Raw genomic sequence first — 96,721 nt, forward strand, 5'->3', positions numbered from 1 at the left:
AGGAAAAGAACGTCAGCTTCCTGCCCAAGCCGCTCGACATCAAGACCCTGGCCGAAAGGGTCAAGGAACAGCTGGCGGCGTAGCCGGCTTTTCCGGGCGTTTGCGGTCCGACGGAACCGCGCTGCGTTCCGGCGCTTCGCAGACGCTCTTGCCGCGCACGCGGATGGTCTGGGTCTCGCCCTGGTAGGTGATTTTCAGCTTGCCCTTGACGATATAGGCGCCCCAGTTGTCGGCGCCGCTGGCCTGTTCGATGACGACATCCTGGGCCACGGTCAGGCCGGTCGTCTTGTCCTCGAAAGTCGCGGTCGAATGCTCTTCACCGCGATTGCCGCCTGAGGCGCGCAGGCTGAACACCTGACCATCGACCTTGATATAGGCGCGGCCGCCGGCGTCTTCGAAGACAGCCTGCGACGGATCGTCGGCGGGCTCGCGCGCCAGCCAGGTGTAGCAATCGCCTTCATGGCCTTCGCCGGCGCCCAGTTCCTCGACGGTGAACGACGCCGCGGATGCCGTCACGGGCAGAAGCAGCAGGGCTGCGGTTGTCATCATGATAAGTCTGGGCATGGTCTTCTCCTCTCGAATACGCGTCATTCCGCTGCGGTCGCCGGGCAGGCATATTCGCCCAGGACCTGGATCGTCTGAGTCTGGCCGCCGTAGGTCACCTTCATCCCGCCCTTGAGATCGCGGATTTCAAGGCCTTCGTCATTGACGTCATGTCGGCTTGTCTTGAGATTGGCGGCGACCCGGACCGTCGGAGCCGGATTTGCCCCATCTCCCCTTAGGGTGACGCTCTCGTAAATATATTGGCCGACCGGGCGAAGAGGGTAGACCTCGCCGTCCACCTTGACATAGGCGCGTTCCCCGTCGCTTTCCAACACGGTAGGCCTGATGCCATTCCGGAGTTTGGCGGAACTGCGCCACAGTACGACATAGCAGTCCGCGGTGATTCCGTCGCCGGGTGACAGATCGTCTACGGTAAAGGTCGTTGCAGCGCTGGCGGCAAAAGCCGTTGCAGCCGCAGCCAGTATTGCAATAGCTACCTTCATAATGTCCCCCTGATCGTTGGCATAGTTAATCATGACTTGGCCGTTTCGTAAATCGGGTGCAGGATTCGGTTATGACAACAGCCGACCACATCATCGCGAAACTGGATCTGAAGCCCCATCCGGAAGGTGGTCATTACCGCGAGACCTTCCGCGATCCACGCCGTATCAACGGGCGCAGTGCTTCGACGGCGATCTACTATCTGCTGAAGGCGGATGAGGTGTCGCACTGGCACCGCATCGATGCGGTTGAGGTCTGGCACTGGTACGGCGGAGCACCGCTGCGGCTGGCGATCCATGATCGAGGCGCGACGGTTCTGCATCTGCTGGGGCCGGAAACGCCTCAGGTGGTGGTGCCGTCCGGCGCGTGGCAGGGGGCGGAATCGGCCGGAGACTGGACCCTATGCGGCTGCACGGTGGCGCCGGGCTTCATGTTCGAAGGCTTCGAAATGGCGCCGAAGGGCTGGTCGCCTTAAACTTCAGGTGCGGCAATCCGCTCCAACCGATCGATCAGCCTCTGCCGTTCCGCTGTATACCCTTTGTAATCCAGCTGTTCCGGCGTCAAAGCCTGCAACTGGTCGATCAAGGCCCGTGCCAATTGCGGCCCTTCCAGATGCGATTCCATCGCCTCCATCGGATCGATCATGATGCGGATCGTAAACAGGATGTCACCCGACCGCGGCAGCTTGCGCAAGGTCTGACGCTCCAGCCGGAAAAATACCCGATCGGCAATATCGCCGTCACCGAACCGTTTGACCTGATTGCCGGGCTCCGGGTGGTACAGCACATCATCGCCGTAAAGCGACCAGTTCCACCGCACCACCGGCATCTGCAGGTTATCGAACATCCGGTTGATCAGGTCGTTGTTGCGCGAACCCTCACCGAAGCCCGGCACGGGACCATGAACCTGATGCATCGGCTTGCCGAACTTGTCGCGCAGCCGCCACGACGACGGAAAGCAAAGACACCCCGCCACCAACCGCCATCCGGTTTCACCCTTGCGCATGATCACCAGATCATCCTGCACCAGCTGTGACGCGGTCAACAACGGCGGCACGAAGTCATCCAGCCGCACCCGCCGGAAAGCCTGCGGCAATGCCACCGCATTCCCGTCCAGCCGGTACTGGTCCGGATAGCGCTCCAGCAGATGTGGGATCAGCAGCTCCAGTATCTCGGCCTGGACGTCTTCGGTGCCGGGCTCGACGGCCAACACCTCCTCCGGATGCCGCCCCAGCACACGGTCCTTTTCATCGAGATGATCGCGCAGGTGATGGTCGACATCGATCCAGTCGGTCGGATCGAGCGGCTTCAAACCGATGGTAAACAGCTTCGACGAGCCGTCATAGGGCGTGTGCAGCGACCGCAGGGACAAGATTCAGCAGCCCATATAGCCTTTGACGGCAACGGACTGCCGCCTGCCGTCGACGATGACCCGCAAACGGCCGTCAACCGCCCAGAGTTCCATCCCCAGTTCCCGTCCGATGGTCAGGTCCGGTTCGATACGCACACGGCCATCCGGACTTTCGTAAATACCCTTGCCGTCGTGGCTGGATATCGTCTCGACGACATCACCATCGATCTTCATGATGCCCTTGGTGCCGTCGTTGACGAATACGAAGGCGGTGGCTTGGCGTGGATTCTCATGAAAATCGTCGGGAAGCGTGAGTTGATAGCCGCAACCATCGATGCTGCGCGACATGGCGTCATCGATGGGAAAGGTTTCAACGGTGGCCGCCTGGGCGACTGCGGGCAGAAGATACGCCAAGACCGCTGCGACGATAAACCTGCGTTGCATCCCATCCTCCTGAGTCATCGCATCCTGTTTGCCACAGCGCCAACAGGCTGACAATCGGACATAAAAAATCCGGTCCAGGCAAGCCCGAACCGGATTTCATAAACTCTGCCGAGTTTCGGCAGCGGCGCCTCGCCGCCTTACTTCTTGAGGAAGCCGCCGAACTTGTTGTTGAAGCGCGACACGCGGCCACCACGGTCCAGCAGGGTGCCCGTACCGCCGGTCCAGGCCGGATGGGTACGCGGGTCGATGTCGAGGTTCAGCACGGCTTCAGCCTTGCCGTAGGTCGAGCGGGTCCGATAGGTGGAACCGTCGGTCATGGTGACCGTGATCCAGTGATAATCGGGGTGGCCTTCTTTTTTCATCGTCGTGTTCCTTCACGTCCAGCCAGCATAAGCGCGGACGCCGAATAATTGAATGGTCGCGCGACATACATGATGACGCGTTGCGGTGCAAGCCATAACTCGCTAAACCCGGCCAATGGCTGACTCCTCCCCTCAAGTCGAAAACACCGACCGTCCCGGCGCCGGCGCCGAACTGATCGGCGACATGCGCGCCACGGCGGCCCGCCGGGCCAAGACCCGTGACCTGCGGCCGCTGATGCGGCTGGGGCCCTATCTGTGGCGTCAACGCGTCAACGGCGCCTTCATGCTGCTGTTTCTGGCCCTTTCCTCGGCCACCCTGCCGGTCATGACCTTTGTGGCGCGCCAGTTGATCGACCAGGGCTTCGGCTCGGGCAAGGTCGACGAGCTGAACAAATGGTTCGTTGTCCTGGCCGTCGTCGCCCTGGTCATGGCCTTTGCCACGGCTATGCGTTATTTCTTCATCACCCGCATGGGCGAACGCATCGTCGCCGACCTGCGCGAGGACGTCTTTGGGCATATTCTCAAGCTTGATCCCGGCTTCTTCCTGAAGATGCGCACCGGCGAAGTGATTTCGCGCCTCACCGCTGACATCCAGATCATCGAAACCCTGGTGGCAGCCTCGATCTCGATTGCCCTGCGCAACCTGCTCAGCTTCGTCATCGGCCTGGTGCTGATGATGGTGGTGTCACCGAAGCTGACCCTGATGGTAATGGGACTGTTCCCGTTCATCCTGGTGCCGCTGATTACCTTCGGCCGCCAGGTCGGTAAGGTGACGCGCGAAACCCAGGACATGTTCGCCCGCGCCATCGGCTTTGCCGGCGAATCGCTGGACGCGCTCGAAACCGTCCAGGCCTTTGTTCGCGAACGCTTCACCCAGGGCCGCTTCAATGACAGCGTCGAAGCCGCCTATACCAAATCCGTCTCCCGCATTGTGACCCGTGCCACCATGACCGCCATGGTGATTTCCCTGGTCTTTGGCGGTACGGCGGTAGTGCTGTGGCTGGGGGCGCAGGACGTGCTGCACGGCAAGATGTCGAACGGCACCCTGATTCAGTTCGTCATGCTGGCCATTTTCACCGCCGGCTCGGTCGCCAACCTCAACGAAACCTGGGGCGATGTCCAAAAAGCCGCCGGCGCCATGACGCGCATCGACGAACTGCTGCGCTCCGAACCCAACATTCAGCCGCCGAAGGACGCCGTCACCCTGCCGGAACCGCGCGGCGAGATCCTGTTCGACAGCGTCGATTTCGCCTATCCGTCTCGCCCCGACGCCAAGGTGCTGGACGGCTTCAGCCTGCATATCAAACCCGGCGAGACCGTCGCCCTGGTCGGGCCGTCGGGCGCCGGCAAGTCGACCGTCTTCAAGCTGCTGCTGCGCTATTACGGGTTCGAGACCGGCACCATCGCCCTGGACGGCGTCGATATCCGCCGCGCCGACCCCAAGGCGGTCCGCGAACGCATGGCATTGGTCGCCCAGGATACGGCACTGTTCTCGGGCTCGCCGGCCGACAATATCCGTTTCGGCCGCGAAGGCGCGACCGACGACGACATCCGCGCCGCCGCCGCCAAGGCCCAGGCACAGGGCTTTATCGAAGCCCTGCCGGAAGGTTTCGACCATCCCCTGGGTGAACGCGCCCGGTCGCTGTCGGGCGGCCAGAAACAACGCCTGAGCATCGCTCGTGCCCTGGTCCGCGACGCTCCGGTGCTGCTGCTGGACGAAGCCACCTCGGCGCTCGACGCGGAAAACGAACGCCTGGTCCAGGCGGCGCTGAATGAAGCCATGGCCGAACGCACCACCCTGGTCATCGCCCACCGCCTGGCCACGGTTTTGAAAGCCGACCGCATCGTGGTCATGGAGCACGGCCGGGTGGTCGACAGCGGCACCCACGAGGAACTGGTGGCGCGCGACGGCCTCTACGCTCGACTGGCGGCCTTGCAATTCGGAGGATAGGAGACAGGCGCCGATGATCGACGGTCCGGACTTTACTTCAGCGGTTCGCGCCATTGTGGCGGATGATCGCGACAGCCTGGTTCGCCTGGTTGATGGTGGGCCTCACCTGGTGCGGACCGCCTCTGTGGCCGGCGCCGAGCGCGAGTCGGCCGATATCTGGTTCTTCGCGGAGATTGCCCATTATCTGTATGCCGGCGACACCTTGCTGCACATGGCGGCGGCCGGGTTTCGCCGGCGCATGGCCGAGGACCTGCTGAGCCGCGGCGCCGATGTGACCGCGCGGAACCGCCGTGGCGCTCAGCCGCTGCACTATGCCGCCGATACCAACCGCGTCCTGCCCGGCGCCCAGGCCGAGGTCATCTCCATTCTTTTGAAAGCGGGCGCCGACCCGAATGCACTGGATAAGTCCGGCGTATCCCCCCTGCACCGCGCCGTCCGGACGAGGGGTTCCGCTGCCGTGGCTACATTGCTGGCCGGCGGCGCTGACCCGTGCCTGAAAAACGGCAGCGGTTCGACACCCCTGCACCTGGCACAACATACCACCGGCCGGGGCGGCAGCGGCACGCCAGAAGCCAAGGCTGAACAGGCGGAAATCCTGCGCCTGCTGATGGCGGCGGGAGCAGATTGACCTACAGGTGAACCAGGCTTAGTCTCCTCCCATGAGCGAGAGCGGCGATATCATCATTCCCCTGGCCTATCGCAACAAGCTGGCGCCCGCCATCGTGGTTGTGTGCGGCGCGCTTTCCCTTGCCGCCTTGATCGCCCAGACCGTGCTGCGCTTTCAAATTGGATTTGATGACGAAGGGGATACGCTTCAGGCGGCTCTGCTCGGGCTTCAGATTCTGCTGTCTCCCGCCTGGCTGTTTCTCATTTGGGACAACTGGCAGGTCCTTCGTAACAGGCCGGCGCTTTGGCTGGACAAGGACCATCTGGTTCTTTGCATGTCCAGAAAGCGCCGTATTCCTCTCGCCCAGATCACAAAGGTCGAATTCGACCGCTTCGCCAGGGACCATGACCCGGCGTCGGTGACCGTACATCTGCGCGAAGGTAAGCCCGTAACCCTGTGGCTTCACACAATGCGCCTGGTACCCGGCTTCGCGGATACCCTTCGCAACGTTACGGCGAAACCGGCCTAGCCCGCGAACAATTCTGTCGGCAGACCAGTATGGCCGCGCAGGCTGGCCTTCGGGATTTCGAACAGCGTACCCGCCTGCGGATCGTCGGCATCGACCGGCGGCTGGGCGGCGGTGGTGACAAACATCCGGTCCAGGTTCGGACCCGCGAACGTCATGCTGGTCGACTGTTTCGCCGGCACCTTGATCTCGAAATCGATCGTTCCGTCGGTCTTGAACCGGGTCACCCGGCCGCCGTTGTAATGCGACACCCAGATGCCGTCCTGGGCGTCGACCGTGACGCCATCCGGCAATCCGACACCTTTCGGGAAGGTATAGAAGACCCGCTTGTTCGACAGCGATCCGTCGGCCGCCACGTCGAAGGCATAGACGATGCCTTCCGAGGTTTCGTTGTGATACATGCGCGTGCCGTCGCGGTTGAACCCCGGGCCGTTGGTGCACAGATAGGGGCTGTCGACCTTGTGCACGCTGAGGTCGGCATCGATGCGGTACAGCGCTGCCGTCTTTTGATTGAACGGCATGTGCATGGTGCCGGTCCATATCCGGCCGTGCGGATCGACCTTGGCGTCGTTGAGCCGGTTGTCTTTGTTTTCCGGCTCGATTTCGAACAGCGGCGTCAGGCTGAACGGTTCCAGGGTCAGGGTATGGACGGTGCGCAGGATGGCGACCAGGAAGCCGCCGGACTTACGCAACACCACCCAGTCGATGAGGTCCGGCATATCCCAGTGCTTCAGCGCGCCGTCACCTAGGCCGTAGGCATGCAGCTTCTTGCCGCGGATATCGACCCAGTAGAGGGTGTTGTCGCGCTCGGACCACAGCGGGCCTTCGCCCAGGATCGAGCCCGGCGGGCTGATGGCCGTGGGCGTTTCCCCGGCCGCGGCCAGAGAGGGGAGGGTGGCCAGGGCCAGGCCTGAGGCGAGCGCGGTGCGGCGGCTGATTATGCCAGTCATTTGGTGGTATCTCCTCAACATCTTTTTTGCCAAGGAGGCACGCAAAACAGCGCCCGTGTCAAGCACGGCGTTCATCTTACAAATGTCTGATTTGTAAGATGAATTACTTGGCCAGCTTCAGCTTCTCGACCAACTGCGGATACAGATCCATATTCGAGCACACCAGTTCACCGGTAACCAGCGGCGAGGCCTCGCTGTCGATCGAGCTGAACTTGCCGCCGGCCTCGCTGACCATCAGCAGGCCCGCCGCCATGTCCCACGGCTTGATGCCGCGTTCCCAGAAGCCGTCGAACTGACCGGCCGCCACATAGCACAGGTCCAGCGAGCAGGCGCCGTTGCGGCGGATGCCGACCGTGCGCTGCATGATCTGGTGCAAATCCTTCAAAGCCTGGGCATGGCCCGGCTTGCCGATGAACGGCACGCCGGTGCCGATCAAGGACTCGTCCAGGTTCTTGCGGCCCGACACGCGCAGGCGACGGTCGTTATGATAGGCGCCCTTGCCCTTTTCGGCCCAGTACAAATCGTTGGTCACCGGGTTGAAGGTCACGCCGGCGACGATCTCGCCATCGCGCTCCAGCGCCACGGTGCAGGCGAAGTGCGGAATCCCGTGCATGAAGTTGGTGGTGCCGTCGATGGGATCGACGATCCAGCGGTGGGTTTTGTCGGTGCCGATGGTCTCACCGGTCTCTTCGCCCAGGAAGCCGTAGCCCGGACGCACCCGGGTCAGTTCCTCCAGCAAAGCAGCCTCGACGCGCTTGTCGGCAGCCGTGACGAAATCGCCCGGGCCCTTCTTGGAGACCTGGAGCTCGGTCACCTCGCCGAAATCGCGGGCGACGCCCTTGCAGCCCTTGCGGACGGCGCTGACCATGACCTGGATGAGAGAAGATTGCAGTACCGTGACCATGGTTGACCTTACGAAGTGAGATTTACAATGTGGGTGAACGGTTACGCCGCTCAGTCGTTCTTGATATTGCTTTTCGTCTTCGGAGCGCCGTCTTTGGCGGCACTGCTGCTGTCGTGGGCGGCTGTGCCGTTGATGGTCAGCGTGCCCCCGCTGCGCTTGGCGTTGGGGTTGTCGTTCTCGACGCTGGTGTCGGACACCATGGTGGCCGTGGTTGACGAAGTCGCCGCCTGGCCCTGAACCGTCAGGGAGACGCCGGTTTGTACCGTTGTCTTGGGCTTGTCACCCGCCATGGCCAGTTGTCCGCCAATGCCGAGAACCAGAACGCCGCACGCCAGAAGTACTTTCTTCATCGTCCGCTCCTTCGAAAGGAAGCCGGACTTCCGGCTTCGAAACGCCGTTCTCTTAACACAGGCGTTCCGGTGCCGGAATACAGTTGCCGTAACTGTGATCTTAGTCGGCGCGCTTCATATATTCGCCGCTCTCGGTCGAGACGACGATACGTTCGCCCGTGCCCATGAAGGGCGGGATCATGATGCGCATGCCGTTCGACGCGATGGCCGGCTTGTAGGACGACGACGCGGTCTGGCCCTTGACGGTGGGCTCGGTCTCGACGACTTCCAGCACGACTGTATCGGGCAGGCTCATGCCGATGGCCTTTTCGTCGTGGAATTCGATGACCACGATCATGCCGTCGTGCAGGTAGCGGACCTGATCTTCACCGACCCAGTCCTTGGACAGCGAAATCTGTTCGTAGTTGGCCTGATCCATGAACACCAGCATGTCGCCATCTTCGTACAGGTACGAGTGGTCGCGCTGTTCCAGCACCGCGCGCTCGACCGTGTCGTCCGAGCGGAAACGCTCGTTCAGCTTGGTGCCGGTCACCAGGTTCTTCATCTCGACCTGAGCGAATGCGCCGCCCTTGCCGGGCTTCACGTGCTCGGTCTTGACCACGGTCCACAGACCGTTCTGGTATTCCAGGATCATGCCCGGCTTGATGGTGTTGGCGTTGATTTTCATGGATTTGACTTGTCAAAGAATGCGTAAGTTGCGGCGGGTACTAACCTTTTGACCACGGAAAGGCAAGGCGCTTTGACGCGAGGGCGGTATCGGCCTAGGGTAGGGTAAATTGGAGGAACCGGAATGGATCGCAAAGCCGTCGTCGTGACCGCACTGTTTTTGGCGGTGGTCGCCTGCTCGCCCAAGCCGGCATCTCAGGTTGAAAGCGCGTCTGTCTCGGCCGTTGCCGGCGACCGGGTTGACTGCACCGCCCCGGCCGGACCGGCCACGACGGCGGATGAACTGAAGGCGAAGTACGGCAAGAACCTGGTCTTCGGCGATGTCGGCGGGCCGGAAGGGACGCAACTGATGGGCGCCATCCTCTATCCCGACGATCCCAAGCGACGCATCGACATCGTCTGGTGGGATGAAGCCAAGACCGTCGTCTCGACCGTGCGGGCGCGCGGCGAGGACAGCCGCATCACCGGCCCGCTGGGCATTCGCATCGGCACGCCCCTGACCGAGGTCGAAGCCGCCAATGGCAAACCCTTCCTGATCTCCGGCTTCGGCTGGGACTATGGTGGCTATGGCGACTTCACCGGCGGCAAGCTGAGCCGCGAGGCCGCGGGCTGTCATATCTCGCTGCGCTTCGACAACATCAGCGGCAACGGCGCAGTCGCCGACGGCATCATGGGCGAGGTCCAGGTCACGTCCGACGATGCGCGGGTCAAGGCCTATGCGCCGGTGGTGACGGAAATTTCGGTCGGCTGGCCTCTGCCGCAGGGCGTGAAGCCGGCGGCGCAGTAGGGGCAATGAGATGAAAGCAACCGAGTTTTGTTATTGGCTTCAAGGAATGTTCGAGCTGTCAAAACCATCAGAATTGAATGCTGAACAAACCGAACTCATCCGACAACATTTGGCGATGGTCTTCGTTCACGATATCGATCCGAGTTACCCGAAAGAGCAGCAAGGTACTCTCGACGCTATTCACCGGTACAACAGAGACAATCCTGATCAAAAGATCCGTTGTTGATACTTTCGATTATACCTGAACGAGTTCTTCCAGCAGCGCCTTCACGCCCGCAGCCGGCCCTTCGGGATGGTTCCACACGGCGCCCGAGACAGCGATAAAGTCCGCGCCGGCTTCGGCCACCTCACGCGCATTCGCCGCGGTGATACCGCCGATAGCGACGCACGGCGTCTCCATGCTTTCCTGCCAGATCGACAGCGTCTCCAGCTCGGCCATGTGCTCGACCGTCTTGGTTTGCGTCGGATAGAAGGCGCCGAACGCGACATAGTCAGCCCCGGCCTCGGCCGCATCCATGGCCAGGTGGCGCGAATTGTGACAGGTGACCCCGATCATCGCCTTGGCCCCCAGGATGCGGCGGGCCTCCTTGTAGGCCATGTCCGACTGGCCGACATGGACCCCGTCCAGCCCCAGTTCCTTCGCCAGGTCGACATGGTCGTTCATGAGCACGGCGACGCCGTGGGCGTGGGCGATCGGCGTCAGCACCCGCGTCACTGCGCGGATATGATCGAGCGGCACGTCCTTGAGCCGTATCTGCAAGGCGGCGATGTCGCCGGCCGACAGGGCGGCGTCCAGCGTGCGGCCAAAAGCCTCGGCATCATCGATGCGGGGCGGGGTGATGAGGTAGAGACGGCATTCCATGGCGGGGGTTTGCCTCAAACCCGGCGCCTTATCAAGAATTTAGCGCACAACTGCCTGTTCCGCGTCAGGCCCGTATGTTCGAGGGCGTATCCTGTCCGTCATCCAAAGGGCGATCACGCTGTGTGAGCCCCCGAATCAAGTCCTTTATGGAGGTATGATATGAACACGATGAAACTGGCGGCCGGTGCGGCTGCGGTAATGATGCTGACCGTGCCGGCCTTGGCCTCGGCTCAGGAAAGCTATGATGGCTATTGCTACGCCAAGAACAACAAGAATACCGGCACCGCCATCGGCGCCGTCGCCGGCGCTGTGGCCGGCAGCCAGGTATCGAAGAACGAACGCGGCCTGGGCGCCATTATCGGCGCTGTGGCCGGTGGCGCTCTGGGCCGCAAGATCGCCAGCGACAGCACCAAGTGCTTGAACGGCGAGTACTATTCCTATCAGAGCGGCTATTACGATCCGCTGAGCGCGCCGGAAGGCTATGACGTCGTCTATTACAAGAGCCGGCCCAAGACCAGCGCTTACAATGTCGTCTATTACGACACCAATCGCCGTACGACGCCGGGCTATGCCTATAACAACGGCAATGGCAACGGCTACAATAACAACAACACCGGCTACAACAACACATCCTACAACACCGGCACGGCCGGCTGGCGCGACGATAAGGGCGTGTGGCGGACTGGCCGCCCGGTCGCCCTGGGCTGGAAGGACTCCAGCGGTCGCTGGCATGAAGGCCAGGTCCAGACCTATGGCTACCGCGACTCGAACGGCAACTGGCGCGAAGAGGCCGCGCCCAGCTATGGCTATAACTACAACGGCAGCGGAAACTAAACCTTCCTCTGCTGCGTCCCAAAAAAAGGCCTCCCGGTTCACGCCGGGAGGCCTTTTTCTGTGCGAATGACTTGCAATTGAATCAATGCCGTGTTATTTGAGACGCATTCGCATTGTCATCTGCCTGGGTTCATTACGTGTACGTCTGTAACTGCAACGGTATCCGCGAGCGCGACGTCAGCGCCGCCATCGCGTCCGGCGCTTGCACGCCCAAGCAGGTTTTCGACCACGCCGGCTGCCGCGCCCAGTGCGCCCGTTGTGTCTGCGAAATGCGCGAAATGATTGACGACGCCCAGGTTTCGCTCAGCATGGCCGCGGAATAATTCGCATTCTCGCCCTGCTAGTCAATCGCATTATCATTCGCACTAAGTTTTTGGATTGATTGATAAAAATCGCTTCACACGGTAAGGCGAGGGAGCTATGTTGCGCTGCATCTGAATCACGATGGAGACGCGCCATGAAAGGCCAGCCCGAAATTATCAAGCTGCTCAATAAGGTGCTGACCAATGAGCTGACCGCGATCAACCAGTACTTCCTGCACGCGCGGATCATTGAGAACTGGGGCCTCTATCACCTGGGCCGGATCGTCTACAAGGAATCGATCGAGGAGATGAAGCACGCCGACCTGCTGATCAAGCGGGTGCTGTTCCTCGACGGCCTGCCGAATCTCCAGGACCTGCATAAGCTGAAAATCGGTGAGACCATCACCGAATGTCTGGAGGCCGACCTGAGCGTCGAGGTTCGTGGTCATGGCGTTCTGGTCGATGGCGTGAAATATTGCGAAGAGCACCGCGACTACGTCACCCGCGAATTGCTCAAGCGAATCCTGGAAGATACCGAGCACCACATCGATTTCCTGGAAACCCAGCTCAACCTCATCAAGATGATGGGCGAGCCGAACTATATCCAGAGCGGCATGAAGGAAATCGAAGGCGAGTGAAATGATTCAGGCCGGTCTGCAAAGGGCCGTTTTCTGCGCTTCCGGTGCTCACGTACTTGAGTACGCTCCGCTCCGGTTCTCGAAACCAGCCCTTTTCGACTCGGCCTGAATCATTTCAAAGCGACTCGCTGGGAAGAGGATAATCCGCTTTGACCTTTTCGAGCGAAGCACCTAGTTTGTTTCGCAACGGAAAAACCAAACGGATGACCCTGTTGGCTGGTGTCGATCGCAGACGGATGATGAACGCCGGGCTTGGCCTGGGCTGCGCCGTGATGCTCGGCGGTCTGCCGGGCTGCGGCCGCAAGGATCCCGAGTCCGAAATCATCCCCGACGGTACCGAGGGCGAGGAGGTCATCGACCCCAAGCTGGCGCGGCAGGAAGGGACGATCGAATGGGCGGTCGTCGGCAGTTGGCGCAGCACCACGGACAAGGCCCGCGACAAGTTCCGTCATCCGATCGCCCTGCTGAACTTTTTCGAGGTCCGCCCCAAACATACCGTCGTCGATATGTGGCCGGGCTTCGGTTACATGAGCGAAATTCTGGCGCCCTATCTGACGCATGGCAAGGGGCGCTATGTCGCCGCCCTGTTTGAAAAAGCCAAGGCCGACCAGGCCCAGGGGGCTTTGAACGAAAAATACCGCGAGCGTTTCTCCAGCAACAAGAAACTGTATGGCGCAGTCGATTTCACCGAGTTCGGCCCGGACAGCGGGGCCTTGGTGCCGGCGGGAACGGCGGACTGTGTCCTGATGCTTCTGGTGATCCAGGACTGGATGATCCGCGGATCGGTGGAGAAGGCCTTCGAGGATGCCTTTGCCGCGCTGAAGCCTGGCGGCATACTGGGGGTCGAGCAGCATCGCGCCGATATCGGCGCCGCCCAGGAGCCGGCCGGGGCCCAGGGCTATGTCCAGGAGCCGTTCGTGCGCCAGTTGGCGGCGGAAGCCGGGTTCCAGTTCGTCAAGGCCAGCGAGATCAACGCCAATCCGAAGGATGACAAAGATCATCCTTTCGGGGTATGGACATTGCCACCGTATCGTCAGACCGCGGAACGCGGCCAGCCGCCCAACCCCGAGTTCGACGGCGCCTTGTATGAGTCCATAGGGGAGAGCGACCGCATGACCTTGAAATTCAGGAAGCCGCAATGAGCCGTATTGCTGCCCTGTCTGCCAATGCGCCTTTGATGTCGGTGCCGGAATCGCGTGCGCCGGAAGGTGGTTCGGGTGAATGGTACCGTGGCGCCGGCGGTTTGCGGCTGCGGCTGGGTTTTTGGGAGCCCAAGCGTCCGGCGCGCGGCACGGTGTTCGTTTCGCCGGGCCGGTCCGAGCCGATCGAGAAATATTATGAGATTATCCGCGACCTGCTGGCGCGGGATATGTGCGTTGTGGCGCATGACTGGCGCGGGCAGGGGCTGTCGGCGCGTTTGCTGCCCGACCGGCTGAAGTGCCATGCCCGGGCGGCCGATGAGTTCATGGACGATTTCCAGCGGCTGTTGGATGCGTTTGAAGACCGGGCGCCCAAGCCGTGGCTGATGCTGGGCCATTCGATGGGCGCGGCTTTGAACCTGATGACCCTGATCAAGGGCGAACCGCGCATTTCGGGGGCGTTTTTCACCAATCCAATGCTGCGGATGAAGACCGGCAAGCACTCGCTGTGGTCGGTGAATTTCCAGACCAACTGGCAGGTCAATCACGGCCGCGGCACGGACTATGTGCCGGAAATTTTCGACGATCCGTTCGAACATACCTTCGACAACGATGCTTTGACGCATGACCGGACGCGATATGAGACCTGGCGCGAGCAGTTGTTCGCCTGTCCGCACCTGGCGGTCGGTTCGCCCACCTGGGGCTGGCTGTCGTTCGCCCTGAAGGTCGGGGAGACCCTGCTGAGAGATAAGGGCAAGGTGGCCAAGAAGGTCAAGACGCCGATTACCCTGCTGTGCTCGGGCGACGATCACCTGATCAATAAGCAGCCCTCGAAGCAGTTCGCCAAGAAGCTGGGCAAGGCCAACTATATCGAGATTGCCGGCGCCGAACATGAGTTGCTGATCGAGTCCGACGACTATCGCGCTGAGGCGATACGTCACCTGGATGAGTTGCTGGACTTCGTGGCCCCGCGCGGCGTTGCGGGTGAGGTTCGCCGCGAGATGCCGGCCCTGGCTGAGGATGAGTTGCCGGAGGATGTGGCGCTGTCGGGTGACGACGGGCTGCCCGAAGACGTCGGCGGTGCCTCGGAAGAGGACCAGAAAAGCGCGTAAACTTATGGGGCGTGGGGCCTGCGGCCCCACATCTTTCTTCCCTTCAATAAAAAAGCCCGTCCCTTGGGACTGGGCTTTTTTATTGAAAAGAATAAGTCGAGGGGTCGCGGCCCCCTCGACCCCATAACTTTACGTGTTTGCGGCCCCCTTCAGGTGCTCCAGCGCCGCTTCGACCAGCTCACGCGAACACCCGGCAATCACCTGACCCGCCGTATCCGGTACAGGCTCCCCGCGCCAATCGGTGACCACGCCGCCGGCGTTTTCGATAACGGGGATGATGGCTTCGATATCCCAGGGCTTCAGCCCGGTTTCCAGGGCGATGTCCATGGTTCCCAGGGCGACCATGGCGAAGGCATAGGCGTCGCAGCCATAGCGCGCCAGCTTCACGGCCTTCAACAGGCTCCCATAGGCCTCGCCCTCGATGCCGGGGAACAGATTCGGATCGGTCGTGCCGATCACGGCGTCATGCAGGCCGGCACAACCACGCACCTTCAACGGCGTGTCGCCGCGCGGCGTGATCAGGCGCGACCCCAGGGGCGAACCTAAGAAAACTTCCTGCAGATAGGGTTGCGCAATGACGCCCAATACCGGTCGGCCGCGATGGCGCAGGCCGATCAGGGTCGTCCACAAGGGCAATCCGGAAATAAAGGCGCGCGTTCCGTCGACCGGATCCAGCACCCATACGAACTCGGCGTCGGTGTTTTCCTCGCCATATTCCTCGCCGATGATGCCATGGTCGGGGAAATGACGGTTGATCAGGGCGCGAATGGCGCGCTCAGCCCCCTTGTCGGCCTCGGTGACGGGGTCGAAACGGGACAGGTGAGCCAGCTTGTTGTCGGTGTCGAGGCCGGTGCGGAACAGCGGCAGGGCGGCGGCACCGGCAGCGGCGGCGAGTTCGAGCGCGAAGGCTTCGAGACGGGCAAAATCGGGTGTGTCGGACATGTGGACCCGCTTACTGTGGTTCAGCGGGCGGGTCCAGTCACGAACACGAGGATTTTGCAAACGGCGGTTTAGGCCGCTTGTTCGCTCTCACCGTTGAGCGACTTCGCCAGGTCCAGCAGACGGCGGCGCGGACGCTCCGACAGGCGATAATAGGCCTGGATCAGGTCCAGGGTTTCCTTGCGCGAGAACACTTCGATGCCCTCGTTGTTGACCGCGGCGACTTCGGTCTTCTCGTCGCTCAGGCCATCGTAGAAATAGTTGATCGGGGTTTCCAGCGCCTTGGCCAGTTGGAAGAGACGGGCGGCCGAAATCCGGTTGGCGCCGCATTCATATTTCTGGATCTGCTGGAAACGGATGCCGACGGCCAGAGCCAGTTGCTGTTGGGTCAGCCCCAGCAGACGGCGACGACGACGCAGACGCTTGCCGAGGTGTAAATCGATATCGGTGGCCATGTGTAAGAACCCCTGAACTTGTTCGTGTTGCACGCGTCCCAAAGTGGAACGGCTCGCGTAACAGGGTTCAAACCTCGTGCCACGGGAAAGTCGGGTGGAAATGCCACCTGGAACGGGAGTCATCCGCGCTTTTTGGCTTCTTCGCGCAGCAATCTGACCCAAAGCCGTCCCGTGGTGCGCGAAATCTCCGCCTCCAGCCGGAGGTCCGCCGGCCCCGGCATGTGCCCAAAGGCCTCTTCCTGGCAAATCTCGGCCAGCTTTTCGTCGCTCAACAGGCGATCGGTCCGGCTGTGCAAGGTCAGGGCCTTGACCAACCCCGCCCCCAGGCTGGCGGCGGCGGCCACGGCGCAACTGACCGCGGGCATCCACCCCAATCCGCCCCAGACCACACCGGCAGCGAGCGCCGCGCCTGCCGCTACAACAGCGCCGCTCAACCAGCGCAGACGCCGGTTAATGTGCGGCACACTCATCGTGCCGCCGATGCCGGCCCGCCGGCGGTGAACCAAGGCCTGATCCAAGGCTTCCAGGCCGCGCGACTGATGCACCATGGCCATGGCCCGCATATGCAGGACGGTACAGGCGCGGTTGCCGCGCAGCAGCCCGTACAGGGCGAAGATCAGGCGGACATTCCCCTCGGTCTTCTCCGTCAGTTCGATTTCGGCCGCATCCTCGCGCAGATGGCCGACGGCATGGAACAGGGCCTGGATCAGTTCGATCAGCTTCTCCTGACGTTGTTCCGTTGCCATCCGCGTCTCCAGGCTTGCCTTCTCGATGTCCGTGGCCAGGTCCTTGAGCGCCAGACTGCGGACATGTCGGTTCAGGCGGTCGATCACCTCTCCGCCGCCCAGGACAACCAGCGGCGCGACCGCAGCCAGTGCCGGCAGGGCGGCAAGGGCGCAGGCCGCGGCGGCAAGGGCGCCCGTCACGGCCAGAAGGATCGCCCGGTTCTGATCCTCGGCGTCGCGGCGGTAAAGCGTCCGGGCTGTCTCCGCTAACCGTTCGTCGAACTCCGTCACCCAGGCCGCCTGCCGCCGCCGCACCTGGCGGTCGGGCACATCCAGGTCGCCCAGAGGCACGGGCTGATCAAAGGCCTGCGCGTAGGCCTCGATCGCCAGTCCCACCGTGGAGGCCGCCGGCTGGCCGTCGCTGCGCCGGATCGCGTCGAAGAGGGCGATCGCCGCGGTATCTCCGGCCGTGGCCGACAGGTTCAGCGGCTGCAACCTGGCCATGGCCTCTGAATCCGCCAGGAAAGCGGCCAGGGAGTCGGCGGTTTGGTTGGGCGGATGAAGGGGTTTTACGCCCGCTGCCTTGTCCTTGAGATGGCGGTTTCGGAACCATTCCAGAAAGGCCGGCCCGCCGCCGTTATGATTTTGATAGAAAAGAGTTTGCGTCCTCAGACTGCGACTCATTCGTGCTCCTGCCGATGAGACACCTCTGTCCCGGCAGGCGGCCCGAAGGCGCATGCGCTCCCAGGCCGCCCGCAAGGCAGCCATGTCATGAGCCTCATGCCAAAAAGTGGAGGCCACTTTTTGGATAAACATGAGGCGTCAACCTCAGTGCTAAAATCGGAAGGGAGCTGTCTTCGCCAAAAGGTCGCTTCGATCCGTTGGGGCCTCGTTACCCCTGAAAACGCCGCGGCACCTCGCGCGTTTGGCGCAACTTTATCAGATGCTAGGTGACAGTTTTGTGATGGTTAACGGAAGTTGTCGCATAATCTGTCACAATGGCGGATATTGTTGACGGACGTTGTAAAATCAACACCTTTGAGACGCAGCCTTGTCCAATACATTGTTGTGTGGTAGTATGAACTTGTCATTCGGCGGAAAAATATCCGCAACACTTCACGTTCTGCAAAAACACTTTGCAGATGGGGTGGGATGTGTTATCCCAGACTCCGCCAAAAGGTCGCTTCCGCAAGGATTGCGAACAGAGAAAAGCCTCCGGAAATCTCCGGAGGCTTTTCTTATGGCGGTCAGACGATCTGCTGGCCGTATTGCCGCAGCAGATACGACGGCGTGCAACTCCAGGCATGGCAGAAGCTGTTGACGTGGAAGTCGTTGTACGGCGCGATGCGCGGATTATCCGGCGAATAGGCTTCCCAGAAGGTATCCGCCCCGGCCTTCAGCATGCCGCCCCAATAGGCGCGCATCATCGCCACGGCCTCGGCGTCGCAGCCGGCCAGGAACAGCGCCTCGACGACATAGTGGTTGAGATAGGGCGTCCGCGGCCGAATGGTGTCCGCACCCTTCAAAGCTGCGCGCAACGCCTTGGTCTGCAAGCTCTTGCCACCGACACCGGCGATCGTCATCCATGCCTGCGAGGCCAGCGACACCTGACGGTTGGGGCCGCTGACGAAGACCCCGGCCTTGCGGTCGTAGAACTTCGCCAGGGTCGCTTTTTCCATGGCCGCGATGCGCGCGCCATAGGCGGCCACCTCGGCCGTCAGGCCCAAGGCCCGGGCCAGTTCCACCACGCGCTTGAGACCATAGATATAGATGGCCTGCATGGCTGCAGCGCGGTCGAGCGTGTCGTGCCAGTCGATGAAAACCCAGACCTTTTCCGGGATGACGAAGACATCGTCCTTGACCAGGCCGTACAGGATCTCCAGCTGGCGCAGCGCCGTCGGCCACAGATCGCCGCCGGTCGCCACATCGCCGGTCGCCTTGACATAATCAGCCAACGTCACAGCAAAAAAGACGGCGTAGTCATAGGGGAAGTCGCCCGCGCGGGCCGGTTTCGGCAATTCATAGACATCGCCCGGCAACAGGCCGTCTTCGCGCGGAAAGGCCGCCAGCAGGTAGAGACAGCGTTTGACCAGGTCGTCATTGCGATAGCTGACATAGCTGGTCAGGGCCTGCAGACGCAGGTCGCCGGTCCATAACCTCTGGTCGCGGCGCGGGCCGTCCTCGAACACGGTCTGCATGCAGTCGCGCAAGGTGGCGGCGGCAACCACGTCCATCTGCTTCAGGTCGTCGGGCATGCCGGCCGGCAAGGACGGCAACTCACCTGTCGCCGAGGTCACGGCATGGGCTTTCACGTTTTTGAACGTCACCCCGAAGCTGGACGAGGTATCGATGATCTCAACCTTGACGAAACGGAAGGCGTAGCGGCGTGGCAACCGCACCGGCTGCGGCAGGTAGTCGATGGTGACGATCTCTTCCGGCAGCCACGATTGCGATAGCCAGCCGGTATAGGGATGGAAGGGCTCGGCGACGTCGCTGATCAACTCGCCGAAGACGAAACGCATACGCGCCGGCGCATCGACATTGGGCCCGACCCCGATCAGGTCGAACGACAGGAATCCGGTGCGGTGCCCGCCAAAATCGATGATCAGCGAGTCGCCTTTCTTCAGCACCCGGCTTTCCAGGTCAGCCACCGTGCCGGCGGCCTCGATCTGCCAATACAAAGGATGGCCGGCGTCGGCCACCGGCGTGATCAGGCCTTTCGGCGCCTGGACAGTCTCGGTCAGGGACGGTTTGGAGGCCGCCGCCTTGGCCAGGAAATTCGCCGACCTGTCCTGCGCCTGCACCTGAGGCGCCAACCCCGCTCCAAACAGGGCCAGCACGCTGCCGGTTGCCCGCAGCATATTCCGCCGATTCATCTGTCTCTCCCGCTGTGCCGGTTTGGTATTATTAATTTCATATGTTGGAATAAAATTGTAATATATGGATTGTTTTTCGTCAAGCGAGCACGAAAAAGCCCACGGAGATGTCTCTCCGTGGGCCTTTCCAAAAAATGGCGGAAATGATTAAGCTTCTGCGCCGAACGCCGACTGCAGACGCTGGAACTGGCTGATCACCGGGTTGACCGTGACCTCTTCGGCTTCGGCATCGACGAACATGCGCTTGTCCATGTGCGAGATCCGGTCGTACAGCCGGTTGGAACGGTCCAGCAGATGCAGCAGGCCCGACGGCAGCACCTGCGGCGCAGCAAAGGCCTCGGCGGCCAACGGCGCGATGCGGTACTTGTCGTCGCAGGCATCCGACGGATCCATGTCGCCTTCGCGCACGGCGCGCTGGACCAGCAGCCACGACGCGATCTGCATCAGGCGGGTGGTGAGACGCATGCTTTCGCCGGCATAGACCAGGGCATCTTCACGCGACAGCAGGCGGGAGTCGCGGCGGCCGTCGCCGTCGAGATAGGCGGCGGTTTCCTCGACCAGAGCCATGCCCTCCTTGAAAGTACGATCGAACAGATCGGAGGAGGCGAAGTCCCGCACGACGTGCAGGCGCAGGTTCAGGGTCGGAGCGGTGCTTTCGGACATCTACAAGCCTTGTGCTAACTTTTTTGGGCCTGTTGCGACACGTGTCATTCCAGACCTTCGGCGGGACGACCTGCAACGCCTGTGCCATTGCAGTGGTACCCTTCAGGGTTATTAAACGTTAACTACCCTTAAAAGAGAATAAAGCCGAAGCCTCCGATAACCGGTTTTTTTTGCTGTCGAGCGCGTCGCGCACCCGTTTGATCTCGCCTTCAAGCGTTACGATGCGGCTGGCCAGGTCCTCGACGCTGTACGGCGTCAGATCCTCATGCACCAAACCCTGCAAGGCGGAAGCCCCACCCTGGGCCGGCCGCAGCGATAGCGGCAGATCATCGTCAATCATCGCAAAACCTCCCGGCCATATCTCTGGACAAGGCGCCGTTTCCGGCTGATGCTTAAAGAGAGATGAAACGCCTCTTGGGCGAAGACATCAAGAAAAAAGAATCACTTATGGATCACTTCATGAGAGTCATTTCCGTGCGCGGGGACGGCGCCAACCCGTCCGATCTGTATGTCGATGAGGCGCCGCGCCCCGAAACGGGCGCCGGATCTGTCCTGATACGGATCAGTCATGCCGGCGTGAACCGGCCCGACATCCTGCAAAGGCGGGGTCTGTACCCGCCGCCGCCGGGCGCGGCCCCCGGCCTGGGCCTGGAGGTATCCGGTTGGATCGAGGCGATCCATCCTGCCGTGCCGTACGCAGATGATGTTGCCTGGCGTGTCGGTGATCCGGTCTGCGCCTTGGTCAATGGTGGCGGTTACGCCGAATATGTAGCGGTTGATCTGCGCCATCTGCTGCCCATCCCGGCTGGCTGGTCGATGGCGCAGGCCGCCTCCCTGCCGGAAGCCGCGCTCACCGTCTATGCCAACCTGATCGAACATGGCGGACTGCAGCCGGGCGAAACCGTCCTGGTCCATGGCGGCAATTCCGGCATCGGCGCCATGACCATCCAACTGGGCAAGGCCTGGGGCGCCAAGGTTATCGCTACGGCGCGCGGCGCCGACAAATGCGAATTTGCCAGGTCCCTGGGCGCCGACCTCGTCATCGACACGACTGTTGACGAAGATTTCGTCACCGCCGTCAAGGGGGCAGGGGGCGCGGACGTGGTCCTGGACATAGTCGCCGGCGACTATGTCGCCAAAAACCTGCTGTGCCTGAACCACAAAGGCCGCATGGTACAGGTCGGTACCGGCCGTTCGCCGGTGGTTGAGCTCGACCTGCGCCGGGTGATGCAGAAACAGGCGGTCATCACCGGCTCGATGCTGCGTCCGCGCTCGGCCGACGAAAAGGCTCGACTGACCACGAAGGTGCACGAAAAGCTGTGGCCGCTGGTCGAGTCCGGCGCCATCAAACCCGTCCTGGCGCAAACCTTCGCCTTCGCAGACGCAGCCAGTGCCCATGCCTGGATGGACGAAAGCCACTGCGGCAAGGTGGTTCTACAAATTTGAACGAAGTTCATTTTATATTGAACATTGTTCAAATTGATGCTATAGCCGCTTCGACATCATGCGAAGGGGCTTTCACATGTCGTATCGTCATCGTTTTGCGCTGTTCACCGCCGTTACCTTCCTGGGCTCGGTCGCGGCTGGTTACGCCCTGGCGACGCACCCGTTTTCGCCCAGCCGTGACGCCGTGGCCTATGCCGTCGACCAGGGCTGCCTGACCTGGCTGCGCGAAGGCGGCCGGATCGGCGACCACGTCCGGCGCAACGCGAAAGCGGTCAAACGCAATGGCCGGCCGGCGCAGAAGATCGTCGGCCAGGGCCAGGTTACGGTCGAGGAGAACGATCGCGGCGGCTGCTATGTCCGTGCGGCCCGCGGCAAGGGGGCCGACCTGCGCGACCAGGTGCTGAACAGCCTGGCCGAGGCCGGACTGAAGGCGGAGCCGTTCGCTGACTACGAACCCGTCGTGCACCGCCGCAACTGGTCGTTCGTCCAGGAAACCTACTGTTTCCGCATGAACGACCAAGTCTTCAACCTGCTGGTTTCCAGTTCGGCGACGGGCGACTATGTCCCGCTGCAGGTGACGATGCACAAAGATAATGACGGCGCGGCGGCGAAGCTGGGCCTGTGCCAAAAGGCGTAGGGTGGCGGCATAACGATATCTCTTCCCTTCGCCGAAAAATCGCACTATACCAACGCTCAACACCCTCACGCCCGGCTGCAAAAGCCGGGCGTAGCTATTTCTGGACCGCCAAAAGAAGGATAAAACCATGGCCGAGATCCTGATGCCCAAGGCGACCGCCGTATGGCTGGTCGACAACACCTCGCTTTCCTTCGCGCAGATCGCCGATTTCTGCGGCCTGCACCCGCTGGAAGTGAAGGGCATTGCCGACGGCGAAGTGGCGCGCGACATCCGCGGCGCCGACCCGATCGCCAACGGCCAGTTGACCCGCGAAGAACTGGACCGCGCCGAGGCCAAGGACACCTACCGCATGAAGGCCCAGGTGTCGCGTCACGCCGAACTGCTGAAGCCGGCCAAGAAGGCGCCGCGCTACACGCCCGTGTCGCGCCGTCAGGACCGTCCGGACGCCATCCTGTGGTTCGTCAAGCATCACCCGGAAGTCACCGACGCCCAGATCTCCAAGCTGCTGGGCACCACCAAGTCGACCATCGAGCAGGTCCGTTCGCGCGGTCACTGGAACAGTGTCAACATCAAGCCGGTCGATCCGGTGACCCTGGGCCTGGTGTCGCAGATCGAGCTGGACGCCATGGTCAAGAAGGCCGCGGAAGTGAAGCGCAAGCAGGCCGAGAAGCTGGGCATACCGCTGGACGACCCGAGCCTGAAGCCGGCACAGACCGTCCAGCCGGCCTTCGAGGAAGAAGAAGAGTCGCCCTACGCCCGCAAGGTGGAACTGTCGGTCGAGGACGTCTTCGGTGCCGGTGGCGGCAAGCGTTCCGAGCCGGAAGAAGACGAAGACTACTGATCCGGTTCTCGAACCATAAAGAAAGCCCGCCGGACGCACCGGCGGGCTTTTTGAGTTCAGGGGGAAGGAAACCGACTACGCTGACGCCTACGCTTTAATATCGAGGACCCGGCCCATCATGTCGTCGGCGGCGCGGACGACATTGATGCTGGCCTGGAAGGCATTGCGTGAATCGATCTGCTCGACCAGGTCACTGAGGATATCGTTGCCGCGCGAGGCATTGTTGACCATATTGGTCGAAGCCCGGTCGAAACGGGCGGACGCGGCACTGACACCGGAAATAGACGTGGCAAGCAGGGACATGGTACGCGATCCGTCCTGGGGTACTTACAGGACAGATTACGCGCAAAGCCTTAAGGCCGGCTCGACGGAAAGGGTTAACGCCTCATATTCTGATACCTCCCCATTTCATGGGGAGGGGGACCGCACGAACGCGCCCCGCCGAAGGCGCAGCGCGTGAGATGTGGTGGTGGGGCGACTTTCTTTCGGAAGCGCCGTAGCGGCTACTCCGACAGCAAGTCGCCCCACCACCATTTCGCTACACTTCGCGTTGCTTCGTTACGCTCATGGTCCCCCTCCCCAAGCAAGCTCGGGGAGGTATCACTAAGTCATAAACCCCAGATTCGACGTCGCGAAGTTCCCGATCCGCGGTAGGATCACCGGCAGCTCCGAATCCGACACCCCGAACCACCGCGCCATGGTCGCGCCCATCTGATCGACCGAGGTCGAGGGCAGCAGACGGCCCTGACCGACCTGGTCGTCGGTATCGACCGAGATATGCGGCGCCGTGCCGTAGAACTGACCGCCGCGCACGCCACCGCCTACGATCAGATGGTGCGAGCCCCAGCCGTGGTCGGAACCATTGCCGTTCGACGACAGCGTCCGGCCGAAGTCCGACGCCGTGAACAACGTCACCTTGTCCGCCACCCCCAGCTCCACGGTCGCCGCATAAAACGCGCTGACCGCTTCGTTGATCGCCGACATCAGGCCCGGATGGTTCTCCATCAGGCCGTCATGATTGTCGAACCCGCCCATCGAAACGAAGAACACCTGGCGCTTCGAGCCCAACGAATTCCGCGCCCCGATCAGCTTGGCGACGATACGCAACTGGTTGGCCAACCCGTTTGGCCGGCCGTCTGTATCGAACGAGGTCGTCAGGTTGACCGGCGCCAACGCCGTATTGACGATCTCTTCCATCTGCATCGACCGCGCCGTGACGCGGGCGAATTCGTTCTCCAGCACATGACTGCTGGACCGGGTGATCAGGTCCTTCAGGGTCGCCGACACCTGGCCGGACCCGAAGGCCCAACCCTTGGCGGCCCAGATCGGGATCGCGCCGTCGGGGCTGATCTGGTACTGCAACGCGTTCTGGCCGGACACGAACACCGCATTGCCGGCGGCGGAGATACAGGTCAGCAGGCTGTTGCCATTGGACGACAGCGCCAGGTCGCCGATACGGCCGCCCCAGCCACGCGTCGCGCCTTCCGAACCCAGGGCTTGCCACACCGACTGCTGGTCGTTATGCGAGAACAGCTTGGGCGGCAGCGGCACGCCGGCCGCCTGGTACTGCGCCTTGGTCGTCGGCACCACCAACGGCCCGACATTGAGCTGGACGGCGGCCTTGCCGGCATGAAACAGCGACGCCACCCCGGTCAGGTTCGGGTTCAAAGCGAACTGCAGGTCGTCGGTCAGGGTCTGGGCCACCACCGGCGTCAGCGCCGTCGGTGTCAGTTCAGCATGGCCATAGGCGATATTGCCGCGCAACCGGCCCGGATTGCCGCCGCGCAGCTCGGCATATTTGTCGTAATTGGGCAGGTCATAGGGCACGACCGTATTGGCATAGTCGTTGCCGCCGTAGAGGAAGACGCAGACGATCGCCTTATAGTCAGTGGCGTCGAAGGCGGCAGCTTCGCCGGCGGCGGCCAGGTTCAGCGCCATGGGGGCTGCGGCACCCATGGCCGACAAAGCCATGGTCCGTTTCAGGAAGGCGCGGCGGTTCAGGTCCGGAATGTTGTTCTTGTACATGCGACGCCTACTTCTGAACGATATATTCGGGACAGGCCATGACCATCAGCAAGGCGCCGTGGATGCGGTCCATCTTCTGGGCGTCGGTCGACGCGGCGGTAACCGGATTGGCGTCCAGCGCCGTCTGCATCAAGGTGATGGTTGCGGCGGAGATCTGGTTGGCGGTGAAACGCAGGTTCAGCCAGTCCAGCAGCCCCTTGGAGTCGGTCACCAGGGTCAGGACATTGCTATAGCTGGGCTTGACGTCGTTGTAGCCGGAGTTGATCGACCAGGCCAGGAAGTTGATATAGCCGGCCGTCGAGGTTTCGTTGTGGATCTGGAACTCCGGCGCCACATCGCCATCGACGGCGAACTGCGTCTGAGGTGGCACATAACCCGGCCGGAAGAAGTTGAACACCGACGGCGAGCGCAGCGGGCTCTGGCCCAGGCCGGTGTCGGCGTTGGACGTGTCGTAGATCTCCCACTTGCCGGTCGTCGAAGCGATATTGAAGGTCCGCGCCCACTGGGTCCAACGCACGATCGGTTCGCGCAGCTTGCCGGCGCGCGGCGAGGTCGGCAGGGTGCGGGCTTCGGTATCGGTCAGGATGGCCTTCCACACGGCTTTCAGATCGCCGCGGACGCCGGCGCCGTTGTTGTTGAACACCGTGGCGACGCGCTGGATATAGGCCGGCGTCGGGTTGGAGGTGACCAGGCGCTGGATCATCTGTCTGGCAAAGAACGGTCCGACATTGGGATGGTTGAACAGCGTGTCCAGCGCGGTTTTCAGCGCCGTCGCGCCGGGCGTACCGGCCGGGATGGTCGTCCCCAGGAAGGTCACGGCCAGGTCGGAGTGCTTGGAGGCATCCAGCGCCATGCGGTCGCGGGTGAATTCCGTCGTCGGAATGGGGTAGGGCAGGAAGGCCGTATTCTGCCAGGTGACGCGGCTGTAGTTCCAGTCATAGCCGGTGAACACCCGCGCCAGGTTGGTGATATCCGACTGGACATAGGTTTCGATCGGCTGGCCCGAACCGTTGACCTTCACCGTGCCGTCGAGATTGAGCTCATACAGGCCGATGGTGAACAGCTGCATGATTTCGCGGGCATAGTTTTCGTCGGGCACGCGGCCGGTCGCCGGGTCTTCCTTCTGGTTGCCCTTGGTGTTGAGGAAGAAACCCATGGACGGGTTCAGCGTCACTTCCTCGATCAGGGTGCGGAAATTGCCGAACACATTGGCCGTCAGCATGTCCCAGTAGCCGGCGATGACATAGGGCGGCCAGAAGCCGTCGATGGGCGACAGCGAGGTGACCAGCATTTCCGACAACGCCAAGGCCAGCCGCTTACGGACCTGGTCGTTGCCGGTCATCATCATCCGCCAGGCCATCCAGTCGCCCATGATCGGATTGAAGTAGTTGCCGTCGGACTTGGGCGTGCCGTGACCCTGGCCGTCCAGCCACGCCGTACCGGTCTGGCTGGCGGTGACGGCGAATTGCGTGTCGAGCCAGCCGGCATAGGTCTGCTGGCGCACGGCGGTGATGTCATCGGAGGTCAGCGAGAACTGGGCCTGCAACAGGAAGCGCGCGGCTTCGGTCTCGGTATAGTTCAACGCCGGTGGCGGCGGTGGTGGCGGCGGAGATGATCCTCCACCGCCTCCGCCCCCGCCTCCCCCGCACGCGGCGAGGGGCAGCGCGAACGCACTGACCACCCCGAGAACCGCGGCAGAAGGGAGGCTATCGGATTGAGCTTTTGACTGGGGCTCCGGACGCACCTCGTCCATGGAACCGGTTACCTCTTCCCGCATACGCCAACACCCCTGAATTCTTATTTTGGTTTAAAGTAACACAGAAAGGTCAGAAGGGAAGGGGGCGTGTGAAAATTGGTATCTGAGCGGAAATCTGTTGGTTATGAAGCGGTTAGGTCGACCGCAGATGACGGGTGTCATCTCTTACCCCCTCTCCCCGCCTGCGGGGAAGAGGACGAGAGCGGAACGAAGTGAACGCGATCGGGTGAGGGGCGACTTTCTTTCGGATGCGCCGTCGACAAGCCGTCGAGCATGACCTCACTTCCTTGCTCCTCCCCGCTTGTCGGGGTGAGCGCCAGCCGAGATATATCTCGGCCAGCGAAGGACCGCCCGAAGCTGTAGCGCAGCGAAGGCGAAGGGGGGGGGGGGCAGCTTTCTTTCCAAAGTGCCTTAAAAAAAAAGAGGAATATAAGTAACTTATACTCCCCCGTTATACGGGGGAGGTGGCTGCAAGCGACAGCGCGCAGTCGGAGGGGGGATTTCTTGGCGCCCGGACGTACAGGATGGGGTTATCGGTGGGGGATTGGGCCCGCAGCTATGGCCCGATGGACTGGTAGACGCTATGACACAACACATGACCCAGCAAACCCTGCAACAGTTACGGTCCGGAGCCCTTACCGGCGCCACCCGCCTGAAACTGTGCGAAGACCTCACCGTCTTTCCGAAAGAAATCTACGACCTGGCCAACACGCTGGAGATCCTGGACCTGAGCGGCAACGCCCTGACGTCCCTGCCGCACGACCTATCGCGCCTGCACCGGCTTCGCGTTCTGTTCGGCTCCGGCAACAGCTTCACAGCCCTTCCCGAAACCCTCGGCACCCTGCCCAACCTTGAAATGATCGGCTTCCGCGCCTCAAACCTGACCGAAGTCCCCGCCGCAGCCCTGCCGGCGAAACTCCGCTGCCTGATCCTGACCGACAACCACCTGACGTCCATCCCGGACCGGATCAGCGCCTGCGACCGCCTGCAAAAGCTGATGCTGACCGGTAACCGCCTGACCACCCTGCCGCAAACCCTGACGCAATGCCGCCGGCTCGAACTGCTGCGCATCGCCGCCAACCAATTCACCACACTGCCAACACACCTGCTCGACCTTCCGCGCCTGTCCTGGCTGGCCTGCGCCGGCAACCCGTTCACCGCAGCCGCCGAGGCCAACGCCCTGTCCCAGCCCCGGACGATTGACTGGACCGAACTGGAGCTGGGCGCGCGCCTGGGCGAAGGCGCCTCGGGTGTCATCCACCGCGCGAACCACAACGGCACCGACGTGGCGGTCAAGCTGTTCAAAAACGCGATAACCAGCGACGGCCGGCCGGCCAGCGAAATGGCCGCTGGCCTGGCGGCGGGAGACCATCCTAACCTCGTCTCGCTGCACGGCCGCCTGACCGGCCATCCCGAAGGTCGCGACGGCACGATCATGCCGTTGCTGGCCCCGCGGTTCAGGCCCCTGGCCGCCCCGCCCAGCTTCGACACCTGCACCCGCGACGTCTACGCCGCGGACGCCGTACTCGATGCCGCCTCTGTCATGACGATCGCCCTGACCGTGGCGCAGGCCTCAGCGCACCTGCACGCTCGCGGCATCCTGAACGGCGACCTGTATGCCCACAACATCCTCTTCGATGGCCGCGAGGTCTGGCTGAGCGACCTGGGCGCCGCCTCGCTCTACGAAGCCGGCGACACGCCCTACGCTCGGTCGCTGCAAAGCCTGGACGTCCGCGCCTTCGGCTGCCTGCTGGAAGAACTTGCGGCCGTCTGCGTCGGCGACTTGCCGCGCGCCTTCCACGACCTGACGGACGCCTGCCTGAGCGACGACAGCCGCGCCCGGCCCCCGTTCAGCGATGCCGTTAGCCGCCTTGTTTGAGACCGCAGTTTTGCAGCAATCGCCTTTTGCGATTGATCGTCCTTTTCCATTTAGCGCCAGTATGTGGAAATGGTGCAATTGGTAAGGCGTCACAGAAATGCCCCCCGGTCATCTATTTTGAGTTGAATCGCGGACAGATACTATATGTATATTCTGGCGAGTCGCGCGCGCGGCCGTCGGTCGGCCGTCACCTCCAGGTCACTTCCTCTCCGACAATGCAAACGTCTGCACTCCGTACGAAGATGCGAGCTGACATCGGCCGCGTGAGATGTGTCTCGGCGGGGCCCAAAAGGGGGATGATGATGGCGGGACAGCCAGAAATTCGGCGCTTGAAAATTGAACGGTTTCGCGGCCTCCAGTCGCTCGACTGGCGTCCGTCATCAGGCGTCAACCTGATCGTCGGCGGCGGCGACACCGGCAAGTCGACCGTTCTTGAGGCCATCGCACTCCTCTTCAGCCCCGTTGGTAATGTTGGCGTCCAGGAGACAGACTATTTCGATCGGGAGACCGATGCGGAGTTTATGATTGAGGCGACGATCCGTGCGCCAGCAGACATGGAGTTGGAAGCCAAGGCCACGCAGGCGTTGTTGCCTTGGGAGTGGAAGGACGCCTCGGCAACAATGCCAGAGGTCGATCTCACCGGAGGCGCGGCACCGGTCAGCGCGCTGGAGACCGTGTATGTTGTCCGCGCGCGCGGCACGGAGGGCATCGAGGTTATCTGGGAGATCGTCCAGCCCGATCGCAGCGTTGCCTCCTTTCCGCCCGGCCTGCGCCGCCTGTTCGGGATCGTGCGGCTCTCCGGTGATGATCGCAATGATCGCGACCTGCGCCTGGTCCACGGATCGGCGCTCGATCGCCTGGTGTCGAAACCGAACTTCAAGGCACAGGTCAGCCAGCAGATCGCGCAGTTCGACCTAGCCCTTGATGTGGAACAGACAGACGCGCTCAAGCGGCTCGCCGATGATCTGGAAAAGCGGGGGCTGCCGCGCGGCGATCGCCTTGGCTTGACCTCCGGTCAGGGCATCTCGATCGGCTCACTGATTGGCCTGATGGCGCAAAAGAACGGGACGTCGCTCCCCTTGGCGAGTTGGGGCGCTGGTACGCGCCGGATGGCTTCGCTGGCCGTCGCCTCCCAAATGGACGCGAAGTTCCGCATCACTCTCATTGATGAAATTGAGCGGGGCCTGGAACCGTACAGACTCCGGGACCTGGCGGACGACCTTCTCAGCGAGGAAGGACAGGCCTTCATCACTACGCACAGCTCCGTCGCCCTCAATGCGTTCGCCTCGGCTTCGCTTCACTACATGGACACGAAGAGCACGCTTGCGCAATTGGAGCGGGCGAAGGTTCAGAACCATCAGGCTGCTCATCCCGAGACGTTCCTCGCCCGGGTCGCCATCATCGGCGAAGGCGACACCGAGGTCGGCTTCCTGACAGTTCTGCTGGAAAAGGCGCTTAGCAAATCGCCACGCAAGCTCGGCTTTCATCTGTCAAGCGGCGGCGGCGACGATAAGATGCTGCCTCTCCTTCAGGCCATTTCCGCGACTGGGCTGGTGTGCGCGGCGCTTTGCGACAATGACGACAAATCCCCGGGGCTTTGGGCGGCCGTGAAGGTGCTCATGAAGGATACGCTTCTGCAATGGGAGAACGGATGTATTGAAGAGAACGTCATTGCCCATGTCCCTGACGCCGATCTCTGGGACCTTCTGGCTGATCCGGATGGCGCAACGGGAGACCGCGCCCGGACAATTGCGGACCGCCTAGGCGTTGTATCGAAAGACAGGGCAGACATCGAAGCCGCCTGCGCCGCCAAAGGGACCACCCTACGCGCCGTTATCCTGGCGGCTGCGACTGGCAAAAAGGACAGTGCGCCCGACGAAGCAGCTAAGAAGGCTTGGGCCAAACACCCGCAGAAATGGTTCAAATCGGTGGATGGCGGCGCGGAACTGGCTAACAAGCTCTTTACGATGAACCTCTGGCCGAACATTGAATCGACGATGTTGCCATTCTTCAATGCTCTGAGACACCTCGCCGGCGATCTGCCGTTGAAGCCGGGGGATATATCGTGACGGTGATCGCGTCCGATGTGAAGGTCGCGGCCGCGCTCCGGTCTAGCGAACCGCTCGTCGTGATTGAGGCGCCCGCGGGCTGCGGGAAAACACACCAGGCGGCTGACTACTGCCGAGATGTCGCGCCACAACTTGGCAATCGGCGCGTGTTGGTTCTCACACATACCCACGCCGCGCGCAGCGAGATCGCAAGCCGTACGGCCTCGCAGGGAGGGCGGGTCGAGATCCGAACAATCCATAGCTTCATTACTGAGGTCGCCACAGGCTATCACCTGGCTCTGGACCTGCCCGCGGACGTGGCGGAGTGGGCGCGGAGCAATCCCGGCGGCTTCGACGAGGTTGCCAGACGCACGCGTCGCCTGCTTGAGCAGTCACCGAAAATCGCCAAGGCTTTGGCTCTCCGCTATGCGGTCATCGTGTGCGACGAACATCAGGACACTAGCGAGGATCAGAACGCTATCATCTTTTGTCTGCATGCGCAGGGTTCGGTGTTGCGCATCTTCGGCGATCCCATGCAGATCATCTTCGCGGACGGTCCGGACAAAACCGATCCCCAGATTCAAAAGATCGTGGATCGCTGGACGAAACTGCGAGGTCAAGGCCGGGCCGAAGGTCTGGATCATCCGCACCGGTGGAAGAAGGGCTCTCCCGCTCTTGGGGCTTGGATATTGAAGGCGCGCGCCGCTCTGGCAAATGGCTCGTTGGTCGACCTGCCTTCTCCCCTCCCGGCCGGGCTCACCGTGTTATTTGCCGAGAACACCTCAAACGTGCCTCAAAAAATGCTGGCGATGTCACTCGCGGACCGGAAGCCGGTTGGCAAAAGGATGACAGTAGACGGCGGCTGCCTCGTCCTTGGCGTGGGCAAGCAGAACGTTCGCAACATTAGCGCTTTCTGGGGCCATCAACACCCGATCTGGGAGGGACACACTCGTGATGCCCTTGAGGAACTGGTTCGGAGTCTGAAAGCCGCTGGCGGAAGTCCCACAAAGGTGGGCGCAGCATTCCTTGCCTTCGTCTACGCCACGACAAAGGGGTTTACTGCGTCATCGCACGGGGACGCCTACGCCAAGGAACTGGTGGATGGTTGCACGAAGGCGCGTAAGGGGAAGCCGGCGGAGATCCAGATGCTCGCCAAGATCATCATGGCTCAACCCGACCACAAAGGGGTAAGCGCATGCCTTCTGGCGCTGAAGACGCTCATGCAGGCAGAGCATGTGGCAGTGCCTGACGCGAAGATCTTGCTTGTTCGGGAGTTCAACGAGGCGATGCGCCTGTGCGCCAGCGATGATATCGATCGCAGCTTCACGGTGATCTCCCAAAGCCGCACGCATGGCTCTCACCGTCCGCCTGATCGCAGCATCAGCACAGTGCACAAAGCAAAGGGTCTCGAGTGCAAGAACGTGATGGTGATGCTTTGCGATAAAGCGTCGTTCGCCAACACCGCTTATAAGCGCCGCCTCCTGTATGTCGCACTCAGCCGCCCCATTGAGACGTTGACGTTGGTGCTCTGCCGTAAGAATCCGACGCCCCTGCTTACCGGCCCGGGCAGCATCCCGCCTTAGCAGTCGTTATGACGACGCCTTCGGGCGATGGCATTGAACGTAGGAAAGGTTAGCAAGGATGCGCAAGCCCCGGTTTCGCAGCGACAAGTTCTCAAAATTCATGGCGAGCGATACGGGCGCGCAAGCACGCTACGCGCAGCGCCTCAAACATCGTGTCAGCATACCGATTGACGAGATCGAGCCGCAGTCAAAGAAGATGCGGCCAGCAGACTGTGACCGGTTTCAGAACGCGGTCGCCGAGCATCTCACCATGATGAAGCGCGGGACCTTCAAAGGCGATATCGCACTGAAGCTAGATCTGGGAACGACCAGCCCAAACGCCCCGCAAGCGCACACGATCGCGAAGAACTTCTTGGACTTGCTTGGCAAACGTCGGCCCGGCGTGAAGTGGCCCAAGCGTAGCCTCCTGTACGATGACGATAGCCAGATACAGGCGCTCTCGGTGTCCTGTCGGCACGGCGAAGACCGGCCGAGGATTTGTGTCGAAGCCAGACCGCTTTCGTCCATGCTGGATGACCTTGAGCTAGGTGCGGAAGCTGTTCATCATGAGGAGCGGGATGACCCAGGCGCGTACTACACCAAAGAGCGGGATGACGAATGGATCGAGACCTTCGCCGACATTATTCGCGATGAGGCACGCAACCGACGCGAGCTTGGCGATGAGATGTATGAGGCGTACTTCAAGATGACGCGATGGAGCGCCCAGCAGGCGGTGTTGGGCCGTAGTGGTGTCGACATCCCAGTGTTGAATTGGCTCTACGAACGCCCCAAGGCGATACCTACCGGTCTCAACAGTGAGATGTGGGCCGACCTGCTATTGAAATCGAAACGCCGGCTTCATGTCGGCGACCTACCGATCTCGGAAGGCGGTTCCGCAGCGTTCAAGGCGGGCGTCGCCGCAGAGATCGCAAGATTCAAACAGGATTGGGACTGGGTTCTCAATCCGCTCGTCATTGCCGTCGCCCTCGAAGTTGTGGTGCGGCCCAATCCAAATACGCCCGTTGGCGTCCTGCATGATCTCGACAACATCGTTAGGGACTATCTGTTACCCGGCATCGTCCCGGCCTTCGGTACCGTGACCGACCATCGTTGGACAATCGATTTCGAAGAACTGAACCGGCGTGATCCTGAAATGGCGGCGAGATGGGGGCCGAATCCCACGCCTCCTCGCGGCACAAAATCCGGCGTCACGCGGTATGAGGCTTGGCGGCTCCCTCCGGTCCCCGGCAAAGCGGGATTCGTGAGCGTCGCTCTCGTCGCTGACATGGACGTCCAGGGCGACACGATGCAGCGATTGGACGAGCGTATTAAGAGGTGGGCGATAGAACGAGCGCGAAAGGAAGAGGATCGGCGGCGCTTTCGGTAGCTGGCCTGATTTGTTGGGCTGGCGAGCGTGAATTGCCTGAACTTATATCATTTCTACAATATTCGATTTCGGCGCCTGATAACTCTCAGAAACAAATCAGGCCACAATCGGGGCGGCGTCAACTCCACCCCGACGCACGACTCATTACGGTGACAGCTTAGGGAATGCCGATTTCCGCTTGGGTCAACTCCGGCCTCGCGTTGCATTTCTGTTCCAAAATCACGCACAAAAAAGGGCCGCCGAAGCGACCCTTTTCCTGAAGCCTGGCCCACACCTTAACTCCGCAAGGTCGCCCCGGCCTTCTGCGCCGCTGCGATAACCTTCTGCGACAGGGCGTCGATTTCCGGCTCGGTCAGAGTCTTGTCGGTCGGGGTCAGCACCACCTCGACGGCCAGCGACTTGTGACCATCGGGCACGCCCTGGCCGGTATAGACGTCGAACACCCGGGCATCGCCGATCAGCGCCTTGTCGGCGCCCTTGATGGCGCGGACCAGGTCGCCGGCGGCGGCCGTATCGGCCACCAGGAAGGCGAAGTCCCGTGTCAGCGGCATCAGCGACGACAGCGTCAAGGCGCCGCGCGACTTGCCCGACTTGGCCTTGCCGACCGGCAGGTTGTCCACCCGCACCTCGAACCCGACATAGGCCCCAACATTGGTCACGTCCAGGTCCATGGCCTTCAGCACCGCCGGATGCAGTTCGCCGAACTCGGCAATCACCTGCTTGGGCCCCAGTTGCAGCCGCGCCGAACGGCCCGGATGCCAATGGGCGGCATTGCTCCCCTGGACCAGCGACAGCGACGCCACCGGCACCCCCACCGTCTCCAGCAGCGACAGCAGATCACCCTTCAGAGCGAACAGATTGTCCTCACGCGCATTGGTCCAGTGCCGCGCCTTGTCCGGCGCGCGCAGGGCGGCGATGACCGGCTTCTGGTCGCCGGGCTCCAGGCCGAAATAGATCGGCCCGATCTCGAACAGCTGCACGCCGTACTGGCCGCGCGCGGCATTGCGGCCGGCCGCTTCCAGCAGGTTCGGCAATACCGCCGGACGCATGCAGTTCAGCTCCGAAGCGATCGGATTGGCCAGCACCAGCGCATCGGCGCCACCGCCGAACAGACCGGCCCAGTCCTGGCGCATGAACGACCAGGTGACGGCTTCGCTGTACCCCAAAGCCGCCAGAGCGCGGCGGGCGGCGCGGGCCTTGGCCTGCTGCGCCGTCAACACCCCGCCCGGACGGGGCGTCACGGCCGGCAGCGGCGTCGCCGGCAGCTTATCGAAGCCGTAGATACGGGCGATTTCCTCGACCAGGTCGGCCTTGCCATCCACATCGCGGCGCCACGACGGCACCGACACCGTGCCATTGGCGGCCACGCCGAAGCCCAGGGCTTCCAGAATACGCGTGATCTCGTCCGGCGCGGCATCCAGGCCGGTCAGCTTCTTCACATAGGCCGGATCGAAAGCCACGTCCGGACGGCGCGCCGGCGCTTCACCGGCGACCACGACCTCGGACGGCTCGCCGCCGCACAGGTCCAGGATCAATTTCGTGGCCAGCTCCAGCCCCGGCACGGCCGATTCCGGATCGACCCCACGCGCGAACCGGTACTGCGCATCCGAGAACAGGCTCAGGGTCCGGCCGGTCTGCGCCGTGCGGATCGGATCGAACCAGGCGCTTTCGACGAAGACGTCGGTGGTAGCCTCATCGACCTTGGTCGACTCGCCGCCCATGACCCCGCCCAGGCCGATGACGCCCGACGAATCCATGATGGCGCACATCTCGCCGTTCAGCGGATAGGTCTTGCCGTCCAGCGCTTCCAGTTGCTCGCCGTCCGGCGACAACCCGGCGACAATCACCGACCCGCTCAGCTTGCTCAGGTCATAGACGTGCAGCGGCCGCGCGCGGTCGAACGACAGATAGTTGGTGATGTCGACCAGCGCCGAGATCGGCTTCAACCCGATCGACTTCAGCTTGGCCTGCAGCCACTCGGGCGACGGACCGTTTTTCACGCCGCGGATCACCCGGCCGGAAAACACCTGACAGGCATCACCGTCAACCTTGATCGAAACCGGGCACGCGAAGGCGCCGGCGACCGGAACGATCGCCGCGTCCTTGAACACGCCCAGACCGGTCGCGGCCAGGTCGCGGGCGATGCCGTGCACCCCCAGCCAGTCGGGACGGTTCGGCGTCACTTCGAAGTCGATGACCGGCTCGGCGCCGAACACGACCGCGGCAGGTGTCCCGACTTCCAGAGTTCCCGAAATGTCCAATATTCCGTCGTGATCGTCGCCTAAACCCAGCTCGGCGGCCGAGCACATCATACCGTTCGACACGACCCCGCGGACCGGCTTTTCGACCAGGGTGACCCCCAGACCCGGTACGTAAGCACCGATCGGAGCGTAAATTGTGGTCATGCCGGCGCGGGCATTGGGGGCGCCGCAGACGATTTCCTTGCGGCCGTCGACGGTATCCACCTGCAGCACCTGGAGCTTGTCGGCATTGGGGTGAGGGGCGGCCTCGACGACTTTGGCGACGCTGAACACCGTCAGCGCCTTGGCGGGATCGTGGATGTCCTCGACCTCCAGCCCGGCCATGGTCATGGCGGCGGCAACGGCGTCGATATCGGCCGTGGTGTCGAGATGGTCTTTCAACCAGGAAAGCGAGAATTTCATTTTATGAAACTTTTGAAAGAGTTAGCTAAGGCCCGACGCGCTGTTCGGAGCGGCGAAGGCCGAGAATCCATAGTGGTTCAGCCAGCGGGAATCCGCGGCGAACATGTCGCGCAAATCCGGCACGCCGTATTTCAGCATCGCCAGGCGGTCGACACCCATGCCCCAGGCAAAGCCCTGATATTCGTCGGGATCGACGCCGCAGGCCTTTAAAACATTGGGATGGACCATGCCGCAGCCCAGAATTTCCAGCCAGGAATCACCCTGGCCGACCTTCAGCTCGCCCTTTTCCCACGAACAGCGCACATCCATCTCCGCTGACGGTTCGGTGAACGGAAAGTGGTGCGGGCGGAACTGGGTGACGACATCGCCCGTCTCGAAGAAGCGAGAGATAAAGGTTTCCAGCACCCACTTCAGGTGACCCATATGGGCGTTGCGGTCGATGACCAGGCCCTCGATCTGGTGGAACATCGGGGTGTGGGTCTGGTCGCTGTCGCAGCGGAAGACACGCCCCGGCGCGATCAGCCGGAACGGCGGCTGACCCGAAACCATCGAGCGGATTTGTACCGGCGAGGTATGGGTGCGCAGCAGCTTGCGCACGCCGTTCTCGTCCGGATGGAAAAAGAAGGTGTCGTGCATCTCGCGCGCCGGATGCTTTTCGGGGAAGTTCAGCGCGGTGAAGTTATGAAAATCGTCTTCGATATCAGGACCTTCGGCGACTTCGAAGCCCAGGTCGGCGAAGATGGCGATCATCTCGTCCATCACCTGCAGGGTCGGATGAACCCCACCCTTGGCGCGCGGGCTGGCCGGCAGGCTCAGGTCGATGCGCTCGCTTTGCAGGCGGGCGGCCAGGTGCGCGGCTTCCAGATCGGACTTCTTGGAATCGAGCACGGCCTGGATCTGGTCGCGCACGGCATTGATGGCGGCGCCGGTGACTTTACGCTCCTCCGGCGGCAGGCTGCCCAGGGTCTTGAGCAGGCCGGAGATACGGCCGGTCTTGCCCAGCGCGGAAACGCGCACGGCGTCGAGGGCGGACAGGTCGGCGGCGGAAGCGATCTCGGCTTCGATTTCGGTTTGCAGGTCGGCGTAGACGGTCATGACACGGGCTTTATCTGAAGGATGCACGTCTTTAGTGCCTGCCGCCCTACCTGTGAAGCAGTTTTTAGACCTTAAGCGGCGCCGCACCAAACGCCAGCGGATCCGACAGCGACGCCTGGCCGTTCTCGACATGGCCGGCGAAATGCTGATCGAAGCCGTCACCATGCAGCCGCACGTCATACCAGCCCGCCGACAGGACCAGATCGACGGTCTCAGACATGGTTGCATGGTCATCCGGATGCGGCGGCTGCGGCGCCAGGTCGAAGCGGCGTTTGCCGCCGTGGGTATCCTGAACGGTCACCTGTACCGCCTGATCGAACGACGGATTCCGCAAGGTCAGAACACCGCCCTCCAACGACGCCTCGACACCATAACCCGTACCGGCAAAGCGGCGGAAAAAGCCGTTGGGCCCCAGCAACCACCAGTCATAGGCCCCTTCCGTGCTTTCGCCGTACGACTTCAAACGCACGTCGTTGAGCCGCGCGTGGTGATAGCTTTCCCCCGGCGCCACGGTGAAACGCAACGGCGGCTGCTCCAGATTCAGCCGGTCATACAGATGGAAAACGGCCGATCGTTCAGCGCTACGGTTGCGCAGATGCAGGTACGGAAAGACCTCGACCGGTTCCCAGGCAAAATCCGCTGTCAGGTCATAAGGCGTCGCCCGCCGCGGTCTCTGCCCCTGAGCCTGAACCGGCGCCGACAGCTTGGGCGTCTTCGGCGTGGTCCGCCCACCCAAGGCCCGCGCCTTGTCGGCCAAGGCCTTGGTCGCCGGCAGATGTTCAAAGAACGGTTGATTATTGGGCTTGGCGAAGTCGAAACAACTGGTCAGGTCGCCGCACACCGCCCGCCGCCAGGCCGAAATATTCGGCTCAACCACACCAAAGCGCGTCTCAAGAAGCCGGATCACCGACGTATGGTCGAACACTTCGGACGCGACATAGCCGCCGCGCGACCAAGGCGAGACGACATACATCGGCACGCGCGGGCCCAAGCCGTAGGGACGGCTGTTATACATGCCGTCACCTGCGTGATATTCACCGGCCGTATCGATATCGCTGTGCCCCAATGGCTCGCCGCCAGCGTCCAAAGACGGCGGCGCCGGCGGCGGCACATGGTCGAAATAGCCGTCATTCTCATCGAAATTGATCAGCAGAACGGTCTTCGCCCACACCTCGGGATTGGCCGTCAAGGCGTCCAGCACGCGGGCGGTATAGTCGGCACCCTGGGCCGGGCTCGACGGACCCGGGTGCTCGGAGCCTTCCGCGGTGGCCACGATCCATGACACCTGCGGCAGCTTGCCCGCCACGACATCGGCCTTTAACGCATCGAGATCGCGCGTGCGGATCGACCGCCGCGCCAGATCGATCAAGCGTTGACTGGAGGCCTTGAGGGCGGCGCGATAGGTCCTGAACCCGGCCAAAGGATTGTCGGTGAAGTTGTCGTCCATGTCCTGATAGACCTGCCAGTCGATGCCGGCGGCGCTCAGGCGCTCGGGATAGGTCGTCCAGTCATAACCGCTGTTGGCGTCACCCAGCGAGTCGTAGGCATTGTCGATGGCGCCGCCGTTCTTGCCGGTCCAGTGAAACAGCCGGTTCGGATTGGTCCCGGCATGTAACGAGCAGAAATAGGCGTCACACAGCGTAAAGGCCTCGGCCAGGGCGTACTGGAACGGCAGGTCGGCGCGGGTGAAATAGCCCATGGCATGGTCGTGCTTGGCGTCCGGCCACTGCCCCATGCGGCCATGATCCCAGGCGTCCTGGGCGTCCTTGAAGGTGTGCGGCGTCCCCTCGACCCGCATCAGCCGGAAGTCCTTGGCCGTATCGAGCGGGAAGGGGGCGATCAGCTTGTCATGATCGCCATCCCGCACCTGGGCAAAGACGGTACCGGCCTTGCGCACCCCGACATCGGCCACCGGAATGGCGAAACGGTCGCCGAAGCCCTGCACCCCGTTCAGCGTGCCGAAATAGTGGTCGAACGACCGGTTCTCCTGCATCAGGATGACGACGTGCTCGACATCCTGCATGGTGCCGGTGCGCACCTTCGCGGGAATATCGAGCGCACGGGCGATGGCGGGCGGCAGGGCGCCCAGCGCTCCGGCCAGGGCGGTGCTGAGAAGATGGCGGCGATGGATCATGATAGCCTTCTACAACGCGATCACAACGGATCGATGAAGGTCAGTCCTGATAGCGGTCCCGGCGCGGTCGCAGGATATCCATGCGACCGCCACCGCTGAACGATTCCGGAAAATCAAGAATGTCGCTGCGGGTGCGGCGGCCCTTGCGCACCTTGTCCAGCGCGGAGTTGATCGTCGCCGTGGTGACCTCGAAGGCCGGCGTCTTCTTGCGGAACAGGTCGCCCAGCCCACGTTTCTCGGTCGTCAGGCGCACGGTCTGGTGCGTCGTGCCGATAGCGGCCTGGTCGGCGGCGCGGGCGATCATGCGCTCGGCGCGGTCGTTCCAGCTGCGGATATCGTCAGCCAGAATCTGGGGATTAATCGGCTTTTCCATGATTCAATCCTTCCAGAAGTATCGGCCGGGTTCCATGGCCAGGATGCGGATCGGGCGCGACACGCCGTCGTCGCGCATCAGCTCGTGCTCGACAACGGGCAGTTCCATGAACTTGCCGGCATAGTTGGCCAGGATACCGGCATTGGCGGTTTCCAGCAGCGGCCACAGCTTGCGTGTCGCCTGGTCGTGGCGCGCCTGACGGGCGACACTGGCGCCGATCAGCGGCGCGACCAGGGCCAGGTTGTCGAGCCGGCTGGCCAGGGCCTTGGCCAGGGCCGGCTGGCTGCGGGCGGTTTCCCCAAGCGCCGCCGTCAGCTCGCGGTAGATGTAGCTGGCGCTGACCATATGGGTGATGTGCTCATAGGCCGGGGTGGCGCCGTACATGAAGGCGCGGGTCATGGCATCCTGGGCGAAGGTGGCCGCGATGATCGGGTTGGTCCGCGGTTTGGGCGCGATGGCGCCGACCGGACCGGCCTTGAGGATGCCGCCGAACGAGCCCAGGAATTCGAGATGGACCATCGAAGGGGCCGAACCGGCGCCGTCGAAACCGGCGATCGCCAGGCCGGTCAGGAACATCAACGACCGCGCCGGCAGCCATTCGACCAGGACCGAGGCGGCGGCCAGGTCGCGCAGCGGCGCGACGGACTTTTCCGGAAACGCGGCGCCATCCAGCATCTGGCCGAGGAAATGTTCGAGATACTGTCCCAGATGGGCCTGCAGGAAGGGCGCCAGGCGCGGCGACTCCGGCAGCAGGGTACGCGCCACCGGCTGGCCCTTGGCGTCGTGGCCGGCGAACATGACCTCCTGGGTCAGCCGCGCCAGCGCCTGGGCGGCGGTCTCGGGACTGACCGGCTTGCCCTCTTCCCAGCCGAAGGTCTTCAAGCAGTCGCCGAAGTCGAGCAGGAAGCTGATCATATAGCGGCCGAAGCTGATCTGTTCGGCCTTGTCGTCGCCCTTGAGCTGGTCGCCGGAAAGAAAACGGATCAGGTTCTGCGCCTGGTCCCTGACCGGGCCGCGCCGGCCGGGATGGGCTTCGCGGAACTGGCCGATGACGGCGCTCCACGGCAGGCCGGCGAAATCGCCGCCGCCATAGACCATGACGGCGACGGGGCCGGCTTCGTTCAGGATATGGATTTTCTCGATGCCGCCCTGGGAGACGCTGCTGCCGTTACCGGTATCCAGGATGGTCACGGCGCTGTCCGCGCCCATGGCCACCGCTTCCAGGTTCATCAACAAGACTTCGCTTGTCATCGCCGCCCCTCACTTGCTTAAGACGACATTAACAAATGGACGGCCGATAGCAAACAAAAACCCCGCCAGGCAGAACCTGACGGGGTTTGAGCTGTAACTTGAAAGTTCGCTTACGCGGCCAGGGCCGTGCGCACCTTCTCGGCGATCGCCTTGAAGCCGGCTTCGTCGTTCATGGCGACGTCGGACAGCACCTTGCGGTCGATGTCGATACCCGCAACATCCAGGCCGTGGATGAACTGCGAATAGGTGAAGCCTTCGATCCGGGCCGCCGCGTTGATGCGCTGGATCCACAGGCTGCGGAAGTTGCGCTTCTTGGTGCGGCGGTCGCGGTAGGCGTACTGGCCGGCCTTGTCGACGGCCGCCTTGGCGGTGCGGATGGTGTTCTTGCGGCGGCCATAGAAACCCTTGGCGAGCTTCAGGACCTTTTTGTGCTTGGCGTGCGAAGTTACGCCTCTTTTAACGCGGGCCATGTGTCTAGCTCCCTCTTAGGCGTACGGCATGTAGGATTTGATCTTGATCGTATCGGCGTCCGACATAACCTGCGTGCCGCGGTTTTGACGGATATATTTGCCGTTGTGCGAGATCAAACGGTGGCGCTTGCCGGCGACGCCGGCCTTGGCCTTGCCAGAGGCAGTAAAGCGGAAGCGCTTCTTGGCGCCCGACTTGGTCTTCAGTTTTGACATTTCGATTACGGCCGGCTAGGGCCGCCCTTCTTAGGGGGTGATGACACCGCCCAGGCATGTCATGGGCCCGGCGGGTCGGAAGAACGCGGGGCATTACAGGAAAACCCCGCGCCTGACAAGTCCTTCTATGGATTCCATTTCAGCAGGAAGTCCGTCACGGCTTGCGCCGTCTGCAAACGGCAGGTTTCCTTCGTCAGTTCGTGGTCGCAGTCGGTCAGTTGTACGTACTCCGCGCGGCCCTTGGCGGCGTCACGCATCGTGCGGCTCTGACCCGGCGGCACAGTCTGGTCGTTCTCGCCGTGCAACAGCAGGGTCGGCACGATCTGCTCCGCCCGGTCCGTCGGTGACGGCGCGCCGGCGCCGAGATAGCGCTTCAGGGTCGCTTCCGAACCCCTGACCGGCTTGAGCGCGCGCGGCCACGTCTTGTCGGGTTCCAGCCCGCCCATATCGTCCGGGTCGGGCAGGGGACGGTGGGCGTGAACCCAGGCCGTATAGGCGGGAATGTCGGAAATCCCGCCGATAGACACAGCGCAGCGATAGACGCCGTCGCCGGCCACTGCGCCCGACAGCGCCGCATAACCGCCGTAGCCCGAGCCGACGATACAGACGCGCTTCGGATCGGCGATGCCCTCGGCGGCCAGGTAACGCGCGCCATCGCTCAGGTCGCTGAGCATCTTGCCGCTCCATTCGCCGTAACCGGCCGCCACGAAGGCCGCGCCGGCATTGTCCGAACCGCGGTAGTTGGGCTGCAGCACGGCAAAGCCGCGCGAGGCGATCGACTGGGCCAGCCAGTTGAAGCTCTGCGCATCATGGCCCTGGGGACCGTCGTGGGGCAGGACCACCAGCGGCAGGTTGCGGCTTTCGGGGCGAGACGGCACGGTCAGTATGGCATTGATCTCCAGACCGTCGGCGCTCTGGTAGGTGACCACCGACTGGCGGGCGATCCATTCGGCGGGAATGGCTGGATGATCGTTACCCAGGTCGACGAAACTGCCCTTGGCCAGGTCGAGATAATAGTAGCCGCCGGCATCGACATCGCCCTGAGTCGAGATGATCATCCGCCGCGGATCTTTTGCCGTGGCAACGACCGTGACGGCCTCACCGGGCGCCGACTCTGCCGCTGCGGCATAGACCTTGGACAGGCCGGGATCGAGCAGGGCATAGGCCGGGCTCTCGCCGAAACGGGCCATCCCGGCGGCGCGTCCGGTCGCCGGATGGAAGATGATCCGGTCGTAAAGGGCGTCGCCACCGAATTCCCGCAGTTCGCCCTCCGGCGAGAGCTCGAAATAGCCGTAGCTGCCGCCGGTCTTGCGGTCCATGATCACGATGGACTGACCGTCTATGCCGTACCCCATCAGCTGCGGCGCGAAACTGACCCGGCCTTCCAGCTTGCGCGACAGCACGGGCTTCCATTTTTTGCCCTCACGCCTTTCGACCGTCAGGGTTTCCTTGGCGTAGTCATACACCGAACGCGCGACCGGATTGCCCTGCGCATCCAGCAGCCAATCGTCGGGATAGCGGAAGTTGCGGTCGAGATCACCGCCGCCGTCATCCACCATCCGGCCGTTGCCGGTGACCGGATCGACCTGCCACAGATAGACCCGCTGGGTCGGCTGCTCGTTCATCGACTCGCCGCGCAGTTCCAGGAAGGCGCCGTTTAGCGTGGTTTTGCCTCCGGCGGTGATAACGGCGGGCAGGTCCAGGGCGGCGTGATGATACTCGCTCATCCCCGTGCCGATCTGGGTGGCGGTTTCGGCCTTCAGGTCGACCACGATAATGGCGCTGGTGGCGCGCGCGCCGTAGTGGATGCAGGCCGGCGATTTCAGCCGGCTGAGCGTGCTGAAGGCGAGAGCGGACTCGACGGCGGCGACGCCAGAGCCCGGGCCATTATTGGGATCCTTAAGGTCGACATTGGGCCGCTGCTGCATGGTGGCGAAGCTATTCTGAGCCTGCTGGTTGACGCCATTCGGGCAGGTGCTGCGCAGGCCGGTGCTGGTATGGGCGACCATCAGGTGATCGTTGCCGACAAAACCGATCGTGGACAGGGGCTCGTCGGCCAGCTTGATGGCCTTCTTGCTGCCATCCTCGACATTATAGAGCGCCAGCAGATGGCTGTCGTCGACATGGGTGGTGAAAGCGACGCGCGTTCCGTCGGCCGACAGGGCGATCTTTTCGATGCGCGCCGCCTTGACGAACATGTCCAGCGGCGGCAGCGGATCGGCGGCCGCCGGCCGCACGCGGATACGGCCCTTGACCACGACGGGCGCGTCCTGGTGTTCCGCAGCCTGGGCCCATAAGGGAGCCGTGGCGGCAAGCGCAGCCATGGCAAGAGTCTGCCAAAGCATGAGCTTCCAAAGTTTCGTCTTCATGATTTCCCCCCATTTGTGACGATTGTTTTGGTAATTATGACTCTTACCCAGCGTCAAAGCAAGTTTACGGCAACGCCGCCGGCCGCTTGAGTGCCGCCCGGCCGCAAAGACCTCGTGTCGTCCCCTCCGGCCCTGCACCAGGACGATCAGGATTCGACGAACCGCATTTTTTGGGGTATCGCTTGGAAAAAAAGGGTAGGGCCAAACTAATGCCAAAAGAGAACCAATTGTCGCGAGTCGGCGCTATCGACCTGGTGCGCGCCCTGACCATGGTGCTGATGATCTTCGTCAACGACCTGTGGTCGCTGAAGGGCATTCCGGCGTGGCTGGAGCATGTCGAAGGCGGGGTCGACGGCATGGGCCTGGCCGATACGGTCTTCCCGGCCTTCCTGTTCATCGTCGGCCTGTCCCTGCCGTTCGCTGTGTCCAGCCGCCAGGCGCGCGGCGACAGCCCGTTAAGCCAGATCCTCCACGTCCTCAGCCGTTCGGTGGCCCTGCTGGTCATGGGCGTCTTCCTGGTCAATGGCGAAACCCTCCATGACGCCACCGGCGTGCCGCGTCTGGTGTGGAACGTGTTGAGCTGTATCTGCTTTATCCTGATCTGGAACAGCTATCCGAAGTCGATGAACCTGTGGCTCCAACGCGGGCTGAAAGCCCTGGGCGCCGCCGTCCTGCTGGTCATGGCCTACAGGTACCGCGGCGGCGACGGCACGGAAACCTTTGCGCCGCAGTGGTGGGGCATACTCGGCTTGATCGGCTGGGCCTATCTGGCGGCCGGCCTGGTCACCGTCCTGGCCCAGGGGCGCCTGATCGTGCTGAGCCTGGCCTGGCTGGCCTTCGCGGGTTTGAGCGTCGCCTGGGCGGCAGGTAAGGTGCCGGGCGTGCTGCACATCATCCCCGAAGCCATCATCGGTGGCACCCTGACGGCTCTGGTCCTGGGCGGGGCGGTTATCGGCCGGATGTTTCAGCTGTGGCAGCCCAAAAATGACAATCTGCGCATGACCCTGGCCTTTGCCGCCATCGCCGTGGCCCTGGTGGCGCTGGGCTTCTACACCCGTCAGTTCTGGGGGATTTCTAAGCTGTCGGCGACCCCGGCCTGGCTGTTCCTGTGCAGCGCCATGACCCTGACCGCCTTTGTCGTCCTGTACTGGATCGGCGATGTCGCCAAACAGGGCAAGTGGTTCGGCTTCGTCAAACCGGCCGGTACCGACACCCTGCTGTGCTACCTGATGCCCTATTTCCTGTACGCCGCCATGGTCTACAGCACGCTTCAGTTGCCGGAACTGCTGACCACCGGTGGGCCAGGTCTGATCAAGTCGCTGCTGCTGGCCTTGATCTGCGTGTGGATTGCCGGCGGCCTGAGCAAGCTGGGCGTGAAGCTGAAGCTGTAGGCCTTACCCCAGCGATCGGGCGATCGCCTCGCTGCACGCCTTGCTGACCTGGAAGCTGGTGCCCTCCATCTGGGCGGGATTGAACTTGAGCAGGCCCAGGCCGCGCTCGGGCAGCCAGCCGTAATAGCGCGACACCACGTCCATCAGCTTCTGCGGCGTGGGCTGGGAGATCTCCATGCCGGCCTCATAGGGCGCCGCCACCGAGCCGTTCTCCTGGTTCATCCACATCACGCCCCACAACCGGCCGTAATAGACATCCAGGAAGATCCGGTCGAACAGGTTGGGCCGCCAGATCACGACATTGGACAGGACGGAATAGGTCAACCGGTCGGTGTCGCTGTAGAACGACCAGCGCGGTGTCAGCTTCCAGCGCCGGGCGATGCGCGCGATGCGCTTGCGGTGCACGGCATTCTCATTGGGCGAGGTCAGAACCGACATCCAGCACGCCTGGCCGTTGCCCAGCGCCGCTTCGGCCACCTTGTTGAACCGCTGGATCAGGTAGCGCAGTTCCACATGGTCGCGGCAGGTCTGGCGATTTTCGGGCAGGAGGTGGAAACGCGTCAGGTTCCAGTCCGGCGTGTTGCGCAGGATGTGCGGGATCGGCCACGAATTGGGGTGGTAGGCCAGCCAGTCGCTCTGATACGGATCCAATCGGGTTTGCCTTTCTTGTCTACTGGGCTTTTCTCAGGCGGCCGACCTGCAGCGCCAGAAGGGCGGCGGGTATGGTCAGGGCAGCGCCCATCCACAGCGGGGCATTGGGGCCGATGGTGCTGAACAGCGCGCCGGCGATTATCGGGCCGGTGATGCGGGCGATAGCGCTGGTCGACATGTTCAGCCCAAGCATGCCGCCCAGGCGGTCGGACGGGGTGGTGATGGAAATAATGGCGCAGATGGTCGGAAAGATGACCGACTGGCCGATGGTGCCCAGCACGACGATAGGGGCAATAAGGGCTTCGACATTGTGCAGGCTCTGCAGGGCGAAGCTGAGCCCGAAAAGGAACAGGCCGCAGGCCAGAACCTTGCTTTCCCCCCATCGCCGGACCAGCGGCCGCATGACCACCAGCAGCATGATGACGGCCGTGGCGCCGATGATCGGGAAAATGGTAGCCGTCTTCATGACGCTCCAGCCGAACCGTACCTTGACCCACAGGCTGAAGGTGGCTTCCAGGCTGGCGAAGGTGGCCATGTAGCACAGGGTGGACAGAATGACCCGCAGCGTGACCGGGCTTCTCAGAGCGTCCTTCAGATTATGCAGGATCGGCGGCGGAGCGCTTGTCTGGGTGCGTTGGCGGCTTTCGCGCAGGTACAGCATGACCGTGGCGCAGGCCAGGGCCGACAGGATGGCCGCGGCGAACAGGGGCGGGCGGAATTCGCCGCCCGGTATGTGTTCGCGGCTGAGCAAGCCGCCGATGATCGGGCCGACCACGATCCCCAGCGCGAAGGCGGCGCCGACCAGGCTCATGCGCGAGGCGCGCTGGTCCGGCCGCGACACGTCCGAGACATAGGACTGGATGGTTGAGATATTGCCGGAACTGAGGCCGCCGACGAAGCGGATGGCGATGGCCACCCAGATATTGGGGGCGAAGGCCAGGGCGACATAGAGCGGTACGCTGAGCGCCGTGGTCAGGATCAGGATAGGTTTTCGCCCGATCCGGTCGGACAGGCGGCCGAAATAAGGTTCACCGAAGAACTGCCCCAGATAGAAGCTGCTGAACATCAACGTGACCTGCCACGGTTCGGCGTTCAGGCTGGACGCGAAGAAAGGGATCAGCGGCATCAGGACGGCGGAGCCGGCCTGGTTGACGAAGGCCACGGCCAGCATGGCGGCCAGGGGGCCATTGTCGCGGATATACACCCGCATCTGACGCAGCAATCCGGCGCGGAAGAAGGTGCGGGTATTGCGCGGATCGTCGTCTTCGTCCGGTGCGTCCCAGATCGGGGCCGGTTCTGCCCGGGCTGGTTCCGCCGCGGACACGGCAAGGTCTTCCAGCGATGACGGGGCAGGTTTAAGCTCGGACATTGCGGAGGTATAGCGGATTTGTCGGTCATTGCGAACGTTTCTTTATCGCAAGTGCGTGATGAAATCCGCGCCACAAACGGCCGCGCAATCGCCGTGTACCTTCGTGCGGAACTCTGTTAGGCTGAGCTTAAGACACAGGGGGAATTCAATGCGTCGACTGAGTATTGTCACCGCCATTGCGGTTGTCGCCATCGTGACCGGATGCGCCACGGCGGAGGGATATCGTCAGCGTCTCGACCTGATGGCCGGCACGCACAGCGACCAGCTTCAGGTGGATTGGGGACCACCCGACCGGGTGTCGCCGCTCAGCAACGGCAACGAAATGTGGGTCTATACCAAGACCCAGGTCCACCATTCCGGCAATTCCTATTCCCAGGTGGCGACCGGTTCCTACCAGGAACACTACACCGACAAGCACGGCAAGAAGAAGACCCGGACCGTCACCACCTACGAACCGGTCTGGGTGCCGCCCGAAACCTGGGAAACCCAATGTGAAACCCGCTTCGTCATCGGGCCCGACCAGAAGGTCATCAGTTCGGGCTTCGAAGGTCCCGACTGTGTCGCCGAAGAGGCCAAGCCGCGGTCGTCCGGCCGCGACGACGGGCGCTAACTTGATAACCAGGAACTGAGATCAGAGTGGGTACTATGTTGTTCGGGCGCGTTGTGCGGGGGATCGCCGCCCTGGGTCTTTGCCTGGCGCTGGGCCTGGCGCTGGGTGTCGCAGGCCTCACGACCCCGGCCCAGGCCGCCGAGTCCCTGGCCCAGATGGTCACGGGGCCGGGCTGGCCGCATACCGGTTCCGACATCAAGCCGGACGCCGGCGCGCGTTTCGGCCGTCTGCCCAACGGCATGCGCTACGTCATCTATCCTAACGACGCCAAGGGCCGCAACACCTCGATGCGCTTCCTGATGGCCACCGGCTCGCTGCAGGAAGGCGACGACCAGCTCGGCATCGCCCACCTGGTCGAGCACATGGCCTTTCGCGGCTCGAAGAACCTGAAGGACGGCGAACTGAAGCACATCGTCGAGGCCGAGGGCTTCGGCTTTGGTTCCGACGTCAATGCCTTTACCGACTATGAGACCACCAAATACGTCCTCGATCTGCCCAGCAATGAGACCCAGGCGATCGAAACCGCCCTGTTCGTCCTGCGCGAGATCGCCGGCAACCTGACCTTCGACGGCGACGCCATCGAACATGAACGCGGCGTGGTCCTGGGCGAGGAGCGGATGCGTGCCTCACCGGCCTCCCGCGCCGAGCAGGTCCTGCGCGAGGCGACCTATCCGGACAGCCTGTATGCCCTGCGCGACCCGATCGGTACGCTGGACAGCATCCGCACCGCCCCGCGCCAGGCCCTGGTCGACTATTATCAGGACTGGTACCGGCCGGAACTGGCCGTGCTGGTCGTTGCCGGCGATTTCGATGTCGCTGGCATGGAAAAGCGCATCCAGGCGGTGTTCGGCGACTGGAAGCCCGCCCGTCCGGGGCCGGTACGGATTTTGAACTACGCGCCGAAGCCCGTGCCCGGCGTGCGCACCTCCGTCTATGCCGAGAAGAACCTCTACGAAGGCCTGAGCGTCAGATGGCTGCGGCCCTATATCGACAAGCCGGAGAGCCTGACCTCGCGGACCTCGGGTTACCTGAAACAGATCGGCTTCTGGGCGCTCAACGACCGCTTTCGCCGCGCCGCCGAAGACCCGGCCGTGCCGTTCCTGGTGGCCAGTATCGATTACGACAATTCGCGCCTGGACGGCAATATCACCACCCTTCTGGTGGTCCCCAAGCCTGGGCGAGGCAAGGAGGCCTTCCTCTACGCCCTTCGCATGGTCGGCCGGCTCAAGGCCGACGGCGTCACGGCGGGGGAGCTGAGCGAATATATCGCGGCTGCCGACGCCCAGGTCGAAAACATGATCCGCACCAACCAGACGCGCTTCAATTCGGACATCGCCGAAGAGATCGTGTCCGGCCTGGTCTATGACAATGTCTTCGAAACGGCGACCCAGGTGCGCAACGAGTGGCGGCGGATCAAACCGGCCCTGACCAAGGCGGCGGTCGATGAGCGTATCTCCGTCACCTTCAACAGCGACAGCATCATGCTGAGCCGCCAGGGCGAAGACAGAGCGGTGATGGACGAGGCCGCCCTGGCCGAGGTCTTCGCGGAGGCCCAGGGCGCCACGGATAATACCGCGCAGGCCGGTCCGGCGGGGGGCAGCGTCAGCGCGGCCTGGCCCTATACCAACTTCGGTCCCGGCGCCCGCATCGCGGAAAAGACCCGCGTCGAGACCCTGGGCTACACCCATTATGTCCTGTCCAACGGGGTCACGGTCAATATCCGTCCCAACGCGGTGGTCAAGAACCAGATCCTGGTCAAGGTCCGGTTCGGCGGCGGCTTCCTGCTGTTCTCGCCGAAGGAAGACATCTCCCTGATCCAGACGGGCTTTTTCGACCTGCGCGACGGCGGCCTGGGCAAGCTGTCGCAGGTCCAGCTCGACAAGGCGCTGTCGACCCGGACCTTCAGCTTCGACTACGACCTGGAAGACAAGGCCGCGGTGCTGACGGGCTATACCGCGCGCGACAGCTTCGCCGCCCAGATGCAGGTGCTGATGGCCTTTACGGTCGATCCCGGGTACCGGCCGGAAATGTTCGAGAATGTCCGCCAGTCGCTCGACTATTCGTACCAATATGTCCGCGGTTCGCCTGACCAGGTCATGGGCTATGGCTCGACGGCCTGGCTGGTCAGCAACGATCCGCGTTACGTCTTTCCGGACAAGGCGCAGATGGAGGCGCGGGCGCCGAAGGACATCGAAGCCATCTTCCGGCGCACCATGACCGGCGTGCCGGTCGAGATTAACATCGCCGGCGACGTCCGTGAGAACGAAGCGATCGAGATCGTGCGCAAGACCTTCGGCAACCTGCCGCAGGTCCCGGCCATGATCACGCCCGCCGACGGCGCCGACAAGGTGGTGCTGCCGACCGACCGCACGACGCAGGTCTTCTACCATGAGGGTCGCGAGGACCAGGCGATTTCGATGGTGGTCTTCCCGGCGACCGACGCCCTTTCCGATACCGACGACACCCGTGGGCTGAGACTGTTGACGGTCATCTTCAATGCCCGGCTGGATGAGGAGCTGCGCCAGAAGCAGGGCATGGCCTATGACGGCTATGTCGGCCTGACGGCGTCGGAATCGGCGGCGGGCTTCGGCTATATTTCGGCCCAGGGCACGGTGCCGCCGGACAAGGACCAGATCTTCTACGATACGGTGCTGAAGATCGCCGCCGATATCGTCGGCAAGGGCGTGACGGCCGCCGAACTGGAACGCGCGCGTAATCCCATCGTCCAGTATATGAACGACGACACCAAGAACAACGAGGACTGGCAACGCACCCTGGCCGGGCTGTACGGCAATCCGGTCCTGTGGGAATACCGGGTCGGCGAGCATGCCAAGTACATGAAGATCACCCTGGGCGACATCAACACCCTGGCGCGGCGCTATCTCAAACCCGAAAAGGTCCTGCGCGCGAAGACGGTGCCGGCGAAGGAGTAAGTCACCGCAAGCTTCCTGCCATCGGGCGTAAAGCCCGCGCCAAATCCACCATGATGACAAGAAACGGAGTGACGGGGGCCTAAAAGACTGTTTGGAAAGCCGTCAGGCTGAGGCGAAAAGGGCTGGTTTCGAGAACCGGAGCGGAGCGTACTTTAGTACGTGAGCACCGGAAGCGCAGAAAACGGCACTTTGCAGGCCAGCCTGAAGGAGTTTCCAAGCAGTCTTTAAATAGGGGTCAAAGACCCGCAACCGTCACACAAGAAACCTGTCATGTCGTTCGTCAACCTGAGCAAGCTGATTGTCCTGGCCGCCATCTGGGGCTCGTCCTTCCTGTTCATGCGCGTCGCCGCCCATGAGCTTGCGCCGCCCTTTATGATCGCCCTGCGCGTCGGTCTGGGCGCGCTATTCCTGCTGGCGGTGGCGGTCTGGCAAAGGAAGGCGCTCGATATCCGCGCGCACTGGAAGCATTTCCTGATCCTGGGCCTGCTCAACACGGCAGTGCCGTTTACGCTCTTCGCCTTTGCCGCCAGGACCCTGCCGGCCTCGCTGATGTCGATCCTCAACGCCACGGCGCCGATCTTCGGTGCCGTGATCTCGGTGGTGTGGCTGCGCACGGCCATGACTTGGAAGTCGGGCCTGGGCCTGGTGCTGGGCATAGCCGGCGTGGCCATCCTGGTTGGGCTGGACACGGCGGCCCTGTCGCCGGGAACCCTGCTGGCGGTGGGCGCAGGCCTGGCCGCCGGCTTCCTGTACGGCCTGGCCTCGGTCTATGCCAAGCAGGCCAAAAGCGTCGACGGCTTCTCCAATGCCCACGGCAGCCTGTGGGCCGCCTGCCTGTTTATGTTCCCGGTGGCGCCGTTCTATGCCCCGGCCGTGGCCGTGTCGGCGCCGGTGGTGTGGTCGATCGTGGCTGTGGGGATCATGTGCAGCGGCATCGCCTACCTGCTCTATTTCAACCTGATCGACGAGATCGGCGCCGCACCGACCCTGAGTGTCGGCTTCCTGATCCCGGTCTTCGGCGTGCTGTGGGGCGCCTTGGTCCTGCATGAGCCGATCGGCCTGCAGACCGTGCTGGGCGGCGTCATCGTGCTGATCGGCACGGCGCTGATCACTGGCTTCAATCCGGTCGGCATGTTACGCCGCAAGACCGCGACTGTGTCCTAAACCAGCACGACAAACGTCTTCAGCACCGGCTCGATCACCTGCCACTGACCGCTATAGCCCGGCCGGAAGATGAAGTGATCGCCGGGATGCAGGTGGACCGGTTCCTTGCCGTCTTCCTTGACGATGGCATGGCCCTCGACCAGGGTGCAATATTCCCATTCGTCGTAGGACACACGCCATGTTCCGGGCGTCGACGCCCAGTAGCCGGCAAAGCGCGTTTCGTCCATATTGGCGTCCAGCGTCCAAAGCGTGAAGCGCGGATCGCCGGCCACGACCTTTTCCGGCGGCGGCGCGCTCGTTTCCGGCGGCGGCAGGTCCTCGCGGTCGAAGCGGACGAAGTGACTCATGGGCGACTCTCCTTTGTCGCACAGCTAACACGCAAATGCCGGCTTGTGCCATCGCATCACGGCGGCTAAGCTTGTTGTAATGGATTACAACGAGGCCTGATAAGTGGCCCGATTAAGAGAGGATACCATGAAACGCATTCTGATGGCGGCTGTTGCCGGCTGGGTTCTCGCGAACGCAGCCTATGCCGAACCCAATCTCAAGCTCAACGAAAAGGGCTATTACGAGGCTCCGGGCCTCAATGTCACCGTCTTTGCCGACATCTATCCGGACGGCCACCAGACCGGCGTCACCGTCATCCAGCACGGCTCGCGCGTGGCGGCCAACGGCGACCTGCGCCTGGAGCCGTCGCCGGGCCAGTGGTCGCCCATGCCGGCCGGCGAGGGCACCCTGGCCATTGACGCCGCCGGCAATACCGTCACCCAGCGCCTGCACTATCCCGACGCGTCGAAAGACCGCAAAGGGTTCAACCCGATCGACTATCCCGACCTCAAGTTCAGCTACGCCGTCCGGGTGACTCCGCTTGAGGGCAATGCCTTCCAGGTCTCGGTCGATCTCGACCAGCCCCTGCCCAAGGATTGGGAAGGCAAGGTCGGCTTCAATTTCGAACTTTTCCCGGGCGAACTGTTCGGCAAATCCTGGCTGATGGACAGCCAAAGCGGCATCTTTCCGCGCCAGGCCAACGGCCCGATGGAGCAGGACGGCGGCACCCTGGTCACTGCCGACATGGCGCGCGGCAAGACCCTGATCGTCGCCCCCGACAGCCCGCTGCAGCGCATGAAGATCGAGAGCCGCACCGGGCAACTGGAACTGCTCGACGGCCGCGGCAATTTCAACAACGGCTGGTACATTGTCCGCGAGTTGACCAAACCCGGCGCGACGAAAGACGCCATCACCTGGGTGATCACCCCCAATACCGATCCCGACTGGCGCTATAAGCCGGTGATCCAGGTATCCCAGGTCGGCTATCGCCCTGGCCAGGCCAAGGAAATCGTCATCGAGCAGGATCCGCGCGATACGAAGGCCGATCCCCTGGTGGTCTATAAGATGACCGAAAGTGGCCGCCAGGAAGTCCGCCGCGTCACCCCGAAGGACTGGGGCAATTTCCTGCGCTACCATTACCTGAAGGCTGACCTGAGCGACCTGCGCGATCCCGGCATGTACCAGGTCGAATACCGCGGCCAGCTCAGCCACGCCTTCAAGATCGGCGAGGATACCTATGACCGCCATGTCTGGCAGCCGACCCTGGAATATTTCCTGCCGGCCCAGATGTGCCACATGCTGGTCAAGGAAAAATACCGCACCTGGCACGGCATCGACCACCTGGACGATGTCCGCATGGCGCCGGTCAATCTCAACCATTTCGACGGCTACCTGCAGGCCGGTTCGACCCTGACCAGGTACCAGCCGGGCGACGCCGTGCCGGGCATGGACCGTGGCGGCTGGCATGATGCCGGCGACTACGACCTGCGCGTCGAAAGCCAGATGGGCACGGTGTGGCTGCTGTCGAAGATGGTCGAGGAGTTCGGCGTAAACTACGACGCCACCACCGTCGACCAGGCCAACCGGATCACCGAGATCCACAAGCCCGACGGCAAGAACGACATGCTGCAGCAGATCGAGCACGGCCTGTTGTCGGTGGTCGGTGGCTACAACGCCATGGGCCGGACCTATCGCGGCATCATCGAGCCGTATCTCGACCAGTATACCCTGCTGGGCGACATCACCACCCAGACCGACAACCTGCGCTACGACGCGTCGCTGAAGCCCGGCGAAAAGACCGGCACCCATTCGTCCCTGACCGACGATCGCTGGGTATTTACCGAAGACAATCCCAATCGCGAGCTGGAAACGGCGGCGCAACTGGCCACGGCGTCACGGGTGATGAAGGACTATAACGCGCAACTGGCCGCCGACTCGCTCAAGGCGGCCCAGGACCTGTACACGAAGGCTTTCGACCGGGCGACCAGCCTGAAGGCCAAGGTCTTCGTCCTGTCGGAACTGGCCCAGACTACGGGCGACCCGGCCCTGGTGAAAAAGCTGGTCGCGCTCAAACCCGAGATCGTCGCCCACATCGACCAGGCGGGGCCGGTCCTGGCCTCGGCCATGCCGCTGATCAAGGACAAGACCTTCCGCAAGGATGTCGGCCTGGCCGTCAAGGCGCACCAGGAAAAGCTGGCCCAGGAGGCCACTGAAACCCCCTATGGCGTGCCGTACAAGCCCAACATCTGGGGCGCCGGCTGGCAGATCCAGGAGTTCGGCGTCGACCAGTACTTCTTCCGCAAGGCCTGGCCCGAATTCACCCCGGTCGACCTGCAGGACGAGGCGCTGAACTTTGTCCTCGGCGTCCACCCGGGCAACAACACCTGGTCGTTTGCCTCGGGGGTCGGCGCCAATTCGGCGACCACGGCCTATGGCACCAACCGCGCCGACTGGAGCTACATCCCGGGCGGTGTGATTTCCGGTACGGCCTTGATCCGGCCGGACCTGCCCGAGCTCAAGATCTGGCCCTATTTCTGGCAACAGGGCGAATATGTCATGGGCGGCGGCGAGACCAACTACATGTTCCTGGCCCTGGCGGCATCGCAAAAGAAACCTTGATTTCTTGCGTGTGACGGGGGAGGAGAGCGCATGCTCAACCTCCTCCGCAAAGAACTGTTCCTCGTCATCGCCGCCGCCGTGGCCGTTCTGGCCATGGTCACCGAACACAGCATCCTCCATGCCGGCCAGGGCGCGTCCCTGATTGCCGGCATCGTGCTGATCGGCGTCATCATCATGGCGTCGCTGCGGGTGGCCCACCATGCCGAGATCCTGGCCGAAAAGGTCGGTGAACCCTACGGCACCATGATCCTGACCCTGTCGGCTGTGCTGGTCGAGGTGGTCATCCTGGCCATCATGCTGAACGGATCGCCTCAGCCAACCCTGGCGCGCGACACCATCTATTCAGCGGTGATGCTCGACATCAACGGCATTATCGGCGTGGCGGCGATCCTGGGCGGGCTGAAGCACGGCGAACAGCCCTATAACGACGCTTCGGGCAAGACCTATATCGTGATGATCATGACCGGCATGGGGGTGTCCATGCTGGTGCCCGAATTCATTCCGATCCCGCACTGGCAGGTCTATTCGATCTTCTCGATCGCCATCATGGTCTTCCTGTACGGCATGTTCCTGCGCCTGCAGACCACCAAACACAGCTACTTCTTCAGCTACGCCTACGAAGCCAGGGGCGGCGAGGCCGAACACCACGACGAAGGCAACAAGACCTGGCATTCCGTGGCCATCCTGGTCACCGGCCTGGTGCTGATCGGGCTGCTGGCCGAGGTCATGTCCAAGACGCTTGAGGTCGGTCTCGAAGGCACCGGCATTCCGCCGATCTTCTCCGCCCTTGTGGTGGCGACCATCTCGGCCAGCCCTGAGATCCTGACGGCGCTTCGCGCCGCCCTGGCCAACCGCATGCAGCCGGTGATCAACATCGCGCTCGGCGCCTCGCTGTCGACCGTGGTGCTGACCGTACCGGTGATTGAACTTCTGGCCCTGATCCAGGGCGAGCAGATCGTCATGGCCCTGACCCCGACCCAGAGTATCATGACGGCCCTGACCCTGCTGGTGGCGGCGATCAACCTGAACGACGGCCAGACCAACGCCATCGAAGGCACCACCCACTTCGTGCTGTTCTGCGCCTTCCTGATGCTGGCCTTTATGGGCCTGTAAAGGTGAAGACCAGCGAGCCGCTATAGGTCCCCGACGCCTGGGCCGGCTGGCTGGCCGGGCCGGTGTTTTCCGGCGTGACGAACTTCGACCCCATGGCCGGGATCGCCGCCAGGAAGGAAATATCGCCCGCCGGGAAGTCCGGCGAGGTGTTGATATGGCCCAGCTGCGGTGTGCCGATGCGTAAGTAAACATCATCCGACGCGCTGTTCACCGTCCATGCCCCGCTAGCGGTGTTGAAACGGGCCCAGCGCAGGCCGGCAAAATAACCCTGGAACTCCGGATAGATAGCGGCGCCCGGCCTGTCGACGCTGAAGGCGGCTTCGCGCACCCCCAGTTCCGGCCCGCGCAACCGGTTCTGCCACACGCGATAAGGACCCCGGCCCAGGCTGCGTACCGAGGTGATATTCCCCTCCGGCTCGTCGAACGTGATACCGTGATAGAGAAAGGTCCCCTCCAGGCTGTAGCTGTAGTCCAGCTTCAGCGAACCATCCCGGCGCAAGGTCCAGCGGGCGTCGAGACCGCCGCCGCGGGCCTCCAGCCAGGCTTCGCCATTGGCGGTGCCGGTGGTGACGATGGCCGGCCCGGCGGGGGCGGGGAAGCGATCGGCCTCGAACCCGAGCCGTACCGTCTTGACCGGAACCGCACGCCCGGCATCGCTCAGCGGCCTTGTGTAACGCACCGCCGACACCCTCTGCGGCGCGAAATTGTACCGGATACCGTCCGAGGCGCGGCGGGTGCTGTCGTACAGCGTCTTCCACGTCTGCCCATCCGAAGTGATCTCCAGCTTGAACCCGGCATAGCTGTCGGTCTTCTCCAGGCCCAGATCGATCTCGATGGTATTGGCCATCTGCGGCACGGCCAGGGTGTGCGTCGTCGCCGTGGCATCAAGCTCCAGCCACGCCGGTTCCGCGGCGCGCGGCCGTGCAAACACCAGGCGCGGGCCATCCGTCAACGCCAGGGTTTTGCCGCCGCGCGACACCTCACGCAGCAAACCTGTCTTCGGATCGAAGCTGGCGCTGACTGGTCCGACCGAGAGGCGGATATCGTCGGCGCCCGCGACAACGGTGGGTTTGCCCCCCGCCGCGACGGCGGGCAGGGTGGGCGCGGCCACCGGCCAGGTCCACGTCCACACCGGCAAACCGTCCGGACCCGTCGCGGTCAGCATGACCGCATCGGCCTGGCGCCAGTTACCGGGCAGGGGCAGGGTCATCGTCCCCGACCCATGCGGCGCGATGTCGGCGCCGGCCGTGCCCCGGGCGATGACGATCGGCGCCGTTCCCTCGGCGGCAGGGCCGGGGAAGCGCACCGTCTGCCAGTCGAACCGCACCTGCGACAGCGGCGTAAAGTCATAATGGTTGCTGACCGTTACCGTACCGTCGAACACCGCCGGCACCACGATCTGGACCGGCGACCACAGGCTGCGGATGGTGTGGTAGCTGCCTTCCTTTTCGTGGTTGGGGCCGACCAGGCCGTCCGGCGCATAGGTGCTGAAATTATCGATGGCGGCGTCGCGGTCGCTGCGGGCAATGCCTTCGTCGACCAGGGCCCAATGAAACAGGCCGGCGCCGCGGGGCGATGTCGAGATCGCGGTCCAGTAGTCCTCCAGACCCGCGCCGGCGCCGCCATCATAAAGCGCATGCAGCACCTCCGTCGGCATCAGCAGGTTGGGTGACGCCAGGCGTTGGGTCAGGTCGGCCCAGTTGGAATAGTGCTTGGTGTCGATATCGTCGTGCAGTTCCCACGGATGCAGGACGCGGCGCTTCTGCGGATCATATAAGGCGAATTCACCGTCCAGATCGCGGTTCCATCCGCCTTCGTTGCCGTTGTCCCAGAACAGGATGCTGGGGTGGTTGACATCGCGCTCGACCATTTCGCGCACCAGCAACCGGCCATTGACCGTGTCGTGCGCCGCCTGCCATCCGCTCAGTTCGTCGAGCACGTAAAGGCCCAGCTCATCCGCCGCTTCCAGCAGCGCCGGATCCGGCGGATAGTGCGACATGCGGATGGCGTTCATGTTCATCGATTTGACCAGGCGGACGTCGTCGTAGCTGTCTTCCGGGTTCAACGCCCGGGCGGTCTGCGGCCGGAAACTGTGCCGGTTGGCCCCTTTCAGCAGGATGCGCTGGCCATTGAGGAACAGGCCTTCGCCGGCCCGAACCTCAAACGTGCGGAAGCCGAAACGCTGGGTGGTGGTGTGGAGGGCCTCATCGCCCTTGTAGAGCGTCAACCGCAGGTCATAGAGGTTGGGCGTCTCCGCCGTCCACAGCTGGGGCGCATCGATCCGCGTCGCCATCCGGACCCGCCCCGCGCCGCCACCGGGCAAGGCCAAAGACACCGGATCACCCACCACTATACCATCCCGGGTCAGGACCTGGCCCTCGACCCGCGTCGCTTCGCGGGCGCCGTCGAACTGGATATCGGCGGTCAGGCTGCCGTCCGCGCGGCCGTCCAGCGCGACGTGGCGGATGGCTTCGACGGGCGAAACCTCCAGCCAGACCGGCCGGAAAATGCCGCCGAACACCCAATAGTCCGCACGTCGCTCGGCGGTATTGGTGGCTGTATTGGCCGATTCCTTGGCGACATCGACCTCGATCAGGTTCTCTTCGCCCAGCTTCAGATGCGGCGTCACATCGTACGAAAAACGGTAAAACGCGCCCTGGTGCACCGGCCCGGCAGGCACGCCGTTGATCCGCACCGTGGCGTCGGTCATGACGCCTTCGAAGACCAGCCGAACCCGCTTGCCCTTCCACTCGGCCGGCGCGGTAAAGCGGTGCTTGTACAGGCCATGCTCATCGGCGCGCGGCTGGCCCTGCTGGCCGTAAGAATAGGTCCCAAAGCCGTGCTGTTCCCACATCGACGGCACGGGAATGGTCGTCTGTTCGCCGGCCCGGCGCCCACCGGTGACGGAAAATTCCCAGGCCACGGCGTCCTTCGGCCCCTTGCCGGACAGATAAACCCGCTCGGTCTGCGGAGCTGCCTGAACCATGGCCGGTACTAATACAAGCAGGCAGACCGCCGCCAGCGCGCGGAAACAGCGATTGAGATCCATAGAAACCCTGCAGATTTATCGTTGACGCCGCAACCCCGGCAGAGCTTCAACGCGCCCCCGCCGACAATCAGTCGCTCAATTGTAGTATCATTGCAGGAGCTGAGTGCAAGACCACGCGTTTTACCGCGCGGAACATAATAACTAATCCCTCCCCGTTATACGGGGAGGTGGATCATTTGCTGGAAGCAAATGAGACGGTGGGGGATTTCTTGGCACGGTTGAGACCTAAATCGGTGATTTCTTGTCCGACTGAACTCGGCTCGCATGTTCAGCGCGTGCCATATCGAAAATCTCCGAAATCGAATACGGACTGATCCCGCTGTTCAAGCCCTCAATAATCTTGACCTGCATCGCCGCGATCTTGTCAGCGCGCACCTGATCCAGACCTTGCACGCGCGGCTTCATCTCAGGTCTGTCCCAGCTTTTCGCGCAGGATGGCGAACGGCGAGTAGGGATTGATATAGGGCTTCGGCTCGGGCTTCGGACCCCGGGGCTTATCACCGCGCGGCTTGTCGCCACCCTTGAAGTCGCCTTTCGGCCTGCCCTTGTCGCCCTTCGGCGGGCGATTGCGATCGCGGGTCGGTTCGCCCTCGGCGCCTTCCGCCCGATTGGGCCTGAAGCGTTCGCGATCGAACTTTTCTCGTTTTGGGGGCTTGTCGCGCTGAGGCCGCGGTGCACGCGGTTCCAGCGACTTCTGCCGCCAGCCCAGACGCTCTTCCATCACCGGTTCCGCCGAAACGGTCTCTTCGGCTACGGCCATTTCCACCGTCTCCGCCGGCTGTTCGGCACCGGTCTCCACGGGCTCAGCGATGATCTCGACAGGTGCCTCTTCGACAACCACTTCCTCAGCGATCACCTCTTCAGCCACAAGCTCGACAGCTTCGGACGCGGCCTCCTCGACGGGGGCCTCCTCAGCAGCAACCTCTTCCGCCGGTGCGGCGTCCGCCACCGGTTCCGGCTTCGGCTTGGCCACCACGACCGGGAAGGTCTGCGGCGGCACCTTCACAAAGCCCAGCGCCACCATCAGCTTGTCGCGCTGCTCTTCGTTCAGCCCCAACGGCACAAAATCGGCCTGACGCATATACAATGCGCCCTTCTGGAAGATGGCGTTATTGACGATCTTGTCGACCAGCGACAGCGCCTTGATGCTGACCGGGCCGTGCTCGGCGATCAGCAACTGTCCGCGCAGGGTCTGGGCGAGTTGGCCCTCGCCGGGACCGAAGGCGCGCATATGCTGGCGCACCTTGGGGTTCAGCGCCTCGGGCAGGAACCAGGCGTAACGATGCCCGGACACGCCCAGAGCCTTCAGCGCCGCCTTGTCCTCCGGCGTCAACTTGACGGTTTCGTCACGGCGGGCCAGGCCGCCATTCTCATACAGTTGGAAGGCGATGGCGCGGACCTGGGGCAGGGTGGCTTCGGCATCGGCCGCCTGCTTCACCCTATATAGCCCCTTGAGCTGGTGCTGGTTCAGGATGCGGACGAAATCGCTGACCCGCTTCAAGGCTCGCTCCACCAATGCCGGATGCTCGATGTCGCACAGAAGCTTGAGTTTCGGCGTAAACCATTCGGACGGCTCGATGCGCGCGACCGGTTCCTTGTTCCATTCGACCGTATGGCCGCGCAGATGCAGGCTCTTCGAAGCCGTCTGGGCCAGGGCGCGCAAACGGTCGTGCAGCACTGGCAGCACCGCGCGATTGGCGGCCTGGCGCAGGGTCTTGTCGGCGATGAGGCTGTCGGCATTGCTAAGCTTGAAGGTCAAGCCCTTCAGCTCGCCGACGGTATGGCCTTCGATGATCACCTGGCCTTCGGGCGTGACTTCGGGCCGCGCCACCTCGTCGGCATCCAGAGCCTTCAACAGCGCCGACGTCCGCGCATCGATAAACCGCTGCATCAGCGCTTCGTGCAGCCGGTCGGACAACCGCTCTTCCAGGTCGCGCGTGAGCTCGCGATAGTGTTCGTTACGCTTCAGCCAGTTGCCGCGGTTGGAGATATAGCTCAGCGTCCGCACGCCCGACAGCCGCGACGACAGGGTATCGATATCGCCATCCATATGGTCGAGATCGCGAATCTGAGTCTCGAACCAGTCCTCGGCGACAAAGCCGTCCGGCGACAACCGCGACCAGAACAGGTGCGACACCATCTTCAGGTGCTCGTCCAGCCCGATCTTGCGGAAGTCCGGCAACTGGCACACGTCCCACAGTGTCCGCAGGGTTACCGGATTGCGCACCTTGGCGGCGACATCCTCGTCGGCGGCCAGCAACCGCAGGGTCCGCTCGTCCAGCGCTTCCTTGGCCAGGTGCAGCCCAATCGTGTTCGACGGCAGGGTCAGCGACTTCAGCAACCCCTCCAGGGTCGAGAAGTCGAGCTTGTGATTACGCCACTGGGCGGCTTCCAATGGGTTGAAGGCGTGGTTCTGGACCTGTTCGACCAGGTCGTCGTCCAGCTCATGGCACTCGCTGGTGACGCCAAACGTGCCATCGTTCATGTGACGCCCGGCGCGGCCGGCAATCTGGCCGATTTCCTGGGCCGTCAGATGACGGACATTCTTGCCGTCGAACTTCGACAGACCGGAAAAGGCGACATGGGCGATGTCCATGTTCAGGCCCATGCCGATGGCGTCGGTGGCGACCAGGAAATCGACCTCGCCCTTCTGGAACAGCTCGACCTGGGCGTTGCGGGTCTTGGGCGACAGGCTGCCCATGACGACGGCCGCGCCGCCGCGCTGGCGCCGGATCAGTTCGGCGATGGCATAGACCTTCTCGGTCGAGAAGGCGACGATGGCGGTGCGCTTGGGCAACCGGGTCAGCTTCTTGGAGCCGGCATAGGTCAGCGACGACAGCCGCTCGCGGCGGATGATCTCGGCGGCGGGAAACAGGCGGTGGAACAGCGGCGCGAAGGTATTGGCGCCCAGGAACAGGGTCTCGAACCGCCCGCGCGCATGCAGCAGCCGGTCGGTGAAGACATGGCCGCGCTCAACGTCGCCGCACAGCTGGATCTCGTCGACCGCCAGGAAGTCGACCTGACGTTCCAGTGGCATGGCCTCGACCGTGCAGATGAAATAGGACGGCACGCGCGGGATGATCTTTTCCTCGCCGGTCACCAGCGCAACGGCATTGACGCCTTTCAGGGCGACGACGCGATCGTAGATTTCGCGCGCCAGCAGGCGCAGCGGCAATCCCATCATGCCGGTGGCATAGCCGCACATGCGCTCGATGGCGTAGTGGGTCTTGCCGGTGTTGGTGGGGCCTAGGACAGCGGCGAGCTTGGCGTCGCTGACGGCATTGATCAGGGGGCGGGTGGGGGAAAGGTCTGACACGCCTGAGGTCATAAGCGGGCGCGGGAAAAATTGCAAAGCCAATTTGCGGGGAGAGGGCGGCGGTAAACGAGAGGTTACCACGGGCCCGAACGGGACGAAAACAAACCGTGCACGAATCAGTGATAGTGATTCGTTCCGGTTTTCGTCCCTACCAGATGTAGTGTACGCAAATCGGGTTAACCATATGCGAACGCTGGGACCCTGCCCCGAGTCGCGCTGACGAGGCAAGCGGAGTCTTATCCTCAAAAAATCTCACCGCCTTGCTTCTCTTGCCGCCCCGGACTGTGTAAGGAGGTTTCATGACGGTCCCTTAGCTCAGCCGGATAGAGCAAGGCTTTCCTAAAGCAGAGGTCGGGGGTTCGAGTCCCTCAGGGATCGCCAGTTTTCATATAGTCAACATGCGCGCCCGGGCATTGAATATAATGCATATTTGCATTATATTGTGCGCTTATCGGGAGATCGGCCATGACGACATTATCGGTCACTGCGAGAGGCCAGGTCACGTTCAGGAAAGATGTCCTGAAACACCTCGGCATTCAGCCGGGAGGCAAGATCAGGCTGGAACTCCTGCCCGACGGTCGCGCCGAACTGAAGGCAGATACAGGCAGCGGATCCTGGCAGGACCTGAGCGGAATTCTAAAAAACAAGACAGACGGAACACGGCTTTCAATCGAAGACATGAAGGCCGCCATTTCCGAAGCAGCGGCCGAGGCGGGCATGAAAGGCCTGTCGCGCCGGTGAAAATTTCCGTCGATACAAATGTCCTGGTTCGCCTGATCGTGGGCGATGACAATACTCAGCAGGCCAAAGCGGCCGAAATTCTCGACGCCGCCGACCTGGTGGCGATAAGCGTCCATACGCTCTGTGAGTTCGCCTGGGTGCTTCAAAGCCGCTACAAGATTGCAAAGGTCGACATCGGGAGTGCAATGCGCGGTATTCTCAATATGAAAAATGTCGTGGCCAACCGGCCGACAATCGAGGCGGGGCTTTTGATGCTGGATGCCGGAGGAGATTTCGCGGACGGCGTCATTGCGTTTGACGGCAGGTGGCTCGGCGGGGAAACGTTCGTGTCGTTCGACAGGAAGGCAGTTACCTTGCTCGAAGCGGCTGGGGTGACGACAATTTCGCTGACCTGACGGGGGGCTAGCCAAGGCTGACACCCCGACCGTCTCGAAGCTGCGCCAGGGGCGGCGATATCTCCATCTTTAGCGGCCTTGTCGCGGCCTGATTCATGCGGGGATCGAATCCGACATTATGGCCGCCCGCCTTTTATGAGCCTTTTTTCGGCCCCTGTTTGCCGGTTCAATTGCCGCAGGTTAGGACTCCGGGGAGCGGGAGACAGTCAAAACAGAGGTTTTGTATGAAGCTTTTTAAGTCAGCCGCGTTGATCGCAGCCCTTCCGCTCCTGATGTCGGTAACGGCCTGCGCCAGCCATAAATATGTCGACGAAAAGTTCGCCACCGCCAACACCCGCATCGATGAGGTCAACGTCACCTCCCAGGAAGCGCTGAACCGCGCCACGGCCGCCGGCAAGCTGGCCGAAGGCAAGTTCAACTACGCCGTCGTGCTCAGCGACGACTCGATCCGCTTCAACACCGGCGAAGCGGTCCTGTCCGGCGAGGCCCAGGCCACACTGACCGACCTGGCGACGCGGCTGAAGGCCGACAACAAGAACGTCTATCTCGAAATCCAGGGCTTCACCGACGCCACCGGAACGGATGACGTCAACTACCGCCTGGGCCAGGCCCGCGCCGACAGCGTCCGCCGCTTCCTCAACAGCCAGGGCGTTGCGCTGAACCGGATGGCGTCCATCTCCTACGGCAAGGAGCAACCCGTCGCCCCGAACGACACGCCGGACGGCCGCTCGGCCAACCGCCGCGTCGTCATCGTCGTGCTGTCGTAAGGCGCTTTTTCTGGCCCTGGTCGACGCGGTCGGCCAGGGCCAGCATATCCGTCCTCAGCCAGACCCATTCCGTCGCGGACAATCCGTTTGCCTGGCGCACCTCGATCACCCGTTGCAGGGTGGCCGCCTGGAGGCGAACACAAAAGGCTGTGTCGATCACGTCTCTACTCCGTCATGAAAACGCCAGCTTAGCCGGCGCTGTCATGAGCGGCATGAGGACGGTATGAGGGTTTGCTGAAACCTATCCGCGGCCGGCGCCGGGCCGCGTCGTCTGCTTTGCCCAGTCGGCAATGCCCAGCTTACCCGGCAGGCTTTCCATCGCCTTGTTCAGTTCTTCATTGCGCGCCGACCGGCAGCCACGATCGTGCATCAAAACCGTCTCGGTGCCGTCCACAGCCTTCCACACGATGCGGTAGTTCTGCATGTCGCTCGCCTGGGCCTCGCAGGTCGTCTGTTCGGTCGCCCCGGTTTCCGGTCGGTAGGCGGCCAGAGCCGAGGCCACGGCGCGATAGGTGCCCGCACCACCGTCGCGTTCCTGCTGGCCCAGAACGGCGGTGTGGCGTTCGCCGACATAGGTGACATGGCCGTCCGGGCTGACCGTGGCGCTATAGACCGGACAGAAGCCGAAGCACGGCCCCACCGAATAGCTGAGGGTTTCACCGGCGGCCGGCGGTGTGTCCTGCGGCAGGCTGGCGCATCCGGACAGCAGGGCCAGGGCGGCGAGGGGGGCGATCAGCTTCATAGGGAATCTCCTTCGGCAGGTGTTGCGCTCAGTCTTTCGCACAAATGTGTCAGAGTTTGAGCGCGCCGCGGGATATTCTCGGTCTTTAAGGCTTTGTCTGGGCGACGATGTCGGCGATCTGCGCCGCCGTCATGGCCTCGAACGCCGCAGTGGCGACCTTGACCTCGGCCGGATCGCCACCACCCTGGGAGGGTGTCACCACAACCTTGTCGCCCTGGACCATAACAAACAGAACGGCCGGCGGGGCGCCGCTGGTGACCACCAGGGCGCCGTTGTCGCACGACTGGATCTGCCAGGCTGCGCGTACGAAGACCCGCTCGATGGGGCCACTGGCGCAGCGCAACAGGGCCTGCCCGGCCGGCACCGCCGGCAGAGGCGCCGCAGCCGGGACGGCCTGGGCTTTGCGCGCGTCCAGTTCGGCGTCCTGGGCCGCCAGGTCGGGTACGCCCAGTTCCAGGCGCAGGGCGTCGCTAATCAGGTCGCGGTCGTAGGGCGCCTTTGTCCAGGTGCCGTTGGCGAACAGGGATTGCGTGCCGTAAATCTGCTTATGCTTGGTATTCTGCAGATAGCGGTCCAGGGTGGCCGCGGCGATCCACGGCCCACCCTTCGCCCCCTTCTTCGTGGCGACCACGGCCAGGGTATGGGCCAGCAAGAAGTCGTCGCCGCCGCCGTGCTGGAACACGAAGGCCGCCTGCAGGAAGTCGTCGCCGGTATGCAACTGGCCCTCGGCCAGAAGGCGGCGCGTCGCTTCGCGCCGTTGGGCGTCGCGCGGGCCGATCACGCTCCAGTCGGCCTGGGTGACGTCGCCGGACCTGTCCGCCTGGTCGGCGTCGAAGATCCGCTGCATTTCAGGATTGGAGGCCGGTTCGGCGGCCCAAACCGGCGCCGCCGCCAGCAACAAGCCAAATCCCGCCAGTAGAATAGCTTTTTGCATGTCTCACCCCCGTTAAGCCGCTCTTTGCGTACCACGCAACCTGAGCGATTGTACAATGAATTTGGGTTCATCCAGCCTCTGCTTTTTTTGCCGATTGACCCGCGACAATTCACGCCGCCGTCGTTATAACGCTGCGACGCAACAAGCCTCACGCCAAAAAGTGGCTGCCACTTTTTGGATAAACATGAGGCGTCTGAAATGGAGGCGATCATGCAGGACCCTAACGAACTTCGCCTCGACGCGCTGGAAGAAGCCCTCGAAACCATCGGCATGAACCTGTCGCTGTTCGACGGCTTCGTCACCGCCCAGTGGGTCATGCCCGACGTGCCGGTAAAAAGCTGGATCGACACCATCCAGGAGCTCGTCGTCGAAGCCGGCGGCGCCGGCAAGGTCACGCCTGAGATTGCCGCCCAGATGGCCGAGCATCATAAGGCGGTGGGCGAGGAATTGCGGACCGAAGTCTACAATCCCATCTTCTGGCTCGATGACGAAGGTGACGAGATGTGGCAGCTTTGGGCGGAAGGCTTCGGCCTGGCGATTACCGGCCGGCCCGAATTTGTGCAGGCCACCCTGGCGGACGAAGAGTCGGAGATCGCCATGTCGCTGACCGTGGTCATGGCCCTGGCGGGCGTGGCGGCCGGCGACGACCAGATGGCCGAAGACCTCAGCGATGGCGACACGGACAATCTGCTGACCGAAGCGCCTGAGGTGCTGATGCAGGGCCTGGTCGCGCTGTACTATGCCCAGCACGCCCCCGAGCGCAGCCTGACCAGCTGATCGGGTAAAAACGTAAATCCATCAAAAACTTATCCCTCCCCGTTATACGGGGAGCGGGGCGGCCCGTGCCGTGGATTGTGAGCGTCAGCTCATAAGACGGTGGGGGATTTGGCCCGCCGGTGGTTCGGCCGTCTACACCCGCTCAAAGCCCCGTAATTACCCCAGACGGCGCTTGCCGCCCTGGTCCGCCATACCCAAGATCCGTTCCATGGCCGCATCCGCCGACATGGGCCGGCCCAGCAGATAGCCCTGCGCCTGGTCGCAGCCCTCTTCGCGCAGACAGGCCAGTTGCGCTTCGGTTTCGACGCCCTCAGCCGTGACGACGGCGCCGAAGCTCTTGCCCAGCCCGATGACGGCGCGGACAATGGCCAGGTTTTCCGGCGACGACGTCATGTCGGTAATGAAGGCGCGGTCGATCTTCAGCTTGTCGAACGGGAAACAGCGCAGATAGGCCAGGCTGGAATAGCCGGTGCCGAAGTCATCCAGCGCGATATGGACGCCCAACTGCTTCAGCTGATGCAGGATGCGGACATTGTCCTGGCTGTCGGTCAGCATCACCGACTCTGTGATTTCCAGCTCCAGCCGGCCGGGCGCCAGCCGCGACTGTTCCAGCGCGCGGATGACATCGGCCGCCAGGGTGAAGCCGGTAAACTGCCGTGGCGACAGGTTGACGGCCAGGCCGATATCGGCTGGCCACCGTGCGGCTTCCTGGCAGGCCTGACGCAACACCCACCGGCCGATCGGTTCGATCAGTCCCGACGCCTCCGCCACAGGAATGAAGTCCGCCGGTGAGATCAAACCGCGGACCGGATGTTGCCACCGCAGCAGGGCTTCGAAACTGACGATCCGGCCAGACTGGGTGCTGATAATCGGCTGGTATTCGATATACAGCTCGTCCTTCTGCAGCGACGCATACAGCTCGTCGCGCAGGATGCGCTGGCGGTCGGCCTTTTCCTCCATGGCGAACTCGAACCAGGCATAGTCGCCCCGGCCGGTTGCCTTGGCGGCATACAGCGCCAGGTCGGCGCGCTTCATCAAGGCATCGACCGTGCGACCGTGTTGCGACTTGAGCGCCAGGCCAGCGCTGCAGCCGATCGAGACGATATCGCCATCGATATCGAACGGCTCGCTCAGTGCGGCGATCAGGTGGCGGGCCAGTCCGGACGCTGTTTCCCGCGACACCGGGCTGCGGTGGATGACGCCGAACTCGTCGCCGCCCAGCCGCGCCAGCACATCGTCGGGCCCCATGTGGCACAGCATGCGCGCCGACACCTGGCGCAGCAACTCGTCACCAGCATGGTGGCCCAGGCTGTCATTGACCGCCTTGAAACGATCGAGGTCCAGCAGCACCAGGACGAAATCGGCCGGTCCTTCGGTCTCGCGGTCGAGGATATTCTGGAACTTAAAACGGTTCGGCAGGTCGGTCAGGACGTCGTGCAGCGCCAGGTGGCGGCTGCGTTCCTCGGCCCTGCGCTTTTCGGTGACATCCTCGGAAATCCCCAGCAGGTAGCGCGGCTTGCCGTCGATGTCGGGCACGCCGACCTTCTGGGTCCGCAGGGCACGCAGGCCGCTGGGCGTGGTCAGGGGTTCGTTGTCGATGGTGACCAGATTGCCCGACGCCACCACGGCCTGGTCGGCCTGGCGGAAACGCTGGGCGTCCTCGACATCGAACAGATCGAAATCGGTCTTGCCGATCAGGTCGTGCCGGCTGATGCCGAGGAGCTCCTCGCCGGCCTTGTTGAGCAGGACGAAGCGGCCGTCGCGGGCGTCCTTGACGAACACCATGGACGGGATGCTCTCGACAATGGCGTCGAGGAAGATCTGGGTGCCCCTCAGCTCGATGGCGGCCTGTTCGCGTTCGGTGACGTCGATGTTCCAGACGATGGCGCAGGCCTTGCCCTGAAAGAGGGTCCGGCGGCTGAACCGGAGGATCTTGATCTGCTGGCCGCAGGCCTTGACCAGGACGCCGCAATCGGGCGGTGCCTCGGCATTGAGGATCTTGCGGCGCACGCTTTCGCGCTGATCGACGGGATGCAGGTCGAGGACGCATTTGGTGAGGAACTGCTCGCGGTCACAGCCATAGAGGGTACAGGCAGCGGCATTGACGGCGACGAAGTGGAGCGTGTGGACGTCGAAAATCCACATCGGGATCGGGTTGTGTTCGAACAGCATGTCGAACGCGCCTTCCAGGCCGTCACACGCTGCGTTGCCAAGCTTACTCTTGCTTGTCCCCACTTTACACATCCCTGCATGACCCGGTTTTGGACCCCGGGCGCGGTTATTATTGCAGGTTGCACCGTATACAATTTAGATTTCCAATGACTTAACCTGATGCAAGATTTCGCAAATTCTCGAATCGGCCCGCCGGGCGACCTTATCCTCCAGCGCTTGCGGGGGAGGTGGCGAGAAAGCGAGGCCTCTTATGGCCGAAGCGCGTCGAGACGGAGGGGGCGTGACAAGCTCCGAGCTTTTGGCACTCCTCCGCTTACTCTCTAACCCTTCGCCTCCAGCATCACCGCCGCCGGCTTCACGCCATCACCGCTGACCGTCACCTTGATCTTTCCATTGGTCGCCGTAGCCCGCACCATGACCAAAGCGCGACCATTCCACGCCTTGCGGGTTGACAATGAAAACACCGTCCCATCCGTCGGCGATCCATTGTCGAACGCCGCCAGCTCACCGGCGCCCTCGACCTTGACGGTCAAGGCCGTAGCTGCCGAAGGCACCCGTACACCTTTCGCATCGACCACCTCGACCCGGACATAGCCGATATGATCGAACCCCGGCGCAAGCGACACCTGCTCTGCCGTCAACCGCACGCCCACAGGCGCCCCGGCCGTCTTCAACTCATCCTGGGCCACCACCTTGCCGGCGCTATCATAACCGACCACACGAATGACACCCGGCGCATAGGGCACATCAAACCCGATCGCAGAATCATCGGCATTGCGCGGCTTCTTCCCCAGCGACTTCCCGTTCAGAAACAGCTCCACCATGGGCGTATTGGCGACGATCTCGACCTTCTCGACATGCGCAGCACCATTCTCCGGCGTCCAGTCGTTCAAAACCCCCGGCCCCTTGGGCTGGGGCATGGCCACCCCCACCATGGTCGGCAGCTCCGACGTGTCGATGACCTCGGTCACCCGTCGGCCGATCTTCACGACCGGTGTATCGGACCACCACGACGCCCGTTCCCAGCCGATCGGCTTGACGACATCGGTGCGGTCGACCAGCCCCGACGGATTTGAGATGAACGGCCATCCGGCGCGATCGGCCTCACCGAGATAATCGGCGCCGGTCCACAAAAACATGCCGGCATAGGGCGCATAATCGCGCACCGCCAGCCAGTTGCCGCGGTTCTTGCCGTTCTCGGTGCCGATGATCATTCGCGTCGGCTTGTCCTTGTGCGCCTGGGTCAGCTCGTTCTCGCGGTAGTTCTGCCCGACCACATCCAGCAGATCGGCCAACCCATTCTTGTAATCACCCGTCGTGTTGGGCCGGAACAAGGCCATGGTCACCGGCCGGGTCGGATCCTCGGCATTGAAGATGGTCTTCAGCCGCGTGACGATCGACTTGGCGACGACGGGGTAGGGGGTGTCGTGGATTTCATTGCCGATCGACCAGATGGCCACCGACGGATGGTTACGGTCGCGTTTGACGAAGTCGCGGGCATCGATCGACGACCAGTCGGTGAAGAACAGGTGATAGTCGTACGGGTTCTTGGCCACCGTCCACATGTCGAAGGCCTCGTCCATGACGACGATCCCCAGCCGGTCGCACAAATCCAGGAACTCCGGCGAGAACGGATGGTGCGCCGTGCGGATGGCGTTGACGCCCAGGGCCTGCAACCCCCTCAACCGGCGCTCATAAAAACTCAGCGGCACGGCCATGCCAAAGGCGCCGCCGTCGGCATGGATGGCGGTCCCCTTCAGCTTGACATTGCGGCCGTTGATCCAGAAGCCGCTGTCGGCGCGGAACTCGACCTGCCGCACGCCAAAGGTCGCGGTATCGGTTTCCAGCACCTCGCCGGTATCGGCCACCACCTGGATATCCGCCCGGTACAGATGACCCTGGCCGATGTCCCAGCGCTTGGGATCGGCCAACACGCCTTGCGCCGACAGCTTCGCCGACCGTCCCGCCGGCAACACCAGATCGCCGCCCTGAAACGTCCCGGCCGGCTTGCCGTCAGGCCCGGTCAACCGGACCTCCAGGTGCGCCGTGCGGTCGGCCGCCGAGCGGTTCTGCAAGGTGCTCTCGACCTTCACCGTGGCCGAAGCCGCCTCGATCTTCGGCGTCGACACAAAGGTCCCGCCGGTTTCGACATGGATATCGCCGGTGACGATCAGTCGGACGTGACGGTAGATGCCGCCGCCGGCGTACCAGCGCGACGCCGGCTGGGCCGAGGTGTCGGCGCGCACCGACACGACATTGTCGCCATCCCATTTCAGATGATCGGTGATCTCATAACGGACGCTGGAATAACCGTTGGGGCGATGGCCGACATGCATGCCGTTGATCCACACCCCGCCGCGGTCCATCACCCCGTCCAGCTCGATAAACACGCGCTTGCCCATGTCGGCGGGGGGCAGCGTAAAGCTCTTGCGGTACCAGGCGACACCGGTCGGCAGCCATCCGCCCGACCCGGTCGCCGGCGCAGTCTGGTCGAACGGCCCGGCGATCGCCCAGTCATGCGGCAAGTCGATGGCCTGCCAATCCGCCGACGGCGTCGCCACCTGTTCGGCGCCTTCGATATCGCCCTTGGCGAACTGCCATCCGGCATCGAACGACCGCGTCTCGCCGGCCACCGCGGCGCCGGCGCTCAACAGCGCCGCGAGGACGAGGCCGGAAACGGCGGTTTCAAATCGTCTCAACATGGTCCTGCCCTCGTTTTGTTATCGCTGTTTCATCTATGGCAACGCCCTGTCTCCACGCCCGAGCACTGCCTGATTGAAGATGATTAGAAATGAACAGTTGCGCTGTCAATCTGAAAATGGCCCGATGATCGTGTTGATGCCCTTGTGAAAAGGCAATTATTGTCGGACAAAAGATCATATTCAGTCAAAATTGATCACATTTTTGCAATTATAGTACATTGTTATCATTTTGGACTTGCGGTATCATCGCCACCGGTGCAGTCCTGTTATCAGTTCCATAAATGGGTCTTAAGTTTCAATTATAGATACGATGGCCCGCCGCTATCGGGGTGAATACCTGTCCTGGGTTTGCCCTGTGGGTTCCGACTCCCCGTGGGAACTCCCAACTGGCCGCCTCCTTCCCGTGATAAGGAGGCGGTCCTTCTTTAAAACAGGCGCCGCAGAGCGCCGGCACAGGTGGAGGCGCGCATGAAATGGATGTCCTTGGCGGCAATGATCCTGCTGATCGCCATGCCCACCGCTGCCCAGACCCTGCCGGCCCGCGAAGAGGTTCTCGCCACCCTGAAACGCTCGGCCTCGGCCGAAGTGGCGCGCCTGAGCGAAATCGACGCCAACCCGACCCGCGGCCGCTGGGGCGCCAATACCAACTGGGTCTCGGCCACCTTCTTCGTCGGCGCCATGAAGTTGACCGAGGTCACTGACGCCCCGGACGTTCTGGACTACAGTCTGAAGACCGCCCGCCGTTACAACTACGGCCATCAGGGCGACGGCGCGCCGGTCCACCTGATCAATGCCGATGACCAGGCCATCGGCGACCTGTACCAGGCCATCTATCTGCGCACCGGCTCGCCCGGCGTCCTGCTGCCGCTCAAAACACGCCTCGACTACACCGTGCCCTACCTGACCCTGTCGCCCCAGCCGAAGAAGCTGGTCTGGTGGTGGTGCGACTCGCTGTTCATGGCGCCGCCGGTCCTGGCGCGCATGTCGGCCATCACCGGCGATCCGAAATATCTCCACGCCATGGACGTCCAGTGGTGGCGCACCTATGACCGCCTCTACGACCCCGACAACGACCTCTATGCCCGCGACGAACGCTTCATCGATCGCCGCTCGCCCAACGGCAAAAAGATCTTCTGGGCGCGCGGCGAAGGCTGGGTCCTGGCTGGCCTGGCCCGCGTCCTGGAGGTCATGCCGGCCGACTTCCCGACCCGCCCGCGCTATGTCGCCCTGTTCCAGGAGATGTCGGCCCGCATCGTCACCCTGCAACAGCCCGACGGCCTGTGGCGCGCCAGCCTGCTCGACACCGAAGCCTTCCCCGAGCCCGAAACCTCCGGCACGGCCTTTTACACCTATGCCATGGCGTTTGGCATCAATCACGGCTTGCTCGACCGCGACCAATACCTGCCCCACGTCCTGAAAGGCTGGGAGGGCCTGAACCGCTACCTGCTGCCCGACGGCCGGCTGGGCCAGGTCCAGACCGCCGGCGACCAGCCGGTCCCGACCAAACGCGAAACCACGGCTCTGTACGCCAGTGGCGGCTTTCTGCTGGCGGGGCTCGAAGTCGCCAACCTGGGCGAACCTACGACACCGCTCCCGCTTACCTTGCCGCAGCCACCGGCGCTCGACTACCACGCCAGCGACATGGCCAAAACCGTGATACCGGCTGACGCGACTCCCGAACAAAGGAAAGAACTCGACCGCCGCGAGGCCGAACGTGAGGCGGTCAGGGCCCTGGCTTTCGACCCGATGGTTGATGACCCGGCCTATGCCTCGCCCGTCGCCGTCAAATGGGTCGGCGAAAAGCCGCTGGCCCTCGTGCCGCCGACCGAAGCCGAAAAGCAGCCGCGCGCCGTGGTCCGCTTCGCCCCCGACCGTGCCGATGACATCCTGTGGGAGAACGATCGCGTCGCCCACCGCATCTACGGCCCGGCCCTGCAAACGATCGAGCCGCCCTCGGGTTCGGGGATCGATGTCTGGGCCAAACGCGTCCGCTGGCCCTTCATGGATCGCCAGCTCAAGACCAAGGCCTATCACAACGACCAGGGCGAAGGCCTCGACTACTACAACGTCAAGGCCTCGCGCGGTGGCGGCGGGCTCGGCATCTGGGACGACAACAAGCTGTGGGTGTCGCGCAACTGGTCGAACTACGAAATCCTCAAAAGCGGCGCCGACGTCGCGTCCTTCCGCGTCGACTACGCGCCGTGGCCGGTCGGGCCGGACCGCAAGGTGTGGGAGACCCGCACCTTCACCCTGCCGCTGGGCACCAGCTTCACGCGGATGCAGTCGACGATCAGCTCCGACAAGCCTGGCGACCTGATCGTGGCCATCGGCCTGGGCAAGGGCGCCACCGTGGCCGGCAAAGGCATCCTGCTGGCCGACAAGGTCAACGGCATCCTGGCTTACTGGGAACCCAATGATCCGGCGCATGGTGCGATCGGCACGGCCATTCGCGTCGACCCGGCCATGGTCGAAGCCATCACCGCCGACGCGGACAACAACCTGATCCTGATCCGCGTCAAACCCGGCAAGCCCTTCGTCTACTATATCGGTTCGGCCTGGGATCGCGGTCTGGACTTTTCCTCCCGCGAAGCCTGGGAAGCCTATTTCAAAGCCGAAAACCTCGATTTCATGGTCCAATGATATGAAGCCTTATCTACCCCTCCTGGCGCTTCTTCTGGCCCTGCCGGCCCACGCCCAGCCTCTGCCCGGCAAGGGACTGTCAGAGCATTCCTTCCTCTATTGCGGCGAATACGAGCACAATGCCGATCAACAAACCCTGCACCTGATCCGCGACGGCCGCGAAGTGTGGAGCCACGCCATCAAGTTCCGTGTCATGCGCCATGAAAAGCCGGACATCCAGGAGCTGGGCGACTGCACCCTGCTGTCGAACGGCAACATTATCTTCACAACCCGCTTCGGTGCGGCCGAGATTACGCCGGACAAGACCATCGTCTGGGAATATTTCGGCCCCGACCACACCGAAATCCACTCGCTTCAGCCGCTTGGTCTTGACCGCGTCTTGCTGGTCCAGAACGGCAATCCGGCCAAGGCCCTGACCATCGACAAAAAGACCAACACCGTCGTCGCGACCTTCATCGTGCCGGTCGGCCAGCCCGACAATGTCCATGGCCAGCTCCGCCGGGTGCGGCTGACGGCGGCCGGCACCTACCTGGTTGCCCACATGGACAGGAATCTGGTCGCCGAATACGATCCCGCCGGCACGCTTATGTGGTCGACCGAGGTGGCGTCACCCTGGGCTGCCGTCCGCCTGAAAAACGGCAACACCCTGATCTCCTCCAACAAGGGCTTCGTCCGCGAAATCACTCCCGCAGGCGCGGTCGTCTGGGACTTCACCCGTGAAGACGCCGCCGCCTTGGGTTACGACCTGCGCAACGTCCAGGAGGTCACCCGCCTGGACAACGGCAATACGATCGTGACCAACTGGGTGGCCGGGGCTATAAAGCCGGTCGACTGGCCGCAAACGGTCCAGGTCTTTGAGGTGACGGCGCGAAAACAGGTCGTCTGGGCCTTGCGCGAATGGGCGGCGCCGAACCTGGGACCGGCAACTTCGATCCAGCTTCTCGATCAGCCGGGCCTGGCCGAAAATGGCGACCTGCAGCGTTAGGAGAGCAGATGAGGATTTCCGTCTTCGCCCTGGCGCTGGCCGCCACCCTGTCCTGTGCCGCCGCACATGCGCAAACGGCCAAACCCGTGGCCGGCATCGAGGAAGCCTGGCTAACACCGCTGCCGCGTCCGAACCTGGCCTTCGACCCCAACACCCTTCCACCGCGCCAATCCGTCCGCGACGCCCTCGACTATGTCGCCTCCGCCCAGATCGCCGATATGAGCCGCCGCCCGATCCAGATGGCGACCGGCAGCAACCTGACCGAAATCTCGTCCAACTGGGTGGCGGCGGCCTTCTATGTCGGTGCGGCGCGATGGGCGCGCGTGTCGGACAATCCGCGCACCCTGCAATTCCTCACCGCCACCGCTGAACATTACAACTACGCCTTCCGCGGCGCCCGCTCGCAACGCAGTCTGCTCAATGCCGACGATATCGCCATCGGCGACCTCTATGCCGAACTCTACAGCCGCCGCGGCCAGCCCGGCGTCCTGATGCCGCTGCAGCAACGCCTCGACTTCCAGGTGCCGCACCTGGCCCGTACCGAGGAAACCCCGGCCCTGATCTGGTGGTGGTGTGACGCGCTGTACATGGCGCCGCCGGTCCTGGCGCGGATGTCGGCCATCACCGGCGATCCGAAATACCTGGATGCCGCGGACAAGGAATGGCGACGTACCGCAGCCCGCCTGTGGGTCGAAAACGACCGCCTCTTCCTGCGTGACGAACGCTTCAAGGAACGCACCGGCCCGACCGGCAAGCCGATCTACTGGGCGCGTGGCAATGGCTGGGTGATGGGCGGCCTGGCGCGGCTGCTCGAATCCATGCCGGCCGACTATCCCGACCGCCAATTCTACGTCACGACCTTCCAGAAGATGTCTGGCCGCATCATCGAGCTGCAGCAAGCCGACGGCCTGTGGCGCGCCGATCTGAACGCCCCGCAAGCCTTCCCGGAAGCCGAAACCTCGGGCTCGGCCTTCTTCGTCTATGCCCTGGCCTGGGGGATCAATCACGGCCTGCTGGACCGCGCCACCTACCTGCCGCATGTGACGAAGGGCTGGGCGGCGCTCAACCGCCAGATACTGCCCAACGGCCTGGTCGGCGCGGCGCAGAAGACCGGCGACCGTCCCGTCCCCACCGATCCCAACGACACGGGGCCCTATGTCACCGGCGCCTACCTCCTGGCCGGTATCGACGTCATGGACCTGCACGGTCCCGTCCAGACCCTGCCGGAAGCCGAGCCGGTCCGCGATTCCCCTGAGGTCATCACAGCCACCACGCCGGTGCCGCCACCCCCGGCAACCATTGTCGGTGACGCCGAAAAAGCCCGCCGCGCCGATGAGGTCAAGGCAACCCGTGCCCTGGCCTACGACCCGGAAAACCCCAGGCCGTAGTCACGAGGACGCCGGTTGTGATAGGGTATTCCGCTCAGGGGAGGCGGACATGAACGATAAGGGCGATTTTCTGGAACGTCAGCCGGCGCGCGCCAGGGGGTGGTGGGTGGTTGCCCTCATCCTGTTCGCCGTGATGGTTATCATGAACCTGATCGTTGTGCCCGACGTTGTGAAGCGGGATCTGACGGCCCAGGCGCCGGGCGCCGAACCGACCTATGCCTATACCCTAAGGTCCCGACGCAGTCCCGTCGACCGGACGATCCGGGTGTCCCAGACGGATATGGCCATCCTGGTCGGCCGCGACATCATGTTTGTCGTCTCCATGGTGGCTTTGGTAGGCGCCCTCGCTGTGACAGTAGGGGAGCGTCGGCGGTAAAATCATCGAAAGCTGTCTGAAAGTTCCTTCAAAAGGCTCGCATGCAGCCGGGTCGGCGCAAACCCCGCCCGTGTCGTGATGCCGATGGCCCGCGTCGAACCGGTCAGGGGCGGCCCCATGATCTTCAACAGGCCCTGGCGGATTTCGTAATCGACCTGCCGCGCCGACAGCAGCGCCGCCATATCCGTCCGCAGCAACAGCGCCCGCGCCGCCACCAGCGAAGCGCATTCCACCACCCGCTGCGGCGGGTTCAGGCCCTTATTAGCCATGAACTGCTCGAACACGATCCGCCCCGGCGTGCCCGGCCGCGGCAGGATCCAGGCCAGGCTGTCCAGTTGCGCTGGCGTCAGCTTGTCGCGGTCGCTGTCGAAGCCCGGCGCAAAGGGATGATCCGCCCGGACCACAATCGTCAGTGGATCATCGAACAGGTGGCTCTGCGCGATCAGCTTCGACGGCGCCGGATCGCGCAACGCCCCCAGGATAAAGTCGATCTGGCCATGCAACAGATCGTGCAGTTGCGCCTCATACGGCCCGTCGATGATGCGAATGCGGGCATCGGGATAGTCCGCCAACGTCGCCGCCACCGCGTCGGGCAGCCATCCCGACCGCGCCAGGGGCAGGGCGCCGACCGTCACCGTACCGGCCACCCGGCCCTGGACCTCGCGGATTTCGTCCAGCCCCATCTGCAGTTCCGCCTGGTACAATGCAAAATGCCGCGCCAGTTCGCGCGCTTCCGGCGTCGGCTGGTCCTGCATCAGCGCAATCCCGCACAGCGTCTCCAGTTCGCGCACCGACCGGTGGACGCTGGGCTGGGAGATGTCGAGCCGCCGCGCGGCTTCCGAAAACGATCCGGCCTGGATGACGGCTGCCAGCGCCCGCATCTGGGCGCCGGTCACCAGCCGCGTCAAAGGCACCCGCGTCCGCCGCGCGGCGATCAAACCTTCGGCGTCCTTCAGGTGATCCAGCGCCCGGCGCACCCGGCCGACAAACACCGAACCTTCCGCCGTCGCCGTCATGCCCTTCGACGTGCGCAGGCACAGCGCGGCCCCGACATCGCCTTCCAAAGCCGTCACCGCCGCGGTCACCGACGGTTGGGCCATATGAATATGGTCGGCGGCCTTCAGCGCGCTGCCGTAACGGCAGACGGCCTCGAAGGCCAGCAGGCGGCGGTGTCGAAACATGGTGTCTCACATAAGCTATAGCCAAAACCTATAGCACGGCGCGCGTTTCGATCTAACGCCTATCGCGCGTCCGGGCGCATAAATCGTCCCGAACAGGAGCCCGCCATGCCCGTCGTCGTTACCGATATCCGCCGCCCAGATCCCGCCGCCTGCGCCACGCTTGCGCGGCACGGCGTCGCCACGGTGCACGAAGCGCAGGGCCGAACCGGCCTGATGAACGCCGACATGCGCCCCATCTTCCCGGCGGCGATCGCGGGGCCAGCGGTGACGGTCGAACTGCCGCCCGGCGACAACTGGATGATCCATGTTGCCGTCGAACAGTGTCAGCCCGGCGATATCCTGGTGGTCAGCCCGACCTCGCCCAGCGAAGACGGCTATTTCGGCGACCTGCTGGCGACCTCGCTGAAGGCGCGCGGCGTCAAGGGCCTGATCATCAATGCCGGCGTGCGCGACACCGCCACCCTGGAAGAGATGGGCTTCCCAGTCTGGTCCAAGGCCGTCTATGCCCGCGGTTGCGTCCGCGCCACGCTCGGCAATGTCAACACGCCGGTCGTCTGCGCCGACGCCCTGGTCCGCCCCGGCGACGTCATCGTCGCTGATCGCGATGGCATCTGCGTCGTGCCGATCGAAAAGGCATCCGAAATCGCCGCCAAGGCCGATGCCCGCGCCGCCTCCGAAGAAGCCCGCCGCGTCCGCTTCGAAAATGGCGAACTGGGTCTCGACATCTACGACATGCGCCAGAAGCTGAAAGACCTGGGCTTGACCTATGTCAGCCAGGCGGACTACGGCAAATGAGCCAGCGCGCCATCCCGGCCTGCCTGATGCGCGGCGGCACGTCGAAGGGGCTCTATGTTCTGAAAGACGACCTGCCGGCCGACATCGTCGTGCGCGATCGGGTGCTTCTGGCAGCCCTTGGTTCGCCCGATGCCCGTCAGATCGACGGCGTCGGCGGCGCTCACCCCTTGACCTCAAAGGTCGCCGTGGTGTCGAAATCCGACCGACCCGACGCCGATATCGATTACCTCTTCCTGCAGATATTCCCCGACAAGGCCATCGTCACCGACCAGCAGAACTGCGGTAACATCCTGGCCGGCATCGGGCCCTTCGCTATCGAACGCGGCCTGATCGCGGCGACCAGCGATGTCACCAACGTCCGCATCCATATGATCAATACGGCGTCGATCGCCGTCGCCACCATCGAAACCCCGGGCGGCCAGGTCAATTACGAAGGTGCCGCCCGCATCGACGGCGTGCCGGGCAGCCATGCCCCCATCATGCTGAACTTCCTCAATGTCGCCGGCTCGTCCTGCGGCGCCCTGCTGCCGACAGGCAACGCGATAGACGAGATCGACGGCGTCGCGGTCACCCTGATCGACAACGGCATGCCGGTGGTGGTGATGCAGGCGGCCGATTTCGGCCTGACCGGCACCGAGACGCCCGAAGAGATCGAAAATAATGCTCAGGTCCGTGCTCGCGTCGAAGCCATCCGCTTACAGGCCGGACCGCTGATGAATCTCGGCGATGTCGTCAAGGCGTCGGTGCCGAAAATGACCCTGATATCGCCGGCCCGCAACGGCGGGGACGTATCGACCCGCACCTTCATTCCCCATCGCGTCCACGACGCCATCGGCGTCCTGGGCGCCGTCAGCGTCGCCACGGCCCTGGCACTGAAGGACGGCATTACCGGCGCCAAGACCTTCGAGATCGAGCATCCGACCGGCTTCTTCAGCGTCGAGATGGAAATCGAAGGCGCCGGCGAAACCCTGAAGGTTACCCGCTCGGCCCTCCTGCGCACCGCCCGCATGCTGATGCGCGGCGAGGTCCTGGTGCCGGCCTCGATCTGGCCGGAGGTCGCATGATCCAGACCGTCGCCCTGATCGGTTTCGGCGAGGTCGGCAAAGTCGTGGCCGCCGACCTGCCAGCCCACCTCACCGTCACTGTCTTCGACACCCATGCCACGAAACTGGACATGCCCGGGCGCGCCACCGCCTGTGGCAGCGCCGCCGAAGCCTGCCGAGACGCCGATCTGGTGATCAGCGCGGTGACGGCGGCGCAAACCCTTGCTGCCGCCCAATCGGTGCTGCCCGGCCTGAAGCCCGGCGCCTGGTACATGGACCTCAATTCCGCCTCTCCGGAAGCGAAGGTCGCGGCGGGGCGCACCATTGCCTCCGCCACCGGGCGCTATGTCGAGACGGCGGTCATGTCGCCGATCGAGCCGAAACGCCTGGCCTCGCCCATGCTGCTGGGCGGGCCGTGGGCGCAGGACTTCGCCGCCGTCATCCCGGCCCTGGGCTTTACCGGTGCGCAATTCTATTCAGATGTCCCCGGCAAGGCCTCGGCCACCAAGCTGTGCCGCAGCGTCATGATCAAGGGCCTGGAAGCCCTGATCTCGGAGTCTCTCCTGTCGGCCCGCCACTACGGTGTCGAGGACACGGTTCTGGAAAGTCTGAACAATCTGTTCCCGCACCCCGACTGGCCTGGCTACGCCCGCTACATGATCTCGCGCACCCTGGAGCACGGCACGCGCCGCGCCGAGGAGATGGAAGAGGCCGCCCTGACGGTAGCCGGCGCCGGCCTGACGCCGTGGATGTCCCTGGCCACCGTCGAGCGCCAGGCCTGGGCGCCCGACCATGCCGACGCGCTGAAACACACCGACCTGAAGGCGATGCTGGACGGCATCCGCCAACACCTGAACCACAAGGACGCGGCCGAATGAGCCTCGAAAAACCCCTGATCATCGACTGTCACGGTCACTATACGACCGCCCCGGCGCCGCTGACCAACTTCCGCGACGCCCAGGTGGCGCATTTCAAGGATCCGCTGAAGCCGGCACCCGAAGGCGTCGTGGTCTCCGACGATGAGATCCGCGAAACCATTGAAAAAAACCAGCTCAAGCTGCTGAAAGAACGCGGCGCCGACATGACGATCTTTTCGCCGCGCGCCTCGGTCATGGGGCCGCATATCGGCGACGAAGCCGTGTCCAAGCGGTGGACGGTCGAGAGCAACAACATCATCAAGCGCGTGGTCGACCTGTTTCCGGAGACCTTCATCGGCGTCTGCCAACTCCCCCAATCACCCGGCGTGTCGCTGGCCGGTTCGATCGCCGAGCTGGAACGCTGCGTCGATATGGGCTTTGTCGGCTGCAACCTGAACCCCGATCCGTCGGGCGGCCATTTCAGCGCCCCGCCGCTGTACGACAAATACTGGTATCCGTTCTTCGAGAAGATGATCGAGCTGGACGTGCCGGCCATGGTCCACGTCTCGGGCTCGTGCAATCCGGCGTTTCATGCCACCGGGGCCTACTACATAAATGCCGACACCACGGCTTTCATGCAGTTCATCGAAGGCGACCTGTTCAAGGATTTTCCGGAACTGCGCCTGATCATTCCGCATGGCGGCGGCGCGGTGCCCTACCACTGGGGGCGCTATCGCGGCCTGGCCGACATGCTGAAAAAGCCGGCCCTGCGCGACCACGTCATGAAGAACGTCTATTTCGACACCTGCGTCTACCACCAGCCGGGCATCGACCTGCTGTTCCAGGTGATCGACACGAAGAACATCCTGTTCGGCTCGGAGATGGTCGGGGCGGTGCGCGGCATCGATCCGGAGACCGGCTTCTATTTCGACGACACCAAACGTTATGTCGACGCGCTGACCATCTCGCCGGAAGCCAAATACCAGGTCTTCGAAGGCAATGCCCGCCGGGTCTATCCACGGTTGGATGCGGCTCTGAAGGCGAGGGGGCTGTGATGGTTGGTCTAGGCAATCTTATCCTCCCCCGCTTGCGGGGGAGGTGGCGAGCGAGCGAAGCCGAAGGCGTAGCAAGTCGAGACGGAGGGGGCGTTACGAGCTCCGAGCTTCCGGCTCCCCCTCCGCTTCGACGCGCTTCGCTTTTCAAGCTCGCTCGCTCAGCACCTCCCCCGCAAGCGAGGGAGGATAAGAAAGATCGATCCCTCGGGAAAAGGGACTTCCATGGATAGCGCGACCCCCACCTTCACCAAGGACGCCGACTGGCTCGACTGGTGCGCTAACCCGTCGAAACCAAAGTTCCAACTCCCGGCCGGAGCGGTCGACGCCCACTGCCACGTCTTCGGCCCGGGCCATCTGTTCCCCTTCGCGCCTGAACGCAAATACACCCCTTGCGACGCCTCGTGGGAACAACTGTTTGCCCTGCGCGACCACCTCGGTTTTGCCCGCAACGTCATCGTCCAGGCCACCTGCCATGGCGCCGACAACCGCGCCCTGATCGACGCCATTGCCCGCTCCGACGGCAAGGCGCGCGGCGTCGCCACGGTCAAACGCTCTATCGCCGACGAAGAGCTCCACGCCCTCCATGAAGGCGGCGTCCGCGGTGTCCGTTTCAACTTCGTCAAACGCCTGGTCGACGCCCTGCCATTCGACAGCCTGACCGAAATCGCCGAACGCATCGCCAAACTGGGCTGGCACATCGTCATCTATTTCGAAGCCGACGACCTGAAGGAATACTTCAAATTCTTCACCGACCTGCCGACGACCGTGGTGGTCGACCATATGGGCCGGCCGGACGTCTCCAAGGACGCTTTCGGCCCCGACTTCGATCTGTTCGTCAAACTGCTGGAATACGACAACTTCTGGTGCAAGACGACCTGCCCGGAACGCCTGAGCAAGGCTGGCCCGCCCTATGATGACGTCGTGCCCTTCGCCAAACGCATCGTCGAAGCCTTCCCGGGCCGGGTCATCTGGGGCACCGACTGGCCGCACCCCAACATGAAGTCGCACATGCCCGACGACGGCCACCTGGTCGACTTCATCCCGCGCATCGCCACCACGGAAAGCCTCCAGAAGAAGCTCTTAGTCACCAATCCCATGCGGCTCTACTGGCCGGAGGAAATCACGTGACTAAGAGACCCTATGACGATGTCCCCGGCACGACCGTCTTCGACGAACGCATGTCGCGCAAGGGCTACCATCTCAACCAGTTCTGCATGTCGCTGATGAAGCCGGAGAACCGCGAGCGCTTCAAGGCCGACAACCGCGCCTATCTCGACGACTGGAAGATGACCGAGGACCAGAAGCAGGCCGTCATCGACCGCGACTATAACCGCATGCTGTCCTTGGGCGGCAACATCTACTTCCTCGCCAAGATCTTCGCCAGCGACGGCCTGAGCTTCCAGTACGCCGCCTCGACCATGACCGGCGTCAGCGAGGAAGAATACCTGAAGATGATGCTGGCCGGCGGCCGCAGCCCCGACGGCAACCGCTACAAGCACGAATGGGAGAAGGAGTAATGGCCCGCATCACCGCAGGCGTCGCCACCTCGCACGTGCCGGCCGTGGGCCGCGCCATCGATACCGGCCAGACCCGGAACGACTATTGGAAACCCATGTTCGACGGCTTCGAGTTTTCCAAAAAATGGGAAGAGTCCGAAAAGCCCGATGTCGTTTTCCTGGTCTATAACGACCACGCCACAGCCTTTTCGCTCGACTTCATCCCGACCTTTGCCATCGGCGTCGCCGAGGACTATGCCGTCGCCGACGAAGGCTTCGGACCGCGCCCGGTCCCTCACGTCGAAGGCCATGCCGACCTGGCCTGGCACATCGCCGCCAGCGTCATCCAGCAGGATTTCGACCTGACCCTGGTGAACAACATGGCGGTCGACCACGGCCTGACCGTGCCGCTGTCGCTGATGTTCGGCCAGCCCGAAGCCTGGCCATGCAAGGTCATCCCCTTCGCCGTCAACGTCGTGCAATACCCGGTGCCCTCCGGCCGCCGCTGCTACAACCTGGGCAAGGCCATCCGCAAGGCCATCGACAGTTTCGATGAGGACCTGAACGTCCAGATCTGGGGCACGGGCGGCATGTCGCACCAGCTTCAGGGGCCGCGCGCCGGCCTGATCAACCAACCCTGGGACCAGGCCTTCCTCAGCGACATCGTCGATAACCCTGAACGCCTCATCGCCATTCCGCCCGAAGACTACATCCGCGAAGCCGGTTCCGAAGGCATCGAACTGGTCATGTGGCTGATCATGCGCGGGGCGCTGGACGACCAGGTCACCGAACTGCACCGGCATTACCACGTGCCGGCCTCCAACACGGCCATTGGCCACATTATTCTGAAAAACGGGAAGTGACATCATGAAAATCGCTCTGGCCGGCGCCGGCGCCTTCGGCATCAAGCATCTGGATGGATTGAAGAAAATTGACGGCGTGGAAGTCGTTGCCCTGGTCGGCCGCCGGCGCGAACCGACTCAGGAGGTCGCCGACAAGTACGGCATCCCCCACGTCTTCACCGAGCTGGAAGACGCCCTGGCCCTGTCCGAAGTCGACGCCGTCATCCTGTGCACCCCCACCCAGATGCACGCCGCCCAGGCCATTGCCTGCATGAAGGCCGGCAAGCATGTCCAGGTCGAAATCCCCTTGGCCGACACATGGCAGGACGCCCAGGACGTGCTCGACACCCAACAAGCCACCGGCCTGATCTGCATGGTCGGCCACACCCGCCGCTTCAACCCGTCGCACCAGTGGGTCCATAAGCGCATCGAATCCGGCGAACTGAAGCTCCAGCAGATGGACGTCCAGACCTACTTCTTCCGCCGCACCAATATGAACGCCTTGGGCCAGCCGCGGTCTTGGACCGACCACCTGCTGTGGCACCACGCCGCCCACACGGTCGACCTGTTCGCCTACCAGGCCGGTTCGCCCGTCGTGAAGGCCAACGCCGTCGAAGGCCCGCATCACCCCGACCTGGGCATCGCCATGGACATGTCGATCCAGCTCAAGGCCGCCAACGGCGCCATCTGTACCCTGTCCCTGTCGTTCAACAATGACGGCCCGCTGGGGACCTTCTTCCGCTACATCGGCGACACCGGCACCTATATCGCCCGCTACGACGATCTGGTCGACGGCAAGGAACAGCCGATCGACGTCAGCCAGGTCGATGTCTCGATGAACGGCATCGAGCTTCAGGACCGCGAATTCGTCGCCGCCATCCGCGAAGGCCGCGAACCCAACAGCTCCGTCGCCCAGGTCCTGGCCTGCTACAAGGTGCTGCACGACCTCGACCAGCAGCTCCAAGCCTGACCACAAAACAACGGGACAAGCCTCATGTCCAAAAGTGGCCAGAAACTTTCTTAGGCACTTTTTGGATAAACATGAGGCGTCAAAAGAGGATCATCCATGCAAACCCAACGCACCCAGGTGGTCATTGTCGGCGGCGGAGTCGCCGGGCTGATGCTGTCGCAACTGCTGCATGTCGAAGGCATCGACTGCATCATCCTGGAACGCCAGACCCGCGCCTATACCGAAGCCCGCATCCGCGCCGGCGTGCTGGAATACGGCACGGTCGACCTGCTGCGGCGGGTGGGGGTGAACGGCCGCATGGACCGCCAGGGCCTGCGCCACGAAGGCTTCCTGCTGATGGACGACGGCGAAGCCTTCCGCATCGACCTCCACAGCCTGGCCGGCCAGGACGTCATGGTCTACGGCCAGACTGAAATCACTATCGACCTGATGGACGCCTGCGTTGAACGCGGCGTGCCGATCGTTTTCGAAGCGGCCGACGTCGAACTGCACGACATCGACGGCGCGCCGTGGGTCAGCTACCGCCACGACGGCAGCGACCATCGCATCGACTGCGACTTTATTGCCGGCTGCGACGGCTTCCACGGCGTCAGCCGCCGAACCATGCCCGACGCTGCGGCGCACTGCATCGAAAAGGTCTATCCCTTCGGCTGGCTGGGCATCCTGGCCGACGTGCCGCCGATGGACCACGAACTGATCTATTCCAACCACGAACGCGGCTTTGCCCTGGCCAGCCAGAGGTCGGCGACGCGCAGCCGCTACTACATCCAGTGCGAGTCGTCGGAGAAGATCGAGGACTGGTCCGACGACCGGATCTGGGACGAACTGGCGACGCGGCTGGGCGACGACGGCCGGATCACGCGCGGCCCGTCGCTCGAAAAAAGCATCGCCCCGCTGCGCTCCTTCGTCTGCGAAAAGATGCAGCATGGCCGGCTGTTCCTGGCCGGCGACGCGGCGCACATCGTGCCGCCGACGGGCGCCAAGGGTCTGAACCTGGCGGCTTCGGACGTGGCCTACCTGGCCGACGGTCTGATCGGCTATTACAAGCGTGGTGACGAAGCGGGGCTGGAAGGCTACACGGCGCGCGCCCTGAGCCGCATCTGGAAGGCGGAACGGTTCTCGTGGTCGATGACGCAACTGACGCATCGTTTTCCGGGGATGTCGGTGTTTGACCGCAAGATGCAGAAGGCCGACCTGAACTACATCCGCAGCAGCCCGGCGGCCCAAACCGCCATAGCTGAAAACTATATAGGTTTACCCTTGTAGTCGCAGGGCTGGAAGTGAACCCAACTTCTCCTCCCCACGTGTGGGGAGGGGGACCCCGAAGGGGTGGAGGGGTATCTTAAAGATATCAAAGGCGAGGGGCCTCGGGCCCCTCGACCCAATAACTGCCCGGACCCGGCAACCACTGCGCGCCAAATCCGCGGAGCGATATAAAAAAGCCAGCAATATAAATAACTTAATCCCTCCCCGTTATACGGGGAGGTGGATCATTTGCTGGAAGCAAATGAGACGGTGGGGGATTTGGCCCGCCGGTGGTTCTGTCGCCGACGGTCTCTTAGTGGCCAACCACGGGCAAACGACGCAGACCCCAACCTTACAAACCCTACCGCCCCGCCACCGAAAACACCGTGACACCATTGCCCTGCGCAGCCTTCGTACCATCATCCGCGATCGACCTGATTATGCGGGTAAAATCGCCATCATCCGGCCCTGTATCGCAGCAGCCGTAATGCGCCAACCTTACGCTGACCGTCCGGCCGACGCTGCCGTGGCACAAAGCCTCTTCGGTTGAATATCCCAACACCTTGCCATTGGCATGAAGAAAGCAGCCCTCCTGGAGATTCCCCTGCGGATCGATCACCGGCGCGGAGACCTTCTCTATCCGCACCTTGGCGAAGGTTTCGAGCGGCCCGGCGCAATCTGCGAAAGCGCCCGTCGCCAGCATCAGTACCGGCAAACTCAATACGACAAGTCTCATGGCCGCCTCTCGTATCCTCGTGCGTCTTTGATTTTCACGGAAATCTGTCGATTTGGTGGCTAGACGACGGCCGGCCCGCCGTTGAATATTATCGCAAATGATAGGCGTTCCCGGAATTTCGGGCTCGGTCGTTTGTGAAGAGCACGAGCATATCTAAGCGGCCTAGCGGGTTTTAAGACGCAGGTCTTCTTTTTGAAGGTGTAAGCGATCGAGTGTCATCGATATTCCAGTGTCTCTCGCTTTCTCTCTCTTTCTCGAATATGGGTTGAAATGTTTCGACTCGCGCCTTGATGGCGAATTAATTGGGTGTTAGGAAAAAACCATAACGCCAATTTGGGGTATTGTCGTGCCATGGTTACGAAGTCGAGGCTGCTGCTTGCACTGAATAAGGCGCAACTCCTACTGGCATTCGTTCTCGCTGGTTCGTCAGTCGCGTTGCATCTCCGGGAGGTACTAAGCGGCTCAGCAACTGCGCTAAAAATTGCAGCAATTCTGAACTACACGGCACCATTGTTAGCAATATTGTTTGTGCTAATATTAATACAAAAATTTCGACGGACGTCATTTGCGACGTTGATTGTCTGCTTCGTCTTTTTTTGCGCGACGTTGATTTGTGAATTGTCTGCTATACCGCGAACTGTTCATTTAGCGACGCTCCTTTTTGCACTATTTTTAATGCTTATATTTTTAAGAGTTGGAGCATTGCCTTATGCTATTCTGGCAGTGGGTAGCGGAACACTTGTCGGATTGTCTATGGAAAGCATTCTGGTCGGCGTTGGGGCGGCAGCGGGTTTTGGCGGTCTCATTTTCATCGCCAATTATCTTGTACAACTCGTGCTTGATCACCAGCACGAGTGGAGAAGACTCAAAAGTCTATTCGCAAATCTACCAAGAAAAAAAATTGCCGCTCTCGCATTTATACTGTGGTTGCCGTCGGCAGCGCTTGTGCTCGCTGGACTGGTAATAAACTGGCAAATTCAGACACGGCTTGTAGAGGCGTTGTACGCCGGGAAGTTGATAGATTTGGCCCCAGCTGACTACACCGACCCTTCTGGTCGCACAGGTATTGAAAAAGACACATACTTCACCATTGATAGTCGCGAAAAGCGCACTCAAGAGCGATTCAATGCGGACTTGACCGCGGCGCAGGCTAATGGCGATCACAAACTCTCGCAATTTCCTGGAATTTTTTCTTCCGTATTAGAGGTCGCACGGCCCCCCCAAATCGACAGGTACAAAGCTTGCAAAGGTGCGAATGTTCCTATCCGCATCTTAGGTAAGAAGCTAAACATAGGCTTCAAGACAATTTGTCGGAGTATGATCGGCTCAATAGAAGCTATGATCATGGCGAGCTATGAGCGAAATAGGCGTGCCGCTGAACTATTTGCGAGCGACGAAATAAAAAAGATACGCCAGGCTGGTGCAGATGGGGTGTCAGCCATAAGTACAATTGGATCAAATGCGATTCATAAGACCTACGAAAATTACAGAAATTTGGCAGGTGTGGTCTTCACATTACTGCTAGTTCTCTCATTAATTTCATATGTGCTCCTAGCGACAGCCCTAATAGGGAGCTTCAACATTGTACTCGGCCGCCTCCTTTTTGATGCGAATCTTAAGGTTCGAGACGATACAAACTCCCTCCTAGCTACTTTTCGCCTCGATCCTCAACCGGGTGATGCAATCCCCCTTAAGTACAGTTTATCTGATGAAATCAATCTTAAGAAGATTTCGCAAGATCATGAAGGCGTAAATTCTTGGTTTGTTAGTTTGGATGCCATGCGTGTAGGCGCTGGCGCGCATATGTGCTTATCATTGCCATGCCCCATTTTCTCTATTCCCCAACGGCTAGTTTCCAGACGCTATTTTATGTCGCGCATAGATGTAGCGTCGAAGGCGGTACGGCAGGCTCCAGACGCACACGCACCAGTAATCTCTATGAAAGGAGATTTAAAGCTTGTCTGCATTGAGATTGTTGAGGGGCAAGAGGTGGTATTTCATGTTGGGCAATTATTAGCATTCACGAATGGAGTGCGCCTTCAATCGATTTACACCGCACATTTGTCCACCCACCTCGTAGGTCTAGGCTCATTTTACTCGATTGCACGTGGCAGTGGCTTTCTGGTGCTAGTGCCAGAGGGAGCTGATGTCATGAAGGTGAGCAAAGGTCTCGCAGCCCCCCCGGCCACGCTCCTTGCGTGGGACAGACGAACAGAGTTCCGGCTTGCTCAAGAAACTTCTGTCATGGGGATATGGCTAAACGAGCCATCCGTGGTATCCGAATCTGTTAGGGGTGCTGTAATATTGGATCAGGGAGCCGGAGGTAAGACCGGTTTATTGGGGCGTTTGTGGCATTTGTTTCGATATCTATTTATGCCATTTTAGTAATATTTAGTCGCCAATTAACGTTGCTGTCTATGGGCAGCGTAAAAGCGAAACCCTATTCTGCCTTAATTTATTTTGAGAAGGAGAGGTCTGTTCCGTCAAAGATCAAGTACAGTTGGTATGGGTTGTCACAGTTAGAATTTCAGCACGACCTAAACGATCACACAATTTAGTTGCCCTCAAGGCAACAAAAAAAACGCCGGACCTCCCGGCCCGGCGCTTTCTCTACATTACCTCATCTGCGATCGTGTTCTTCAACAACCCGACCCCGGTGATATCGACCTCGATCACATCGCCCGGCTTCATCCACACCGGCGGTTCGCGCTTGGCGCCGACGCCGCCCGGCGTGCCCGTCAAAATCACATCCCCCGGATTGAGCGTCGTAAACCCCGACAGGTAGCTGATGATTACCGGCAGCGGGAAAATCAGGTCGCCCAGGGTGGCTTCCTGCATCACCTGGCCGTTCAGCCGCGACACCACCTTCACCGCCTCCAGGTCCGTAATCTCATCCGGCGTCACCAGCCACGGCCCCAAAGGCGCCGTGCCGGGGAAGTTCTTGCCCGGCGCGAACTGCGTCGTGTGCCATTGCCAGTCGCGCACCGAGGCATCGTTGGCGCAGGCGAAACCCGCCACATACGACATGGCGTCGGCTTCCGAGATATGCCGGCCGGTCTTGCCGATCACCAGGGCCAGCTCGGCCTCGTAATCCAGGCTGGTCGAGTTGACCGGCCGCACAATCGCGTCCCCATCGGCGATCAATGTATCGGCAAAGCGCAGGAAGATCGACGGGTGACCGACCTTGGCGCGGCCGGTTTCGGCGCGGTGGGTTTCGTAATTGTGCCCGACGCAAAAAATCTTGCTCGGGTTGGGGATGACCGGCAGCAGCTTGACGTCGCTCAAGGCAATCGTGGCGTGGGCGGCGGGATGGCCCAGCCGGCCTTCGGCGATCGCTGTCTTCAGGTCGCCGCCAAAAAACGCGCCCAGATCCGACACATGGTCGCCTTCGACATGGCCCCAGCTGTCGCGGCCGTTATGGTGGTAGGATATGTACTTCATTAAACCTTCTCCAGCAGCGGGGCGTAGGTAAACACCTTCTCGGCCTTGGCCAGAGCCCCGAAATCCTTGTCCGAAATGCCCCACTGATCGATCCGGTTCGGCGGCCAGGTCCAGTCCTGCGGGGAACCGACGGGGTAGTCGTCGGCGATGACCTCGACGGCGGTCGAATATTCGACGACCGCGCCGAAGGGTGAGATAAAATAGGCGTAGACATTGGCGCCCGGGCCGTGGCGGCCAGGGCCCCAGGCGGGTGCTGCGCCATGGTCGCGCATCCGGCCGATGCCGCGCATGACGGCGTCCATGTCCTCCATCTCAAACGCAATGTGGTTCAGCGAGGGATAGCCGGCGCGGGCAAACGCCACGCTGTGGTGCGAGGCCGAGCAGCGCACGAACACCATGCCGCGCGTGCGGTCGGAGACCTTGAAGCCCAGGGCGCGTTCAGCCATCTCGGCGGTGGCTTCAGCGTCGGCCGAGTTCATCACCACGTGGGTCAGCTTGACCGGCAGGTCGCGGCCGGCGATGGGATCGACGCGGGTGGTGCCGCTCAGGAAACGGAAGACCTCGCCTTCGGGCAGGCGGACCAGGATACCTTGGCCGGCGCCCGGATCGCGTGAGACGGTATCGACGACCATCAGGCCAGAGGTTTTCGCGGCCAAACGGATGGCGTCGATGGTGGCCGAATCGGCTTCGAAGGTGGTCGACAGGACGTGCGACGCTTCGCCTTCGGTGAGCGAGACCAGGTAGGGGAAGCTGCCCGACCCGCGCAGGTAGGAGGTGACGCCGACGATTCCGGCGTCGGCCAGTCCCCACCGGTTGAGGAAGAAGTCGCGTGCCGCGGCGGCGTTGGGCAGGGTGAGCTCGATGCTGCGCAGGGTGATCATGGGTTAGGTTCCGGTGTGTGTGCGGCGGACGTCGATGGGAAGATACCCCTCCACCCCTTCGGGGTCCCCCTCCCCACAGGTGGGGAGGAGAAGCGTGGGGAGATGTGGCATTTCTCCTCCCCATTTCATGGGGAGGGGGACCGCGAAGCGGTGGAGGGGTATTCTTGCCGTCCGCATACTCAAGCTCCCGTATCGAAAGCGAGACCCGCGGCTTCACAGCCCGCGACCGCACACAGTTCGTCGTTGTCGCCCGTATCGCCGCTGATCCCGACCGCGCCGATGACTTCGCCCGCAGCATTGCGTAGCAAAACCCCGCCGGGAGACGGCGCCATGCCGCCTTCACTGACCGCATACAAGGCGGCATAGAAACCCGGATTACCCGCAGCCCGCTTGGCGAGATCACGCGTGCCATAGCCCATGCCGATAGCGCCGGCGGCCTTGGCATGGGCGATATCCAAACGCAGGAAGCCGGCGCCATCCTCGCGCTCGGACGCGATCGGGCGGGCACCGACGTCCAGCACCGTGACGGCCAGCGGCGACAAGCTGCGCTCACGGGCGGTTTTCAACGCGGTCGCGATGATGGTCCGGGCATGGGACAGACTAAGGTCAGGCATGAAGACGCAGCTCCTGAGGGGCAAGTTGGGCGCTCAACAGGTCGAGCAGATGATCGGCGGTTCCCCAGCCATAAACATAACGATCCGGCCGCAGCAGAACGGCTTCGGCCTGATGCCGGTCGAGCGCGTCGCCCAAGGCGCCGGTCGTATCGAACGCGGCGTCGACGACCTGTTGCGCGATCCCAAGCTGGCCAATCAGCGGATGCTCGACCGCCCGGCGGCTCAGCAGCACAAACCCGCGCGGCATAATGTCATCCAGCAACCGGCCATCGGCGACACGCGGTTGCACAAAGCGTTCACCCGCACCTGGCGCAACCAGACCCTGGGCATAGGGCGCAATCAGGTCCGCGGCGGTGGCGATGTCCTGGCCTTCGCGTTGACGGCGGCGCAAGGTCTCATCACGCTCAGAAGCCTTGGCCGGATCCAGCTCGCAGATATAGCGGCCGGCGGCGACGGCAGCGCCGATGACGTGGCGCACCTGGGGCTCGCGCTCCGGCTGATAGGTGTCCAGCACACTGTCACCCGCCAACCCGCGCAACACCAGATCCAGCTTGAAACTCAGATTGGCGGCATCACGCAACCCATGGCACATGCCCTGGCCGAAGAAGGGCGGAGTCTGGTGCGCGGCATCTCCGGCCAGGAAGACCGGACCCTGACGCCATTGCTTGGCCACCCGGGCGTTGAACCTGTAGGTCGCCGTCCTCACAATCTCATAGGCACAGCCCTGCAACCACGGCCCGATCAATCCCTCGATCGACGCCGGCTCGACAATCGCGGTTTCGCTTTCGCCGGGCAGCAGCATGAACTCCCACCGCCGGTGCGCGCCACGCCCCGGAACGATGGTCGCCGGCCGTCTGGGATCGCAGGTCATGACCGAAAGCTGCTGCGGGTCGGCGCCGGCGGGCAGGGACGGGATGGCCGGGAAGCTGATAGGCCCGTCGACATTGGCGTCGACCACCAGCCAGGCTTCTTCGAACAGCAGGTCTTCCAACTCTATGCCCAAGCCTTCACGCGTCGGGCTGCGCGCGCCGTCGCAGGCAATGATGTATCGCGCGCGTAAACGCCGGTTGCCGGCAATAACCTCGTCACCTTCGACGGTCGCCCGCACACCCTGGATAAACTCGACATTGCCGAACCGCCGAAAACCGTCACGCAGCGCGGCTTCCAGCTCCGGCTGATAGAAGAAATAGTCGTTGGCCCAACCATACGGCCGCGGCTTCCCGGCACTGCCCATATAGCGGATGACGTCGCCGTCGGCGCCCAGGTGCATATGGCCCTGGGTCTCGCGCATGTGCGGCAACAGGCTCTCGGCCAGGCCCAGATTCTGGAACAGCCGCATCATCTCATGATCGATATGGACGGCGCGCGGCAAGGTAAAAACGTCGGTAAACTGGTCGACGATGGCGACGGCATGCCCGGCCTGGCCCAGCAGGTTGGCGGCGGTGGCCCCCACCGGGCCGCAGCCGATAATGATCACATCGAAGTCGCTCACGGCGTCACCAGAAACTGTTTTACAAAGGCGAGAAGGCGAGGGGCGACGAAGGCGCAATGGCTGGTCGGGTCGGTCATGTCTTCGGACGAGAACCACAGATGCCCGGCGCCCGGCACGATGACCGTCTGCACCAAGGCCCCGGCCTGGCGCAGCCGCAAAGCGAACCCTTGCGTCTGAGCCACATCGATATCGTCGTCGTGGTCGCCATGGATCAACTGCACGCGCAACGACCGCGCCGCATGGGTGACATGGCTGATCGGTGAGGCGTCGAAATAGCGCTTCGGATCATCCAAAGGCGTCCCGCCAAGCATCCGCACCGTCGGATTTTCCGCCGCCGGCAGGTTCTTGATCAGGTCGGCCTGCCAGTGGCTGACCAGGTCATAACAACCATAGACCCCGACCAGGACCCGCACCGAACCGCTCAACGCCGCCAGGGCCGACAGATGCGCCCCAGCCGACGCGCCCAACAATCCGATCCGCGACGTATCCAACCCGTGCGCCGGACCGGACGCCTGGACCCAGCGCAACGCCGCCAGGACATCGTTCAGGTTCTCCGGCCACGCTGGTCCTGACGTCGTCAACCGATAGCTGACGGCCAGAACGGCCACGCCATGCTGCGCAAAAAACCGGCCCCATTGCGCCAACGCTTTTGGCGAACCACGCCGCCAGCCGCCGCCATGGACGGCGACCAGGACCGGATGCGGGCCGGTCCCTTCCGGCAGATACAGATCTCCACTGACGTTGCGCGTCGGGTCGAGGACAAGGGTCTCAGGCATGCTCGTCCCGCGTCGGAACAGCGGCGAGGCTACGGCCGGGCAGGGTGCATTTGTGGAACTTGCCGCCCTTCATGATGGCCAACAGGTTGGCCTTGTTCTGCAACAACCGGACGTCGCGGGTGACATCGCCATTGACCAGCAGGATGTCGGCCAGGAACCCCGGCTTGATCTGGCCGATATCCAGCTCCATCAACTCGCCGCCCAGTTTGGTGGCGGCGACCAGGACCTCTTTCTGCGTATAGCCGAACAGATCGACGAAGTGTTGCAGGTCGCGGGCATTGGTGCCGTTGGGATTGAACGGGAAGCCGTAATCGCCGCCGATCAGCACGCGGACTCCGCGGCGCTTCAGCTCGGGGATCAGCACCTTGGCCTTTTCGATGACCGGCTTGGCCATCTCTTTCATCGACGACATGTCGATATGCGGCGGCGGATTGGCTTCCAGCGTGGCGACGATGACGCCGATGGCCGGCGCCATGAAGATCTCGTCCTTGCGCGCCACCAGCATGTCGACGGCTTCGTTGTCGGCATAGGTGCAGTGATAGATGACACGGACGCCGGCGCGCATGCCCATCTTGACGGCGTCATTGCCCTGGGCGTGCGCCGATAGCGGAATACCGGCTTCACGCGCGGCCTGGCCGGCGGCCTGGGCCTCTTCCTCGGTGCACATCAGGTGGTGCGAGCTGCCCGGATGCAGGGCGTCTTCGCCGGACAGAACCAGTTTCACCTGGTCGATGCCCATCGATTTGCACTTCTTGATGAAGCCGCGCATGGCGTCGGGCCCGCGGCCGTGATTGACGGCGCCGGGAGCGGTTTCGTCCTCGTCCGGGCTGCGTTCCAGGGTCGAGGCGCGCAACCGCGGACCGGGCAGGTAGCCCTTGTCGATATTGTCGCGGATGACGACCTCGATGCGCTCGGACAAGGCGCCGGCGCTGTAGGCGCTGGTGAACCCCGAATCGAGCAGGATGCGGGCGTTCTGGGCCGTGACGATCATCATTTCTTCGATCGGCAGGACGAATTCCGGCACGAAGCGCTCGGTCGAGGACGGCCAGGTGATGTGGGCGTGGGCCTCGGTCATGCCGGGCATCAGGGTGGCGCCGCCACCATCGATGACCTCGGCGCCATCCTCGCTGATCTTGGGGTCGCGCTTGGCGAAAAAGCCGTCGGGGCGCCTGGCGACCTTGGTGATGCGGTCGCCTTCGATGAGGACTTCGCCGGGGAACAGGTCGCTGCCCGAACCGTCGAAGATACGGACATTTTTGAATAAAATACGCTTCACGGGCTTCATCCACTGCTGAGCGGCGCATCAGGGCGCCGTCTTGTTGTCAGCATTTTTATGGACGAAGTCGGGGGGCGGCGATAATTCAATCGGCCCATATGACCCATAAGCGGTATTTATGGGCGGGGACCATATAACCGACGGAGATGACAGCTACTTCTCCTCTCCACGAAGTGGGGAGCAACCATGTGGCTATGCCTTGACGGCCGTCCACGGGGTTTGGCA

89 protein-coding genes and 1 tRNA gene (1 of these 90 running past the window's edge) are annotated in these 96,721 nt (G+C 62.8%); 44 read left to right on the forward strand and 46 right to left on the reverse strand.

Translation table 11 applies throughout. The features are described from left to right. Window positions 1–83, forward strand: partial view of a cell cycle histidine kinase CckA gene (gene cckA / locus ABAC460_RS44235; RefSeq protein WP_023455284.1) — the 3' portion only. It extends 2,125 nt beyond the left edge of the window; 83 of the gene's 2,208 nt are visible here — the last part of the coding sequence; the start codon falls outside the window, past its left edge; it ends in the stop codon at window positions 81–83. Here cckA and ABAC460_RS44240 read toward each other — a convergent pair. Both ABAC460_RS44240 and ABAC460_RS44245 read right to left on the reverse strand, forming a co-directional pair. Beyond that, window positions 61–564: a hypothetical protein gene (locus tag ABAC460_RS44240; protein ID WP_155914738.1), complete on the reverse strand. Its 504-nt coding sequence runs from the start codon at window positions 562–564 to the stop codon at window positions 61–63. The two genes, cckA and ABAC460_RS44240, sit on opposite strands and share 23 nt — an antisense overlap. Before the next feature lie 23 nt (window positions 565–587). After that, entirely contained in the window at window positions 588–1,046 is a 459-nt protein-coding gene (locus ABAC460_RS44245) for a hypothetical protein (protein ID WP_155914739.1), read from the reverse strand. 71 nt (window positions 1,047–1,117) lie between these two features. Here ABAC460_RS44245 and ABAC460_RS44250 point away from each other — a divergent pair, with 71 nt between their 5' ends. Then, window positions 1,118–1,519 (forward strand): cupin domain-containing protein, encoded by a 402-nt coding sequence (locus ABAC460_RS44250; protein WP_023455287.1) that lies wholly within the window; start codon window positions 1,118–1,120, stop codon window positions 1,517–1,519. On the opposite strand, the gene ABAC460_RS44255 is transcribed toward ABAC460_RS44250, so the two are convergent. From ABAC460_RS44255 to rpmE, 3 genes are all read right to left on the reverse strand, one after another. After that, window positions 1,516–2,415, reverse strand: a complete 900-nt coding sequence (locus ABAC460_RS44255; RefSeq protein WP_023455288.1) for a heme-dependent oxidative N-demethylase family protein — start codon at window positions 2,413–2,415, stop codon at window positions 1,516–1,518. The two genes, ABAC460_RS44250 and ABAC460_RS44255, sit on opposite strands and share 4 nt — an antisense overlap. Window positions 2,416–2,418: 3 nt before the next feature. Continuing rightward, window positions 2,419–2,838 (reverse strand): hypothetical protein, encoded by a 420-nt coding sequence (locus ABAC460_RS44260; protein WP_023455289.1) that lies wholly within the window; start codon window positions 2,836–2,838, stop codon window positions 2,419–2,421. A 137-nt stretch (window positions 2,839–2,975) separates the two neighbouring features. Then, a complete protein-coding gene (rpmE, locus tag ABAC460_RS44265; RefSeq protein ID WP_023450310.1) occupies window positions 2,976–3,200 on the reverse strand; it encodes a 50S ribosomal protein L31 in 225 nt (74 codons plus the stop codon). Between the two features lie 115 nt (window positions 3,201–3,315). Here rpmE and ABAC460_RS44270 point away from each other — a divergent pair, with 115 nt between their 5' ends. Genes ABAC460_RS44270 through ABAC460_RS44275 form a run of 3 tightly spaced genes read left to right on the forward strand, consistent with a single transcriptional unit; the run spans window position 3,316 to window position 6,287 of the window. Next, a complete protein-coding gene (locus ABAC460_RS44270; protein WP_023455290.1) occupies window positions 3,316–5,151 on the forward strand; it encodes an ABC transporter transmembrane domain-containing protein in 1,836 nt (611 codons plus the stop codon). Between the two features lie 13 nt (window positions 5,152–5,164). Then, window positions 5,165–5,779, forward strand: coding sequence for an ankyrin repeat domain-containing protein (locus ABAC460_RS48620; protein WP_023455291.1), 615 nt, complete (start codon window positions 5,165–5,167; stop codon window positions 5,777–5,779). Window positions 5,780–5,810: 31 nt separating this feature from the next. Further along, window positions 5,811–6,287: a hypothetical protein gene (locus ABAC460_RS44275; protein ID WP_023455292.1), complete on the forward strand. Its 477-nt coding sequence runs from the start codon at window positions 5,811–5,813 to the stop codon at window positions 6,285–6,287. Here ABAC460_RS44275 and ABAC460_RS44280 read toward each other — a convergent pair. The 4 genes from ABAC460_RS44280 to efp form a co-directional block, all read right to left on the reverse strand. Further along, window positions 6,284–7,234, reverse strand: a complete 951-nt coding sequence (locus ABAC460_RS44280) for an SMP-30/gluconolactonase/LRE family protein (RefSeq protein WP_023455293.1) — start codon at window positions 7,232–7,234, stop codon at window positions 6,284–6,286. The two genes, ABAC460_RS44275 and ABAC460_RS44280, sit on opposite strands and share 4 nt — an antisense overlap. A 103-nt stretch (window positions 7,235–7,337) precedes the next feature. Then, window positions 7,338–8,138, reverse strand: a complete 801-nt coding sequence (locus ABAC460_RS44285; protein ID WP_023455294.1) for an inositol monophosphatase family protein — start codon at window positions 8,136–8,138, stop codon at window positions 7,338–7,340. A gap of 50 nt (window positions 8,139–8,188) precedes the next feature. Next, entirely contained in the window at window positions 8,189–8,488 is a 300-nt protein-coding gene (locus ABAC460_RS44290) for a hypothetical protein (protein WP_023455295.1), read from the reverse strand. A gap of 100 nt (window positions 8,489–8,588) precedes the next feature. After that, a complete protein-coding gene (gene efp / locus ABAC460_RS44295) occupies window positions 8,589–9,155 on the reverse strand; it encodes an elongation factor P (protein ID WP_023455296.1) in 567 nt (188 codons plus the stop codon). 123 nt (window positions 9,156–9,278) lie between these two features. On the opposite strand from efp, the gene ABAC460_RS0125165 reads away from it, so the two are divergent. Beyond that, window positions 9,279–9,941 carry a hypothetical protein gene (locus ABAC460_RS0125165; RefSeq protein ID WP_023455297.1) on the forward strand — a complete coding sequence of 221 codons (663 nt, stop codon included), beginning with the start codon at window positions 9,279–9,281 and terminating at the stop codon, window positions 9,939–9,941. A gap of 10 nt (window positions 9,942–9,951) precedes the next feature. Next, complete coding sequence (locus ABAC460_RS50000; RefSeq protein WP_155914740.1) at window positions 9,952–10,167, forward strand: hypothetical protein; 216 nt, start codon at window positions 9,952–9,954, stop codon at window positions 10,165–10,167. Window positions 10,168–10,176: 9 nt separating this feature from the next. On the opposite strand, the gene thiE is transcribed toward ABAC460_RS50000, so the two are convergent. Next, the gene (thiE, locus tag ABAC460_RS44300) at window positions 10,177–10,803 is read right to left on the reverse strand and encodes a thiamine phosphate synthase (protein WP_023455299.1); all 627 of its coding nucleotides are present in this window, start codon (window positions 10,801–10,803) and stop codon (window positions 10,177–10,179) included. Between the two features lie 159 nt (window positions 10,804–10,962). Between thiE and ABAC460_RS44305 the strand changes: the two genes are divergently transcribed. The 5 genes from ABAC460_RS44305 to ABAC460_RS44325 all read left to right on the forward strand — a co-directional run bounded on the left by ABAC460_RS44305 (window position 10,963) and on the right by ABAC460_RS44325 (window position 14,828). After that, window positions 10,963–11,637 carry a glycine zipper 2TM domain-containing protein gene (locus tag ABAC460_RS44305; protein WP_023455300.1) on the forward strand — a complete coding sequence of 225 codons (675 nt, stop codon included), beginning with the start codon at window positions 10,963–10,965 and terminating at the stop codon, window positions 11,635–11,637. 137 nt (window positions 11,638–11,774) lie between these two features. Then, window positions 11,775–11,960, forward strand: coding sequence for a (2Fe-2S)-binding protein (locus ABAC460_RS44310; protein WP_023455301.1), 186 nt, complete (start codon window positions 11,775–11,777; stop codon window positions 11,958–11,960). Window positions 11,961–12,094: 134 nt separating this feature from the next. Beyond that, complete coding sequence (bfr, locus tag ABAC460_RS44315; protein WP_023455302.1) at window positions 12,095–12,577, forward strand: bacterioferritin; 483 nt, start codon at window positions 12,095–12,097, stop codon at window positions 12,575–12,577. Window positions 12,578–12,780: 203 nt separating this feature from the next. Continuing rightward, window positions 12,781–13,719 carry a class I SAM-dependent methyltransferase gene (locus ABAC460_RS44320; protein WP_023455303.1) on the forward strand — a complete coding sequence of 313 codons (939 nt, stop codon included), beginning with the start codon at window positions 12,781–12,783 and terminating at the stop codon, window positions 13,717–13,719. Beyond that, window positions 13,716–14,828 carry an alpha/beta fold hydrolase gene (locus ABAC460_RS44325; RefSeq protein WP_023455304.1) on the forward strand — a complete coding sequence of 371 codons (1,113 nt, stop codon included), beginning with the start codon at window positions 13,716–13,718 and terminating at the stop codon, window positions 14,826–14,828. The genes ABAC460_RS44320 and ABAC460_RS44325 overlap by 4 nt, the downstream gene beginning before the upstream one ends. 129 nt (window positions 14,829–14,957) lie before the next feature. On the opposite strand, the gene hisN is transcribed toward ABAC460_RS44325, so the two are convergent. The 6 genes from hisN to ABAC460_RS44355 form a co-directional block, all read right to left on the reverse strand. After that, complete coding sequence (gene hisN, locus ABAC460_RS44330; RefSeq protein WP_023455305.1) at window positions 14,958–15,770, reverse strand: histidinol-phosphatase; 813 nt, start codon at window positions 15,768–15,770, stop codon at window positions 14,958–14,960. 68 nt (window positions 15,771–15,838) lie between these two features. After that, a complete protein-coding gene (locus tag ABAC460_RS44335) occupies window positions 15,839–16,222 on the reverse strand; it encodes a helix-turn-helix domain-containing protein (RefSeq protein WP_006273330.1) in 384 nt (127 codons plus the stop codon). Between the two features lie 119 nt (window positions 16,223–16,341). Further along, window positions 16,342–17,631, reverse strand: coding sequence for a hypothetical protein (locus ABAC460_RS44340; protein WP_023455306.1), 1,290 nt, complete (start codon window positions 17,629–17,631; stop codon window positions 16,342–16,344). 563 nt (window positions 17,632–18,194) lie between these two features. Then, on the reverse strand, window positions 18,195–19,823 hold the full coding sequence (locus ABAC460_RS44345; RefSeq protein ID WP_023455307.1) for an alpha-L-rhamnosidase-related protein: 1,629 nt from the start codon (window positions 19,821–19,823) through the stop codon (window positions 18,195–18,197). A gap of 147 nt (window positions 19,824–19,970) precedes the next feature. After that, window positions 19,971–20,486 carry a protease adaptor protein RcdA gene (gene rcdA, locus ABAC460_RS44350; RefSeq protein ID WP_023455308.1) on the reverse strand — a complete coding sequence of 172 codons (516 nt, stop codon included), beginning with the start codon at window positions 20,484–20,486 and terminating at the stop codon, window positions 19,971–19,973. A 118-nt stretch (window positions 20,487–20,604) separates the two neighbouring features. Further along, complete coding sequence (locus ABAC460_RS44355; protein WP_023455309.1) at window positions 20,605–20,826, reverse strand: DUF1192 domain-containing protein; 222 nt, start codon at window positions 20,824–20,826, stop codon at window positions 20,605–20,607. 119 nt (window positions 20,827–20,945) lie between these two features. Here ABAC460_RS44355 and ABAC460_RS44360 point away from each other — a divergent pair, with 119 nt between their 5' ends. From ABAC460_RS44360 to ABAC460_RS44370, 3 genes are all read left to right on the forward strand, one after another. Further along, the gene (locus ABAC460_RS44360; protein ID WP_235075850.1) at window positions 20,946–21,932 is read left to right on the forward strand and encodes an NAD(P)H-quinone oxidoreductase; all 987 of its coding nucleotides are present in this window, start codon (window positions 20,946–20,948) and stop codon (window positions 21,930–21,932) included. 76 nt (window positions 21,933–22,008) lie between these two features. After that, window positions 22,009–22,569, forward strand: coding sequence for a hypothetical protein (locus tag ABAC460_RS44365; protein WP_023455311.1), 561 nt, complete (start codon window positions 22,009–22,011; stop codon window positions 22,567–22,569). A gap of 127 nt (window positions 22,570–22,696) precedes the next feature. After that, the gene (locus ABAC460_RS44370) at window positions 22,697–23,410 is read left to right on the forward strand and encodes a DUF1013 domain-containing protein (protein WP_023455312.1); all 714 of its coding nucleotides are present in this window, start codon (window positions 22,697–22,699) and stop codon (window positions 23,408–23,410) included. A gap of 87 nt (window positions 23,411–23,497) precedes the next feature. Here the strand turns inward: ABAC460_RS44370 and ABAC460_RS44375 are convergent, their stop codons facing one another. From ABAC460_RS44375 to ABAC460_RS44385, 3 genes are all read right to left on the reverse strand, one after another. Continuing rightward, entirely contained in the window at window positions 23,498–23,713 is a 216-nt protein-coding gene (locus tag ABAC460_RS44375; RefSeq protein WP_023455313.1) for a hypothetical protein, read from the reverse strand. A 300-nt stretch (window positions 23,714–24,013) separates the two neighbouring features. Then, on the reverse strand, window positions 24,014–25,435 hold the full coding sequence (locus ABAC460_RS44380) for a DUF1501 domain-containing protein (RefSeq protein ID WP_023455314.1): 1,422 nt from the start codon (window positions 25,433–25,435) through the stop codon (window positions 24,014–24,016). A gap of 7 nt (window positions 25,436–25,442) precedes the next feature. Beyond that, entirely contained in the window at window positions 25,443–27,212 is a 1,770-nt protein-coding gene (locus ABAC460_RS44385; RefSeq protein WP_235075851.1) for a DUF1800 domain-containing protein, read from the reverse strand. A gap of 574 nt (window positions 27,213–27,786) precedes the next feature. On the opposite strand from ABAC460_RS44385, the gene ABAC460_RS44390 reads away from it, so the two are divergent. The 4 genes from ABAC460_RS44390 to ABAC460_RS44405 all read left to right on the forward strand — a co-directional run bounded on the left by ABAC460_RS44390 (window position 27,787) and on the right by ABAC460_RS44405 (window position 34,067). Further along, window positions 27,787–29,070 carry a leucine-rich repeat-containing protein kinase family protein gene (locus tag ABAC460_RS44390; RefSeq protein WP_023455316.1) on the forward strand — a complete coding sequence of 428 codons (1,284 nt, stop codon included), beginning with the start codon at window positions 27,787–27,789 and terminating at the stop codon, window positions 29,068–29,070. A 302-nt stretch (window positions 29,071–29,372) separates the two neighbouring features. Then, complete coding sequence (locus tag ABAC460_RS44395; protein WP_162150345.1) at window positions 29,373–31,139, forward strand: ATP-dependent nuclease; 1,767 nt, start codon at window positions 29,373–29,375, stop codon at window positions 31,137–31,139. Beyond that, window positions 31,136–32,701, forward strand: coding sequence for an ATP-dependent helicase (locus ABAC460_RS44400; RefSeq protein WP_023455318.1), 1,566 nt, complete (start codon window positions 31,136–31,138; stop codon window positions 32,699–32,701). Before ABAC460_RS44395 ends, ABAC460_RS44400 begins: the two co-directional genes overlap by 4 nt. Window positions 32,702–32,759: 58 nt before the next feature. Continuing rightward, window positions 32,760–34,067: a hypothetical protein gene (locus ABAC460_RS44405; protein WP_023455319.1), complete on the forward strand. Its 1,308-nt coding sequence runs from the start codon at window positions 32,760–32,762 to the stop codon at window positions 34,065–34,067. 275 nt (window positions 34,068–34,342) lie between these two features. Here ABAC460_RS44405 and pheT read toward each other — a convergent pair whose 3' ends face one another. The 8 genes from pheT to ABAC460_RS44445 all read right to left on the reverse strand — a co-directional run bounded on the left by pheT (window position 34,343) and on the right by ABAC460_RS44445 (window position 44,635). Next, on the reverse strand, window positions 34,343–36,730 hold the full coding sequence (gene pheT, locus ABAC460_RS44410; RefSeq protein WP_023455320.1) for a phenylalanine--tRNA ligase subunit beta: 2,388 nt from the start codon (window positions 36,728–36,730) through the stop codon (window positions 34,343–34,345). Window positions 36,731–36,751: 21 nt separating this feature from the next. After that, a complete protein-coding gene (gene pheS / locus ABAC460_RS44415; protein WP_023455321.1) occupies window positions 36,752–37,825 on the reverse strand; it encodes a phenylalanine--tRNA ligase subunit alpha in 1,074 nt (357 codons plus the stop codon). A gap of 64 nt (window positions 37,826–37,889) precedes the next feature. Beyond that, window positions 37,890–39,959 (reverse strand): phosphocholine-specific phospholipase C, encoded by a 2,070-nt coding sequence (locus tag ABAC460_RS44420; RefSeq protein ID WP_023455322.1) that lies wholly within the window; start codon window positions 39,957–39,959, stop codon window positions 37,890–37,892. A gap of 40 nt (window positions 39,960–39,999) precedes the next feature. Beyond that, window positions 40,000–40,332 (reverse strand): hypothetical protein, encoded by a 333-nt coding sequence (locus ABAC460_RS44425; protein ID WP_023455323.1) that lies wholly within the window; start codon window positions 40,330–40,332, stop codon window positions 40,000–40,002. A gap of 3 nt (window positions 40,333–40,335) precedes the next feature. Further along, window positions 40,336–41,583: a hypothetical protein gene (locus ABAC460_RS44430; RefSeq protein ID WP_023455324.1), complete on the reverse strand. Its 1,248-nt coding sequence runs from the start codon at window positions 41,581–41,583 to the stop codon at window positions 40,336–40,338. Between the two features lie 110 nt (window positions 41,584–41,693). Next, complete coding sequence (rplT, locus tag ABAC460_RS44435) at window positions 41,694–42,053, reverse strand: 50S ribosomal protein L20 (protein WP_023455325.1); 360 nt, start codon at window positions 42,051–42,053, stop codon at window positions 41,694–41,696. A 15-nt stretch (window positions 42,054–42,068) separates the two neighbouring features. Continuing rightward, a complete protein-coding gene (gene rpmI, locus ABAC460_RS44440) occupies window positions 42,069–42,266 on the reverse strand; it encodes a 50S ribosomal protein L35 (RefSeq protein ID WP_006273308.1) in 198 nt (65 codons plus the stop codon). 125 nt (window positions 42,267–42,391) lie between these two features. Beyond that, window positions 42,392–44,635: an alpha/beta hydrolase family protein gene (locus tag ABAC460_RS44445; protein WP_031237402.1), complete on the reverse strand. Its 2,244-nt coding sequence runs from the start codon at window positions 44,633–44,635 to the stop codon at window positions 42,392–42,394. Window positions 44,636–44,844: 209 nt separating this feature from the next. On the opposite strand from ABAC460_RS44445, the gene ABAC460_RS44450 reads away from it, so the two are divergent. Beyond that, complete coding sequence (locus ABAC460_RS44450; RefSeq protein WP_031237403.1) at window positions 44,845–46,026, forward strand: heparan-alpha-glucosaminide N-acetyltransferase domain-containing protein; 1,182 nt, start codon at window positions 44,845–44,847, stop codon at window positions 46,024–46,026. Between the two features lie 3 nt (window positions 46,027–46,029). On the opposite strand, the gene ABAC460_RS44455 is transcribed toward ABAC460_RS44450, so the two are convergent. Further along, on the reverse strand, window positions 46,030–46,677 hold the full coding sequence (locus ABAC460_RS44455) for a DUF3885 domain-containing protein (RefSeq protein ID WP_023455328.1): 648 nt from the start codon (window positions 46,675–46,677) through the stop codon (window positions 46,030–46,032). A gap of 19 nt (window positions 46,678–46,696) precedes the next feature. Further along, on the reverse strand, window positions 46,697–48,001 hold the full coding sequence (locus ABAC460_RS44460; RefSeq protein ID WP_023455329.1) for an MFS transporter: 1,305 nt from the start codon (window positions 47,999–48,001) through the stop codon (window positions 46,697–46,699). Window positions 48,002–48,194: 193 nt separating this feature from the next. Between ABAC460_RS44460 and ABAC460_RS44465 the strand changes: the two genes are divergently transcribed. From ABAC460_RS44465 to ABAC460_RS44475, 3 genes are all read left to right on the forward strand, one after another. Continuing rightward, on the forward strand, window positions 48,195–48,656 hold the full coding sequence (locus tag ABAC460_RS44465; protein ID WP_023455330.1) for a hypothetical protein: 462 nt from the start codon (window positions 48,195–48,197) through the stop codon (window positions 48,654–48,656). A gap of 35 nt (window positions 48,657–48,691) precedes the next feature. Continuing rightward, window positions 48,692–51,589, forward strand: coding sequence for a M16 family metallopeptidase (locus ABAC460_RS44470; RefSeq protein ID WP_023455331.1), 2,898 nt, complete (start codon window positions 48,692–48,694; stop codon window positions 51,587–51,589). 270 nt (window positions 51,590–51,859) lie between these two features. Further along, window positions 51,860–52,753, forward strand: coding sequence for a DMT family transporter (locus ABAC460_RS44475; RefSeq protein ID WP_023455332.1), 894 nt, complete (start codon window positions 51,860–51,862; stop codon window positions 52,751–52,753). On the opposite strand, the gene ABAC460_RS44480 is transcribed toward ABAC460_RS44475, so the two are convergent. After that, complete coding sequence (locus tag ABAC460_RS44480; protein WP_023455333.1) at window positions 52,750–53,100, reverse strand: cupin domain-containing protein; 351 nt, start codon at window positions 53,098–53,100, stop codon at window positions 52,750–52,752. The genes ABAC460_RS44475 and ABAC460_RS44480 overlap by 4 nt on opposite strands. A gap of 127 nt (window positions 53,101–53,227) precedes the next feature. Here ABAC460_RS44480 and ABAC460_RS44485 point away from each other — a divergent pair, with 127 nt between their 5' ends. Next, window positions 53,228–55,699: a glycoside hydrolase family 9 protein gene (locus tag ABAC460_RS44485; RefSeq protein ID WP_023455334.1), complete on the forward strand. Its 2,472-nt coding sequence runs from the start codon at window positions 53,228–53,230 to the stop codon at window positions 55,697–55,699. Between the two features lie 30 nt (window positions 55,700–55,729). Beyond that, window positions 55,730–56,812 (forward strand): calcium:proton antiporter, encoded by a 1,083-nt coding sequence (locus ABAC460_RS44490; RefSeq protein WP_023455335.1) that lies wholly within the window; start codon window positions 55,730–55,732, stop codon window positions 56,810–56,812. Here the strand turns inward: ABAC460_RS44490 and ABAC460_RS44495 are convergent. The 3 genes from ABAC460_RS44495 to ABAC460_RS44505 all read right to left on the reverse strand — a co-directional run bounded on the left by ABAC460_RS44495 (window position 56,799) and on the right by ABAC460_RS44505 (window position 63,189). After that, window positions 56,799–59,861 carry a glycoside hydrolase family 2 protein gene (locus ABAC460_RS44495; protein WP_023455336.1) on the reverse strand — a complete coding sequence of 1,021 codons (3,063 nt, stop codon included), beginning with the start codon at window positions 59,859–59,861 and terminating at the stop codon, window positions 56,799–56,801. The genes ABAC460_RS44490 and ABAC460_RS44495 overlap by 14 nt on opposite strands. Window positions 59,862–60,086: 225 nt before the next feature. Next, window positions 60,087–60,266: a hypothetical protein gene (locus tag ABAC460_RS44500; RefSeq protein WP_023455337.1), complete on the reverse strand. Its 180-nt coding sequence runs from the start codon at window positions 60,264–60,266 to the stop codon at window positions 60,087–60,089. Window position 60,267: 1 nt separating this feature from the next. Next, entirely contained in the window at window positions 60,268–63,189 is a 2,922-nt protein-coding gene (locus ABAC460_RS44505) for a DEAD/DEAH box helicase (RefSeq protein ID WP_023455338.1), read from the reverse strand. Window positions 63,190–63,481: 292 nt separating this feature from the next. Between ABAC460_RS44505 and ABAC460_RS44510 the strand changes: the two genes are divergently transcribed. From ABAC460_RS44510 to ABAC460_RS44525, 4 genes are all read left to right on the forward strand, one after another. Continuing rightward, window positions 63,482–63,558, forward strand: a tRNA-Arg gene (locus ABAC460_RS44510). An 84-nt stretch (window positions 63,559–63,642) separates the two neighbouring features. Continuing rightward, window positions 63,643–63,918, forward strand: coding sequence for an AbrB/MazE/SpoVT family DNA-binding domain-containing protein (locus ABAC460_RS44515; RefSeq protein ID WP_023455339.1), 276 nt, complete (start codon window positions 63,643–63,645; stop codon window positions 63,916–63,918). Beyond that, the gene (locus ABAC460_RS44520) at window positions 63,915–64,313 is read left to right on the forward strand and encodes a type II toxin-antitoxin system VapC family toxin (protein WP_023455340.1); all 399 of its coding nucleotides are present in this window, start codon (window positions 63,915–63,917) and stop codon (window positions 64,311–64,313) included. The genes ABAC460_RS44515 and ABAC460_RS44520 overlap by 4 nt, the downstream gene beginning before the upstream one ends. A 224-nt stretch (window positions 64,314–64,537) precedes the next feature. After that, window positions 64,538–65,080 carry an OmpA family protein gene (locus ABAC460_RS44525; RefSeq protein WP_023455341.1) on the forward strand — a complete coding sequence of 181 codons (543 nt, stop codon included), beginning with the start codon at window positions 64,538–64,540 and terminating at the stop codon, window positions 65,078–65,080. Here ABAC460_RS44525 and ABAC460_RS44530 read toward each other — a convergent pair. From ABAC460_RS44530 to ABAC460_RS50550, 3 genes are all read right to left on the reverse strand, one after another. After that, a complete protein-coding gene (locus ABAC460_RS44530) occupies window positions 65,061–65,240 on the reverse strand; it encodes a hypothetical protein (protein WP_023455342.1) in 180 nt (59 codons plus the stop codon). The genes ABAC460_RS44525 and ABAC460_RS44530 overlap by 20 nt on opposite strands. 81 nt (window positions 65,241–65,321) lie before the next feature. After that, window positions 65,322–65,822, reverse strand: a complete 501-nt coding sequence (locus ABAC460_RS44535) for a DUF6438 domain-containing protein (protein WP_023455343.1) — start codon at window positions 65,820–65,822, stop codon at window positions 65,322–65,324. Between the two features lie 85 nt (window positions 65,823–65,907). Next, on the reverse strand, window positions 65,908–66,756 hold the full coding sequence (locus ABAC460_RS50550; RefSeq protein ID WP_023455344.1) for a hypothetical protein: 849 nt from the start codon (window positions 66,754–66,756) through the stop codon (window positions 65,908–65,910). Window positions 66,757–66,966: 210 nt separating this feature from the next. Between ABAC460_RS50550 and ABAC460_RS44545 the strand changes: the two genes are divergently transcribed. Further along, window positions 66,967–67,533 carry a UPF0149 family protein gene (locus ABAC460_RS44545; protein ID WP_162150346.1) on the forward strand — a complete coding sequence of 189 codons (567 nt, stop codon included), beginning with the start codon at window positions 66,967–66,969 and terminating at the stop codon, window positions 67,531–67,533. A gap of 156 nt (window positions 67,534–67,689) precedes the next feature. On the opposite strand, the gene ABAC460_RS44550 is transcribed toward ABAC460_RS44545, so the two are convergent. Then, window positions 67,690–69,705: a sensor domain-containing protein gene (locus ABAC460_RS44550; RefSeq protein ID WP_023455346.1), complete on the reverse strand. Its 2,016-nt coding sequence runs from the start codon at window positions 69,703–69,705 to the stop codon at window positions 67,690–67,692. 320 nt (window positions 69,706–70,025) lie between these two features. Continuing rightward, window positions 70,026–72,407 carry a glycoside hydrolase family 2 TIM barrel-domain containing protein gene (locus tag ABAC460_RS44555; RefSeq protein ID WP_023455347.1) on the reverse strand — a complete coding sequence of 794 codons (2,382 nt, stop codon included), beginning with the start codon at window positions 72,405–72,407 and terminating at the stop codon, window positions 70,026–70,028. A 468-nt stretch (window positions 72,408–72,875) separates the two neighbouring features. Between ABAC460_RS44555 and ABAC460_RS49240 the strand changes: the two genes are divergently transcribed. Genes ABAC460_RS49240 through ABAC460_RS44575 form a run of 4 tightly spaced genes read left to right on the forward strand, consistent with a single transcriptional unit; the run spans window position 72,876 to window position 77,796 of the window. Then, window positions 72,876–75,047: a glycoside hydrolase family 88 protein gene (locus ABAC460_RS49240; protein ID WP_023455348.1), complete on the forward strand. Its 2,172-nt coding sequence runs from the start codon at window positions 72,876–72,878 to the stop codon at window positions 75,045–75,047. A 1-nt stretch (window position 75,048) separates the two neighbouring features. Further along, on the forward strand, window positions 75,049–76,032 hold the full coding sequence (locus ABAC460_RS44565) for a beta-propeller domain-containing protein (RefSeq protein ID WP_023455349.1): 984 nt from the start codon (window positions 75,049–75,051) through the stop codon (window positions 76,030–76,032). A gap of 8 nt (window positions 76,033–76,040) precedes the next feature. Beyond that, complete coding sequence (locus tag ABAC460_RS44570; RefSeq protein WP_023455350.1) at window positions 76,041–77,420, forward strand: glycoside hydrolase family 88/105 protein; 1,380 nt, start codon at window positions 76,041–76,043, stop codon at window positions 77,418–77,420. A gap of 49 nt (window positions 77,421–77,469) precedes the next feature. Then, window positions 77,470–77,796 (forward strand): hypothetical protein, encoded by a 327-nt coding sequence (locus ABAC460_RS44575; protein WP_023455351.1) that lies wholly within the window; start codon window positions 77,470–77,472, stop codon window positions 77,794–77,796. 2 nt (window positions 77,797–77,798) lie between these two features. Here ABAC460_RS44575 and ABAC460_RS44580 read toward each other — a convergent pair whose 3' ends face one another. Next, window positions 77,799–78,977, reverse strand: a complete 1,179-nt coding sequence (locus ABAC460_RS44580; protein ID WP_023455352.1) for a LysR substrate-binding domain-containing protein — start codon at window positions 78,975–78,977, stop codon at window positions 77,799–77,801. Between the two features lie 105 nt (window positions 78,978–79,082). On the opposite strand from ABAC460_RS44580, the gene ABAC460_RS44585 reads away from it, so the two are divergent. The 9 genes from ABAC460_RS44585 (at window position 79,083) to pobA (ending at window position 87,301) form a co-directional block, all read left to right on the forward strand. After that, window positions 79,083–79,772: a 4-carboxy-4-hydroxy-2-oxoadipate aldolase/oxaloacetate decarboxylase gene (locus ABAC460_RS44585; RefSeq protein ID WP_023455353.1), complete on the forward strand. Its 690-nt coding sequence runs from the start codon at window positions 79,083–79,085 to the stop codon at window positions 79,770–79,772. Then, on the forward strand, window positions 79,769–80,836 hold the full coding sequence (locus ABAC460_RS44590; RefSeq protein ID WP_023455354.1) for a 4-oxalomesaconate tautomerase: 1,068 nt from the start codon (window positions 79,769–79,771) through the stop codon (window positions 80,834–80,836). Before ABAC460_RS44585 ends, ABAC460_RS44590 begins: the two co-directional genes overlap by 4 nt. Further along, the gene (locus ABAC460_RS44595) at window positions 80,833–81,693 is read left to right on the forward strand and encodes an NAD(P)-dependent oxidoreductase (RefSeq protein WP_023455355.1); all 861 of its coding nucleotides are present in this window, start codon (window positions 80,833–80,835) and stop codon (window positions 81,691–81,693) included. The genes ABAC460_RS44590 and ABAC460_RS44595 overlap by 4 nt, the downstream gene beginning before the upstream one ends. Next, window positions 81,690–82,727, forward strand: coding sequence for an amidohydrolase family protein (locus tag ABAC460_RS44600; RefSeq protein ID WP_023455356.1), 1,038 nt, complete (start codon window positions 81,690–81,692; stop codon window positions 82,725–82,727). Before ABAC460_RS44595 ends, ABAC460_RS44600 begins: the two co-directional genes overlap by 4 nt. Window positions 82,728–82,949: 222 nt before the next feature. Continuing rightward, on the forward strand, window positions 82,950–83,855 hold the full coding sequence (locus tag ABAC460_RS44605; protein WP_023455357.1) for an amidohydrolase family protein: 906 nt from the start codon (window positions 82,950–82,952) through the stop codon (window positions 83,853–83,855). Beyond that, a complete protein-coding gene (ligA, locus tag ABAC460_RS44610; protein WP_023455358.1) occupies window positions 83,852–84,244 on the forward strand; it encodes a protocatechuate 4,5-dioxygenase subunit alpha in 393 nt (130 codons plus the stop codon). The genes ABAC460_RS44605 and ligA overlap by 4 nt, the downstream gene beginning before the upstream one ends. Further along, window positions 84,244–85,086: a class III extradiol dioxygenase subunit beta gene (locus ABAC460_RS44615; RefSeq protein ID WP_023455359.1), complete on the forward strand. Its 843-nt coding sequence runs from the start codon at window positions 84,244–84,246 to the stop codon at window positions 85,084–85,086. Before ligA ends, ABAC460_RS44615 begins: the two co-directional genes overlap by 1 nt. 4 nt (window positions 85,087–85,090) lie before the next feature. Next, the gene (locus ABAC460_RS44620; protein ID WP_023455360.1) at window positions 85,091–86,035 is read left to right on the forward strand and encodes a Gfo/Idh/MocA family oxidoreductase; all 945 of its coding nucleotides are present in this window, start codon (window positions 85,091–85,093) and stop codon (window positions 86,033–86,035) included. Window positions 86,036–86,131: 96 nt separating this feature from the next. After that, window positions 86,132–87,301 (forward strand): 4-hydroxybenzoate 3-monooxygenase, encoded by a 1,170-nt coding sequence (gene pobA, locus ABAC460_RS44625; RefSeq protein WP_023455361.1) that lies wholly within the window; start codon window positions 86,132–86,134, stop codon window positions 87,299–87,301. Between the two features lie 340 nt (window positions 87,302–87,641). Here pobA and ABAC460_RS44630 read toward each other — a convergent pair whose 3' ends face one another. Beyond that, window positions 87,642–88,016 (reverse strand): hypothetical protein, encoded by a 375-nt coding sequence (locus ABAC460_RS44630; RefSeq protein WP_023455362.1) that lies wholly within the window; start codon window positions 88,014–88,016, stop codon window positions 87,642–87,644. 351 nt (window positions 88,017–88,367) lie between these two features. Here ABAC460_RS44630 and ABAC460_RS44635 point away from each other — a divergent pair, with 351 nt between their 5' ends. Further along, on the forward strand, window positions 88,368–90,401 hold the full coding sequence (locus ABAC460_RS44635; protein ID WP_155914741.1) for a hypothetical protein: 2,034 nt from the start codon (window positions 88,368–88,370) through the stop codon (window positions 90,399–90,401). A 225-nt stretch (window positions 90,402–90,626) separates the two neighbouring features. Here the strand turns inward: ABAC460_RS44635 and ABAC460_RS44640 are convergent, their stop codons facing one another. The 6 genes from ABAC460_RS44640 to ABAC460_RS44665 form a co-directional block, all read right to left on the reverse strand. Next, on the reverse strand, window positions 90,627–91,457 hold the full coding sequence (locus tag ABAC460_RS44640) for a fumarylacetoacetate hydrolase family protein (protein WP_023455364.1): 831 nt from the start codon (window positions 91,455–91,457) through the stop codon (window positions 90,627–90,629). Continuing rightward, window positions 91,457–92,338 carry a VOC family protein gene (locus ABAC460_RS44645; protein ID WP_023455365.1) on the reverse strand — a complete coding sequence of 294 codons (882 nt, stop codon included), beginning with the start codon at window positions 92,336–92,338 and terminating at the stop codon, window positions 91,457–91,459. Before ABAC460_RS44645 ends, ABAC460_RS44640 begins: the two co-directional genes overlap by 1 nt. A gap of 179 nt (window positions 92,339–92,517) precedes the next feature. After that, window positions 92,518–92,952 carry a GlcG/HbpS family heme-binding protein gene (locus ABAC460_RS44650; protein WP_023455366.1) on the reverse strand — a complete coding sequence of 145 codons (435 nt, stop codon included), beginning with the start codon at window positions 92,950–92,952 and terminating at the stop codon, window positions 92,518–92,520. Beyond that, window positions 92,945–94,444 carry a bifunctional 3-(3-hydroxy-phenyl)propionate/3-hydroxycinnamic acid hydroxylase gene (locus ABAC460_RS44655; RefSeq protein WP_023455367.1) on the reverse strand — a complete coding sequence of 500 codons (1,500 nt, stop codon included), beginning with the start codon at window positions 94,442–94,444 and terminating at the stop codon, window positions 92,945–92,947. Before ABAC460_RS44655 ends, ABAC460_RS44650 begins: the two co-directional genes overlap by 8 nt. After that, window positions 94,441–95,220, reverse strand: a complete 780-nt coding sequence (locus ABAC460_RS44660) for an alpha/beta hydrolase (protein WP_023455368.1) — start codon at window positions 95,218–95,220, stop codon at window positions 94,441–94,443. Before ABAC460_RS44660 ends, ABAC460_RS44655 begins: the two co-directional genes overlap by 4 nt. Beyond that, a complete protein-coding gene (locus ABAC460_RS44665) occupies window positions 95,213–96,496 on the reverse strand; it encodes an amidohydrolase family protein (protein ID WP_031237413.1) in 1,284 nt (427 codons plus the stop codon). The genes ABAC460_RS44660 and ABAC460_RS44665 overlap by 8 nt, the downstream gene beginning before the upstream one ends. Window positions 96,497–96,721 lie beyond the last annotated feature (225 nt).

The organism is Asticcacaulis sp. AC460 (assembly GCF_000495795.1).
Classification (GTDB): Bacteria; Pseudomonadota; Alphaproteobacteria; order Caulobacterales; family Caulobacteraceae; genus Asticcacaulis.

Coding starts and splice junctions, on each gene's coding strand:
- ABAC460_RS44240 (WP_155914738.1), bottom strand. CDS start 564: ATGCCCAGACTTATCATGATGACAACCGCAGCCCTGCTGCTTCTGCCC.
- ABAC460_RS44245 (WP_155914739.1), bottom strand. CDS start 1,046: ATGAAGGTAGCTATTGCAATACTGGCTGCGGCTGCAACGGCTTTTGCC.
- ABAC460_RS44250 (WP_023455287.1), top strand. CDS start 1,118: ATGACAACAGCCGACCACATCATCGCGAAACTGGATCTGAAGCCCCAT.
- ABAC460_RS44260 (WP_023455289.1), bottom strand. CDS start 2,838: ATGCAACGCAGGTTTATCGTCGCAGCGGTCTTGGCGTATCTTCTGCCC.
- rpmE (WP_023450310.1), bottom strand. CDS start 3,200: ATGAAAAAAGAAGGCCACCCCGATTATCACTGGATCACGGTCACCATG.
- ABAC460_RS44270 (WP_023455290.1), top strand. CDS start 3,316: ATGGCTGACTCCTCCCCTCAAGTCGAAAACACCGACCGTCCCGGCGCC.
- ABAC460_RS48620 (WP_023455291.1), top strand. CDS start 5,165: ATGATCGACGGTCCGGACTTTACTTCAGCGGTTCGCGCCATTGTGGCG.
- ABAC460_RS44275 (WP_023455292.1), top strand. CDS start 5,811: ATGAGCGAGAGCGGCGATATCATCATTCCCCTGGCCTATCGCAACAAG.
- ABAC460_RS44280 (WP_023455293.1), bottom strand. CDS start 7,234: ATGACTGGCATAATCAGCCGCCGCACCGCGCTCGCCTCAGGCCTGGCC.
- ABAC460_RS44285 (WP_023455294.1), bottom strand. CDS start 8,138: ATGGTCACGGTACTGCAATCTTCTCTCATCCAGGTCATGGTCAGCGCC.
- ABAC460_RS44290 (WP_023455295.1), bottom strand. CDS start 8,488: ATGAAGAAAGTACTTCTGGCGTGCGGCGTTCTGGTTCTCGGCATTGGC.
- efp (WP_023455296.1), bottom strand. CDS start 9,155: ATGAAAATCAACGCCAACACCATCAAGCCGGGCATGATCCTGGAATAC.
- ABAC460_RS0125165 (WP_023455297.1), top strand. CDS start 9,279: ATGGATCGCAAAGCCGTCGTCGTGACCGCACTGTTTTTGGCGGTGGTC.
- ABAC460_RS50000 (WP_155914740.1), top strand. CDS start 9,952: ATGAAAGCAACCGAGTTTTGTTATTGGCTTCAAGGAATGTTCGAGCTG.
- thiE (WP_023455299.1), bottom strand. CDS start 10,803: ATGGAATGCCGTCTCTACCTCATCACCCCGCCCCGCATCGATGATGCC.
- ABAC460_RS44305 (WP_023455300.1), top strand. CDS start 10,963: ATGAACACGATGAAACTGGCGGCCGGTGCGGCTGCGGTAATGATGCTG.
- bfr (WP_023455302.1), top strand. CDS start 12,095: ATGAAAGGCCAGCCCGAAATTATCAAGCTGCTCAATAAGGTGCTGACC.
- ABAC460_RS44320 (WP_023455303.1), top strand. CDS start 12,781: ATGACCCTGTTGGCTGGTGTCGATCGCAGACGGATGATGAACGCCGGG.
- ABAC460_RS44325 (WP_023455304.1), top strand. CDS start 13,716: ATGAGCCGTATTGCTGCCCTGTCTGCCAATGCGCCTTTGATGTCGGTG.
- hisN (WP_023455305.1), bottom strand. CDS start 15,770: ATGTCCGACACACCCGATTTTGCCCGTCTCGAAGCCTTCGCGCTCGAA.
- ABAC460_RS44335 (WP_006273330.1), bottom strand. CDS start 16,222: ATGGCCACCGATATCGATTTACACCTCGGCAAGCGTCTGCGTCGTCGT.
- ABAC460_RS44340 (WP_023455306.1), bottom strand. CDS start 17,631: ATGAGTCGCAGTCTGAGGACGCAAACTCTTTTCTATCAAAATCATAAC.
- ABAC460_RS44345 (WP_023455307.1), bottom strand. CDS start 19,823: ATGAATCGGCGGAATATGCTGCGGGCAACCGGCAGCGTGCTGGCCCTG.
- rcdA (WP_023455308.1), bottom strand. CDS start 20,486: ATGTCCGAAAGCACCGCTCCGACCCTGAACCTGCGCCTGCACGTCGTG.
- ABAC460_RS44355 (WP_023455309.1), bottom strand. CDS start 20,826: ATGATTGACGATGATCTGCCGCTATCGCTGCGGCCGGCCCAGGGTGGG.
- ABAC460_RS44360 (WP_235075850.1), top strand. CDS start 20,946: ATGAGAGTCATTTCCGTGCGCGGGGACGGCGCCAACCCGTCCGATCTG.
- ABAC460_RS44365 (WP_023455311.1), top strand. CDS start 22,009: ATGTCGTATCGTCATCGTTTTGCGCTGTTCACCGCCGTTACCTTCCTG.
- ABAC460_RS44370 (WP_023455312.1), top strand. CDS start 22,697: ATGGCCGAGATCCTGATGCCCAAGGCGACCGCCGTATGGCTGGTCGAC.
- ABAC460_RS44375 (WP_023455313.1), bottom strand. CDS start 23,713: ATGTCCCTGCTTGCCACGTCTATTTCCGGTGTCAGTGCCGCGTCCGCC.
- ABAC460_RS44380 (WP_023455314.1), bottom strand. CDS start 25,435: ATGTACAAGAACAACATTCCGGACCTGAACCGCCGCGCCTTCCTGAAA.
- ABAC460_RS44385 (WP_235075851.1), bottom strand. CDS start 27,212: ATGCGGGAAGAGGTAACCGGTTCCATGGACGAGGTGCGTCCGGAGCCC.
- ABAC460_RS44390 (WP_023455316.1), top strand. CDS start 27,787: ATGACCCAGCAAACCCTGCAACAGTTACGGTCCGGAGCCCTTACCGGC.
- ABAC460_RS44395 (WP_162150345.1), top strand. CDS start 29,373: ATGGCGGGACAGCCAGAAATTCGGCGCTTGAAAATTGAACGGTTTCGC.
- ABAC460_RS44405 (WP_023455319.1), top strand. CDS start 32,760: ATGCGCAAGCCCCGGTTTCGCAGCGACAAGTTCTCAAAATTCATGGCG.
- pheT (WP_023455320.1), bottom strand. CDS start 36,730: ATGAAATTCTCGCTTTCCTGGTTGAAAGACCATCTCGACACCACGGCC.
- pheS (WP_023455321.1), bottom strand. CDS start 37,825: ATGACCGTCTACGCCGACCTGCAAACCGAAATCGAAGCCGAGATCGCT.
- ABAC460_RS44420 (WP_023455322.1), bottom strand. CDS start 39,959: ATGATCCATCGCCGCCATCTTCTCAGCACCGCCCTGGCCGGAGCGCTG.
- ABAC460_RS44425 (WP_023455323.1), bottom strand. CDS start 40,332: ATGGAAAAGCCGATTAATCCCCAGATTCTGGCTGACGATATCCGCAGC.
- ABAC460_RS44430 (WP_023455324.1), bottom strand. CDS start 41,583: ATGACAAGCGAAGTCTTGTTGATGAACCTGGAAGCGGTGGCCATGGGC.
- rplT (WP_023455325.1), bottom strand. CDS start 42,053: ATGGCCCGCGTTAAAAGAGGCGTAACTTCGCACGCCAAGCACAAAAAG.
- rpmI (WP_006273308.1), bottom strand. CDS start 42,266: ATGTCAAAACTGAAGACCAAGTCGGGCGCCAAGAAGCGCTTCCGCTTT.
- ABAC460_RS44445 (WP_031237402.1), bottom strand. CDS start 44,635: ATGAAGACGAAACTTTGGAAGCTCATGCTTTGGCAGACTCTTGCCATG.
- ABAC460_RS44450 (WP_031237403.1), top strand. CDS start 44,845: ATGCCAAAAGAGAACCAATTGTCGCGAGTCGGCGCTATCGACCTGGTG.
- ABAC460_RS44465 (WP_023455330.1), top strand. CDS start 48,195: ATGCGTCGACTGAGTATTGTCACCGCCATTGCGGTTGTCGCCATCGTG.
- ABAC460_RS44470 (WP_023455331.1), top strand. CDS start 48,692: ATGTTGTTCGGGCGCGTTGTGCGGGGGATCGCCGCCCTGGGTCTTTGC.
- ABAC460_RS44475 (WP_023455332.1), top strand. CDS start 51,860: ATGTCGTTCGTCAACCTGAGCAAGCTGATTGTCCTGGCCGCCATCTGG.
- ABAC460_RS44480 (WP_023455333.1), bottom strand. CDS start 53,100: ATGAGTCACTTCGTCCGCTTCGACCGCGAGGACCTGCCGCCGCCGGAA.
- ABAC460_RS44485 (WP_023455334.1), top strand. CDS start 53,228: ATGAAACGCATTCTGATGGCGGCTGTTGCCGGCTGGGTTCTCGCGAAC.
- ABAC460_RS44490 (WP_023455335.1), top strand. CDS start 55,730: ATGCTCAACCTCCTCCGCAAAGAACTGTTCCTCGTCATCGCCGCCGCC.
- ABAC460_RS44495 (WP_023455336.1), bottom strand. CDS start 59,861: ATGGATCTCAATCGCTGTTTCCGCGCGCTGGCGGCGGTCTGCCTGCTT.
- ABAC460_RS44500 (WP_023455337.1), bottom strand. CDS start 60,266: ATGAAGCCGCGCGTGCAAGGTCTGGATCAGGTGCGCGCTGACAAGATC.
- ABAC460_RS44505 (WP_023455338.1), bottom strand. CDS start 63,189: ATGACCTCAGGCGTGTCAGACCTTTCCCCCACCCGCCCCCTGATCAAT.
- ABAC460_RS44515 (WP_023455339.1), top strand. CDS start 63,643: ATGACGACATTATCGGTCACTGCGAGAGGCCAGGTCACGTTCAGGAAA.
- ABAC460_RS44525 (WP_023455341.1), top strand. CDS start 64,538: ATGAAGCTTTTTAAGTCAGCCGCGTTGATCGCAGCCCTTCCGCTCCTG.
- ABAC460_RS44535 (WP_023455343.1), bottom strand. CDS start 65,822: ATGAAGCTGATCGCCCCCCTCGCCGCCCTGGCCCTGCTGTCCGGATGC.
- ABAC460_RS50550 (WP_023455344.1), bottom strand. CDS start 66,756: ATGCAAAAAGCTATTCTACTGGCGGGATTTGGCTTGTTGCTGGCGGCG.
- ABAC460_RS44545 (WP_162150346.1), top strand. CDS start 66,967: ATGCAGGACCCTAACGAACTTCGCCTCGACGCGCTGGAAGAAGCCCTC.
- ABAC460_RS44550 (WP_023455346.1), bottom strand. CDS start 69,705: ATGCTGTTCGAACACAACCCGATCCCGATGTGGATTTTCGACGTCCAC.
- ABAC460_RS44555 (WP_023455347.1), bottom strand. CDS start 72,407: ATGTTGAGACGATTTGAAACCGCCGTTTCCGGCCTCGTCCTCGCGGCG.
- ABAC460_RS49240 (WP_023455348.1), top strand. CDS start 72,876: ATGAAATGGATGTCCTTGGCGGCAATGATCCTGCTGATCGCCATGCCC.
- ABAC460_RS44565 (WP_023455349.1), top strand. CDS start 75,049: ATGAAGCCTTATCTACCCCTCCTGGCGCTTCTTCTGGCCCTGCCGGCC.
- ABAC460_RS44570 (WP_023455350.1), top strand. CDS start 76,041: ATGAGGATTTCCGTCTTCGCCCTGGCGCTGGCCGCCACCCTGTCCTGT.
- ABAC460_RS44575 (WP_023455351.1), top strand. CDS start 77,470: ATGAACGATAAGGGCGATTTTCTGGAACGTCAGCCGGCGCGCGCCAGG.
- ABAC460_RS44580 (WP_023455352.1), bottom strand. CDS start 78,977: ATGTTTCGACACCGCCGCCTGCTGGCCTTCGAGGCCGTCTGCCGTTAC.
- ABAC460_RS44585 (WP_023455353.1), top strand. CDS start 79,083: ATGCCCGTCGTCGTTACCGATATCCGCCGCCCAGATCCCGCCGCCTGC.
- ABAC460_RS44590 (WP_023455354.1), top strand. CDS start 79,769: ATGAGCCAGCGCGCCATCCCGGCCTGCCTGATGCGCGGCGGCACGTCG.
- ABAC460_RS44595 (WP_023455355.1), top strand. CDS start 80,833: ATGATCCAGACCGTCGCCCTGATCGGTTTCGGCGAGGTCGGCAAAGTC.
- ABAC460_RS44600 (WP_023455356.1), top strand. CDS start 81,690: ATGAGCCTCGAAAAACCCCTGATCATCGACTGTCACGGTCACTATACG.
- ABAC460_RS44605 (WP_023455357.1), top strand. CDS start 82,950: ATGGATAGCGCGACCCCCACCTTCACCAAGGACGCCGACTGGCTCGAC.
- ABAC460_RS44615 (WP_023455359.1), top strand. CDS start 84,244: ATGGCCCGCATCACCGCAGGCGTCGCCACCTCGCACGTGCCGGCCGTG.
- ABAC460_RS44620 (WP_023455360.1), top strand. CDS start 85,091: ATGAAAATCGCTCTGGCCGGCGCCGGCGCCTTCGGCATCAAGCATCTG.
- pobA (WP_023455361.1), top strand. CDS start 86,132: ATGCAAACCCAACGCACCCAGGTGGTCATTGTCGGCGGCGGAGTCGCC.
- ABAC460_RS44630 (WP_023455362.1), bottom strand. CDS start 88,016: ATGAGACTTGTCGTATTGAGTTTGCCGGTACTGATGCTGGCGACGGGC.
- ABAC460_RS44635 (WP_155914741.1), top strand. CDS start 88,368: ATGGTTACGAAGTCGAGGCTGCTGCTTGCACTGAATAAGGCGCAACTC.
- ABAC460_RS44640 (WP_023455364.1), bottom strand. CDS start 91,457: ATGAAGTACATATCCTACCACCATAACGGCCGCGACAGCTGGGGCCAT.
- ABAC460_RS44645 (WP_023455365.1), bottom strand. CDS start 92,338: ATGATCACCCTGCGCAGCATCGAGCTCACCCTGCCCAACGCCGCCGCG.
- ABAC460_RS44650 (WP_023455366.1), bottom strand. CDS start 92,952: ATGCCTGACCTTAGTCTGTCCCATGCCCGGACCATCATCGCGACCGCG.
- ABAC460_RS44660 (WP_023455368.1), bottom strand. CDS start 95,220: ATGCCTGAGACCCTTGTCCTCGACCCGACGCGCAACGTCAGTGGAGAT.